This is a genomic window from Blastococcus sp. TF02A-35, from assembly GCF_004571075.1.
Classification (GTDB): domain Bacteria; phylum Actinomycetota; class Actinomycetes; order Mycobacteriales; family Geodermatophilaceae; genus Blastococcus.
This window is the reverse complement of record NZ_SPQP01000014.1, coordinates 1-83,378: the sequence shown is the minus strand read 5'-3', so window position 1 is coordinate 83,378 and position 83,378 is coordinate 1. Positions and strand designations below refer to the sequence as shown.

The following is an 83,378-nucleotide window of genomic DNA, read 5'->3' as shown; positions in this document are numbered from 1 at the left end:
CACCACGGCGAAGTCTCGGAATGCCGGTGTGTCGCGGCCCCCCGGAAAACCGGTGGATGACCACCTGCACCGCTGTCGACATGGCGTCACACCCGCACCGCCGCACCCGGGAACGCCGAGCGCCGGTACTCCTCGCGTCAGTAGCTGAAGCGCCCCACCGTGGTGCGCAGGTCGGCAGCCATCCGGGACAGCTCGTCGACGGCGGTGCGGGTCTGCGTCAGGGCCTGCGTGGTGGAGTCGGCCGCGCTGGACACCCCGGAGATGTTCTCGGCGATCTGGGTCGTGCCGCCGGCGGCCTCCTGGACCGACCGGGACATCTCGTTGGTCGTGGCGGTCTGCTCCTCCACCGCGCTGGCGATGGTCGTCTGGCGGTCGGAGATCTGCGCGACGATCGAGGAGATCTCGCCGATCGCGGCCACGGCGGCCGTGGTGTCGCCCTGGATCGCCTGCACGCGCTTGGCGATGTCCTCGGTCGCCTTCGCCGTCTCCTGCGCCAGCTCCTTCACCTCGTTGGCCACGACCGCGAAGCCCTTGCCCGCCTCACCGGCCCGCGCGGCCTCGATGGTGGCGTTCAGCGCCAGCAGGTTCGTCTGCTCGGCGATCGAGGTGATGACCTTGACGACGTTGCCGATCTCGGCGCTCGACTCACCCAGCTTCGCCACCGTGGCGGTCGTCGTCTCCGCGGCGGTCACCGCGCGGTGGGCGACCTCGCTGGCCTCCGCGGCGTTCGTGGCGATCTCCCGGATGCTGGCACCCATCTGCTCGGCACCCGCGGCGACGGTCTGCACGCTGCGGGACACCTCCTCCGCGGCACCGGACACCACGCCGGACTGCGCCGAGGTCTCCTCCGCCGACGCCGAGATCTGCGCCGACGAGGCCGACAGCTCCTCCGAGCTGGCCGCCACCGCGTCCGCCGAGGCGGCGACCGCGCCCATGACCGCACGCAGGTTGACGACGGCCTCGTCGAGGGATGCGGCCATCCGTCCCATCTCGTCCTTGGAGGTCAGCCCGGCGGTCCTGGTGAGGTCGCCCTCGGCCAGCGCCGCCGTGACCTCCTGGACGCGCCGCGCCCCGCGGGCGATGGCGTTGGCGACCACGAACCCGAGACCCATGGCGAGGAGCACGCCGATGACGATCGTGGCGATCGTGATGGTCCGCTGCGACTCGTAGTTGTCGCGGATCGTCGCGTTGGCCTCCCGCGCGCGGGCCATCTCGCCTTCGCGCAGCTCCTCGATGTTCGCGGTCATCGACTTCACGATCGGGGAGACCTGCGCGTCGTTGGCGGCCACCCAGCCGCGGACGTCGCGGGCGATCGCCAGCGGGCCGAGCACCGTCTCCTGCATCTGGATGTAGGCGTCCATGTCCGCGCGGACCGCGTCGACGAGCTCCTGCTGCTCGGCGTCCAGCCCGCCCACGGAGTACCGGTCCAGCGCGCCCGCGAAGTCCTCCCGGTACCCGTCGACGAGCGCGAACTTCTCCAGGGTGGCGGCCTCGCCGTCGGCCAGGAGCGCCTCGCGGGTCATCACCCGCATGTCGGCGAGGAACCCGTCGACGTCGGCGGTGGCGACGGCGCCCAGCAGGTTCTGGTCGTAGAGGGCGTCGGCCTCGTCGGCCGCGGTGCTCAGGGCGGAGACGCCGAGCACGCCGATCCCGGCGGCGACCGCAGCGGTGACGCCCACGGCGCTGAGCACCTTCGTCTTCACCGAGAGGTCCGAGAACCAGGCGAGGGAGGTGCGGCCGGCCGGGGTCGCGGGCCGAGCGGATGCGGTCATGGCGGTGCTCCAGTGCGAAGGGAAGGGGCGTCCAGGTGTGCGGCTCCGGAATACCTGGCGCCGCGGGAGTGCGTCGTACGGCGAAAAGGATGAACGGGAACCGAATCCCGATCGGACAGATTTCCAGCGTGTTGCCAGACTCCTCACAGATTCCTCGGTGACCTCCTCCCCGTTGTCGACATACAGCCCCATTCGCCACGGGTGACCCATCGGGGAAATGGTCGAGGGCGCACGGAAAGCACTCCGTACGCCCTCGACCGGTCGGCGTCAGTAGGTGAAGCGCCCGACCGTGGTGCGCAGGTCGGCAGCCATCCGGGACAGCTCGTCGACGGCGACCCGGGTCTGGCCCAGCGCCTGGGTCGTGGCGTCAGCGGCGCCGGAGACCCCGGTGATGTTCTCAGCGATCTGCGTGGTGCCGCCGGCGGCCTCCTGCACCGACCGGGACATCTCGCTGGTGGTGGCGGTCTGCTCCTCCACGGCGCTGGCGATGGTGGTCTGGCGGTCGGAGATCTGCGCCACGATCGTGCTGATCTCGTCGATCGCGGCCACCGCGGCCGTCGTGTCGCCCTGGATCGCCAGGACGCGGCGGGCGATGTCCTCGGTCGCCTTCGCCGTCTCCTGCGCCAGCTCCTTGACCTCGTTGGCCACGACCGCGAAGCCCTTGCCCGCCTCACCAGCCCGCGCCGCCTCGATGGTCGCGTTCAGCGCCAGCAGGTTGGTCTGCTCGGCGATGCTCGTGATCACCTTCACCACGTTGCCGATCTCCGCCGAGGACTCCCCCAGCTTCGCGACCGTCGCCGTCGTGGTGGCGGCGGCGTCCACGGCACGGTTGGCGACCTCGCTGGCCTCCGCGGCGTTCTGCGAGATCTCCCGGATCGACAGGCCCATCTCCTCCGCGCCGGCGGCCACGGTCTGCACGCTGCGGGAGACCTCGTCGGCAGCGGAGGACACGACGCCGGACTGGGCCGCGGTCTCCTCCGCCGAGGCGGCGATCTGCGCGGACGAGGCGGACAGCTCCTCCGAGGAGGCCGCGACCGCGGCGGCGGAGGCGGCGACGTCGGCCATCACGACCCGCAGCGCGTCCTGGGCCCGGCCGAGGGAGGTGGCCATGCGGCCGAGCTCGTCCTGGCTGCTCACCACCGGCGCGACGGTCAGGTCGCCCTCGGCGAGCGCCTCGACCGACCTCTGGACCGACCGCACGGTGCGCACCAGCCGGCGGACGATGAGGACCGCGACCGCGCCGGAGGCCAGGATGCCCACGGCCAGCAGCACGAGCACGAACCAGATCGCGGCCTCGGCGTCGTCGCTGTCCTTGACCACGTGGTCCGTGGCGGCCGCGGACTGCGCCTCGCCCTCGGCGACCAGCGCGTCGAGGGCGTCGTCGCCGATCCCGCGGACCTCCGCCTGGTAGATCGCGCCGAAGCCGGCGACGTCACCGGCGTCGGCCAGCGGGAAGAGGGTCGTGGTGGCGGCGCCGACGAAGCCGGCGACGTTCTTCTCCAGGCCGGCGATGGCGGCCTCGTCCTGGGCTGCCGGGGCGTAGTCCTCGAGGACCCCCTGCAGCTTCGCGTACCGCTCGTCGATCTCGCCGCGCAGCTCCGCCCGGGTCGCCACGTCGGCGGCCGCGTACTGGAGCACGCGGGCGCGGACGCCCTGGAAGTGCCGCTGCGCCTCGTTCAGCTGCACCATCGGCGCGATGTTCTCGTCGTACAGGGCCTGCTGCGCGTCGGCCAGCGACTGGATGCGGTCGACGGCCACCCCACCGGCCCCGAGGCCGACGGCGCCGAGGAGGACCATCGCCGTCCCCAGCTTGACGCCGACGGGTCGGTCGGCGAACCAGCTTCCGCGCCGGGTGGGCGCACTGGGAACGGTCATGAATGGCTCCAGGTGACTGCATGGGTGGTGGAAGACGATCGGTGGGCCGGGGGCACGTCATCGGGTCTTCCGGCAGGGAGAAATGTAGGGGTCGCGGCAGCGGTCCGTGCGCGCCACGCGGCCATTCGAATTGCGCGCCACCAAATAGTCCGACCAGCGGATCTGCGGTGTCGACAAGGCGGCACCACGCAATTCCGGACCGGGGCCCTCGGCCCGGAAATGCCGAGAGCGCACGGCCTGGTGGCCGTGCGCTCTGGCTGGGGGAGCACCCCCCGACGAGCCTCGCTCAGTAGGTGAACTGCCCGACGGTGGTGCGCAGGTCCGCTGCCATCCGGGAGAGCTCGTCGACGGCGACCCGGGTCTGGCCCAGCGCCTGCGTCGTGGCCTCCGCGGCACCGGAGACCCCGGTGATGTTGTCGGCGATCTGGGTGGTGCCGCCGGCGGCCTCCTGCACGGAGCGGGACATCTCGCTCGTCGTCGCCGTCTGCTCCTCCACCGCGCTGGCGATCGTCGTCTGGCGGTCGGAGATCTGCGCGACGATCGAGCTGATCTCCTCGATCGCGGCCACCGCCGCCGTCGTGTCGCCCTGGATCGCCAGCACCCGCTTGGCGATGTCCTCGGTCGCCTTCGCCGTCTCCTGGGCCAGCTCCTTCACCTCGTTCGCCACGACCGCGAAGCCCTTGCCGGCCTCGCCGGCCCGTGCGGCCTCGATGGTCGCGTTCAGGGCCAGCAGGTTCGTCTGCTCGGCGATGCTCGTGATCACCTTGACGACGTTGCCGATCTCCGCCGACGAGTCGCCCAGCTTGGCCACCGTGGCTGTCGTGGTGGCGGCTGCGTCGACGGCGCGGGCGGCGACCTGGCTGGCCTCCGCGGCGTTCGTCGCGATCTCCCGGATGCTCGCGCCCATCTCCTCCGCGCCCGCGGCGACCGTCTGCACGCTGCGGGACACCTCCTCCGCAGCGCCGGCCACCACGCCGGACTGCGCCGAGGTCTCCTGCGCCGACGCCGAGATCTGCGCGGACGACGCCGACAGCTCCTCGGACGAGGCGGCCACCGCGTCCGCCGAGGCGACGACGGTGCTCATGACCGTGCGCAGGCTGGCCTGGGCGACGTCCAGCGAGGCCGCCATCTGGCCCACCTCGTCACGGGAGGTCACCCCGGTGGCGACGGTCAGGTCGCCCTTGGCCAGGGCGTCGAGCGCGGCCTTGACCCGCTGGACCGGCCGGGTGATCGAGCGCATGGTCAGCACGCTGAGCGCCACGACCGCCAGCACGGCGACCACGGCCACGGTGATGCTCTGCGTCTCGGCGCTGCTGATGGCCTCGTCGAGCCGCTGCTGCGCGGCGTCGCTCTCGGCGGCCAGGGCGTCCTTGGCCGCGCCCACCGCACCGTCGGTCAGGTCGTTCGCGGCCTGGATCTCCTCGAAGCGGACGCGGGCGGCGGCCTGGTCGGCGACCGCGGCGTTCACGAAGACGGTGATGGCGTCGGTGTACTCGCCGTAGCTGGCGGCCAGCGCGTCGACGGTCTCCGCGGCCTGCCCCTCCAGCTCGATCGTGACCAGCTCCGCGAGCAGTGCCTCGGGGGTGGCGATGTCGTCGGCCAGCTCGGTGAGCTGCTCGGCGGGGTCGGGGCGGGTCAGGGCCTTGAAGCCGTCGACCTTGAGCTCGCTGGCACGGGTGTCGAGCTGCAGCACCAGCTCCTGGGCCGTGTTGAGCTCGGCGAGCTCGGTGTTCGCCTCGCGCACCGACGAGGTGCCGGCGAGGACGGCGCCCACGAGCCCGCCGAAGGCGAGCACGACGACGCCGACGAGGATGCCGAACTTCACCGCCAGGGGGCGGTCGGCGAACCAGCCCGCACGCCGCGTGGCAGCGGGAGAAAGGGTACGGGTGCTCACGGGAAACCGTCCTGACGATGAATGGCCTGCGCCACCCGTTGGTGGCAGCGCTGATTGTGGTGACTCCAGCCAGCGTTAAACAGACAATCGGCGCATCGCAGGAACATTGTGACCCGGCAATGGGGTCGGCTCTTTTTCCCCGCCCATTTGTCGACATCCGGACGGGCCACCCCGGCGCCGTCGCGCCGGCCCGGGAAACGGAGAAGTCGCAGGTCGGTCGCGCATTTCCTGCTCGGCGCGCGCCGGACGGCAGCGTCCGGGCCAGAACCGGAACGAGGCAGGTCCTGTTGGTCGCGTCGGTCACCGCACCGACGCGCCGCGGCTCAGCCCAGCAGCTCCCCGAGCCGCTCGAGCACGGCGAGCGCGCCCTGGGTGTCGTCGACCCGGTGGCGGGCCGCCGTGGCCCCGTCGCCCACCTTCACCGTCACGTCATCCGGCCCGAGGGCGAGGAAGCCGTCCTCGTCGGTGACGTCGTCCCCCAGGTAGACGGCAGCGGCGGCCCCGATCTCGTCGACCAGCCGGCGCAGGGCGGAGCCCTTGTCCGCGTCCGTCATCGCGATCTCGAGGACCTCCTTGCCGGGCTTCATCGTCAGTGACGGATCAGCCGACGCGCGGGAGCGCTCCAGCAGCTCGGCGGCCGCCACGCGGTCGGCGACCTCGCGGACGTGCACGGCGACGCTCGCGGGCTTGACCTCCAGCCGGGCCCCCGGGACCGCGGCCACCTCGGGCCCCAGGAGGGCGGCGAGCTCGTCCCTGCGGCCGGCCAGCTCGTCCGGCAGCCGCCCGTCGTACTCGGCCCCGTGACTGCCCACCCAGCGGTAGGGCCCGGACAGCAGGCTGGTGCGCTGCAGGTCGGCGACGCCGCGGCCGCTCACCAGGGCGACGGTGACGCCGTCGACGCCCGCGAGCCGCGCCAGGGCGTCGGCGACGCCCGGCTCGGGCACAGCGGCCGAGGGGTCGCCGCGCAGGCGAGCGAGCACGCCGTCGTAGTCGCTGGCGACGAGGAGCGGCCGGCGTGCGGCGACCGCGACCAGGGCGGCCTCCAGGGCCGGGTCGAGAGCAGGGGAGGAGCTCACGCCTGCCTGCGCAGCGCGTCGAAGAAGGAGCTGGCCCAGTGGTCGAGGTCGTTCCTGGCGAGGTGCCGGCGCATCGCCCGCATCCGCTTCCTCAGCTCGGCCGGCTCGGCCCGCAGCGCGCGCACCAGCTGGTTCTTCACCCCGGCGATGTCGTGCGGGTTGACCAGGAACGCCTGCTTGAGCTGTGCCGCGGCACCGGCGAACTCCGAGAGCACCAGCGCGCCGCCGAGGTCCCCGCGGGCCGCGACGTACTCCTTGGCCACCAGGTTCATGCCGTCGCGGTAGGGGGTCACGAGCATGACGTCGGCGGCCCGGTACAGCGCCGCCAGCTCCTCGCGGGGCATGGACTGGTTGAAGTAGTGGACCGCCGGCCCGGCGATCGAGCCGAAGACGCCGTTGATGTGCCCGACCTGCTGCTCGATCGTCTCGCGCATGTGCACGTAGTGCTCGACCCGCTCGCGGCTCGGCGTCGCCACCTGGACCAGCACGGTGTCGGGCGCCTCGATGCTGCCGTCCTCCAGCAGCTCCTGGAAGGCGTTGAGCCGGACGCTGATGCCCTTGGTGTAGTCCAGCCGGTCGACCCCGAGGACGATCTTGCTCGGGTTGCCCAGCTCCTCGCGGATCTGCTTGGCCCGGGCGAGGACCTCGGGGGAGGAGGCCAGCTCGTCGAACGCCGCCACGTCGATGGAGATCGGGAAGGCCTTCGCCGTGACCGTCCGGCCGTCGTACTCGACCTGGTCCCGGCGGCAGCTCAGGTCGTGCAGCCGCCGGGCGAGCTGGACGAAGTTCGCCGCCGCCGACGGCAGCTGGAAGCCCACGAGGTCCGCCCCGAGCAGCCCCTCGACGATCGCCGAGCGCCACGGGAGCTGGGTGAACAGCTCGTAGGGCGGGAACGGGATGTGCAGGAAGAAGCCGATGGTCAGGTCCGGGCGCCGCTGGCGGAGCATCGCCGGGACCAGCTGCAACTGGTAGTCGTGCACCCAGACGATCGCGTTCTCCGCGGCCACCGCGGCCGCCCGGTCGGCGAAGCGCTTGTTGACCTGCACGTAGGCGTCCCACCAGGTGCGGTGGTACTCCGGCTTCTCCACGACGTCGTGGTAGAGCGGCCACAGCGAGGCGTTCGACATGCCCTCGTAGTAGCGGTCGACCTCCTCCTCCGAGAGCTCCACCGGGATCAGCTGCATCCCGCCGGACTCGAAGGGCTCCGGGGCCTCGCCCGCAGACCCGGACCAGCCCACCCACGCGCCGCCGCGACCCGCGACGAACGGCTCCAGCGCGGTCACCAGCCCGCCCGGGCTGCGCTGCCAGCGCGTGGACCCGTCGGGATCGGTCACCTGGTCGACGGGAAGTCGATTGGCGACCACGACGACGGGGCTGTCCGCCTTGACCTCAACCTCGTTGTTCTCGGCCATACCGCCCCTAACCCTATCCACAGCGGCCGCCGGACGCCCTGCTGAGCGGGTCAGAGCACGCTGCCGAGCGCGAAGCCACCGGCGGCGGCCCCCAGCCCGAGGGCCAGCGTGGCGGCGACGTAGCCGAGCACCGCACGCCACCGGCGCTGCTCGCCGAGCCGGACCAGGTCGGCACCGAAGGTGGAGAAGGTGGTGAGCGTCCCGCAGAAGCCGGTCCCGAGCAGGGCCACCAGCCAGGCCGGTGCCGCAGCCCAGCCGAGCAGGGCCCCGAGCACCGCGCTGCCGGCGACGTTGACCGCCAGGGTGCCCAGCACGCTGCCGGCACCCCGGCGGGCCACGGCGACCCGCTCGGCGAGCAGCCGCAGCGGCGCGCCCGCCAGCGCGCCGGCCACGACCAGCCACGGCGTCACCGCGGGCCCCCGGCCAGGCGCCGCGCCGTGAGCGTGCCGGCCGCAGCCGCCGCGACGCCACCGAGGACCGACACCGCGACGTAGGCGACCGCCGTGCCGGCCGCTCCGGCCTCGGCCAGCTGCACCGTCTCCACGGCGAACGTCGAGTAGGTCGTGAAGCCGCCGAGCACGCCGACGCCGAGGAACGGGCGGGCCCAGGGGGAGTCCGGCGCGCGGGCGGCCAGGACGGCGGCGAGCAGGCCCAGGAGGAGGCAGCCGGTCAGGTTGACCAGGAGGGTCGCCCAGGGCCAGCCGGGAGGGGAGGTGGGGAGCAGCTCGGCCAGCCCCCACCGGGCCAGCGCGCCGAGCGCGCCACCGAGCGCGGCCAGGAGATAGGCCATGTGACCTGCCTCTCCTCCCGTCCGGACCGTGCGGCAGCATGCCCCTCGGAGGGTCGCACGCCGGTGGCCCGGAGCCGAGGAGGACGCCGTGGGACCGCTGGAAGGCGTGCGGGTCGTCGAGTTCGCGGGGCTGGGGCCGGGGCCCTTCTGCGGCATGCTGCTCGCCGATCTCGGGGCCGACGTCGTGCGCATCGACCGGAAGGGGGCCCGCGGCGGGCTGCTCGGCTCGCTCGGGGCGACGTCGCTGCTGGACCGGGGGAAGCGCTCGATCGCCCTGGACCTCAAGGACGCCGGCGACCTCGAGATCGTGCGCGCCCTCGTGCGCCGTTCCGACGTCCTGCTCGAGGGCTTCCGGCCCGGCGTCATGGAGCGGCTCGGCCTCGGGCCCGAGGAGCTGATGGGGGAGAACCCGGCCCTGGTCTACGGCCGGATGACCGGCTGGGGCCAGACCGGCCCCCTCGCGCACTCCGCGGGTCACGACATCGGCTACATCGCGCTGACCGGGGCGCTCGGCGCTTCCGGGCGGCCCGAGGAGCGGCCGGCGCCACCGTTGAACCTGCTGGGCGACTTCGGCGGCGGCGGAGCGTTCCTGGCCCTCGGCGCCCTCGCCGCGCTGCTCCGCGCCCGGTCGACGGGGGAGGGGCAGGTGGTCGACGCGGCGATCGTCGACGGCACCGCCGTCCTCACCACGATGATCCACGGGATGCTCGACGCCGGTGTCTGGACCGACCGCCGCGGCCGCAACCTGCTCGACACCGGGGCGCCGTTCTACGACGTCTACCGGTGCGCCGACGGCCAGTTCCTCGCCGTCGGGGCGCTGGAGGAGCAGTTCTACGCCGCGCTGCTGGAGGGGCTGGGCGTCGCCGGCGACGAGTCGCTGCCCGACCGGTCCGACCCGCGGCAGTGGCCGGCGCTGCGCGAGCGGTTCACCGAGCTGTTCGCCTCCCGCACCCGGGCGGAGTGGTGGCAGGTGTTCGAGGGGACCGACGCCTGCGTGGCGCCGGTGTGGTCGCTGCTCGAGGCGACGACGGACCGGCACAACGCCGAGCGCGGGGTCTTCGTCGAGGTCGACGGCGTCGTGCAGCCCGACGTCGCGCCCCGCTTCTCCGCGACGCCGGGAAAGGTCGGCTCCGTGCCCCGGGCCGGCCAGCACACCGAGGAGATCCGCGCCGAGCTCGGCCTCTGACGGGCCGAAATGGCCATTTCGGCCCCTACCGGCGCTTGCGGGTCTCCGGGAAGAGCAGGTCGACGAACCGCTCGGCGGTCGGCTGCGGCTCGTGGTTGGCCAGGCCGGGCCGCTCGTTGGCCTCGATGAAGACGTAGTCGGGTCCGGCGACGTCGGGCACCAGGAAGTCGATACCGGTCACCGGGATGTCCAGCGCCTCGGCGGCGCGCACCGCGGCGGCGGCGACGTTCGGGTGGAGCTGCGCGGTGCAGTCCTCGATCGTGCCGCCGGTGTGCAGGTTCGCCGTCCGCCGGACCTGGATGCGCTCGCCGTTGCGGGGGACGTCGTCCATCGCGAACCCGGCCTCGGCGACGACCTCGGCGGTGGCATCGTCCAGGGGGATGCGGGACTCCCCGCCGGTGGCCCGTTCCCGCCGCCGGCTCGTGGAGCGGACCAGCTCGGTGACCGTGCTGCGGCCGTCGCCGACGACCTCCGCCGGCCGCCGGACCGCCGCGGCGACCACCTGGCGGTCGATGACGACCACCCGCAGGTCGTCGCCGGGGACCAGCTCCTCGACCAGGACGTCGGGGCAGAACTGGGCGGCGTAGCGGACGGCCCGCTCGAGGGCGGCGTCGCCCTTGACGCCGACAGTGATGCCCTTGCCCTGCTCGCCGCGGGCGGGCTTGACGACGACCGCCTGCACCTCGCGGAGCAGCGCGGAGGCCTCGGCCAGGTCGCCCTCGCACGCGCGGGCGCCGCGGGGCACCCGGACGCCGGCGCGCTCCATGATCCGGCGGGTGACCCGCTTGTCGTCGCAGCGGCTCATCGCCACCGCGGTGGTGAACTCCGACAGCGACTCCCGGGTGACCACCGTGCGCCCCCCGACCGACAGCCGCATCTCGCCCCACTCGGCGTCGGTGACCTCGACGCGGATGCCGCGGCGCAGCGCCTCCTCGGCGATGATCAGCGCGTAGGGGTTCAGGTTCTCCAGACCCGGCGGCCGGGCGGCGAACAGCGGCGTGTTGATCGGGTTCTTGCGCTTCACGCAGACGGCCGAGACCCGGCTGAAGCCGAGCTTGCGGTAGAGCTTGATCGCGCCGGCGTTGTCGTGCATGACCGAGAGGTCGAGGTAGGCCCGGCCCCGGCCGACGTAGCGCTCGGCGAGCACGCGGACCAGCGCCTCGCCGGTCCCGGGCGGGGCGTCCTGGTTGTGCACCGCGAGGCACCACAGGCTGGTGCCGCCCTCCGGGTCGTCGAAGGCGAGGGTGTGGTCGACGCCGGTCACCGTGCCGACGATCCGGCCGGTCCGGGTGTCCTCGGCGACGAGGTAGGTGAAGCACCGGGTGCGGTGGTTGTCCCACATGACGTCGGGGTCGCCCACGACCATGCCGTTCAGGGCGTAGATGTCGTTGATCGCCTCCATCTCCGCGCGCGAGGTGGCGGTGCGCACGAAGACGCCCCGGATCAGCTCGTGGCGGGCCCGGTAGCGGTGGAGGTCGAGGCGGTAGGTGTAGCTCGGGTCGATGAACAGCTCGTCGGGCGCGAGACCGACCAGCACGTGCGGGTCCCGCGGGTAGATGCAGATGTCCCGCTCGCCGCTCTCCTCGGCGCGCAGGGCGTCGACGATGCCGCGCAGGTCGGAGAACGTCTGACCGAAGACCAGCCGGCCCCAGCCCATGTCCAGGACGACGTCGTGCGCCATCCCCTGGAGCTGGTGCTCGGACGGCTCCCGCCACGACCGGTCGGTCAATGCCGGGGTGCTCGCCACCGGCGTGCGACGCCGGTGACCCGCGAGCCGGGGGGCCATGGACATCTCCTCAGACCGCGTGCGTCTGGAGCCAGAGCTCGAGGAGGCCGAGCTGCCAGAGCTTGTTGCCGCGCAACGGGGTGAGCTCCCCGTTGGGGTCGTCGAGGAGCTCCCGCACGTACTCGGGCCGGAACATGCCCCGGTCGCGCGCGGCGTCGCTGGAGAGCGCGTCCTTGACCAGTCCCAGCACCTTGCCCTCGAGGTGGGTGATGGCCGGCACGGGGAAGTAGCCCTTGGGCCGGTCGATGACCTCCGGCGGGATGATCCGCCGGCCGATGGCCTTGAGCACGCCCTTGCCGCCGTCGGCGAGCTTGAGCTCCGGCGGGCAGAGGGCGGCCAGCTCCACCAGGTCGTGGTCCAGGAACGGCACCCGGGCCTCCAGGCCCCACGCCATGGACATGTTGTCCACGCGCTTGACCGGGTCGTCGACCAGCATGATCTCGCTGTCCAGGCGGAGCGCGGCGTCGACGGCGCTCTCCGCGCCGGCGGCCTCCATGTGGGCGCGGACGAAGGCCAGGCTCGGGTCCTCGGCCAGCGCGTAGCGGTCGGAGACGACCCGGGCCATCTGGGCGTGGTCGCGGTCGAAGAAGGCCTTGGCATAGGTCTGCACGGCCTGCTCGCGGCCGACGCCGGCCAGCGGCGGGTACCAGTGGTAGCCGGCGAAGACCTCGTCGGCGCCCTGGCCGGACTGCACCACCTTGATCGTCTCGCTGACCCGCTCGCTGAGCAGGTCGAAGGCGACGGCGTCGTGGCTGACCATCGGCTCGGCCATGGCACCGACCGCGTGGCCGAGGGCGCCGACCAGCTCGTCGGAGCTCACCCGGATGCGGTGGTGGTTCGTGGCGAACCGCTCGGCGATGACGTCGGAGTAGGCGAACTCGTCGCCCTCGCGGCCGCCGACGGACTCGAAGCCGATGGAGTAGGTGGCCAGACCGGTCTGCCCCTCCTGCGCCAGCAGCCCGACGATGAGGCTGGAGTCCAGGCCGCCGGAGAGCAGCACGCCCACCGGGATGTCGGAGACCAGGCGGCGGCGGACGGCGACCCGCAGCGCCTCCTCGATCGCGTCCTCCCAGTCGCGGGCCGACCAGCTCGCGTGCTCGGCGCGGCGCTCGTAGGTGGCGTTCCAGTAGCGGTGCTCGCGGCTGGTGCCGTCGGCCTCGATCACGCGCACCGTGGCCGGCGGCAGCTTGCGGACGCCGTTGAGGATCGTGCGCGGCGCCGGGACGACGGCGTGCCAGCTCAGGTAGTGGTGCAGGGCGACCGGGTCGATCGAGGTGTCGATCCCGCCGGCCTTGAGCAGCGCCGGGAGGGTCGAGGCGAACCGCAGCTTCTTGCCCGGCGTCTCGGCGAGGTAGAGCGGCTTGATGCCCAGCCGGTCACGGGCCATGACCACGCGGCCGGTGTCCCGCTCGGTGATGACGAACGCGAACATGCCGTGCAGGTGCGAGACGACGTCGGTGCCCCAGTGGTGGTAGCCCTTGAGGATCACCTCGGTGTCGCTGTGCGAGAAGAACCGGTAGCCGTGGCCCTCCAGCTCGGCGCGCAGCTCCTGGTAGTCGTAGATGCAGCCGTTGAAGACCGCGGTCAGGCCCAGGTCGTTGTCCACCATCGGCTGCGAGCCGCAGGTGGAGAGGTCAATGACCGAGAGCCGGCGGTGCCCGAAGGCGATCCTCCCGTTGCTCCACGACCCCTGCCCGTCCGGGCCGCGGGGCACCAGGGCCTGCACCATACGGTCGACCGCCGTGGTGTCGGCCAGACTTCCGTCGAACGTGATCTCGCCGCAGAGGCCGCACATACGACTTGATCTAACCCGCGAGAGGCCGTCCACGCGCGCCGAGACCAAGATCACTCGGGCGCGGGACGGCCTCCCGCGAGGTGTTCCACGTGGAACCGCTGGTCAGCTCCCGGTCAGCCGGGCCACCGCCGCGGGCACGTCGACCAGGCCCGTGCCCTTGTCGAAGGACGTCGGGTAGCCGCCGACTGTCTGGTACGCGGCGCCGTCGGTGTAGCGGTGGGTGGTGCCCTTCAGCGCCGCCTCGACCTCGGCCGGCGTGGCCGTCGGGTCGGCCTGGAAGAGCTGGGCGACGATGCCGGCGACGTGCGGGGCCGCCATCGAGGTGCCGCTGATCGTGTTGAAGGTGCCGACGTCCAGCAGGCCCGGGCCGTTGCGGAAGTCCAGGCCGGTCGAGCAGATCGGCAGGTAGGGCCGGCAGGCGGAGGTGATGTTCTCGCCCGGCGCGGAGAGGTCCGGCCAGGTCGAGGGGTCGGCCGCCGCGCCGCGCGAGGAGTAGTCGCTGACCACGCCGTCACGGGTCCCGGTGTCCTCGTCGTAGTAGGAGGCCACCGACAGGACGCCGCCGGTCGGGTCCTGGCCGGGCGGGTTGGTGAGCGAGGCGGAGCCGTCGCCGCCGTCGTTGCCGGCGGCCCAGACCGTGACGACACCCTCGGCGGCCAGCGCCCGCTGCAGCTTCACCGTCGCGGAGTTCGGGTCGAACTCGCCGCCGCCGCTGGGCCCGTAGCTGTTGTTGGTCACCTTGATCGGCGGGCAGACCGAGGCGGGGACGCCGGCGCCGCAGGGCTGCTCGTGGTTCTCCAGGACCCAGTTCAGCGCCGAGTCCGCGCCCACGATGAGCAGCACAGCGCCGGTCGAGATGGACACCAGGCTGGCGCCGGGGGCCGCGCCCTGGAAGGACCCGCCGTCGGGCAGCGTCGTCGGCCGGCCGCCGACGATGCCGCTGACGTGCGTGCCGTGCCCGCCGACCGACAGCGTGTCGGTGTCGACGACCCCCGGCACGCGGACGACGCAGTCGGGGCTGGTGCTGGTCTCCAGCAGGCACAGGCTCTTGAGGTTGGCGACCACCGCGCTGCTGCCGTCGGGGTTGCGGAAGTACGGGTGGTTGGGGTCGATGCCCGAGTCGATGACGGCCACGGAGACGCCGCTGCCGTCCAGCGCCTCGCCGTTCGCGCCGGTGAGCGTCGCGGCCGCCTCGGCCCCGCGGGTGGCGGTGTTCGAGGTCTCCTGCGCGAACTCGATGGGGGTGTTGCCCTCGAGGTAGGTGACGCCGGGCTGGGTGCGCGCGGCCTCGACCTGGTCGGCGGTACCGGAGGCGACGGCCACCCCGATCCGCTCGTACTCGGTGACCAGCCGCATGCCGGTCGCCGCGACGGCGGCGCGCGCGGCGGCGATGTCGGTGCCGTGCACCATCACCGTGGTCCGGCCGGTCAGGCCCTCCAGCTGCTCGGCCAGGAAGTCCTGCACCGGGGCGGACGGCGCGGCGGGGGCCGCCTGGGCGGGCGCGGCGAAGGCTGCCGCCGCGACGACGGACAGCCCTCCCAGTGCGACGGTGCGACGCAACGACCGGCTCATGAGCTCTCCTCGCGGGACACGGCGGTGTGTGCGCTGTCCCAACGAGCCGGGCGCCGCGAGGTTACCGGCGCGTAGGGATCGGGCCCTCAGCCGTAGTAGAGGGCGACCGGCCGGCCGTCGATCTCCCGGACGTCGACGGTGGTGTCGTAGACGGCCTTCAGCACCTCCGGGCGCATGATCTCCCGCGCCGGGGCGTCGGCCACGACGACGCCGTCGCGCATCGCGACGATGCGGCCGGACCAGGTGGCGGCGAAGTTGATGTCGTGCAGCACGGTGATCACCCGCTTGCCGAGCTCGTCGGCCATCCGGCGGACCAGCCGCATGATCTCGGTCATGTGCCGCAGGTCGAGGTTGTTGAGCGGCTCGTCGAGCAGGACGTACTTCGTGTCCTGGGCCAGCACCATGGCGATGAACGCCCGCTGGCGCTGCCCGCCCGAGAGCTCGTCGAGGAACCGGTCGCGGTGGGCGCCGAGGTCCAGGTAGCTGATCGCCTGCTCGATGTGCTCGCGGTCCTCCACCGTGAGCCGCCCCCGGGAGTGCGGGAAGCGGCCGAACTCCACGAGGTCGTGCACCGTGAGGCGGGCGGCGACGTGGTTGTCCTGGCGGAGCACGGCGAGGGTCTTGGCCAGGTCGCCCGACGGCGTCGTCGCGATGTCCAGGCCGCCGACGGTCACCCGGCCGGCGTCGGGCTTGACCAGCCGGCCGACCAGGCTGAACAGCGTCGTCTTCCCGGCCCCGTTGGGGCCGATGAGCGCGGTCACGCCCTCGCCGCCGAGGGTGAGGGAGACGTCGTCGACCACCGTCTGGCCGCCGTAGCGCTTGGTGACGTTCTCGAGCGCGATCACCGCGCCCCCTTCCGGAGCACGAGGTACAGGAAGAACAGGCCGCCGGCGAAGTCGATGACCGTCGACAGGGTGCCGCCGAACCCGAAGGCCCGTTCGAGGACCAGCTGGCCGCCCAGCAGGCAGACCATCCCCAGGAGGACGGCCGTGGGCAGCGTCCAGGCGTGCCGGAACGAGCCGGCGTAGGAGTACGCGAGGTTGGCCACGATCAGCCCGAAGAACAGGATCGGCCCGACCAGGGCCGTCGACGCGGCGATCATGACCGAGACCGCGGCGAAGAGGGCCATCACGACGCGGCGGTGGTCGACGCCGAGGCCCACGGCCGTCGGCTCGCCCAGCGTCAGGACGTCGAGGGTGCGCCGCAGCGGCACGACCGCTGCGCAGCCGAGGGCCACCAGGACCGCGCTGAGCACGAGCAGCGTCTCGTCCGGGCGGGTCAGGGACGCGAACATGGCGTCGGAGAGCACCCGGAAGTCCAGCGGGTCGAGCATCCGCTGCATCCACTCGGTGAAGCTGCGGAAGAACGTGCCCAGCACGATCCCGACCAGGAGCATCAGGTGGATGGAGCGCCGCTTGCCACCGAACAGCCAGGTGAACAGCAGCACGCTGAAGGCGACCATCACCACGACCTGGACGAACCAGAGCGTGAGCTCGTCGAACGCCAGGAACGCCGCGGACCCGGAGACGAAGACGATGACCGTGGAGATCAGCACGTAGAACGCGTCGAACCCCATGATCGAGGGGGTCAGGATGCGGTTCTGCGTGATGGTGTGGAAGACCACGGTGGAGACCCCGACCGCCGTGGAGACGACGAGCATCGCGGCCACCGTGAGGCTGCGGATCTCGAGCGCGAAGGCCAGCGAGCCGGGGACGCCGGTGAACAGGTAGCCGACGACGAGGGCCAGCACGGCGCCGCCGAGCATTCTACGGCGCCCGTGACGAGGACGAGTCGCTGCGCACCATCCACCGCGCGCTCGACCTCGGGGTGACGTTCCTCGACACGGCCGACATGTACGGCCCGTTCACCAACGAGCGGCTGGTCGGCCGGGCGATCGCAGGCCGCCGCGAGGAGGTCGTCGTCGCCACCAAGTTCGGCAACGAGCGGCGTGAGGACGGCTCCTTCGTCGGCATCAACGGCCGCCCCGACTACGTGCACCGCGCCTGCGACGCCTCGCTGCAGCGCCTCGGCGTCGACGTCATCGACCTCTACTACCAGCACCGGGTGGACACCTCCGTGCCGGTCGAGGACACCTGGGGCGCGATGGCCGAGCTGGTGCAGGCCGGCAAGATCCGGCACGCCGGGATCTCCGAGGCAGCACCGGAGACGATCCGGCGGGCGCACGCCGTCACCCCGCTGACCGCCGTCCAGACCGAGTACTCGCTGTGGACCCGCGACCCGGAGGAGGACGGCGTGCTGGCCACCTGCGCCGAGCTGGGCATCGGGTTCGTCGCCTACTCCCCGCTGGGGCGGGGGTTCCTGTCCGGGCAGATCCGCAGCGTCGACGACCTCGCCGAGGACGACTTCCGGCGGCACAACCCGCGGTTCCAGGGGGAGGCGTTCGAGCAGGAACCTGCGCCTGGTCGAGCGGGTGCGCGAGATCGCCGACGAGAAGGGCGTCACCGCGGGGCAGCTGGCGCTGGCGTGGGTGATGGCGCAGAGCGGCCGGCCGGGGAACCCGGTGGTCGTGCCCATCCCGGGCACCAAGCGGATCTCCTACCTGGAGGAGAACGCCGCGGCCGCCGACGTGGTGCTCTCCGACGACGACCTCCGCCGCCTCGACGAGGCCGCCCCCGCCGGCGCGGCGGTGGGCGACCGGTACCCGGACATGTCCAGCGTCCACCGCTGACGGAGGCCCCTCCCCGCCCCTCGCACGCCCGGGGGGCGAGCCTCTGGAGGGGGCCGGGGACGGGCGCGGGACACTGTGCGGGTGCTGACCCCGCTCGTCGTCGCCGTCACCGTGGTCGCGGGGGCCCTGACGGTGCTGGGTATCGCCTCGACCCTCGCCCGACGGCGCATCGGCCTGGTCCACCTGGCCGGCGCCGGCGTCCTCGAGGCGCTGCTGGTGGTGCAGGCGGTCGTGGCCGCGGTGGCCATGGCCGGTGGTGACACCCCTGCCGACACCGCCAGCTTCCTCGGCTACCTGGTCGGCGCGCTGCTGATCCCGGTCGCGGGCGTGCTGTGGGCGCGGACCGAGCGCAGCCGCTGGGCGGGGACCGTCATCGCGGTGGCCGCCGCGGCCATCGGGGTCATGGTCTGGCGGCTGCTCCAGCTCTGGGAGGCCACCGGTGCGTGACCGTTCGGTGCTCGGCCCGGCCGCGGAGAGCACCGGTGGCTCCTCCGGCGGACCGACCCGCGTGCTCGTGGTGCTCTACGCGGTGTTCGCGCTGGCCGCCGGTGCCCGGGCCGGGGTGCAGCTGGCCACCCGGTTCCACGAGGCCCCCGTGGCCTACCTGCTGTCGGCGCTGGCGGCGGTCGTCTACGTGGTGGCCACCGTCGGCCTCGTGCGGGGCGGCCGCACCGGACGACGGACGGCTCTCGCGGCGATCACCGTGGAGCTGGTCGGCGTCCTCGTCGTCGGGACGCTGTCGCTGGTCGACCCGGCCGCCTTCCCCGACGAGACGGTCTGGTCGGGCTTCGGCCGCGGCTACGGCTACGTCCCGCTGCTGCTGCCGGTCCTCGGCCTGCTGCTGCTGCGGCGCCGGGCCGGCGACCCGGCCGGCCCGGCCTGACCCGCGGGGCGGCTCAGAAGTCCCCGCCGCCGAAGTCCCCGCCCCCGAAGTCCCCGCCGCCGTAGTCCCCGCCGCCGTAGTCCCCGCCCCAGCCGCCATCCGCCCCACCGGCGAAGTCCCCGCCGGGGTCACCGCCGTAGTCGCCCCCGTCGGCGCCAGCGCCGTCCTCGTAGCCGGCCGCGTAGGCCTCCTCGTCGCCACCGCCGAACAGGCCGCCGTAACCCAGGCCGGTGTCGAACAGCGCGTCGGCGACGGCGGTTCCCACCACGAGGCCGCCGATCGTGCCGAGCATGCTGCCGCCGATCATGCCGCCCATCCCCATGCCGCCGAAGCCGCCGCCGTAGCCGCCCCCGTAGGCCGGGCCGTACGCCGGGCCGTACGCCGGGCCGCGGCCGGGGCCGTAGCGACCGGGCCCGGGGCCGAAGGCCCGCTCCAGGATGCCGGGCTGGCGCATCTCGGCCCTGGTCGCCGCCCGCGCCAGGCTGCGCGGGTCGTCGCCCAGCGGGCGCTCGCCGGCCTCGCCGAGCTGGGTGAGCACCTGGCGCCGCTGCTCCGGGGTGAGCTGCGCGAAGGCCTCGGCGTGCGCCTCCTCGATCTGGTCCGGCGGCGCCGTGCGCAGCAGGTAGCGGTAGCGCTCGAGGGCCTGCTCGTCGGCGGAGCGGGGCCGCCGGGGGGCGGGCTGCCCGTACCCCTGGTCGTAGCCGCCGCCGTAGCCCTGCTCGTAGCCGCGGTCCTGGTAGCGGTCCTCGTCTCGCCGCCGGCGGCCGAAGAGCCGGTCGAACAGTCCCATCGCCATGCCTCCCTCGGTCCGGGCACGGCGGGCGTGCCCGCACCCTCGGTGCCCCGGAGCGAGCGGCGGGAACCGTCAGTGCTCGCCGGTGTGCAGCAGCCCGTAGGCGCCGCGGTGGAACAGCAGGGGACGGCGCTCCGCGGAGGCACCCAGGTCCAGCACCCGGGCGACGACGATCGTGTGGTCGCCGCCGTCGTACTCGGCCCACAGCTCGCCGTCGATCCAGGCGATGACGCCGTCCAGGACCGGGGAGCCGTGCGGGCTGGGCGCCCACGGCACCCCGGCGAACTTGTCCACGCCGGACCGGGCGAAGTTCTGCGAGACGTCGTCCTGGCCCTCGGCGAGGACGTTGACGCAGAACCGCCCGATGTCGCGCAGCCGTGGCCAGGTGCGGGAGGTGCGCGCCGGCGCGAAGGCGACCAGCGGCGGGTCCAGGGACAGCGAGCTGAAGGACTGGCAGGTGAACCCGATCGGCCCGTCCGGCGTCTGGGCGGTCAGCACCGTCACCCCGGAGGCGAAGTGGCCGAGCACGTCCCGCATCAGCCGCGGGTCGACGATCCGCGGGGTCTCCTCGGCGGTCACGCGCGGGCCTCCACGACCCGCGGCACCGACCGGCCGCCGGCGCGGTACAGCGAGCTCGGCAGCTCGTGGCCGACCTGCTGCTCGGTCTCCCGGGCGGCGGCCAGCAGCGCGTCGAGGTCGATCCCGGTGCGCACGCCGGACTCCTCCAGCATGTAGACCAGCTCCTCGGTGGCGATGTTGCCGCTCGCGCCGGGGGCGAACGGGCACCCGCCCAGCCCGCCGACGGAGGCGTCGAGCTGGGTGACCCCGGCCTGGATCGCGGCCAGCGCGTTCGCCTGGCCCGTGCCGCGGGTGTCGTGGAAGTGCACGCCCACGGCCACGCCCGGGCACGCGCGGCGGACGGCGTCGACGAGGGTGACCACGCGCAGCGGCGTCGTCGTCCCGATCGTGTCGCCGAGGCACAGCTGGTCGGCACCGGCGGTGACCGCGGCGCGGGCGACGTCGACCGTGCGCCCCACCGGGGTGCGCCCGTCGAAGGGGCAGTCCCAGGCGGTGGCGATGATGACCTCGAGCGACCCGCCGGCCCCGTGAGCCAGGGCGGCCACCTCGCCGACGGCACCGAGCGCCTCGGCGGTGCTGCGCCCCGCGTTGGCGCGGCTGTGCCCGTCGGAGGCGGAGACGACGTACTCGAGGTCGGCGACGCCCGCGTCCACCGCGCGCACCGCGCCGCGGGCGTTGGCGACCAGCGCCGACCAGTGCACCTCCGGCCAGCGGGCGAGCTCGGCGGCGAGCTGGTCGGCGTCGGCGAGGGCGGGGACTGCCTTCGGGGAGACGAACGACGTCGCCTCGATGCGTCGGACACCGGTCGCGACCAGGGCCTCGAGCATCCGGAGCTTCCCGGCGAGCGGGACCGGCTCCTCCAGCTGGAGCCCGTCGCGCATGCCGACCTCGCGGACGTCCACCGTGGTGGGCAGCACCAGGTCGAACTCGGACATCGGCGTCTCCTCCGGGCGTGCAGCGGGTACCCCAGCATCCTGCACCCCTGCCGTTCGTTCCCCCGATCAGGCGTCTCGGAACGGGAGCGGCCGGTCCGGGGAGCAGAGCGTCGGAGGCGTCCCGCAAGATGGGTGCAGCACGGGAGGTGTGGAGTGACCGAGGTGGTGGGCACGCTGCCCCCGGCGGACCGGCGGAGCGCCTTCGCCAACGCGCCGATGGGCATCGCGTTGACGACCCCGGGCGGCCTCCTCGTGGACGTGAACCCCGCGCTGTCGGCGATGGTGGGCCGGTCGGCCGAGGAGCTGCACGGCCGCTCCGTCATGGACCTGGTCGACCCGGAGGCCGTCGGGGCGGCCCGCGAGGCGCACCTGACGCTGAGCGCCGAGCCGGACCGCCCGATGCGGCACGAGACGCGGCTGGTCCGGGAGGACGGCTCCGCGGTCCCGGTGCAGATCACCGCGTCCTGGGTGGCGGAGACCGGCGACGGCCAGGCGGCCCACCTGGTCCTGATCATCGAGGACATCACGGAGCGGAAGGCGCTGGAGGCGCAGCTGGTCCACCGCTCGCTGCACGACCCGCTCACCGGGCTGCCGAACCGCCTGCTGTTCCACGACCGGCTGCGCCACGCCCTCGACCGCGGGCACCGGGAGAACACCCCGACCTGCGTGCTGGTCATCGACCTCGACGGGTTCAAGAAGATCAACGACGAGCTCGGTCACCCCATGGGCGACCTGGTCCTCGTCTCCTTCGCCGACCGGCTCCGCTCGGTCCTCCGGGCCAGCGACACCGCCGCGCGGCTGGGGGGCGACGAGTTCAGCATCGTCTGCGAGAACACCCAGCGGGCCGACGCCGAGGCGCTGGCCGACCGGCTGCGCACCACGGTCACCGAGCCGCTGGACCTCGACGGCACCCAGGTGCCGGTCGGCATCAGCATCGGGATCGGCACCGCCCGCGGCGGCGAGGCGCCGGACGAGGTGTACGAGCGCCTGGTCCGCGAGGCCGACGACGACATGTACGCCGACAAGGCCCGCCGGCGCCCGGACGCCCGCCGCTGACCCGGCGGCCCCGAGGCGGGGGTCAGGCGGAGTCGGCCCAGCCGGTGACGGTCGGGACGCGGCTGAGCACCGCCGTGACGACCGGGAGCACGCAGGCCATCAGCACGAACGCCGCGACGGCGGCGGCCTCGTCGCCGGGCATGTCCGCCACGGCCGTCAGCAGTGCCGCCGCGAGCACCGCGAGCGCGGCGATCGCCGACCAGAAGAGGACCTTGGTCGACCGGCGCTGCAGCAGGCGCGCACCGCCGACGACCAGACCGACCGCGCAGGGCAGGCCGAGGGCCAGCACCAGCGTGGCGCCGTCGGCGTCACCGGCGAGCACCGCCAGGAGCATGACGAGGGAGCCGAAGGCGGTCAGCCCGCCGGTGACGAAGCCGAACACCGTGGCCGTCGTCGCCGCGCCCGGACGGCCCGGGCCGTGCGGCCAGGCGGCGCCGGGCCACCCGCCGGGCCCGGGGTAGGCCGGCTGGCCGTAGGGCTGGTACGGCTGCCCGTAGTACGGGGGCTGGCCGTACGGGGGCTGGCCGTACTGGGGCTGGCCGTAGTACGGGGATTGGCCGTACTGGGGCTGGCCGTAGTACGGGGGCTGGCCGTACGGGCCCTGCTGCGCCCCCGGGTCCACCGGCGGCTGGCCCCACTGCTGACCGTCCGTCATGCGGCCAGTCTGCCCCGCCGCGCGGGCCGGGACCCACGCCGACACGGCCGCCCTCACCCCTGGGGGCGGGTCACCCGCCGAGGGCCTCCGTGACCACCGCGCGCGCCTCCTCCTGCACCCGGGCGAGGTGCTCGGGGCCGGAGAAGGACTCGGCGTAGACCTTGTAGACGTCCTCGGTGCCGGAGGGGCGCGCGGCGAACCAGGCGTTCTCGGTGACGACCTTGAGCCCGCCGATGGAGGCGTCGTTGCCCGGCGCCCTGGTCAGCTTGGCGACGATCGGCTCGCCGGCCAGCTCGGAGGCACGGACGTCCTCGGGGGAGAGCTTGCCCAGGGCGGCCTTCTGCTCGCGCGTGGCCGGGGCGTCGATGCGGGCGTACGCCGACTCGCCGTGCCGCGCGGTGAGCTCGCCGTGCAGCTGCGAGGGGGACCGGCCCGTCACGGCCTGGATCTCGCTGGCCAGGAGCGCGAGCAGGATGCCGTCCTTGTCCGTCGTCCAGACGCTGCCGTCCCGCCGGAGGAACGAGGCCCCGGCGGACTCCTCGCCACCGAACCCGACCGACCCGTCGAGCAGCCCGGGGACGAACCACTTGAAGCCGACCGGCACCTCCACCAGCCGCCGGCCCATGCCGGCCACCACGCGGTCGATCAGCGAGGAGGAGACCAGCGTCTTGCCGACGGCGACGTCCGCACCCCACGCCGGCCGGTTCCGGAACAGGTAGTCGATGGCGACGGCGAGGAAGTGGTTCGGGTTCATCAGGCCGCCGTCGAGTGTGACGATGCCGTGGCGGTCGGAGTCGGCGTCGTTGCCGGTGGCGATCGCGTAGTCCCCCCGCTTGTCGATCAGCGAGGCCATCGCCGCCGGTGACGAGCAGTCCATGCGGATCTTGCCGTCCCAGTCCAGCGTCATGAACCGCCACGTGGGGTCGACCAGCGGGTTGACGACGGTGAGGTCGAGACGGTGCCGCTCGGCGATCGCGGCCCAGTAGTCGACGCTGGCGCCGCCGAGCGGGTCCGCGCCGATGCGGACCCCGGCCTCGCGGACGGCGTCGAGGTCGAGGACGCTCGGCAGGTCGTCGACGTAGTCGCCGAGGAAGTCGTGCGCCTGCGCCAGGCCGCGCGCGCGGGTGAAGGGGATGCGGCGGACGCCGTCGAGCCCGCTGCGCAGCAGCTCGTTGGCGCGGTCGGCGATGACCTTCGTGGCATCGGTGTCGGCCGGGCCGCCCGACGGCGGGTTGTACTTGAAGCCGCCGTCGCGGGGCGGGTTGTGCGACGGGGTGACGACGATGCCGTCGGCGAGGCCGGTCTGCTTGCCCCGGTTCGCCCGCAGGATGGCGTGGCTGATGGCCGGGGTGGGCGTGTACCGGTCCGCGGCGTCGACCAGGACGGTGACGTCGTTGGCGGCGAGGACCTCCAGGGCACTGGCCCACGCCGGCTCGGAGAGTGCGTGGGTGTCGCGACCGAGGAAGAGCGGGCCGTCGTAGCCCTGCGCCGCGCGGTACTCGCAGATGGCCTGGGTCGTGGCCAGGATGTGCGCCTCGTTGAACGCCGAGTCGAAGGCGGACCCGCGGTGGCCGCTCGTGCCGAAGGAGACCTGCTGGCCGGGGTCGGCCGGGTCCGGCTCGCGCGTGTAGTAGGCCGTGACCAGGGAGGCGACGTCGATCAGGTCGCTGGGCTGGGCGGGCTGTCCGGCACGTCCTTCGCTCATGCCGTTGATCTTGGCTGCCGCGCCGCCGTCGCGCGACCGACGGTCAGACCTTCGGGGGGTGCTCCCGCAGCAGCCGGGCGGGCGCCCGCCGGGCCCACGCCTCCTGCAGCAGCTCGCCGACCAGCTCCGGGGTCGCCGCGGAGAGGTCGACCCGGACGCCGGCGAGCTTCTCGCCCCACCGCAGGAGGCTGCACGGACCGCCCTCGACCGCCCGGGCGGTGGGCTCGTCGAGCATCACGTTGAGCTGGTCGTCGGCCCACTGGGTGGCCAGCACCCGGGTGCCGAGCCGGAAGGCGTTCCGGCCGTGGTGGTCGCCCTCGGTCACCTCCGGCAGGGCGAGGGCGAGGGCGCGGACCTCAGCGGGCGTCACGGCCGCGGCGCACCGCGGTAGCTGCCAACGCTCCAGCTGTTGCCCTCCGGGTCGCGGACTGTGAACTCCTGGCCGCCGTACGGCGGGGACTGCAGCGGCCGGAGGACGTCGGCGCCGGCCGCCTGCACGCGTGCCCACACCGTCTCGACGTCGTCGGTGACGACGTAGGCGCCGGCCGTCCGCGCGGGCCAGTCCCCGTCGTCGCGGACCGAGCCAAGCATCACGCCGCCACCGGGCGGCCAGGCGAGCTCGGCGTGCGCCACCAGGTCGCCGTCGCGGACGACGAGGGTCTCGGTGAAGCCAAGGACGTCGACCAGCCAGCGGACGAGGGCGGGCGCGTCGGTCGCGCGGAAGGCGGGCCAGACCGTGGGCGGGGGAGTCGTCATGAGCCGGAGAGTGCCGCGTCGAGGGCCGTCGTGTCTTGGACGTATCCGAGCTCGGCGGCCAGCCACCGGGTGGGCGGCAGACCGGAGAAGGCCCGCCACTCGCGGGTCAGGTGTGCCTGGTCGGAGAACCCGCAGCGGGCGGCCAGGCCGGCGAGGTCGGCGGGCAGGCCCGCGGTGACGCGACCGGCCAGGGCCCGCCGGGCGCGGTCGAAGCGGACGACCCGCGCCGCCTCCTTGGGGCCCAGCCCCGTCTCGGCGCGGAACCGCTGCTCCAGGTGCCGGGTCGACCAGCCCACCCGGGCAGCGACGTCGGACACCCGCAGCCGGCCGTGCGACGCCGTCGTCAGCCGCCAGGCGCGGGCGACCTCGGCCGGGACGTCGTCGGCGGTGCGCAGCCGGCGCACCAGCGCGGCGTCGAGCGTCGCGAACCGGGCTGCCCAGCCGGCGGAAGCCCGGAGCCGGTCCAGCAGCTCGGCCGCCGCGGGACCGAGCAGGTCCTCCAGGTGCGTGTCCACCGAGGCCAGCGCGCCGGCGGGCACGCCCAGCAGCGCCCGGGCGCCGGCCGGGGTGAGGGAGAGCTGGATGCCGGCCTGCCGGCCGGGGTGGACGATCCGCGCCGGCCGCGTGTGCAGGCCGCCGACCAGCGCGTCGAAGCTGCCCGGCGCCTGCGCGGGGTCGGGGTGGGCGGCCATGACCAGCGGTTCGTCGAGGGTGAGGACCAGCGTCAGCCAGGGGGAGGGCAGACCCAGGTGCTCGCCGGGCGGGAAGCCCTCGTGCGCGTAGCCGACGGCCGCGGCGACGTACGGGCGCAGCGCGGGGTGCGGGCGGTGCACCATCGACTCCTGCCGCATGCCCGCAGGATGGCAGCGGGCGGCTCAGGGCTCCAGGGGTGTCGCTGCCGCTCCGGCTTCCTCCAGCGCCAGCGCCACTGCCTCGAACTCGGCGAGCGCGGCCGTGAGGTCGTCGACGATCTCGCGCGCGATCACCTCGGGCGCCGGAAGGTCGTCCAGGTCCTCCAGGGAGGCGTCCTTCAGCCAGGTGATGTCGAGGTTGGCCTTGTCGCGGGCCATGATCTCGTCGTAGGTGAAGGAGCGGAAGCGCTCGCTCTCGACCCGCTCCGTGCGCGGACGCCCGGGCCGGTACGACTCGACGAACTTGTCGAGGTGGCTGCGCCGGAGCGGGTTCTGCTTGAGCGTGAAGTGCTGGTTGGTTCGCAGGTCGTAGACCCACAGCTTCTCGGTCCACGCATGGTCGGCGGCCGGCTTCTTGTCGAAGAACAGCACGTTCGCCTTGACGCCCTGGGCGTAGAAGATGCCGGTCGGCAGCCGGAGCAGCGTGTGGACCTCGTAGTCCCGCAGCAGCTTCTTGCGGATGGTCTCGCCGGCGCCGCCCTCGAAGAGCACGTTGTCGGGCAGGACCACGGCCGCCCGGCCGGACATCTTCATGATCGTGGCGATGTGCTGCAGGAAGTTGAGCTGCTTGTTCGCCGTGGTGACGACGAAGTCCGCCCGCTCGATCTCCCGGTCCTCGCGCGCCTCACGGCCGTCGGCGCCGACCATCGTGATCGAGCTCTTCCGCCCGAACGGCGGGTTGGAGAGGACGACGGAGTACCGCTGACCCGGGTCGGCGAGCAGCGCGTCCTTCACCTCGATGAGGCTCTGCCCGCTGGGCTTGCCGATGCCGTGCAGGATGAGGTTCATGGCGGCCAGCCGGGCGGTGCCGTCGACCAGCTCGACCCCGTGCGCGAAGGCGTCCCGCAGGTGGTCGCGCTCCTCCGGCGTCATGTCCTGGGCGTGCTTCGAGGCATACTCGTGCGCGGCCAGCAGGAAGCCGCCGGTGCCGGCGGCAGGGTCGATGACCGTGTCCGCCGCCGTCGGCTGCAGGCAGTCGACCATCGCCTGGATCAACGGGCGCGGGGTGAAGTACTGGCCGGCGCCCGACTTGATGTCCTCGGCGCCCTTGGCCAGCAGCGACTCGTACGCATCACCCTTGATGTCCGTGCCCGACGCCGACCAGTTCTCCTTGTCGATCAGGTCGACGACGAGGCGCTTGAGCTTGGCCGGGTCCTGGATCCGGTTCTGCGCCTTGCGGAAGACGACGCCCAGGACGCCGGGCTGACGGGCGAGGTCCTGCAGGATGCGCCGATACAGGTCTTCGAGTTCGTCGCCGTCCGCGTCGAGCAGGAGTTGCCAGGAGCAGTGCGCCGGGACGATGCGCTCGGGCTTGAGCGGCCGGGTCTCGCGCTCGTGGGCCATCTTGAGGAAGAGCAGGTAGGTCAGCTGCTCGGTGTACTCGATGGTGGAGACGCCGTCGTCGCGCAGGACGTTGCAGTAGCTCCACAGCTTGTCGACCAGCCGCCGTGCCTCGGTCACTGCTCTCCCCGCGTCGGCGGGCGCGTTCCCCGCATGCCCTCGATGCTCGCACGCCGCGCGAGCGGCCTCCCCTCAGCGGTCGGCCCGGCGTGGCGGGACGCCTGCGGACCGGCTTCCCATTCATCGACGACGTCTTCTCGTATCCCTTCTGAGCTGGACTTTTCTGTCGTACCCCCCGCCTAGTGTCGGGGTGTCGGCGAGGTCGTCCGGGAAGGGAGCGAGCACGTGTCCGAACTCCGTTCCGCCCTCGACCAGCTGGCTGCCGTCGAGCTCGCCGAGCTGTCGGACGACACACTGCTCGACCTCGTCGGCGAGCTGAGCACCACGGCCAATCGCGTCGCCGCGGCGCTCACCTCGGCCGTGCGCGCCGCCGACCGCCGCGAGGCCTACCGCCGCGACGGCGCGGTCTCCATGAAGGCCTGGCTGCGCGGCAGCTGCCGGATGGCGCCGGAGCAGGCGACGGCGACGGTGTCGACGGGGCGGCGGCTCGAGCAGCTGCCGGAGACGGCGGCCGCGTTCGCTGACGGAGCCATCAGCGCAGCGCACGCCCGGGTCATCACGAAGGCGCTGACGCCGGGGCGGATCGCCAAGGCGGCCGAGGCGGGGATCGACCTCGGCGAGACCGACGCCATCCTGGCCGGTCTGGCCCGCGCGACCGCCCCACACGAGACTGCCCGCGGCGTGAAGGCGTGGGTGGCCGGCGTCGATCCGGACGGCAGCCTCGACGACGCCGCCGACGTCCGCCGGCGGTTCACCATGGCGACCGGCATGGACGGGCGCGTGTACCTGCGCGGGGAGCTGGACGCCGCCGGCGGCGAGTGCCTGCACACCGCTCTCGGCGCCCTGATGAACGGCGACCGCCCCGCCGGCGATCTCCGCTCCCACGCCGAGCGGCAGGGCGACGCGCTGGTCGCGCTGGCACGCGGGGCCCTCGACGGCGGCTCGCTCCCCGCTGTCCGCGGCGAGCGGCCGCACGTGCGGGTGACGATCGACTGGTTCGCGCTGTGCGCAGAGCGTGGGGCCCCGGGCGTCTCGGGCGGTTCCCTCGGCTGGGCCGGTCCGATCAACCCGGAGACGGCGCGGCGGCTGGCCTGCGACGCGAGCGTCGTCCGCATCATCACCGGGCCCAACGGTCTGCCGTTGGACGTCGGCCGCGCTCAGCGGACGGCGAGCGCGGCGATCCGCCGAGCTATCGAGCTCCGCGACGGGCACTGCGTCTTCGCCGGCTGTGACGCCCCGCCGGAGTGGTGCGACGTCCACCACGTCGTCCACTGGGCGCACGGCGGTCCGACCAGCTGCGACAACGGCGCTCTTCTTTGCGAGCGCCACCACACGAGCTGCCACGAGGGCGGCTTCACCATCCGCCGAGATCCCGGCACCGGCCGCTGGCACACGTACCGGCCGGATGGGACGGAAGTCCTCAGCCGGGCCGGCCCCTGACCTCGGCCGTCGCCTTTCGGCGCGGGGGACCGCTCAAGCAGGATCAGGCTGCCAGCCGTCGAAGCTCGGCGTGCCACTGATCTCCATCGACCACGTGACTAACGGCCGCCAATGCCTCTCGATGCCACGGCTGGCCCCAGTGCGGCTGGATGACGGAGACCAGTTGCTGCCGGTCGATCTGCGCATCAGCGAATAGCGCCCGCGCATGGTCGTACGACGCGTTCGGGTCACCGGACGCCAGGGCCTGAACGAACAGTGCAGGCTTACGCGGGGGATCGATCCGACAGGTGACTCGGCGCTGCCCTCCGAATCGGTTCGGCAGTGGGGCGCGCGGAGTGGCCGGTAGCTCCGCGGCGTACACGTCTTTGACCACCCGTTCGGCAAAGGTCAGCTGACGGTCGGGCTTACCCAAAATCTGCAAACCGTCCGCTCGCAAGACAGCCTCAGCGAGTGTTGTCAGTGCAGTCCCGAGCTCATCGGTCGTCGCGTCGCCGGACAACTCGTAAGCGTTGGGCGGTGGCACCACGGATGGGCGCAACGCAAGCGAACGCTGCACTGCCTGCCACCGGCCTTGCAGGCTCGGGCTGCCCAAGTCGACGTTGGCCGTGGCGAGCGCATCCGCTGCCAAGCCTCGGTCGCTGAGGCGATACAGACCTTCAGCCACCGGCTCGACCAAGATCGCAACGCACTCGCCGTTGTGCAGAGCCCACGGCAGCGTCAGTAGACGACCGTCTCCGTACGGCACGTCGATGGCGCTTTCCCTCACGGCGCCCGAGAAGACGGCCGCCAAGTCCAAATCGACATCGATGCTCATGGCGCCTCCTCAGGTGGATCGTCCCAGTTCAGGCCGGAGGTTTCGATCTGGAAGAGTCTTGCCGCCGCGACGAACACCTGATGGTAGGCGTCCGGTGAGACCACCGAGCCAAACGGCACGTCGGGGAACCACTCGGGCGGGTCAGGCATCAGCCGATCGGGCTCGTCGGAGCTGTCCCGCCCCTGCACGTGCGTCCATCTCTTCAAGCGAGGGCCGACGCGGTGGGCACCGTTGACGTCAACGCGACGGCACAGGGAGCCGTTGAGATTGAGGACGACAGTGGGTTCACTCGGTCGCGAAGGCCGTATTTGGATCTCGAGCACGACAGCGCATCCAGGCATGTTCGCCACAAGGCACTCGACCCGGCCACGCCAGGCGCCATTGATTGCTGTCCAAACGACTGGCCCGATGACGAGCGCGTTGGCCCGGCCACTCAACAGATGGCGAGCCTGCGCAATCGAGAATTCACCCCAGGCCGGCACGGCGCTCCGCCAGCCCCTCGCCACGCACCGTGTTGGCGCGGGCCCCAGTCAGCCGCCCCGAGAAGGCAGCCGCGAGGAGGGCCCGGCGGAGCGCCGCTTCTCTTGCCGCCGCGGTCCAAGCTGCTGCCTCAAGGCGGACTGCGCCTTCGGTCAAGACGCCCACGGATCGGATGATCGACTGCTGATCGCCGATCGACGGCAAGGGGAGCTGGATTGCAGCGAGCTGCTTCTGGTTGACCTTATAGATCCCCGCGGTCGTTCGTGCTTGAGATTCGATCTGTCGGCGAACGATAGGTGAGTTCCACACAAGAGAGAGGAACTCCGCGGACATGAGCGTCTCATCGATTCTGACTCTCATCATGGTGTCTGGAAACGCAACAGGCTCGGGTACAGCAGGCACCAGCCCGCCGCCTCCAACGAGGCGGATGCTCCCATTTCCGCGAGCCACCATGAAGTCACCCTGGCGCACGAGGAAGGGGGCTGCCTCCTCCGCGGTCCAGGCCCCCGACTTCCTCTGTCCGAGGTCGACTCGACCGGATTTGAGCGCCGTCAGACGGAGCACGGGGAAGCCCTCGTGGTGCGACGGCACTGACCGACCGTTCGCGATTGGCTGAGACAAGACCTCCGCGAGCTGCACCGTTCTCGCCGAGCTCCGACTGAGTGCCGCCGCCAGTGCGGATGCCGCCAGAGCAGCCGTACGTGCACCCACCGCGGCCACGTAGTCCCGTGCGGCGTCGAGGCGGGAGAGGTGGTCCTCCAGCAGTTCGACGATGCGCTGCTGCTCGGGCAACGGCGGCACGGGCAACGTCAACGCCGCGAGCTTCTTCCGCGAGATTCGCTTCCGCGTTGTACCTGACTGCTGTGCAACCACGCGGGCATGGAATCCGGGGGAGTTGATACCCCACATGACATATGCGGGGTCGATGTCCAGACGTGCGATTCGAAGGATCGCAACGTCTACTGCCGTCACCGCCTCATAGGGCATACCGGAAGGGAACAAGCATGCTCGGCCGATCGGGTCTGGCATTCGGGCGATCAGCACATCACCAGGCTTCAGCAGCGTTCCGCGAACGGCTGCGACCTGATCCGGACGCATCCACCGGTCCGAACGATCCCTGAAGCGGGCGGTACCTACGTCCGCGAGCTGCGTCAACCGGACGGTGCCGGCGGCGTCTTGATCTTTCGATTCAACCCAGTCACCGTCGCTGAACACGCCACCCTCGGCGATCTGAGATAGCGAGAGCTCCCGCCAGCCCGCGGGGACCCCGCTCACGCCGTCAGCTCGCGGTTGAGGTCGGCGAGGTACACGGCCGCCTTGTCGCCGAGGTCGCGGATCAGGCCGTCGACTCCGCCGTGCTCGGTGAAGGGCACGTTGTCCAGGTCGTCCTCCGTGATGCCGGCCGACGCGGCGATCACGTCGGCCATCCGGTCCAGCCACCAGCGCTGGCGCTCGGTGAAGGCCGCTCCGGCCTGCTCCTGCTGCGTCAGCCACGCCCGGTACCGCTCGGTCACCTTCGTGGCGAAGGGCTCGAGGCGGTCGTCGGCCCCCAGAGTGAACCTCACGAGCGACACCAGATCCGTCACCGTGTGCCGGTCGGCGTGGGTGACCTTGCCGACCTCGATCGCCTCGTACGCCGCCCAGATCAGGTCCGGCGTCCAGTTGTGCGGCGGTCGCTTGATCCGGTCGGCCAGCTCGCGGAGCTCGGTGAACGTCACGCTCTTGTCCCCGGGCTGCGAGTACAGCAGCTCCAGCGCCGTGATCTCGCTGCGGTGCTCCTCCAGGTACGCCTTCCACGACGTCACGACGGATCGCGCCTTCGCGGTGTCCACGACACCGCCGGCATCGATCAGCACGTCCGGGGTCACGTCGTCGATCAGCTGGTCGTGCTGGCGGCGCAGCTCCTTGATCCGCTCCCGCAGCTCGGGACGTGACGCCAGCGGCTCCAGCGCCGCATCGAGCAGGTCCTGCACCGCCCCCGCCGGGTCGTCGGGTCGAGCAGCGATCGCCGTGGCCTGCTCATCGGGGTCCACGGCGTGCACGAGCCCCTGGACGATCGACCGCATCGACCCACCGGCCACCTCGTCGAGCTCGGCGCGCTCGGCCGGGGTGAGATCGAGTTCCAGCTTCGCGAGCCGGGACGCCAGCGACGCCGTCTCGTCCTCGTCCAGCTCGTACATCCCGGCCTTGTCCAGCAGCCGGCTGAGCGAGACCGACTTCTTCCGCTCCAGCGGCGTCGCGTCCACGTGCGGGTGCTCCGTGACACCCACGGCGTCCACCAGCACGAACCGGGTCTTGGTCTCCGCGTCCGGCGTCACCAGCTGGAAGTCCGTAGGGGCGATGGTCCGGGACCCGCGGCCCTTTCATCTGCTCGAAGTAGGACGCCGAGCGCACGTCCCGCATGAAGAACACGCACTCCAGCGGCCGGACGTCGGTCCCGGTCGCGATCATGTCCACGGTCACCGCCACACGGAGGGTCGGCGAGGTCCGGAACGCCTTGAGCGCGCCCTTCGGGTCCTTGGCGTTGTAGGTGATCTTCGCTGCGAAGTCGTTCCCCTGGCCGAACACCTCGCGGACCGCCGTCACGACCTCTTCGGCGTGGTTGTCGTCCTTGCAGAAGATCAGCGTCTTCGGCACGGTCGACCGGCCCGGGAAGATCTCGGTGAACAACCGGTCCCGGAAAGTCTCGAGCACCAACCGGATCTGGTTCTTCGCCGTCACCGCCCGGTCCAGTTGGGTCGCGGTGTACGTGACGTCGTCGTCCAAGGACTCGTACCGCTGCACACGCGTCCGGCGGTCGACCTTCGGGATGACGGTGCCCGCCTCGATCGTCGCGCCGGCGTCCGAGATCTGCGTCTTGATCCGGTAGACGTCGAAGTCGACGTTCACATTGTCCGCCACGGACTCGGCGTAGGTGTACTCCGAGACCAGGTTCTGCTGGAAGAAGCCGAACGTCTGCTTCACCGGCGTCGCGGTGAGCCCCACGATGTGCGCGTCGAAGTACTCGAGCACGCCCCGCCAGACGCCGTAGATCGACCGGTGCGCCTCGTCGACGATGACCAGGTCGAAGGCCTCCGGCGGCATCTGCGGGTTGTAGGAGACGTCGACCGGCGCGTCCGGGACGTAGTTGTCCACGCCCGGGTCGTCGACGTCCTCGACCGTCCGGCCCTGCAGCGCGGCGTAGACCCGCTGAATCGTCGAGACCACGATCGACGAGGAGTCCAGCATCCCCGCGCTGGTCAGGGCGTTGACGTTGTAGATCTCGGTCAGCCGCCGGCCGTCGTCGGGCGTGGCGTAGTTCTGGAACTCCGCCAGCGTCTGGCTGCCGAGGTTGTTCCGGTCGACCAGGAAGAGGATCCGCCGGAAGCCGCCGTGCTTGAGCAGCCGGTAGCAGGTGGTGACGGCGGTGTAGGTCTTCCCGGCCCCGGTCGCCATCTGGACCAGCGACCGGCTGTACCGCTGCTCGGCCAGCGACCGCTCGATCCCCTCGATGGCCGTGATCTGCGCCGGTCGCAAGCCCTCCGTGAGGAGCGGCGGCATCGACCGGACCCGCGCGCGCCAGGTGGCTGCAGCGGGATCGGCCTCCGCCTCCCGGATCGTGCGGGCCAGCGTCTCGGGCCGCGGGAAGCTGAACACGCGCCGGGCCCGGGGTACCGGGTCGTAACCGTTGGTGAGGTGCACCTCCGAGCCGGACGCCTCGAACACGAACGGCAGCCGGTCGTCCAGCGTGAGCGCCTTGAGACGCACGGCCGGCGGCAGCCCGGTCGCGTACCGCGCGGACTGCCACTCGACGCCGGACAGCGTCGTCCCCTCCGGCTTGGCCTCGATGACACCGACAGCGCGCTTGTCCACGTAGAGCAGGTAGTCCGCCCGGCCGTGGCCCGGCGCCATGACCGCCTCACGAACCGCGACCCCGGGGAACGACAGGTTGGCCTTGTTCCGGTCCTGGACCTCCCAGCCGGCGGCACGCAGCTGGCGGTCGATCAGCACGCGCGCCCGCTGCTCAGCGGCGAGCTGGGTGATGTCCCCCGTGTTCTCCATGGCCCTGGGGACGATAGGACTTGATGCGTCTCGCAACCAGTGCGCCACCCAGATGGAGCGGGATCCTGCAGCTCACGCGCCCCGCGGGGCGTACATGATGACCGCGACGCCGACCAGGCAGACCAGCGCGCCCACGACGTCCCACCGGTCGGGCCGGAAGCCGTCCACGACCATGCCCCAGGCCAGCGAGCCGGCGACGAAGACGCCTCCGTAGGCGGCGAGGATCCGGCCGAAGTTCGCGTCCGGCTGGAGCGTGGCGACGAACCCGTACAGCCCGAGCGCGATCACGCCCGCGCCGATCCACGCCCAGCCGCGGTGCTCGCGCACCCCCTGCCAGACCAGCCAGGCCCCGCCGATCTCGGCCAGCGCCGCGAGCGCGAAGAGCGCCAGCGACCGGGCGACGGTCACTCCTCGACCGCCGCGAGGAACCTGCGCAGCGTCTCCAGGAAGACCTCCGGCTGCTCGGAGTGCACCCAGTGCCCGGCGTTCTTGATCCGCACCAGGCGGGTGGTCGGGAACAGCTCGTCCATGCGGGCGCGGTCCTCGGGCAGCACGTAGTGCGAGTTCGCCCCGGCGACCCACAGCACCGGCCCGTCGTAGGTGGCGCCCGCCGGCGGGTCGGGGAAGCGCCGCAGCTCGCCCAGGTCACGCGCCAGGAGCTCCAGGTTCAGCCGCCAGCGCCAGCGCCCGTCGGCCCCCAGCCCCTCGCGCACCAGGCTCTGCAGCAGGAAGCTGCGCACCATGCGGCTGGGGACGGCGGCCTTCAGCGCGGCGTCGGCGTCCTCGCGGGTCCTCAGCGACTCCAGGTCCACCGCGCGCATGGCGGCGATGAACTCCTCGAACGGCGAGGCCTCCTCGTCGGGGTCCTCGGTCCGCCCGCCCTGCAGGGGGTACTCGACCGGGGCGATGTCGACGACGACCAGCGCGCGCAGCAGCTCCGGCCGGCGCAGAGCCAGCTGCATCGCCACCTTGCCGCCCATCGAGTGGCCGACCAGGGTGACCGGCTCGCCGAAGGACTCGAGCTCGGCGGCGACGAGCCCGGCCATGTCGAGGTAGTCGACCCGCTCGGTCCAGGGGGAGTGGCCGTGGTTGGGCAGGTCGACCAGCGTCACCCGGTGCCCGTCGGAGAGCCCCTTCGCGATCGTGGTCCAGTTCTTGCCCTGGCCGAACAGGCCGTGCACGAAGACGACCCGCGAGCCGGCCTCCCCCAGGGTGCGCGCCGCCAGGCGCTCGTCGGCGGCGGTCTCCTCGGTCACCCGGCGATTCCACCAGACGGGCCGTCGGTGCCGCGGCATACCGTGCCGGGGACGAGGGGGAGCACCGACGCATGCCAGGACGACGGCGGAGCACGAGCACCAGCAGCCGCAGTACCAGGACCACCGCCACGAGCAGCCGCACCCGGAAGGCCGCACCGCGGAAGGCGGCCACGAGGAAGGCCGCACCGGAGCCGCCCACCGCCGGGCCGGGGGAGCGGGTGTGGGTGCTGGCCGTGCCGTTCCGCGCCCCGGCGCCCGGCGCCGTCTGGCATCCCGAGCTGCAGGCCCATGTCTGGGTGGGCCGCGAGCTGCCGCCGGAGCTGGCGCCCTACGACCCGCCCGCGTACAGCCTGGAGCGGTTCCTCGAGGACGAGCTGAACGAGACGCCGCGCCCGCTGCCGGTCACGCCGGCCCTGGTGCCGCGCGAGCCGCAGGAGGCCGGCGCCGCGGTCGTGGCCGCGCACGCCGCAGCGGGCGGCCGGGTCTTCCTGCTGGGCGACGACCCCGGCGTGGGCAAGACCGGGACGGCGATCCTGGCCGTGCACGAGATCGCCGCCCAGCGGCCGGTCCGCACCGTGCTGGTGGTCGCCGACCGGCCGGCCGCGATCACCATCCCGCACTGGGCCCGCTCGATCGCCGGGTTCGGCGACGGCGGGCTGCGCTGGTGCGTCACCACCTGGGACCGGCTGGGCAAGGTCGCCACGCTGCGGTTCGACGTCGTCGTCGCCGACGAGGCGCACATGGTCCGGCACACGACGACGCAGCGCTGGAAGCACTGGAAGGCGGTCTCCGGCGCCGCCCGGGTGAAGGACACCCCGTACGTGCTGGCCGCGACCGCGACACCCGCGCACACCCCGCTGGAGCTGCCCTACCTGGCGCCGGAGCTCGCCGCCCGGCACGGGGAGCCGATCAAGGAGTGGGCGGACCTGCCCAAGGCGCTGGACCGGCACGGGTTCCACGTGGAACGTGGCCGCTACGGCTGGCAGTGGACCGAGGACCCCGACGCCCGGCGGGCCGACCTGGCGCGGCTGCAGTCCTGGCTGGCCGACGCCGACCCGCCCGCCACGCTGCACCGGCCCGCCCCGTGGGGCCCGGTGTCGGTGACCGGCACGCCGGTCCTGCTTACACCGGCCGAGCGCGCCCGCTACGAGGCGGAGTGGTCGGAGTTCCGCGCCGAGATGCAGCTGGCCCGCCGCGGCCGACAGACCGCCCGCGGCCGGGCGGCGCTGCTGCGGTTCCGGCAGAAGGCCGGGCTGATCCGCGTGCAGGCGACCGTCGACTGGGTGAAGGCCCAGGTCGAGGCGGAGCGGCAGGTCGCCGTCTCGGTCGAGTTCGTGGAGACGGCAGCCGACCCCATCCGCGAGGCGCTGCTCGACGCCGGCATCCCGGTGGCGGCGATCTTCGGTCGCGACCGGTTCGACGTCGAGGCCGAGCGGCTCCGGTTCCAGCGGGGCGAGGCGGCGGTCTGCGTGTTCACGGTGACGGCGTCGATCAGCCTGCACGCCGGCGAGCTGCTGCCCGGCGGCTCGCACGCCTCGGAGACGCCCAGGGTGGGGCTCTTTCACCAGCCGCGGTTCTCCGGCATCCAGGCGCGGCAGGTCACCGGGCGCACGCACCGCGACGGGAGGACCTCGCCGTGGCGGGTGGCGTTCGCCGCGGACACCGTCGAGGAGCAGGTGGCGAAGGTGATGGTGGAGCGGCTGGCGGTGAGCGGCTCCACGGCGGGCGCGGACACCGCGTCCCTCCAGGAGATCGCCGAGCTGCTGGACGCCGACTGGCTGCCGGCCGCGGCGCTCACGGAGGGCTGAGCGCGGGGCGGCACCCCGTTGCCGCGGCCCTGGGGTGTGGCTACGGTCACAGGACCAGCCAGGCCCGGATCCCCCCCGCGGAGCCGTCCCGGACGCCGCACCACGACGCGGAGGAGGCACCGGCGTGGAGCCCCTCGGCCTGTGGACCGTCTTCGGCAGCGAGCTCGCCGGCACGTTCGTCCTGATGCTGCTCGGCGTGGGCGTGGTCGCCAACGTGAGCCTGGTGAAGACCTACGGCAACGCCGGCGGCATCCTCACGATCGCGTTCGGCTGGGGGCTGGCCGTCTTCGCCGGCGTGTACGTGGGCGCCAGCTCCGGGGCGCACATCAACCCGGCGATCACCGTCGGCCTCTGGGCCAGCGGCGTCGACGAGTACGCCCCCGGCGTGCCCGTCACCTGGGCGAGCACGGCCGTCTACGTCGTCGCCCAGCTCCTGGGCGCCTTCGCCGGCGCCGTCTGCGCGTGGGCGGCCTACCGCCGGCACTACGACGACCCGGAGAACGAGCCGGGCGCCGCCCTCGGCACCTTCTCGACCGCGCCCGCGATCCGCAGCATCCCGGACAACGTGCTCACCGAGGTGATCGGCACGTTCGTCCTGGTCTACGTCGTGCTCCGCTTCGGTGACACACCCACCGAGGTCGGCCCCCTGGCGGTCGCCCTGCTGGTCGTCGGCATCGGCGTCTCGCTCGGCGGCCCGACCGGCTACGCCATCAACCCCGCGCGTGACCTGGGCCCGCGCGTGGCGCATGCCGTGCTACCCATCAGGGGAAAGGGCAGCAGCAACTGGGGCTACGCCTGGGTGCCCGTCGTCGGCCCGCTCGTGGGCGCGGTCCTCGCCGGCCTGTTCTCGCACGTCTCGATCTGACGCCGTCCGTCCGCTCCGGAGGAGAAGACCCCATGGCAGACCAGTACGTCGCCGCCATCGACCAGGGCACGACCAGCACCCGCTGCATGCTCTTCGACCACGACGGGAACGTCGTCTCCGTCGGCCAGAAGGAGCACCAGCAGATCTTCCCGCGGGCCGGCTGGGTCGAGCACGACGCCATGGAGATCTGGCGCAACACCCGCGAGGTGGTCGGGCAGGCCATCGCCCGCAGCGACGCCGGCGCGCACGACATCGTCGCCATCGGCATCACCAACCAGCGCGAGACCACGGTCGTGTGGGACCGGAGGACCGGAGAACCGGTCTACAACGCGATCGTCTGGCAGGACACCCGCACCGGGAAGATCATCGAGGAGCTCGGCGCCCTCGGCGGCGGCGCGGACCGCTACAAGGACAAGGTCGGCCTGCCGCTGGCCACGTACTTCGCCGGCCCCAAGGTCCGCTGGATCCTCGACCACGTCGACGGGGCCCGGCAGCGCGCCGAGAACGGCGAGCTGCTCATGGGGACCATCGACTCCTGGCTCATGTGGAACATGACCGGCGGTCCCGACGGCGGCCAGCACCTCACCGACGTCTCGAACGCCTCCCGCACGATGCTCATGGACTACCGGACGCTCGCCTGGGACGAGGCCATCGCCGAGGAGATGGGCATCCCCGTCGCGATGCTGCCGGAGATCCGGTCGAACTCCGAGGAGTACGGGCGGGGTCGCAGGTCCGGCTTCCTCGCCGGCGTGCCCATCTCCGGCTCCCTCGGCGACCAGCAGGCGGCCACCTTCGGCCAGGTCTGCTTCGAGCGCGGGATGGCCAAGAACACCTACGGCACCGGCAACTTCATGCTGCTCAACACCGGCGAGGAGGCCGTGCCGTCGCAGAACGGCCTGCTCACCACCCTCTGCTACCAGCTGGGCGACGCCAAGCCCGTCTACGCGCTGGAGGGCTCGATCGCCGTCACCGGCTCGCTGGTCCAGTGGGTGCGGGACAACCTGAAGATGATCTCCAGCGCCCCCGAGATCGAGGACCTGGCCCGCGAGGTGGACGACAACGGCGGCGCCTACTTCGTGCCGGCCTTCTCCGGGCTGTTCGCCCCGCACTGGCGCGCCGACGCCCGCGGCGCCGTCGTCGGGCTCACCCGCTTCGTCAACCGCGGCCACCTCGCCCGCGCGGTGCTCGAGGCGACCGCCTTCCAGACCCGCGAGGTCCTCGACGCGATGAACGCCGACTCCGGGGTCGACCTCACCGAGCTGCGGGTGGACGGCGGGATGGTCGGCAACGAGCTGCTCATGCAGTTCCAGGCCGACCTGCTCGACGTCCCGGTCATCCGGCCGAAGATCGCCGAGACCACGGCGCTGGGCGCCGCCTACGCCGCCGGCCTGGCCGTGGGCTTCTGGAGCGACCTGGACGAGCTGACGGCCAAGTGGTCCGAGGACAAGCGCTGGGAGCCGCAGATGGCGCCCGAGGAGCGGGAGCGGTACTACCGCAACTGGCAGAAGGCGGTCACCAAGAGCCTGGACTGGGTGGACGACGACGTCAGCTGAGCTACTCGCCGACCTCGCCGTCGACCGCCTCGCGGATGAGGTCGGCGTGGCCGTTGTGCCGCGCGTACTCCTCGATCATGTGGACGACGATCCAGCGGAGGCTCGGCACCCGGCCGTCCCGGTCCGGGACGGCGGCGAGGCGGTCCAGGCCGCCCTCGGCGAGGGCCTCGGCGACCAGCTCGCGTGAGCAGGCCACCGCCGCCGCCCACCGCTCCCGCAGGTCCTCGGGCGGGTCCGCCGCGGCGGAGTTCCAGTCGTGGTCGGGGTCGGCGTCCCACGGCCCGCCCTGGCGCGGGCGCTCGCCGCGGCCGTGCAGCCGGTACCGGAACCAGGAGTCCTCGACGACGGCCAGGTGCTTGAGCAGCCCGCCCAGGGTCAGCGTCGAGGCGCCGACCGTGGCCCGCAGCCCCTCGGCGCCCAGCCCGCGGGTCTTCCAGGCCAGCGTCGCGCGGTGGAAGTCGAGGAAGCCCAGCAGGGTGGCCACCTCGTCCCCGGCCTCCGGCGGCTCGGGTCGGCCCTGCTCGTCGGTGCTGGCCATCGCGGCAACCTAGCGCGACCGGTGCCCGGACCGCGAGTGCAGCACCCGCCACGTCCCGGGTAGGTTCGCGGGCGTAAGTGGCACGGGGTGTCCCCGACCGGGGACTGAGAACACACCCGTCGAACCTGCTCCAGTTCGTACTGGCGAAGGGATGTCACGGCGTGGATGCCGACGATCTGCGCGCTGCCCTCGCGGGCCTGCGCGCCTCCGCACCTCTGGTGCACTGCCTCACCAACACCGTCGTCCAGACGGTCACCGCCAACACCCTGCTGGCCGCCGGCGCGGCCCCGGCGATGGTCGACGCACCGCAGGAGGCCGGGGACTTCGCCGCCGTCGCCTCCGCGGTCCTGGTCAACGTGGGCACCGTCCACGCCCGGACGGCGGAGGCCATGCTGCTGGCCGCCCGCTCGGCCGGCGCTGCCGGCACCCCGTGGGTCCTGGACCCGGTCGCGGTCGGCGGGCTGGTCTACCGCACGGAGCTCGCCGGTGAGCTGGCCGATCTGAGGCCGGCGGTCGTCCGCGGCAACGCCTCGGAGGTCCTCGCGCTGGCCGGCGCGGGCGGTGGTGGCCGCGGCGTGGACAGCACGGCGGCGGTGGACGACGCCACCGCCGCCGCAGCCGCGCTGGTGGGCCGCACCGGCGGCGTGGTCGCCGTCAGCGGCCCGGTCGACCTCGTCACCGACGGCACGCGGACCGTGCGGGTCGGCGGCGGCTCGGAGCTGCTGACGCGGACCACCGGCGCCGGCTGCGCCCTGGGGGCGCTGGTCGCCGCCTACGTCGCGGCCACCGGGGACCCGTTGCTGGGAACGGTGGCCGCGCACGCGCACGTCGCCGTCGCCGCCGAGCGCGCCGCCGCCACCGCCGCCGGTCCGGGGACCTTCCTCGTCCACTGGCTCGACGCGCTCGCCGCGGTGGACGGGGATGCCCTGGCGGCCGCCGACGTCCGGGCCGAGGCGTGAGGCCGCCCCTCGACCCCACCCTCTACCTGGTCACCGACACGGTGCTCTGCCGGCCACGTCCCGTGGCCGACGTCGTGCGGGCGGCCGTCGCCGGTGGGGTGACCGCGGTGCAGGTGCGGGACAAGGAGGCTGCGCCGGCCGACCTCCTCGAGCTGACGAGGGCCGTCGGCGCCGCGCTGACCGGGTACGACCACGTGCGGCTGATCGTGAACGACGACGCCGAGGTGGCGCTGCGGTCCGGCGCCGACGGCCTGCACGTGGGGCAGGACGACCTGCCGGCCGCCGAGGCGCGCGCCCTGCTGGGGCCCGACCGGCTGCTGGGCGTCAGCGTCTCCTCCGCGTCGGAGCTCGACGCGCTCCTCACCCTGCCGGCGGGCACGGTCGACCTGGTGGGACTCAGCCCGCTGTGGGCCACGCCGACCAAGCCCGACACCGCCCCCGCGCTCGGCCTCGACCAGGTGGCCACGCTGGCGGCCACGGCCCGGGAGGGCGGGATCCGGTCGGTGGGGATCGGTGGGATCGGTCCGGCACGGGCGGCCGAGGCGGCGGCCACCGGTGTGGACGGCGTCTGCGTCGTCTCCGCCGTCTGCACCGCCGGCGACCCGGGGGCGGCGGCCCGGGAGCTGCGCAGGGAGATCGCCCGCGGCCGCACGGGAGCACGGTCGTGACCGCCGCCGTGGCGCTCGCCGTCGCCGGCAGCGACCCCAGCGGCGGGGCCGGGATCCAGGCCGACCTGAAGACCTTCAGCGCCCTGGGCGTCTACGGCACGGCCGTGCTCACCGCGCTGACTGCGCAGAGCACGCGGGGGGTCACCGGGATCCACCCCGTACCGGCGGAGTTCGTCGCACAGCAGCTGCGCACGCTGCTGGACGACGTCGAGGTGCACGCCACGAAACTCGGCATGCTGGGTTCTGCCGAGGTCGTGGGCGCGGTGGCCGAGGTGCTGGCGGAGCGCCGGCCCGGTCCGGTCGTCTGCGACCCCGTGATGGTGGCGACCAGCGGGGACCGGCTGATCGACGCAGCCGCCGTGGAGGCGGTGCGCACCGTGCTCGTGCCGGTGACCGACCTGATCACGCCCAACGTCCCCGAGGCCGCAGCGCTGCTCGACCGCGCGCCGGCAACCGACGAGGAGGGCATGGTCGAGCAGGCGCTGGCGCTGCTGGCCCTGGGCTGCGGGGCCGTGCTGCTGAAAGGCGGTCACCTGGACGGCGCCGAGAGCATCGACGTCCTCGCCGACCGGAGCGGTGTCCGGGTCACCCGCCGGCCACGGGTCGCCACCACCGCCACCCACGGCACCGGCTGCACGCTGTCGTCGGCGATCGCGGCACTCGCGGCCCGTGACGGCGGGGACGACTGGCTCCCCCGCGTCGACAGCGCCCGCGACTACCTGCACCGGGCGCTCTCCGCCGGCGAGAGCCTCGGGATCGGTTCGGGGCACGGCCCGGTGCACCACTTCGCCGGGATCTGGCCGGCGTGACGTCGTTCAGCGACCGCGCGTGGGCGGCGACGTCGGAGCTGCGGGCGGCCATCGACCAGCTGCCGTTCCTGAGCGAGCTGGGCGCCGGGACGCTGGCCCGCGCCGCCTTCCGGCACTACCTCGAGCAGGACGCGCTCTACCTGGCCGGCTACGCGCGGGCGCTGGCCCTCCTGGCGGCCCGGGCACCGGACGCGGGAGCGGCGGCGTTCTGGGCCACGTCCGCGCACGGGTGCGCCGTCGTGGAGGGGCAGCTGCACACCGACCTGCTCGCCGAGGACCTGCTCGGGACGTCCGCGGGTCCGGCGTCCGCGTCACCCACGTGCCTGGGCTACGTCTCCTACCTGGTGGCGACGGCGGCCACGGCGCCCTACGCGGTCGGCGCGGCGGCGGTGCTGCCCTGCTTCTGGGTGTACGCCGACGTAGGCGCACGGCTGGCCCGGCAGGCCGCGACGGCGCCCGGCCACCCGTACCGGCGCTGGGTCGACGCCTACGCCGAGCCCGGCTTCCAGGAGGCCACGAGGCGGGCCCGGGCCCTCACCGACGCGGCTGCGGCGACCGCCCCCCAGGACGAGCCCGCGATGCAGCAGGCGTTCACCACCGCCGTCCGGTACGAGCACGCGTTCTGGCAGGCCGCCTGGGACCGCGAGCAGTGGGGCGTTCTCCGGCCCCGCCCCGCGGCCCCGTCGACAATGGAGGGGTGAGGCGAGAGGCGAGCATCCTGCACCTCGACCTCGACGCCTTCTTCGCCGCGGTCGAGCAGCGGGACAAGCCCTCGCTGCGCGGACGGCCGGTCGTCGTCGGCGGCGTGGGCGGGCGCGGCGTCGTCGCCACGGCGTCCTACGAGGCCCGGGCCTACGGCGCCCGCTCGGCCATGTCGACGGCGGAGGCCCGGCGCCGCTGCCCGCCGGGCACGGCCTTCCTCGGCGGCCGGTTCGCCGCCTACCGGCGCACCTCCGACGTCGTCATGGGCCTGCTGCGCGAGCTCTCGCCGCTGGTCGAGCCGGTGTCCATTTCTGTCTGAACTAGGCGTGTCGTTGTACCGACCTGTCGCACCCCCCTGCCAGGGTGTCGATCATGGTCGAGTGGCGGCTGGTGTGGGTGTCGCCCCAACGGACCCCTGCGCCTGTTGAGGCGCTGTGGGACGAGGGGCAGTTCGAGCGCGCCCGCGCCCTGGCCCAACTCGACCGTGAGCCCTACGCCGTGTTCGTTCCGCCCAGCGGTGTCCCTGACCAGCGCCTGCTGCGCTACACGACGGACCACTTGGCCAACTACGCGGTCGACACTCAGCGGACCTACGCGACTGAGATCAGGGTGTGGCTGAACTTTCTCGTCGACACCCGAGGGGAGACCGACTGGTGCAGGGCGACGAGCGACGACGTGCGCAACTTCGAGTTCTTCCGGCGGCGTGACCGCCGTCGGTTGGAGACCGAGGACAGTCGCGGCCGCAAGAAGACACTCATCACCGGGTCGTCGTGGGTCAAGGTGCTGGCAGCGGTGTCATCGCTGTACCGGTGGGCAGCCAGCGACAAGTTGATCACCGCGAGCCCTGTAGTGATGAGCAGCGGGGGACCGCGTCGAGGCTCGCGCCACGACAGGCCGTCAACACCTCGGGCGGAGCAAGCACCGTCGAACGCGAGGAAGTCGAACGTCCGGTGGTTAACCCGCCGCGCGGTCGAGCGGTGGCGCCAGATCGGCTTCGAGGACTACGGGGCGAACGGACTGCCTCGTGGCGTCGAGCGTGTACGCACGCAGGCTCGCAACGTCGCCTTCGTCAACCTGCTGTACGGCACTGGGATGCGCCGCAAGGAGGGCGGCGCGCTGTTGACCCTGGAGATTCCGGCCGACGAGGGCACCCGCAGCATGGTCACCGGATGGGTGCCCGAGGCCCTAGGGAAGGGCGGCAAGGGGCGCTGGTTCTACCTCGAACGGCGCTACGTACGGGGACTGCACGCCTACATTCGCTTCCAGCGGCAGCAGGCCGTACAGCGAGCCCAGGCGCAGGGTCGCTATGAGCGCGTTGAGGACCGCCTGCTGCTGGTGGCGGTGCATGGCTCCGGGAAGGGGACCGAGGTCACCACGCTCGACCCTCGGGAGCCAACGGCAGAGCCGGTACGGCAGCGGCTGGACGACCTCTCAGCCGCCGATCGCATGCGCCTCTACCGAGAAGTATCCACGGAGCGCGGCGCGGTGCTGGAGCCCCTGTGGCTGTGGCTGAAGGACGACGGCACACCGCTCCCCTACCGCGAGTGGGACGGCATCTTCCGGGCCGCGAACGAGCGATTGAAGCGGGAAGGCGTTGCCCTCTTCGCGATGCCGCACATGCTGCGCCACTCCTACGCCCTACACATGCTCATCGCCGCTCAGCGCGCGTACCTGATCGACAGCGGCCTCGACGCCGAGGAGCGCCGTCGGTATCAGCGACTGTTCGGCAACGTGTGGGAGTTGGTCCGCGACCTGCTGGGCCACGCCGACGTCACAACGACCAGGAACTGGTACCTGGAGCCAGTACGGGGTCTCCAGATGGAGTGGCTGATGGACATGATCCATCAGCCCGACGGAGAGAACAGCCCGGTTCGTGACGTCAAGGCCCTCGAAACGCTCGTCCGCGAGACAGCCAAGCCGGACGCGGATGCGTCTCCCGCCGACGACATCGATGCCTTCGAAACTCTGGTCAGCCAGCGGTCCCACCGGGTCCTAGACGTGGCCGGGGATGAAGCCTGATGCCTCGGGACACGCGCACCGACCGGGCGCCCATGGGGTACACCCGGCCGCCGGTGCTCTCTCCGGACCTGGTGCTCACCCCTGTGGGAGAGGACGGCGAGCCGCTGGGGTCCTGGGACTTCAACCGTCTGCCCTGCGCACCACCGATCCGCGAGGCTCTGGCGGAGGTGTTCGCCACCCAGGTGGACGTAGGAGGGCCGTGGCGACGGCCTGCCACGGTCCAGTTCTCGTGGGATGCGGTGGGCAACTTCCTCCGCTGGCTGGAGAGTGAAGGCCACCACCTGTCCTCCCTGAGCGAGTTGACCCGCGCCACGTGGGACGAATACGTCATCGGGCGCCCTCCCGGCTGGGCGGCCTCTCTCAGCACGCTGAGACGCATGCTGGTCGCCACCGGCCAGTTGCAGCCCCGAACCGCGCTCGCCGTCAACGCGCGACAGAAGACACGCACACCACAAGTGCAACCAAGCCTCACGACCGATCAGGCCCGGCGGGTGCTGCGGGTTGGGCACGAGGTCCTCGACGCGGCACACGAACGCATCCTGGGCTCGTGGGCGCTCCTTGAGGAGTACCGGGCGGGGCGCCTTGAGCCCGACACGGACAGGGGCCGTTGGGGCGCTCTCCTCGCCCACGTGGAGGAGCACCTCGACGTCCCCCGCATCACCCTGGCCAACGGCACGAGGGACATCGCCCCGGAGGCGGCACGCCTCGTCGGTCGCCGAGGGGTCACGGCCGTCGAACGGCTGTTCCTCACCCCCGTCGAAGCCGGGGCAATCATGTCGCTCATCGGCCTGCACGAGGGCTGGAACCCGGACATGTGGAAGACGTTCACCATCGACGACGTCCGTCGCGCCGACAGCGGCGATGAGGCCCGACTCGTCTACAACATCGGCTTGGACAAGCCCCGGCTCGGCGCTTGGCGACACATCGCGAACACGCTGGTCGAAACCGGGTTGCGCACGGGCGCCAGCGTCCTGCGCCAAGTCTTGGAGATCACCGCCCCAGGGCGCCGAGCGATGGACCGACGTGGCACCCCACTGAATGCCGTCCTCATCTACGCCCGTACCAGCACAAACGGAAGCCGGGGCGCGCTGGACCGGGTGACCTCAGCAGCAACGTCGGGCAAGACGAACCTCTGGAGAGCGGTGGGCCTGTTCTCCGACCACGTCAACCTGCGTGACGAGGCGGGCCAACCCGTCCGGTTCCACCGTCGGATGCTGCGACGGACGAACACCGGCCAGGTTCGGCCGCAAGGTCACAGCGAGGCGACCAACCTCAACGTCTACCAACTCCACGACGCCACGGTGCGAGAAGAGAGCAAGGACGTCACCGAGGACGGGCTCAACGGTGCCCTGGACCACGCCACCCTGACGGTCACGGTGCTGCGGGCCACGGCGGAGGCAAGCCAGCAGGACGCTGACCTCGACCCCCGTACTGCGCATGCCATCGACAGCGGCGTCCTAGACACGCCAGTCGGGGCGTGCAAAGACGTCGATCACAGCCCGCTGAGCAACCACCAGACGTGCCGGGTCTCGTTCCTGCTCTGCTTGATCTGCACTAACGCGGTCGTCGTGCCCCGGCACCTGCCGCGCTTGGTCTACCTGCACCAGCGCCTGGAGGGGCTTCGCGAACACCTCGCGGACAGTCCCGCCTGGGCGCGTTGGGCACCGCACTGGCTGCGGCTCACCGACCTGCTGAACCGGCACTTCACCGCCGCCGAGCGCGAGGACGCGGCCCGCCGCATCACCGACGAGGACCGCGCGTTGATCGACAACACCCTGGCTCGGAGGTATGACACGTGACCGCTCCCGACCGAACCGGCCACCCCGCTGATGGTCGGGGCCACTCAGTCGTCGGCGACACGGAGGCGTGGACCTGGGACCCGGCCATGAGCGCGTTCCCAATCGATCAGGTGCGTGCCGACGCCGCCTCCGCCGCCCCGCGCTACGGGGACGGCGTCTGGGATCTGGCGATGCTCAACCACGGCGACACCATGGATCGGCGGAACATCACCTGGGCTGAGTGGCCCGAGCGGTTCCGCGAGGTCCTGCGTGCCGCCGCCTGGACCATGCTCAACCAGGGCTTGGCTGAGGAGATGGTGGGCCAGCGGACGATCGCGTTGGCCCAGTGGCCGTCGGCCGCCACCGCCTTCAACGCCGTGCACTCGTGGCGTGTCTTCGCCCGCTGGCTGAACACCGAGCGGCCCCTCGTTCGGCGCCTCGGGGACGTCACCACCGAAGACCTGCGCGACTACGCGACCCACATCAGGCAGACCCGCAACACCTACCAGGCGCGGGCGGCTCCGCTGCTCGCTGTCGCCCGCCTGTACGGCTGCCTGTGGACGCTGCCGCCAGCCGATCGTCTGCCCCCACCCCGGTGGCTGACCGAGGGCCTGATCCCGTTCATCGGCACCCCGCAGGGTGGAGAGAACAAGACACCCCCCATCGCCCCTGAGACCATCAGCCCGTTGCTGACCGCTGCCATCGCCTGCATCAGCGACTTCCTGGACGAGTACGGCGACACAGATGACCTGGTCCTGCCGGAGGGCGTGATCTACCGGCTCCAGGGCGCCTGCCTGATCGTGGTCGCCTATCTGACCGGCATGCGCCCCCAGGAAGTTCTCTCCCTAGACCGCGACTGCCTGACGGTCCTCACGAGGCCCAACGGCGCCCTGCGCTACGAGGTTCGCGGCAAGCACTTCAAGGGAGTTCGCGATGCGGACGGTCGCCACATCAGCGCCGGTCAACTGCGCGAGCAGCCGTGGCTGACCATCAAGGCGGGCGCCGACGCCATCCGAGCGGCACACGTGCTCGCACTCGCTACCGACGAGCATGGGCACGTCACGCGAGACGCCGACAGCAACCTGCTGTTACCTCGGGGGCGCCGTAGGCGCGATGGTCGCCCCGGCGCGGGGATGATCGCCAAACAGGCCCACCGGCGGATCGCCGCTTTCATCACCCACGTCAACGACGGCCTCGCCGCCGCGAGGGGCTGGGCGCCCATTCCCGCCGACCCGCAGGGGGCCGTCACCCTGCCTCGCTTCCGGCGCACTCTGGCGTGGCACATCGCCCGTCAGCCGCTAGGCGAGGTGGCACTCGGAGTTCAGTACGGGCACGTCCGGGTCGTGACCGGGCAGGGCTATGCAGGCCGCGCGGAGGCGGGCCTCCAGGGGCTGATCGACGTGGAGGAGATGCAAGCCGTCGTCGAACGCCTCGAAGAAGTGGCCGACGAGCGGCGCAACGGCGGTCGGATCAGCGGACCGGCCCGCGAACGCCTGGAGGCGGCGATCAGCCGATACGACAGCCAGTACGCGGGCAGCAAGATGACCGACAAGGAACTGCGCCGCCTCGCCAAGACGCCCGGCATGCAGGTCTACGACAACCCCCGCGCCCTGTCCCTGTGCGTGTTCCAGCGGCGCACCGCCGCATGCCATGTCGCGCCTGCCGCGTCGTCTGCGGAGCGAGCAACCCCAAGCCTCGACGACTGCCGCTCCAACTGCGCGAACCACGCCCGTACGGATCGGCACATCCAGGGGCTGAAGGCTGAACGCGCCGGGTTGGCGGCGGAGGTCGAGCATGCCGCTCAGCCGATCGCGATCCGCCTGACTGACCGGATGGCCGACATCGACCGCACGATCGCTGACCACGAGGTGGCCTGATGGCGGCGGACCTGCCCGGCTGGTGTGAACACTGTGGCGCCGAGTTGCTGCACGCTGAGCGTCGTCCGGGTCGCGCACGCCGGTTCTGCGGCGACGCCTGCCGCCAGGCGTTCAACCGTCAGGTCCGGCTGCGCCGTGACCTGATGCGGGAGGTGGGCCTGTCGGTAGTGCAGGTGGAGCGGCTGCTCGCACGGTTCCGGGTGAGTGCCCGATTCGCCACGGCGGCCGAAAAGCGTGACCTCACGCCGTCACGATCTGATCGGGTTGCCGCGGGCGCCGCCCCGAGTGAGCGAGGGAGTGGGACCTCCGGATGACCACCTCTGGTTCGGCGAGGACGTCCGACGAGCAGGAGCGGCAAGCCATCTTGTTAGCCATGGACCGACTGCTCAACGGGCAGACCACTCGGAAACTGACGGTCAAGGACCTCGCCGAGGAGGCGGGTGTCAAGCGGCACTGCCTCACGCAGAAGCACACCGACCTCAAGGACTTGTTCTACCGGCGCGTCGCAGAATCCGGGGAGCAGGAGGAGCCCGCCTACGTCCTCCGGCTGCGTGAACGGATCGGCGCCCTGGAGCAGCGGCTGCGCCAACGAACCGAGGACGTCGCCCGCCTGGAGGCGTTGAACGACCAGTACGTGGAGAACCTCGCCGTAGCGGTGGCCGCATTCGACAAGGCAGAACGGAACTGGGCTACGGCGGCGCAGCGGGCCGAGGTGCTGGAGGAACGGCTGGCTGCCGCGCAGGACCGGATCGATGAGTTGGAGTCCGGGCCGCGACGTCTGGCCGGAGTCAGCGCTCCGCTTCGTGTAGCGGGGCGTCCGGTGATCGTGGACTGACTAGCCCGCGCGCCGCATCCGCGAGGCCCATGGCCAGAGCGTGTGCGGGGCCGCGTTCGTCAGAACAGCGTGTCCTGCGAGGCGGCCGACTTGGGCGCCGGTCGGCGTGGGACTAGGCGAGTCGGCTTGGTCGTCGCCCGTCGCGCGATGATCTTGTGCACGTCTCGTTCGCCAGATCGGCCGAGCAGTTTGCGGGAGACGATCCACGTGCCGTCCCCCTGGTTGGCGGCAAGTCCGGCTCGTTCCAGTAGTTCGAGGGCTCGGCGGACCACGGTGATCCCGCCGACGCCGTACTGCTTCTGAAGGAGTGTGGTGGTGGCCTTCTCTTCGACGGTGATGTCCTCCCGCCCGCCGCCGAACTGGGTGGGCCAGGTGCGAGTCCACAGGTGGGTGGCCAGGTAGAGCGGCTTGATCGGATCGTTGATGAAGGCACGGTGCGCCTTGGTGGCGACGAAGTGGCTGGCCTTGATGTTGAGCCCCTCGTCGAGGCGGGCACCGATGTGCGGCTCTCGCTGGCCGCTGTAGAGGACGCCGTTGTCCGGGTCGGGCAGTCGCTGGAGCGTGTACACCGACTCGGTGCGGAAGAACTGGGCGATACAGGGAGGCCGGGGCGGCTTGTAGGGATGCTCGGGGTCGAGGTAGCGCTCCTTGATCACGCGGCGGATCGCGGGGAGACCGACCTGGGCCTCCACGAGCAGCATCACGTCGAGGTGGGACACCGCAGCCAGCCCACCACGTCCATCTGGAACGCGGTCGAGGACGGCGTAGCCGCCGATCTGGGCGCAGACCTTGTCCAGGCTGTTCTCGTGCAGCGCCAACTTGGCAATCTCGCCGATGACGGCACTGCCGTCGCTGAAGAGCACCGTGAAGTCCGGCGTCAGGGGGTCTCGCTTGCCTGCGACCGGAATGCGGGGGAACCGCTCGAAGTGGCTGACCGTGGCGGGCATGCCCTTCACGGCGGGGTCGGTGAACAGCCACTCCAACGCTGAGACCACGTCGACGTGCTGGTCGTACGTCTCGTACTCGGTCAGCAGCGCCTGTTCGGCGGCACCGGGCGGTGAGGACGTAGTCACGTCAGAACGGCGCGACCAGGTCGTCGAGCGACACGGGCTCCGGCGGTGCCGCTTCGGTGATCTCTAGGGCTTCGAAGCGGTCGCCGAGGCTCTGCGCGAGGCGGGTGAGCGCGCCGAGACTGGATCGGAAGCCGGGGTGTACCTCGATGGCGTCCGGGGTGGTCACGAAGACGTCGAAGTTGGAGCCGTCCGAGTAGTCGGTAACTACGACGTGCAGGTAAGGGTTGCGGTGCAGGACCGCGATCGCGATGCCGCGCTGCCGCTCAAGTTCAGCGAGGACCTCTCCCGTGGCCTCCGCGTCGACCAGGATTGGTCCTGGCAGTCGGATGGTGATCGGCTCCGGAGGTGGGGCGTCGATCTGGCGCTGGCGTCCGGCCATGAGGGCGCGACGCCGGTTCGCCGCAGTGGCCAGACGGCCGAGGACGATGCGGTCGAACAGGACGAAGTCGCCGGTATAGAAGGTGGCACCAGCGCGCCGACGCAGGTGCAGGCTGATCCGGTCGGCGATGTGCAGCGTCAGGGTGCGCACCGATGCACCCTCGGCCTCGGCATTGCCGATGGCCTCATGGTGCGACGGGCGCAGGGAGCCCGAGCGGGCAGCCCAGCCACGGTTCAGCGAGGACTGGTCGGAGCGCTTGCGGGCGGTCAGTCGGCTGACCTCTACCTCACCGAACTCCGAGAGGGCTGTGCCGATGTCGGTGAAGTCATCGTGGTCGAGGAAGACCGGGACGACCTCGGGAGCGACGTTGGCGACCCACCGCTCGACCCTCTGCCAGCGAGGATCGGTCGTGGGGACGCTACCCACGAGGTGGAACACGCCTTCGTGCGCGGTCGGCCACGCGCCGAGCACGAACGGACCGCGCTCATCGACGACCCGAAGCAGCGACACCAATCCGACCGTCAGCAGGTCGCCCTCGACAACCTCCGAGATCACTGCGATTGGGTTCTCCTCGCCAGCGATCACCGTCTCGACGGCGATCGCCTCGGTCGGTGAACCGGACGCGCGGCTGACCGAGTCGGTGAGGGAGCCGAGGTCTTGCCCCAGGTCAGCGAACTGCCAGAGCAAGGAGTCGAAGCGGGTCATCTCCGCCTCGCGCTTGCGGTCGACCATCGAGACCCTCCCTCCCGTCCGCTTGACCTGCGAAGTCACATCATGGACGTCGGCACTAGGCGTCCACATCTACAGGCGTAGGGCCACCCGATCGGGTCACCGATGCCTACCTGTTCAGACTGACATCTTGCATCTCCATCCAGCACGGTCGCTATCATCGCCGCGTGTCGATGAAAGCGGATCTAAGCGCTAGCACTGAGACTGCGGTCAACGAGACCACAGCCCTATCCGCTGCGGCATGCATGTTCCGCAGCCTCGGCGACCCGGCGCGGCTCGCGATCCTGCGTCACCTCACCCTGGGCGAGCACAAGGTCGTCGACCTGACCACCCACCTAGGGCTGGCCCAGTCCACCGTCTCGGCGCACCTCGCGTGCCTGCGGGACTGCGGCCTGGTGACCTCCCGCCCGCAGGGCCGTGCGTCGATGTGGTCGCTGAACCACACCGCGACCCTGCTTGACGTGCTGTCTGCGGCCGAACGCCTGCTGGCCGCGACCGGCGATGCCGTCGCGTTGTGCCCGACCTACGGAGAGGAAGCGGCCCGGTGACCGTCACCCACGAGCACCCGACGCTGACCGCCGCCGAGCGCACCCGGCTCGGGCGCCGTGCGCAACTGCTGGCCGGGGCATCGGTCACCTACAACGTCTTCGAGGCGATCATCGCGGTCGCGGCGGGCATCGCCGCCGGATCGGTCGCGCTCATCGGCTTCGGCCTGGACTCGGTCGTCGAGGTCTCCAGCGGGCTGATCATCCTGTGGCAGTTCCGTCACCGGCTGCCCGAGTCCCGCGAGCGGCAGGCGCTGCGGCTGATGGCGTTCTCGTTCTTCGCGCTGGCCGCGTACGTGACCTTCGAGTCGGTTCGTGCGCTGTTCTTCGGCGGCGAGCCCGAAGCGTCGCCGGTCGGCATCGGCCTCGCAATCGCCTCGCTGATCATCATGCCGTTCCTGTCCTGGGCGCAGCGCCGCACCGGCCGCGCGCTCGGCTCGCACGCGGTCGTCGCCGACTCCGCCCAGACGCTGCTGTGCACGTACCTGTCGGCCGTACTGCTCGTCGGGCTGGTGCTCAACGCGACGCTGGGCTGGGGCTGGGCCGACCCGATCGCCGGGCTGATCATCGCCGCCGTCGCCGTGCGCGAGGGCATCGAGGCATGGCAGGGCGAGGGCTGCTGCGCCCCCGGCCGCCCCGGCGCGGACTCCAGCAGCGAGGGCTCCACCGGCGGCTGCGCTTGCGCGGACGGCTGCACCGACGGCTGTTGCACACCCGCCGCCGTCGCCGATCCGCAGAACCTCCTCCAGATCACCACAAGAGAGCGGACCCGATGAGCACCGTCGCACTCGTCCTGTACGTCGTCGCGCTCGTGGTGCTGTTCGGTGTCCGGTCGTGGGTCCAGCACCGCCGCACCGGCAGCACTGGCTTCCGGGGCATCTCCGGCACCCCGGCCGAGGCGGGCTGGTGGGGCGGCGTGCTGTTCATCGCCGCGATCGTGCTCGGCTTGGCCGGTCCGCTGCTGGCCGTGACCGGCACCGTGCCCGCCGACCCGCACCCCGTCGTCGCCGCCGTCGGGCTAGTCCTGGCGCTAGCCGGGTTCGCCGCCACGCTGGCCGGACAGACCGGGATGGGTGCGTCCTGGCGGATCGGCGTCGATGAGGCCGAGCGGACCGACCTGGTCACTACCGGGGTCTTCGGCTACGTCCGCAACCCAATCTTCACCGCGATGGCGCTCGCCCAGTTCGGCATGCTGCTGCTGGTGCCGACCTGGGTCAGCGCTGCCGCGCTCGCCGCGCTGATCGCCGCTGTGGAGTTGCAGGTCCGCGCCGTCGAGGAGCCCTATCTGCACCGGGTGCACGGTGGCGCGTATGTCGCGTATGCCGCGCGGACCGGCCGGTTCGTGCCCGGCGTCGGCCGCGACTCCTCGAACTCGGCCCAGGCCCGCATCGTCTGATCGGATGCCCCCTGCGACGCCACGGATTGACCTCAGGGCAGCCTCGTAGGCTCGGGCGGCGTCACGCCCGACGCACCCCCTGACTTGACGGGAGACCTCCTTGCTCCGCCGGTGCGCCGCTCTCGCCCTTGCAGGCGGACTGACGCTGTCGCTGACCGCCTGTACGACCGAACGTTCGGACACCCCCGCGCCTCGGTCCGCAGTGGACGTCGGGATGGAGCATGTGCACGGGCTCGGCGTAGATCCCGCTGACGGCTTGCTCTATGCGGCCACCCACTTCGGCCTCTTCCGAGTGCCCGAAGACGGCGACGCGGAACGGGTCGCGGACCGCTACCAGGACACCATGGGGTTCACCGTGGCCGGGCCGAACACCTTCGTCGGCTCGGGTCATCCGGACCTCCAGGAGCAGGACCTGCCGACACACCTGGGCCTGATCCGCAGCAGTGACGCCGGAGAGACGTGGGACATCGTCTCCCTCGGCGGTGAGGTCGACTTCCACGCCCTCCGCGTGGCACACGGGCGCATCTACGGCTGGGACGCCACGACCGGCCGCCTGCTCGTCTCCGCCGATGAGGGGCGGACCTGGGACACCCGCAGCACCCTGAACCTGCGCGACCTGGCCGTACACCCCGAGGACCCCGAGGTGCTTCTGGCGACCACCGAGCAGGGCCTGCTGCGCAGCGGCGACGGCGGTCGGACCTGGACGGCCGTCCCGGCTGCTCCCGGCGTCACCGTGCTGGCCTGGCCCGCCACCTCGTCGCTCTACGGAGTCACGCCGGACGGCGCCGTTCACGAGTCGACCGACGGCGGAACGACCTGGGCCGAGCAGGGGTCGGTCCAGGCGGAGCCCGAAGCACTGCTCGTCGACAACCGAGACGGTGTCGAGAGCATCTACGTCGCGGTGTCTCCGGCGACCATCCTCGTGAGCACCGACGGCGGCACCTCGTTCAACACCCGCTACGCGGGCTGACCCCCGCGCTGGCGCATCTCTGGCCCGTCGGCTGCCGGGGCAGCACGGCTTGATCTCTTCGCTCCTCGCTTTGGGCTCTGCGGGACCGCGTCCCGCTGCCGTGCTGAGAGAGCGCCTGCCGCTGGCGTGCCGGTCCGATGATGACCTCGACCGAAGAACTTTCGGCCTGGTGGAATACCCCCTGGGGGTACTAGCCTTGGAGGCGGCACAGCCCACCGACGAGAGGGAGCGGGTCATGCCAACGCAGCATCAGACCACCGTGCTGGAGGTCTCCGGCGTGCACTGGGCCTCGGAGAAGGCCGTGGCGGAGAGCGTGCTGGGCAGGCGCCCCGGCGTGCTGAGCGTCGAGGCGAATCCGGTGTCCCAGACGGCGACGGTCACTTACGACCCGTCGCGCACATCGGTGGCGGAGTTGGCGGGCTGGGTGCGCGACTGCGGTTACCACTGCGCCGGACAGTCGGTTCCGCAGCACGTGTGCGACCCGGCCGCTGAGCCGCGTGACCAGGCGATGGCACACGACAGTCACCGTCCCGCCGTGAGCGCGGTGGCACCGCACGACCACGCGGCCATGACGGCGGCCTCCGCAGAGCCCAAGGGCGAGCACGCCGGGCATGGCGAGCACGCGGGGATGACGCCGCAGGACGCGATGGGGCATGGCGGTCACCACGCCGGGATGTCGATGGACGACATGGCCCGCGACATGCGCAACCGCTTCCTGGTCGCGGCGCTGCTGTCGATCCCGATCCTGCTGTGGTCACCGATCGGCCGAGAGGTCCTCGGCTTCGAGGCGGCGGCCCCATTTGGGCTGCGCGACGACGTCTTCTCGCTGATCCTGTCGCTGCCGGTGATCTTCTACTCGGCCTGGATCTTCTTCGACGGCGCCTACCGCGCGTTGCGCGCCCGCACCCTGGACATGATGGTGCTGGTCGCGGTCGCGGTCGGCGCGGGCTGGCTGTACAGCCTGATCATCACGCTCACCGGGGGCGGTGAGGTCTTCTACGAGGCCGCCACCGTGCTGACCGCCTTCGTGCTGCTCGGCCACTGGTTCGAGATGCGCGCCCGTGGCGGCGCGAACGACGCCATCCGGGCGCTGCTGGAGTTGGCGCCACCTCGGGCGGTCGTTATCCGCGACGGCCAGCCGGTCGAGGTGCCCACCGCCGACGTCGTCACCGGCGACCTGCTGCTCATCCGGCCCGGCTCGAAGATTCCGGTGGACGGCGTCGTGGAGGACGGCGGGTCCGAGGTCGACGAGTCCATGGTCACCGGCGAGAGCCTGCCGGTACACAAGGCCACCGGCTCGGAAGTCATCGGCGCCTCGGTCAACACCACCGGCACCCTGCGGGTGCGCGCCACGAAGGTGGGCGCGGACACCGCACTCGCACAGATCGTCGCCCTGGTCCAGCAGGCGCAGAACTCCAAGGCGCCTGGCCAGCGGCTGGCAGACCGCGCCGCCTTCTGGCTGGTGCTGGTAGCGCTGATCGGCGGCGGCCTGACCCTGGCGGTGTGGCTGCTGGCCGGGGCCTCGTTCGCCATGGCCATGCTGTTCGCGATCACCGTCGTGGTTATCACCTGCCCCGACGCGCTCGGCCTGGCCACCCCGACGGCGATCATGGTCGGCACCGGCCTCGGCGCCCAGCGAGGCGTGCTGTTCAAGAACGCCACCGCGCTGGAGGCCGCCGCCCGGATCGACACCGTGGTGATGGACAAGACCGGCACCCTGACCAAGGGCGAGCCGGAGGTCACCGACGTGGTCGTCGAGGGCATGAACGAGGACGAGTTCCTCGTCCTCGCCGCCGCCGTCGAGCGGGAGTCCGAGCACCCGCTTGCCCAGGCCGTCGTCCGCGAGGCGCAGGCGCGTGGCGTCCCTGTCCTGGCCGCCGAGCGGTTCCGCAACGTGCCCGGCCACGGAGCGAGCGCTGAAGTGAACGGTCGTCGGGTGCTGGTCGGCAACGCGAAGTTGATGGCCGATGAGGGCGTCGACCTCGGGTCCCTGGGCGCCCGGCGGGACGAGTTGGCGGGTAGCGGCCGGACGGCGGTGCTGGTCGCGGTGGATGGCCGCGCCGTCGGGGTGATTGCGCTGGCCGACGCTGCACGGGAGACCTCGGTCGCGGCCGTGGCCGCGCTGCACGAGGCCGGGGTGGAGGTCGTCATGCTCAGCGGCGACAACACCGCCACCGCCCGGCGAATCGCCGACCAGTTGGGCATCGACACCGTCATCGCCGAGGTCCTGCCCGGCGACAAGGCCGCCAAGATCACCGAGTTGCAGCAGTCCGGCAAGCGGGTGGCCATGGTCGGCGACGGCGTCAACGACGCCCCGGCGCTGGCACAGGCCGACCTCGGCATCGCCATCGGCGCGGGAACCGACGTCGCGATCGAGACCGCCGACGTCGTGCTCATGCGGTCCGACCCGCTCGACGTGCCGATCGCCTTGCAGATCGGGCGCGGCACCCTGCGGAAGATGCGGCAGAACCTCGGGTGGGCGATCGGCTACAACGCGATCGCGCTACCCATCGCCGCCGGGGTCTTCGAGCCCGCGTTCGGGCTAATCCTGCGGCCCGAGATTGCTGCGCTGTCGATGTCCGGCTCGTCGTTCCTGGTCGCGGTCAACGCGCTGCTGCTCAAGCGGCTGCGGCTGCCCGAGGCCCCGGAGGCACCCGCTCCCGAACCGGCGGCACCCCGAGCCCCGCAGCCGGTGTCGCGCTGACCCGACCTAACCTGAGATCAACGACGCGAGGACGGGAGGTGAGCAGCATGCGCGGACGACGCGGGTGGGTCCTGCTGCTCCTGGCCGCCGTCTTCGCCATGCACGGTCTCCAGTGCGCCGCTGCCGACTCCGGGACCACCACCGCTGCGCATGGCACCGTCCACACCACCCCGGCCAAGCCCGACCCCGTGCTGCACGGGGCCGGGCTCGGCCCGGTTCTGGAGTCGACCGCCGCCATGACCGCCGCAGCCCCTGCCGCCGTCGTCGCCGGGTCGGCCATCGGCATGTCCCTCGCGGCAGGCCACGACAGCACGCCGCACGCGGCCGGGCACCTGTGGGCGGTGTGCCTGGCAGTCCTTGCCGCCGGGCTCGCCGCGATGCTCCTGGTCCTCACCGGGCGCCTCGCCGAGTTCCGACTGCTAGTCACCCGCCGCACCACCGGCGGCTCTTGGGCCGGGCTGCACCCACCCCGGCCGCCGGACCTGTACTCCCTCTGCCTGATGCGGATCTAGGCCGAACGTCGCGTCTCCTCGCCCCCAGCCCTCGCGGCTGCGGCGACGCCTTCGCACGTTCCCTCAGACCCGTCCTCAGGAGATAGACATGACCCGCAAGACCACTCTGCTCGCCGGTGCCCTCCTCGCGGGCGCGCTCGCGCTCACCGCCTGCTCCGATGACTCCGTCGCCTCGCACATGGACTCGATGGACAGCGGCAGCGCCGAATCGACCAGCACGTCCGCCAGCGAGGACGCTGCGTTCAACGACGCCGACGTCACCTTCGCCCAGGGCATGATCCCGCACCACCAGCAGGCCATCGAGATGGCGCAGATGGCGTCCGAGCGGGCGCAGGACCCGCGCGTGCTCGACCTGGCCAGCCGCATCGAGGCCGCCCAGCAGCCCGAGATCGACACCCTCACCGGCTGGCTGAAGGAGTGGGGCGCCGAAGACGACGGCATGGGCGGCATGGACCACGGCGGCATGGACCACGGCGGCGGAATGATGTCCGAGGAGGACATGAACGCCCTGATGGCCGCCTCAGGCGCGGAGTTCGACCGGCTCTTCCTGGAGCAGATGATCGAGCACCACACCGGCGCCGTCGAGATGGCCACCACCGAGGCCGGAGAGGGCCAGAACACCGAAGCGCTGGAGATGGCGAACGACATCCGCGATACGCAGAACGGCGAGATCGCCGAGATGCGGCAGTTGCTGACCGAACTGGGCGGCTGAGCCACAGCCATCGGCGGCGGACTGTGTTCTCCGCCGCCGATGGCGGTCAGCCGGTCGGGCAGTCCCGTTCGGGCGACACCTGAAACTCGGGGACCGCCCGCGCCTCTGCCTCCTCCGGCGTCGAGGCATCGCCGTTGCGGTTGATGTCGTCAATGAGCCACTCCATCTCCAGGATCTCCCGTCGCTGCGCCTCGCTGATCGAACGGGCCAACTCGCACACGCGGACGTCGGAAATCTGGGCGCGCTCGGACCGGGTGATGGCCAGCGAGTGGTGGGGGATCATCGAACTCATCCAGTTCTCGTCGTTCACGAGGATCTGGCTGCGGTCGAGGAACACGCCTGTGCCGAGCAGGACGAGGCTGGCCGCGACGATGGCGATGTTCGCCTTGGTGTTCTTGTACATGTTCAGCATCCAGCCGAGCATGACCAGCCCCATGGTTCCGCCCATGGTGAGCGCCATGAAGACCCGGCTCTCGCTGAAGCGGACGTGGCTCCACTGCCACGTGCCCGCGAACATGGTCCAGTACATGACGACCATGGCCGTGAGGATCATCGCGCCGAAGCGCAGGTACATCTTCTTTTCCATCTTGGCGCCGTCGTGCTGGTCGTCGCCGTGAGCGTGCTGGTTTGTCTCGTCGCTGCGCTTCGTCGCCATGATAAAGAACCCCGTTCTTTCGTCGGTGTGTGGGGCGTTCCTCGCGACTGCTGCCACTGCTGACTGGCCGCGATTTCCGTGACGGCGTCCGGGCGCCCGGACTGGTGTTCCGGGCGCCCGGAGGTCTGCTGATGGGGGCGCTTGTCAGCCGAGCGAGGTGATGAGGTCGCGGCACGCCTGCTCGCACCGGCGGCACGCCTCGGCGCAGACCCGGCAGTGCTCGTGCATCGACGCATGCTGCTCGCACTCGTCACCGCACGCCTTGCAGGCCGCAGCGCAGGCTTCCAGGACCGCGCGGGTCAGGTTGGCGTCGTAGCCGGTGTGCCGGGACAGCACTCGCCCCGTGCTGTCGCAGACGTCGGCGCAGTCGAGGTTGGTGCGGATGCACTTGGTCAGTTCGGCGACCATGTCCTCGCTCAGACAGGCGTCGGCGCAAGCAGTACACGCCTGGGCGCACTCGAAGCACGCCTCGATGCAGGCCCGCAACTTGTCCTTGTCCACTCCGCCGAGGTCCTTCGGGTAGGTGTCCAGCATCTGCGCGGCGACAGTCATCGGCTTGCCCCTTCCTTCGGCTGGTGGCCGTCGGCCCAGATGCCGTCGGCTCAATGCCCAGCAAGGCTCGCCTACCCGATGACTCACGGCGATACCCGTGCGGTTGCACGGGTATTTTCGTCAGCGGTAGGAGGTGGCCATGGACGAGCCGACCGACGGCGGGCACAGCGCCGCCGGGCATGACCACCCGGTCGACCCGACGCGGGTCGCCCACGCCCGTAGTCGGGGCCTGAGCGCCGAGGATGCTGGCTGGCTGGCGGGCACGCTGAGCCTGCTCGCCGACCCCGTGCGAGCACGCATCCTCTACGCCCTCGACCTCGTCGAAGAACTCTGCGTCGGCGACATCGCCCTGGCCCTGGACGCGACGGTGGACTCAGTCGGCTACGGGCTGCGCCTGCTCCGCACGGCCGGGCTGGTCACCACCCGCAAGCAAGGCCGCGTCGTCTACTACCGCCTCGCCGCAGACTTCCCCGAGCCGCTCCGCGACCACTGCCTGCGCCGCCTGGTCACCATGTCCCGAGCCACCGGCGACGGCGACGGCCACGACTCGAATCTGAGCGAGTAGGACCAGGCCCTCTCGTCGTGGCGGTCCGCGCCAAACGGCTCAGTCGCGCGGTGGGCGGAGTCCGTTCACGGTGACGGCAACCAGCCTCCGGACGCCCTGGGATGAGGGCATGTCGCGGGCTCCGCCGAGTGCGTGCAGGCAGAAGGTGGCCAGTTCCTCGGCCGGAATGTCGTCGCGCAGTTCTCCGGTGGCCACGCCTTCGGCGATCAGGTCGCGCAGGAAGTCGCGCAGCCGGTGGCGGGCCTGGGTGACGTGCTCGCCGTGATGCAGGACCGCTCCGAGGTCGGAGCCGTGCGACTGCGCGGACAGGTGCGCGTACGTCTCCAGCACTGCCGCGAGGCGCTGTCCGACGCTGCCCGGCTGCTTCCCTACCTCCGGCAGGTGCTCCAGATGAGTGGCGATCTGCCGTTCGTGCCAGGCACCCAGGATGGCCTCCACGTCAGGGAAGTGCCGGTACAACCTGGGCCGTCGGCCATCCGGTCCAGAAGTCGAGGCCGTGCTGCTCGATTCGGCGGCCCGCATCCGTGTGGCAGCGGGTTTCTGCGGCACTGCTGATCCGCGATGGCGATGGACCACACCCGGCCAGCCGGTCACTAGGCGCGAGGTAGTTCTCCGGTGTCGACCAGGGTGAAGACGATTCGTGGCTCCGGAGGAGTCATGGAGTCGCATGGCACGCGACGTCTCTTAACGCTTACCTCCACGACTTCGTGCTCTCCAACGATCACCTCGACGTCCAAGCCGCCTTCGGGGATCTGGGAGGGCTGGACCAGTGCTTCCGCAACCATCCACGTCGCTGCGCCACGATGCGTGGTCTCCAGGGGCGGACCGTCTCGATTTCGGCAACCGGTACGTCCATCTCTGACCCGTCGTCCAGATCGATGCACAGACCCGGCGCTGGGGCGTGGCCGTCCTCGGACGTGTACCAGAGCATTCCTGCCGGGCGCCCCTCGACGCGATAGCCATCGACTGCGGTCACTGCGATGCGGTCATGAGCGTTGAGCCAGGCGGCGGGGTGGCTCTTCCCCTCAGGCGTCCTGGCACGCCAGCAGGTGCACTCGTCGTAAGCCGGACGCATTACGCCTCCTAAGCAGCGGCTCTGCGGAGCCCTGGGGCTCGCGCCGGACGTGGCGCCTGCCGCAGCGATGGACCATATATGAGGTGGTGGCTTCGGTTCCAGCCACGAACGGTTGGCAGTCGTGCCGGGAGGGAAAACTGCTCAACACCTCGCGCTCTCTGAAGAGCGCCGCAAGGCCCTCGGGGGCAAGGTGAAGACGGCTCGCGAGAACGCGGGCCTGACACATGAGTCACTGGCCCACGCCTCGGGCGTCTACTTCAAGCACATCCAGCGCATCGAGCGCGGCGACTCGAACCCCACGCTCGCCACCGGCTATGCCTTGGCTGATGCGCTCGGCCTCCGTTTGCAGGACCTTCTCCCGGACTAGGGCGTCGCGTCACCTCTCAGCGGAACTGAGACGTCGGTCAGCGACTACGAGCACCCCAGGGCCGTCCTCACTCCGGCGAGCGCCGCCAATCCGGGGGCTCGGAGGGATGGAGCGCCTCGTCGTCGGCGAAGAAGGTGCGCACTGGGCCGGGTGGCGTACCGGGACCCTCGAATCGAACGGTCACCCGGTTGAGCCCACTGCCCCACACCCATCCCGGCCCGTGCTCGTCGTGGCGGACGTCCTGCCCTGGGTGCCAGATGCGAGGTTGAACAGGTCGCGCCACCTCGCCAGGTGAGGGAGCGGCGTCCTCGTCAAGGGCCTCCGCTTCGTCATCCTCAGGGACCGAGTCCGTGAAGAGGTCCTGTTGCACGAAGTCGGACAGCCCAGAAACACCGACGCCGAGCAAGCGGATGCCGCCGGTCGCTCCCGCCTGCACAAGGAGGCGCCGAGCGATCTGGGTGACCTCCGTCGGATCATCCGTCGGGTGCGGCAGCGTAAGGGACCGAGTCAACGTCGTGAAGTCGTAGCGCCGGACCTTGAGGGTCACCGTCCGACCGGAAGAGTTCGCGGCGCGGAGCCGACGAACTACCCGTTGTGCCAGCAACTCGATCTCGCGAGTCAGGGCTGGCATGTCGGTCAGGTCTCGCTCGAACGTCTCCTCCGCCGAGATCGACTTGGCTTCCCGGTAAGGCACCACAGGACGGTCGTCCTCGGCCCGCGCCAGGTGGTAGAGCCCGCTCCCGTGCGCCTTGCCGAACAGCGTCACCAGGTCATGAAGCGACTTGCTCGCAAGTTCGGCGACGGTGCGGACGCCGACCTGACGAAGCCGTTCCGCAGTGGCCGGGCCGACACCGGCGATCCGGGTCACCGGCAGTGGATGTAGCACGGCCAACTCCTGACCAGGAGCAACCACAGTCAACCCGTTGGGCTTGTTCAAGTCCGAGCCGATCTTGGCCAGCATTCTCGACGACGCGATTCCGATCGACGCCGTCACGCCTCCGGTCGCTTCCGCCACCCGCGCCTTCAAGGCTTCACCCAGCGCGGTCACCCCCGCCACGCTCAGGTCGGCATTCTCCCTGGCAGCAAGGTCAACGACCGCCTCGTCGATCGAGACCTGCTCGACGATCGGCGACAACTCGGACAGGACCGCCATCACGACCTCGGACGTCATCCGGTAAGCCGAGAACCGGCCGCCGAGGAAGGCGGCACCCGAGGGCAGCCGCCGACGGGCTTCAGCGGTGGGCATGGCGGAGTGAACGCCGTAGGCCCGCGCCTCGTACGAGGCGGTCGCCACCACACCCCGTCCTCTGACTCCGCCGACCACAACAGGCTTCCCGACGAGAGACGGCTTGTCGCGCATCTCGACGGCAGAGAACATGGCATCAAGATCGAGATGGAGGATGCTGGCGGTGTCGCGCATCCTGCCTCCCACCCTGTTGCTTCATCCACCCTGCCCGAAGCGGGATGCTCTCTGACATGCACCGCCTCGTGACCGGAGAAGGCCGGTCGCCCTCGCCGAGCAGTGTCGTAGAGGTGCATCGGCAGGTCACTGAGGACTGCCGCATCACCGGCGCCAACGCGCTCAGCGGTGTCCGCAGACCATGATCGGCGCCCTGGCAGGGGGGTTCGACAGGTCAGTACAACGACACGCCTTGAACACCCGACAGTTGTCCATCGACGAGGCCTACGTCGACCTGGCGGCCGCGGACGGGGTGGATCTCTCCGTGGACGGCGTCACCGCGCTGGGGCACCAGCTGAAGGACCGCATCGCCGCGGCGACCGGGGGAGTGACCGGCTCCATCGGCATCGGCAGCTCCAAGCTCATGGCCAAGATCGGCTCCGACCTGCAGAAGCCCGACGGGCTGGTGGTCGTCGCCCCGGGCCGCGAGCTCGAGGTCCTGCACCCGCTGCCCGTGACCCGGCTGGGGGGCGTCGGCCCGGCGACGGCCGAGCGGCTGCACCAGGTGGGGGTGAAGACGGTCGGGGACCTGGCGGGGCGGTCGCTGAGCGACCTGGTCGCGCTGGTCGGCCGGGCGCACGGCGCCGGCCTGCACGCGCTGGCGCGCGCCGACGACGACCGCGCCGTCGTCCCGGACCGCGACGTCAAGTCGGTCTCGCACGAGGAGACCTTCGAGCGGGACCTGACCGACGTCCACGTGCTGGGCCGGGAGATCGACTCGATGGCCGCCCGGGTGGGGGAGCGGCTGCGGAAGGGCGCGATCTCGGGCCGGACGGTCACGCTGAAGCTGCGGCGCTACGACTTCACCACCCTCACCCGCTCCCAGACGCTCCCCCAGCCGACCGACGACCCGCGGCTGATCGCCGCCACCGCCCGCCGGCTGCTCACCGAGGCGGGGACCGCCGGCGGGCTGCGGCTGCTCGGCGTCGGCGTCTCGGGGCTGTCGGTCTACGCGCAGGGCGACCTCTTCGCCGACGGGCTGCTCACCGACGACGGCCCCGACGCGGAGGCGGCGGCAACCGAGCCGGAGGTCGCCCCCGAGGCCGTGGAGCTGCCGGTCGAGAAGCGCTGGTGGCCGGGGCAGGACGTGCGCCACGAGGAGCTGGGCGCCGGCTGGGTGTGGGGCCGCGGCCTGGGCCGGGTGACCGTGCGCTTCGAGGGACCGTTGACGCCGCCCGGCCCGGTGCGCACGCTGTCCGCCGACGACCCGGCGCTGTCGGCCGCCGACCCACCCGACTGGAGGACCCCCGGATGACCAGCACGGCGACCCGGTCCTGGTGGGGCTGGGGCAGCACCGACCAGGCCCTCCCCGACGAGGAGTGCGTGGCGCTGGCGGGGATGGTCCCGGGGCTGCCCGACCGGCCGCGCGCCGTGCCCGACGTCCGGGACCTCGTCCTGCCGCCGTCGCGGGTCGGCCCGCCGCCGTCCCTGCCGGTCACCACCGACCCCGCGGCCCGTGCGGCGCACGCGTACGGCAAGGCGTACCGGGACGTCGTCCGGGCGCTGTCCGGCGACCTGCGGGGCGCACCGGACGCGGTCGCGCACCCGCGCGGCGAGAGCGACGTCGTCGACCTGCTCGACTGGGCGGGCGACGCAGGGGTGGTCGTCGTCCCCTTCGGCGGCGGGAGCTCGGTCGTGGGCGGCGTCGAGTACCGCGGCGAGAGGCCCTGGGTCTCGCTCGACCTGGGCGCCCTGGACCAGGTGCTGGAGATCGACCGGACCAGCCGGGCCGCGCGGATCCAGGCCGGCGCGTTCGGGCCGGCGCTGGAGGCGCAGCTGCGCCCGCACGACCTGACGCTGCGCCACTTCCCGCAGAGCTTCGAGTTCTCCACGCTCGGCGGCTGGCTGGCCACCCGGGCCGGCGGCCACTACGCCACCCTGCACACCCACATCGACGACCTGGTGGAGTCGATGCGCGTGGTGACCCCGGCCGGGACCAGCGAGTCCTGGCGGCTGCCCGGCTCGGGCGCCGGCCCCTCGCCCGACCGGCTCTTCCTCGGCTCGGAGGGCACCCTCGGGGTGATCACCGAGGCCTGGATGCGGCTGCAGGACCGGCCCCGGTCCAAGGCCTCGGCGTCGGCGACCTTCCCCGACATGACGGCTGCGATCGCCGCCGTCCGGGCGATCGCCCAGGCCGCCCTGCACCCGGCCAACTGCCGGCTCCTGGACCCGGGCGAGGCGGCGCTGTCGGGCGCCTCGGGCGGCCAGCCGGTGCTGGTGCTCGGCGTCGAGTCCGCGGCCGTCCCGGTGGAGGGGCGGCTGGCCGAGCTCACCGACCTGGCCCGAGCCCACGGTGGCGTGGTGGCCGTGGCAGACGGCGGCCGGGACTCGGCGGCCGACGCCTGGCGCAGCACCTTCCTGCGGATGCCCTACGTGCGGGACGGCATGGCGCGGATGAGCGCGGTCGTGGAGACCTTCGAGACCGCCTGCACCTGGGACCGGGTGGAGGAGCTGTACGCCGCCGTCCGCTCGGAGGTCGGCGCCGCGGTGCGCGAGGTGACCGGGGCCGAGGGCCTGGTGAACTGCCGCTTCACCCACGTCTACCCCGACGGCGCGGCCCCCTACTTCACGGTGGTCGCCGCCGGGCGCCCCGGCTCCGAGGTCGCGATGTGGGACGACGTGAAGACGGCGGCGTCGGAGGTGCTCGGCCGGCTGGGCGCCACGATCACCCACCACCACGCGGTGGGCCGCGACCACCGGCCCGGCTACGACCGCCAGCGCCCCGAGCCGTTCGCCCTGGCCCTGCGCGGCGCGAAGGCCGCTCTCGACCCGGCCGGCATCCTCAACCCCGGCGTGCTGCTGGACGAGCTGCCGGCCCGCTGAGCCATCGGCGAGGATGGCCGCATGACCGAGCCGAGCGCGTGGACGCGGATGACCCAGGAGGACCCGGACCACTCGCGGGCCTACGTGCAGCGGTTCCGGGACCTCGCCGCCCAGGGCGTGGACCTGGTGGGGGAGGCACGCCTGGTCGACGCGATGCTGCCCCGCGGATCGCGGGTGCTCGACGCCGGCTGCGGCCCGGGCCGGGTGGGCGGCTGGCTGGCCTCCGTCGGGCACCAGGTCGTCGGTGTCGACGTCGACCCCGTGCTGGTCGCCGCCGCCGAGGAGGACCACCCCGGTCCTCGCTGGCTGGTCGGCGACCTGGCCGAGCTCGACCTGGGCGGCGAGCGGTTCGACGCGATCGTGAGCGCCGGCAACGTGATGGCCTTCCTGGCGCCGTCGACCCGGCGCACCGTGCTGGCCCGGCTGCGGGCGCACATCCAGGCGGAGGGGCGGGCCGCGATCGGGTTCGGCGCCGGGCGCGGCTACGACTTCGACGAGTTCCTCGACGACGCGCGGGCCACGGGCTGGGCGCCCGACCTGCTGCTGTCGACCTGGGACCTGCGGCCGTTCACCCCGGGGTCGGACTTCCTCGTCGCGGTCCTGCGGCCGGCCTGAACCACCCTCAGAGCCGGCCGTTGTCCCGGAGGAGGGTGAGCGCTTGGACGGTGCGGTGGCCCCGCCACTCCAGGGCGGCCGCCGGGGAGTAGCTGTCGAAGTCCACGCGCCACCCGCCGTCGTCCTGCTGGCCGGCCGCGAGCCGGTCGAGCTCCGCCTCCACCACCTCCGGCGCGAACAGCGAGCGCGCCGGCCCGCCCGGCAGCGGGGCGAAGTCCAGGGGGCGCATGAGCTCGTCCGGCGCGCCACCGGCCACGTGCAGCAGACCGTCGTCCGGCACGAGCGTCCTGACCCGGTCCACCAGTTCCACTGCCTCGGGGCGCAGCGCGGCCACGGCGTCGAGGAGCTGGACGGCGAAGGCGAGCTCCATCGCGTGCGTGCCGGCGTCGATCCGCTCGACCGCGGCCAGGCAGTGGTCGGTCGCCGAGGTGAGCCACGGGTGCTCCCCGACCGCCGGGACGGCGGCGGCCACCCGGTGCGCGGTCGCGGCGACGACGGCGGTGATCTGCAGGGAGGGCCGGGTGGGGTCGGCCGACGCCCAGAACGGCGCGCAGGCCGCGGGGTCCGGGACCGGGAGGGCGAAGGGCAGGCCGCCCCCGGGCAGGTTCGCCCGGCCCAGCCAGTCGCACACCGCCAGGGCGCGCTCGGCGCCGTCCCGGCCGACCTCGGCCAGCGTCTCCAGCGCGTGCAGTGCTCCCCCCGGCTGGCTGGTGGCCGAGCGCAGGTCCGGCTCCAGCCCCCAGCCGTAGCCGCCGTCGGCGTTGCGGTAGGCGTCGAGCGCGGCCAGCACCGGCCCGGTCCCGCCGCCCTCGAACGACAGCTGGAATCGACGCCGGTCCAGCACGCGGGCGGAGCCGGCCAGGAACCGGCCGGCCGCCGCCAGGTCGACGCTCATGCCGCCGGCCGGTCGGCGACACCGAGGGCGATCGTCAGCTCCAGCACCGTCGCCGGGTCCTCCAGGCGGTCGCCGTACAGCTCACGCAGCTGCGTCATCCGGTAGCGCACGGTCTGGGGGTGGACGAAGAGGTCGGCGGCGACCTGGTCCCGGCGGCCGTGGTGCAGCAGCCACGCGCGCAGCGTCTCGGTGAGCTTCTCGCGCGCCGTGTCGCCCACCCGCTCCAGCGGGGCGAGCACGCGGGCCCGGAGGTCGGCGAGCGCCTCGGCGTCGGCCCGGACCACCAGCTCGGCGAGGCAGGCGTCGGTGTCCAGCGGCGCCCGCTCGCCGGCGGCCAGCCCCAGCCGCATCGCCCGGACGGCCCGCGCGTAGGAGGCGTGTGCCTCCGACCACGGCCGCGCGGGGCCCACCACGGCCTCCCGGCCCTCCAGCGAGCGCAGCAGGGCCGGCCGGGCCGGGCCGTCGGCGTCGGGCACCAGCAGGACGGTGAGGTCCGCGGCGCCCTCCACGTCGGGCAGCTCCTCGGTGGAGCGCAGCGTCCGAGGGTCCAGGGACACCAGCGCGCCCTGGGCCCGCGCCGCCGGGAGGACGACGACGGTGAGCGTGCGGGGGGGCGCCCACTCGGCGCGCTGGGCGGCCTCGAGGAGCTCGGCCTGCGGGATCCCGAGGAGCAGCCCGCCCGCCAGCCGCTCCAGCAGCCGCTCCCGGGCCCGGCCGCTGGAGGCCAGCTCGTCGGCGTGCCCGGCCACACTGGCCGCCGAGAGCCGGTCGATGTAGGCGAAGACCAGCTCGGCGAACCGCGCCGTCGACTCCGGTCCGAGGCCGGCCGCCACCGCGGTCGCGCTCATGTCCCGCCAGGAGACGCGCGCACCCACGCGGTAGGCCGCCAGCAGCGCGTCCATCGAGCGGCCGCTGCGGGCCTCCCCGCGGCCCAGCGCGTACGCCGCCTCGACCACCGGCCCGCCCGGGGTGCCGGCGTCGGCGGTGCCCCCCGCGGCGGCCAGCTGCAGGAACCCGCGCAGGGTCAGCTCGACGGCGTTGGAGATCTTGCGGCCCATCGGCCCCTGGAAGGCGTCCGCGTACCCGGGGACCGCCACGATGATGGCCTCGACGGCCCGCTCGGCGACCTGCGGGAGCTCGGCGCGCATGGCGTCCGCCACCGCCTCCGGGAAGTCGTGCGCCTCCGACACCGCCCCGCCTCCTTTGTCCCCTGCGAACAGAACCTACCCCCCGATTCACGTCGAGGGCACAGGTATTTGGCTGCCGCGCTGGGAAAGCTGAGTACATGACAGCGACGACCCCTCGCCCCGACGCGGCCCGCCGGCCGGCGCGCCCCGCGCTGCGCGACCGGGTGCTGAAGATCGCCGAGCTGGTCACGACCCCGCTGCTGCCGGTCGACTACCTCGACCTGTTCGACCCGCTGCGCTCCGGGGCCGCCCTGCGCGGTCGCATCGAGGCGGTGCACAAGGAGACGCGCGACGCGGCGAGCATCGTCATCCGGCCCGGTCGCGACTGGCTCCCGCACGTCCCGGGCCAGTACGTCCGCATCGGCATCGACATCGACGGCGTCCGCCAGTGGCGGGCCTACTCGATCACGTCGGTGCTCGGCCGCGCGGACGGCTGCTTCACCATCACCGTCAAGGCCATCCCCGACGGCAAGGTGAGCAACCACCTGGTCCACCGGGTGAAGCCGGGCACGATCATCCAGCTCGACCAGGCGACCGGTGAGTTCTGCCTGCCGGAGGAGACGCCCGCCAAGGCGCTGTTCGTCACCGCCGGCTCCGGCATCACCCCGGTCATGGGCATCCTGCGCAACCACGCCCACCAGCTGACCGACACCGTCCTGGTGCACTCCGCCCCCACCGCCGACGACGTCGTCTTCGGCGCCGAGCTCCGCCAGCTGGCCGCCGAGGGCCGGATCACGCTGATCGAGCAGCACACCGACACCGCCGGGCTGCTCGACGCCCGGTCGATCGCCGAGCTGGTCCCCGACCTGCACGAGCGCTCCACCTGGGCCTGCGGCCCGGTCGGCATGCTCGAGGCGCTGGAGGAGCACTGGGAGTCCGTCGGCATCGCCGACCGGCTCTACACCGAGCGGTTCCGCCCGCGCGTGCTCGCCGGCGCGGGCGAGGGCGGCGCGGTCACCTTCACCAAGAACGGCACCACCGTGGACGTCGAGGGCACCACGCCCATCCTCGACGCCGCCGAGGAGGCCGGCGTGCTCATGCCGAGCGGCTGCCGCATGGGCATCTGCTACGGCTGCGTGCTTCCGCTGCGCGAGGGCGCGGTCCGCGACCTCCGCAACGGAGAGATCACCACCGCCGACGACGTCGGGGACGGCGTCCTCGTCCAGACCTGCATCAGCGCCCCCGCCGGCGCGTGCGCCATCGACCACTGATCCCGAGACCGAGGAGCCGCACGATGACCGTCATCCAGAAGAAGCCCGACAACCCGATCGCCCACCTCACCCCCGAGGACATCGAGCTGATCGGCAAGGAGCTCGACACCATCCGCCAGGAGGTGCGCGACAGCCTCGGCGAGAACGACGCCAAGTACATCCGCACGGTCATCGACGTGCAGCGCAAGCTCGAGCTGGGCAGCCGCGCCGTCCTGCTGTTCTCGAAGTTCCCGCCGGCCTTCGTGCTCGGCACCGTCGGCCTCTCGGTCGCCAAGATCCTCGAGAACATGGAGATCGGGCACAACATCCTCCACGGCCAGTGGGACTGGATGCGCGACCCGAAGATCCACTCCACGACGTGGGAGTGGGACATGGCCAGCCCGGCCGAGCAGTGGAAGCACTCGCACAACGAGCTGCACCACACGTACACGAACGTGATCGGCAAGGACAACGACCTCGGCTACGGCATCATGCGCGTCGACGAGGACCAGCGCTGGCACCCGATGTACCTGGCGCAGCCGCTCTGGAACTTCATCAACGCCTGCTTCTTCGAGTACGGGATCGCCGCGTACGACCTCGAGCTCGGCAAGAACCTGGCCACCAAGAAGCGCCGCAACGACCCGAAGTTCCGGGCCGCCGCCAAGCAGGTGCTGAAGAAGATCCGCAACCAGGCCGCCAAGGACTACGTCGTCCACCCGCTGCTGTCGGGCCCGTCGTTCGTCCCCACCCTGGTCGCCAACTTCACCGCCAACGTGGTGCGCAACCTGTGGTCGCACTCGGTCATCATGTGCGGGCACTTCCCCGAGGGCGTCGAGACCTTCGAGAAGACCTCCATCGACGGCGAGACCCGCGGTGAGTGGTACGTCCGGCAGATGCTCGGCTCGGCCAACATCTCCGGCAGCAAGGCCATGCACATCATGACCGGCAACCTGTCGCACCAGGTGGAGCACCACCTGTTCCCCGACATCCCGAGCAACCGGTACGCGGAGATCGCGCCGAAGATCAAGGAGATCTTCGACCGCTACGACCTGACCTACCACTCGGCCCCGCTGTACAAGCAGGTCGCGAGCGCGTGGCACAAGGTCATCCGCCTCTCGCTGCCCAACGGCTGGCTGGCCGAGACGACGCCGAAGAACGCGCCGGCGCAGGTCGTGAAGCTGGTCCGCATGACCACCGGTGGCAAGAAGGTGCGCCGCGAGCTCATGAAGGCCGCCGCCTGACCCAGGCGCGTCGCACCCCTGACGAGCACCGAGGCCCAGGACCGATTCCGGTCCTGGGCCTCGGTGTCTCACCGGCGGGTCAGGGCGCCAGGAACGGCGCCGGGTAGTTCAGGACGCGGATCGTCGCCGGGTCCGCGATCGGGGTCTCCCACACCGCGCCGTCCCCGTCGGGGTCGACGACCTCGCCCCCCTTCAGGAAGGCCGCGACCTGGGCCTGCCCCTGCAGCGCTGCGGGGATGTTCAGCCTGAGCAGGAAGGCGTGCGGGTCGTTCGCGGCGTTCGCCGTCCGGTCGTTGCGGTAGAGGCTGGTCCGCTTCCACAGGTTCCCGGCGTCCACGATCGTGTACGACGTCGGGTTGGGGACCGTCCGGTCACCGAAGGCCACCTGGACCAGCACCCGCTTCGGGTCGATGAGCGGGGCGAACGTCTCCGGGCTGCCCGGGCGGGTCAGCCACGTCGACCTGGCCAGGTAGTCCTGGATGGCCAGGGCCCCCGGAGCCGTCGCGGTCACCGGCCCCTCGCCCCGGAGCGGCATCTGCTCCTGGAAGTAGAAGCGCCCGGGGTCGGTGCTGTTCAGCAGGCCCACCTGGCTGAGCGCCTGCGTGGTCAGGCCGCGGAACGTCGGTGACGTGCGCGCGATCTCGGTGACCGGGCCACCCGGGACGTTGAGCACCGAGCGGGTGACCGCCCGGTCCGCGCCGGTCAGCATGGTGCCGTAGATGCCACCGAAGCTCTGGCCGAAGTAGGTGACGTCCCGGCCGGAGAGGTCGGCCTTCCGGTCACCGTCGACGTCCGTGCCACCGAGGGTCCGGATGAGCGTGGAGATGTCCAGCGAGGTCTGCCGGAGCGCGTCCCGCGAGGACAGGGCCGCGGCGGGGCCGGTGGCCGAGGAGCCCTCGGTGCCACCGATCGTCGTGCCCGGGTCGTCCTGGTCCACGCCCCTGCCGTAGGACGGGATCCTGGTCTCCGTGCCGCCGTTGGTGAGGACCCACGTGCTGTCCGGCCCGGCACCGTGCCCGACGACGTTGGTGCCGATCGTGGCGATGCCGCTGGCGGCGTTGGTCGCGGCGGCCAGGAAGACGCTCTGCGTGGAGCTGCCGAACCCGTGGCCGAAGACCGCGGTCGGCCAGCCGCCGGCCGGGGCCTTCCCGGGAGGCAGGACCGCCACGAACGGCAGCCGGACGGCGCTCACCGGCAGCGGCCCGAGGTCGCGCGTCGGGGTCTGGCGGATCGTGACGTCGGGCCCGAGCCAGTTGGGGGCGAGGTAGGAGCCGAAGACCAGGGTCCCCTTCGCCACCGGCTGTGTGACCGGCGCCGTGGGCCCGGACTGCAGGCCGGGAGCGGCGTCCCCGTCGGCGAGGAAGCCCACGCTCGTGCCCTCGGCGGGGAAGACGCCCTCGACGCGCAGGCCCGGCGTCACGCCGACCGCCTTCAGCGCCTTGCTGCCGAACTGGATCTGCCGGGTGAGGTCCAGCAGCCCGTCGGTGGCGCTCATCGTCGTGAAGGTGTCCTGGAAGGCCTTGGTGGCCGGACCACCCTGGACGCGCAGCGTGTACGTCGTGCCGGGTGCCAGCTGCTTCGCCGGGTGCGCGTAGACGGTGTTGGACGCCGGGTCGTAGACCACCCGGTCCACGCCGGTCCGGAAGCGCCCACGGGTCTCCTCGACCGTGATGCGGGCGGCCGCCGCGGCCGCGTCCACCGGGGCGTCGAAGCGGACGGCGAGACGCGGGTCGAGGTCGAAGCCGTCGAGCTGGTTCAGCCGCTCGACCAGGCCGCAGCTCACCGCGCCGCCGCAGCCCTCGGTCGGGAGCGCGACGCGCAGACCGGTGAGCTGGCCGCGGTCGGGCACGGTGAGGCTGTTGGACGGGAAGACGGACAGCGGGGTGGCCTTGGCCGGGTTCGCCGACGCGGGCGTCGCTGTCGCCGTGACGGCGAGCGTCACGGCGAGGGTGCCGACGACCGACGCGGTCGTCCGGCGCCATGAACGAGAGGACACGGGTTCTCCAATACTGGGGGGACCCTGTTCCTAGCTGAGCGTGACGTGGCGCACAACCGTCCGCTGCATCCGACGATCTTGGTTCGCCGTTTCCCGTGAAACAGCACCGCCCGCCACCCCGGAGGGGCAGCGGGCGGGGGCGGGCCGACCGAGGGGGTCAGTTGGCCATGTCCACGAAGCGGCTGTAGTGGCCCTGGAAGGCGACCGTGACGTTGGCGGTCGGGCCGTTGCGGTGCTTCACCAGCATGATGTCGGCCTCGCCGGCCCGCGGGGACTCCTTCTCGTACATGTCCTCGCGGTGGATCATCATGACCATGTCGGCGTCCTGCTCGATCGAGCCGGACTCACGCAGGTCGGACAGCATCGGCTTCTTGTCCTGGCGCTGCTCGGACCCTCGGTTGAGCTGCGACATCGCGATGACCGGCACCTCGAGCTCCTTGGCCAGCAGCTTCAGCGCACGGGAGAACTCAGAGACCTCCTGCTGACGGCTCTCGACGCGCTTTCCCGACGTCATGAGCTGGAGGTAGTCGATCACCACGAGCTTGAGGTCGTTGCGCTGCTTGAGCCGCCGCGCCTTGGCCCGGATCTCCATCATCGTCATGTTCGGCGAGTCGTCGATGTAGAGCGGGGCGTCGGCCACCTCGCCCATGCGGCGGGCGAGCTTGGCCCAGTCCTCGTCGGACAGCGTGCCGGCCCGCATGTGGTGCAGCGGCACCTTCGCCTCGGCCGACAGCAGACGCATGGTGATCTCGTGCTTGCTCATCTCCAGGGAGAAGATGACCGCCGGCATCTGGTGCTTCACCGTCGCCGACCGGGCGATGTCCAGCCCCAGGGTGCTCTTGCCGACACCCGGACGGGCGGCGATGACGACCATCTGGCCGGCCTGCAGACCGTTGGTCAGCTCGTCGAGGTCGCGGATGCCGGTCGGGACCCCGCGGGCCGTCCCGCCGCGGGAGGCGATGGCGTCCAGCTCGTCCATGGTGGGCTGGAGGACGTCCTCGAGACGCGAGTAGTCCTCGCTCATGCGCTTCTCGGTGACGTCGTAGATCTCCTGCTGCGCACGGTCGACGATGTCGTCGACGTCGCCCTTGCCGCCGGCCGCGCCGTAGCCCAGCTGGACCACGCGGGTGCCCGCCTCCACCAGCCGCCGCAGCACGGCCTGCTCGGCCACGATCGCGGCGTAGTAGCCGGCGTTGGCCGCCGTCGGCGTCGAGGCGATGAGGGTGTGCAGGTAGACCGCGCCGCCCATCTTCGACAGCTGGTCGGTCCGGTTGAGCTCGGCCGCGACGGTGATCGCGTCGGCGGGCTCACCGCGCCCGTACAGGTCCAGGATGCATTCGAAGATCACCTGGTGCGCCGGACGGTAGAAGTCGTTGCCGTGCAAGACCTCGACGACGTCGGCGATCGCGTCCTTGCTCAGCAGCATGCCGCCGAGCACCGACTGCTCCGCCGCGACGTCCTGAGGCGGCTGCCGGTCGTACTCCGGCGCCGTCACGGACGGTCGGCTGAACTCGTCGGCCACCGCCACGGGGGTACCTCCATCTCCTTGCGGGCGCGCCCGCGACACCACTGCGCGCAGGGGAAGTACGCGAGCTCGGCGGACCGCACCGGACCGAACAGTTGTTCGGTCACTGCCTACCGCAGGGGACCGACAGTCCCGGATCCGCGGTGGCCGAGGAGGACGTTATGAAGCCGGGGCGGCGGCGTCCACCACCGGTGTGCACGCCGATCTGCACAACTTGTGGACAAGTCGGTGGACGGACGCATGTCGACATGTGGAGAAGCCGGGGGACAGGCCGTGGGTGAGGTGCCCGACCACCGCCCCGACCTGCACGGACGCCGTCCCACCGCTGTGGACGGGAAATTGTCACCAAGTTTTTTTCGGCCGGCGCACCACGAGTCACACGGGTGCTGGACCCTGCCCCGGCCGCCCTCCGGCGCCCGCGTCGGCGTCGTCACGAGGTGGTCCCAGCCACCTCCTGGCGCACGAACGCCGCGAGGGGCGCCGGACGGATGTCCGACGCCCCTCGCGGGCGGTGCAGAGCCTCTCAGCGGCTCGCCGGCGTCAGCCGGCGACGACCTCGATCGTCAGCTGGGAGGTGACCTCGGGGTGCACCCGCACGGTGACGGTGTGCTGGCCCGTGGTCTTGATGCTGCTGGGCAGCTCGATCCGGCGACGGTCGAGCTCGGGGCCACCGGCAGCGGTGACCGCGGCGGCGACCTCGGCGGTGGTGACGCGGCCGAACAGGCGGCCACCCTCACCGGCGCGGGCCGGGACCCGGACGGTCAGCCCGCTGAGGCGACCGGCCACGGCCTGCGCCTCCTCGAGGGACCGCACGTCGCGGGCGGCACGCGCCCGGCGCAGGGACTCGACCTGCTTCTCGGCACCGCGGGTGGCGACGATGGCCAGCCCACGGGGCAGGAGGAAGTTGCGGCCGTAGCCGCCCTTGACCTCGACGGTGTCGCCGGAGGACCCGAGACCGGTGACCTCCTGCGTGAGGATCAGCTTCATGGTGCTCATGGTCAGCGCGCCGTGGAGGTGTAGGGCAGCAGCGCCATCTCACGGCTGTTCTTCACGGCCGTGGCGACGTCACGCTGGTGCTGGCTGCAGTTGCCGCTGACGCGGCGGGCACGGATCTTGCCGCGGTCGGAGATGAACTTCCGCAGCAGCGTCGTGTCCTTGTAGTCGACGTAGGTCGCCTTGTCCTTGCAGAACTGGCAGACCTTCTTCTTGGGCTTGCGAACAGGAGGCTTGGGCACCTGGTTCTCCAGAGAATGTCAGTGAGAGAGAAGAGGGATCAGAAGGGCGGCTCGTCGGACGGGCCGGCAGGCGTCGACCAGGGGTCGCTCGCACCGCCGCCACCGCCACCACCGAAGCCGCCACCGCCACCGCCGCCGAAGCCGCCTCCACCGCCGCCGCCCTCACCGCGCGAGGCGCGGGTGACCTTGGCGGTGGCGTAGCGCAGCGAGGGGCCGATCTCGTCGACCTCCAGCTCGATGACGGTGCGCTTCTCGCCTTCCTTCGTGTCGAAGGAGCGCTGCTTCAGCCGGCCGCTGACGATGACCCGCGAACCGCGGGTGAGCGACTCGGCCACGTTCTCGGCGGCCTGGCGCCACACGTTGCAGCGGAGGAAGAGGGCTTCGCCGTCCTTCCACTCCTGCGACTGACGGTCGAAGGTCCGGGGGGTCGACGCCACGGTGAAGTTGGCGACGGCGGCACCCGACGGCGTGAAGCGCAGCTCCGGATCGGCGGTGAGGTTGCCGATGACGGTGATGACGGTCTCGCCGGCCATGGTCAGTGGACCTCGGGCCGCATCAGCTTCGTGCGGAGCACCGACTCGTTCAGGTTCAGCTGGCGGTCCAGCTCCTGGACGGCGGCCGGCTCGGCCTGGATGTCGATGACGGCGTAGATGCCCTCGACCTGCTTCTTGATCTCGTAGGCCATCCGGCGGCGGCCCCAGATCTCGGTCTTGACGGTGCCACCGGAGTTGGTGACGACGGTCAGGAACCGGTCGAGCGAGGGAGCGATGGTGCGCTCCTCGAGATCGGGGTCGAGGATGACCATCAGTTCGTAGTTGCGCACGGAGAACCCCACCTCCTCTGGTCTCAGCGGCTGCAGGGGATCTGCAGCAGGAGGGTCGTACATGCGTCGCGCGCCCCGGTGGCCTCGGACGAGAGCCGGAACGCGCGGGTCCAGGCTACCAGCGCGCGCTCCCGCGGCCTCCCCCGCCGTCCACAGGGCCCCTGGGACGACGACGGCCGCCGTCCCGCGGGGGGACGACGGCCGTCGGCCGAGGTGTGCGGTCAGCGCGTCCCGCGGGACGCCTGGTGGGTGCGGACCAGCGCCGCGGTGACGGCGGCGAGGGCGACGACCGCCGCCAGCGCCGCGGCCGGCAGGGTCACGGGCTCGGCGGCCGAGGCGTTCACCGTCTCCGCCGAGTTCTCCTCGTCCAGGGCGGCGCCGTCCAGGCCGGCGAGCTGGCCGAAGACCGGCACCGAGGCGCCGTCGTAGGAGCCCGCCACACCACCGGAGCCGACCCGGTCCGCCGAGCCGAAGCTCGTGCCGGGGATGAAGAACCGGGACGGGTCGAACGCCGCGATCCCCGCACGGGTCCCCGGGGCCAGCCGGGCCGCGCCGGCGTCGCCGAGCGGGTACTGGTACTGCGTGCCCGGGGTGCCCTCGAGCACCGGGCCGCCGGCCGGGGCCGGCGGAGCGGCGGCCGGCGGGGGGACCGGGCCACCGTTCGGGGCCGGCGCCGGGTTCGGGATCACCTGCGGCGTCTCCGGCAGGGCCAGCGGCGGCAGCTGCGGCAGGTTCACGCCCGGGAGGTTGGGCAGCGGCAGCAGCGTGTTGACCACGAGGGGCTGGGGGCGCGGGAGCGGGGGCAGCAGCTTCGCCGTCGCGTCGATCAGCGGCTGCGTGAGGGCGGCGCGGGACTCGTACTTGTAGGTGAAGGTCAGCCAGCAGCCGACGACGCAGCTCCGGTCGAACTTCTCGGTGACGCTGGCCCCCGGGGCGAGGGGCTTCTGGCCGGACGGCAGGGTCAGCGTGACCTCGGTCTTCGCCGTGACGTCGACCAGGGCGGGGAGGAGGTTGCCCCCGACCTTGAGCTGCTTGTCCTGGAGCTCGTTGACGAAGGTGACCGTGCCGCCCTCGTCCACCGAGACGACCAGCTGGGTCAGGTCACGGATCGGCACGGTGGCGGTCGGGGCGGCCTGCGCCGCCGGGGCAGTACCGACGGAGGCGGCCGCGACACCCAGCCAGGTGAGGACCGCCAGGGCGATGCCCCGGCGGGCTGTGCGACGGATGCGACCCGTTGCCATGTTCTGCTACCTCCACGTCGACCACACCACTACCAGCGAGTAACCCCCGTCACGCCTCCAACGATGATGTGACGCGGGCGATACGGGTAAACCTCCAAGTGGTCGCGGATTTGAGGAGCAGGCATGGGTTCGCACCCGATCGGCGTACACGTCGGTCCCGGTCTCACCGACGACGGGGAGCTCGACCGCGGGGGGCCGGTCGCCCGCGCCGCGGAGATGGACGCCGACGGCGTCCAGGTCTTCCTCGCCGACCCACAGGGCTGGAAGGCGCCGAAGCCGCGGCCGGACGCCGAGGACCTGCGGTCCTCCGGGCTCGCCGTCGTGGTGCACGCGCCGTACGTGCTGAACGTGGCCACGACGAACAACCGCATCCGGATCCCCAGCCGCAAGCTGCTCGGGCAGCACGCCGCGGCGGCCGCCGCCGTGGGCGCGCGGGGGCTGGTCGTGCACGGCGGTCACGTGCTGGCGGCCGACGACCCCGCCGCCGGCGTGGACAACTGGCGCAAGACGTTCGCCCGGCAGGCCGACGACGGCGGGTTCCCCGTCCCCGTCCTGATCGAGAACACCGCGGGCGGCGGCAACGCCATGGCGCGCGACCTGGACGCCCTGGCCCGGCTCTGGGAGGCCGTCGGGGAGTTCGGTGCCGGCTTCGTGCTCGACACCTGCCACGCGTGGGCCGCCGGGTGGGACCTCCGCACCGTGGTGGACGACGTCCGGGCGGTCACCGGCCGGGTCGACCTCGTGCACCTGAACAACAGCCGCGACCCCGCCGGCTCCAGCCGCGACCGGCACGCACCGCTCGCCGACGGCGAGATCCCGGTGGAGCTGCTCCTGGACGTCGCCCGCGCCGCCGACTGCCCCGTCGTCCTGGAGACCCCGGGGGACGCCGCCGGCCACGCGGCGGAGATCGCCCTCCTACGGGACGCGCTCGCCTGACCGGCGCGCCAGGAGTCCCCCCGACCGGCGCAGGCGGAGCCGGTCGGGGGAGTGCTCGAGCGGCCCCCCGGCCGGGTCGTCGACGCCGGGCCAGCTGGTGCGGACGACGTCCCGGTCCGGGTCGAGCACGTCGCGCACGACCAGCGCCATGAGCGCCAGGACGGCGAGGTCCCGCACGACGACCGCGAGCAGGAACCACTCCACGTCCACGCCCCGGTTGTCCGGCCCCAGGTACCAGAGCAGCCGGGGGACCCACAGCAGCGCCTCGGTGGCCTGCCACGCCAGCAGCGGCCGCCACCGGGGCAGGGCGAGGACCGCGAGCGGCAGCAGCCACAGCGAGTACTGCGGGCTCCAGACCTTGTTGGTCAGCAGGAAGACGGCGACCAGCAGGAACGCGACCTGGGGGACGCGCGGCCGGACCGGCGCCGAGAGCGTCAGCCAGCCCACCACGGCCACACCGGCGAGCAGCGCGACCGCCACGAGCGCGTTGAGCACCGTGGGGGTCTGCCCCTCGGCGAGCGGCCCGTCGAGGATCCGGCCGTCGGTGAGGTGCAGCGCGAGGTTCCACAGCGAGTCCGGGTCGGCCGGGCGGGTGCTGTTCAGCCGGAAGAAGCGGCCCCAGTTCTCCGGCGCGAGCCAGGCCACCGGGGCGTTGACGGCCACCCAGGCCAGCACCGCGGCGACGGCGGTGCGCAGCCACGTGCGGACCAGCCCCGACCGCAGGCAGAGCAGGAAGAGCGCACCGAGCAGGAAGGCGGGGTAGAGCTTCGCCGCCACCCCCAGGCCCAGCAGCACGCCGGCGAGCACCGGCCGGCTCCTGGCCCAGGCCCACATCCCCAGGGTCGCCAGCGCCACGGCGAACAGGTCCCAGTTGGTGAAGGCGTGCACCACGAGGAGCGGCGACAGCCCGATCATCGCGGCGTCCCAGGGACGGCGGCCGGCCAGGGCCAGCACCGCGCGGACGACGAGGAACGCGCAGGCGGTGAGCAGGAGGCAGGTGACCGCGTAGTAGCTCTGCACGGCGGGCACCGACGGCAGGAGCGCCGTGGCGCCTGCCGCCCGGTCGTAGGCACCCGAGAGGGCGGCGGCGGCGGCCATGAAGCCGCCGGTGAGCACGGGGTACTCGACGCCGCTGTCCAGGTAGGGGAGCGCGCCGTCGTCGAGCCCGTGCAGGCCGAACAGCGGCACCGTGTCGGAGTAGCAGAAGTGCGTGTACTGGACCGAGCCGGTCCAGTCGCCGTCGGAGCAGGGTCCCTGTTTCACCCAGGCCAGCGCCAGCCCCAGCATCGCGAACAGCAGGCAGACCCGCAGCGGGGTCCAGAACAGCGCGCGGCCGATGACGGCGAACCGACCCCACGGGCCGCCCACGACCTCGCTGGCCTGGCGGACCACGGGGTCGGTCCACGTGGGCACGACCCGGTCGGGGGTGACGGGGCGCTCGGGGGCGGCGGCGGGCGTCGTTCCACGTGGAACGACCACGGACCCGTCCGCGGCGGCGGACGGGCCCGTGGGCGTGGTGCTCATGTGGTGCAGTCTGCGGGATGCCCCCCGCGGCTCAGTCCTCGGTGGGCGGGAAGATCGGCTCGGGCGCCGGGCGCCCACCGACCGGCCCGTTGCCACCACCGCCCCCGCCGCCGGGGCCGGTGCCACCGCCGGGCCCGGTGCCGCCGTCGCCGGTCCCGGTGCCGTCCCCGCCACCCTCGCCGGTTCCGCCACCGCCCGGGTTCTGGGGCTGCGTCGGCACGGTCGTGGGCACCGGGGCCTGCGACGGCACCGGGGCCTGCGACGGCACCGGGGCCTGCGAGGGCTCCGGAGCCTGCGCCGAGGTGGTGGGCGCGGGCACGCCCTCGCCGGAGTCACCGTTGATGAGCGCCTTGCTGGGCAGCTTCTCCTTGGGCGTCCCGGAGAGCGCGGCGTTCATGAAGCGCTGCCAGATCGCACCGGGCAGGCCGGACCCGTAGATGATCCGCCCGGAGGCGTCCCGGATCGCGATCCGCTCGTCGGCACCCACCCAGACGGCCGCGGCGAGCGAGGGCGTGTAGCCGACCATCCAGGCGTCGGAGTTGTCGGTCGTGTTCAGGCCCTGGGTACCGGTCTTGCTGGCCACCTCGCGCCCGCCGTCCAGCGCCCGCTTCGAGTAGGCGGCGACCCCCTTGATGGCCACCGTGACGTCGTTGACGACGTCGCTCTGCAGCACCTGCTCGCCGGCCTCGCCCGGGTTCTCGAGCAGGACGGTGCCGTCGCTGTCGGTGACCTTGGTGACGAAGTGCGCCGGGCGGCGGACGCCACCGGCGGCCAGCGTGGCGAAGCCCTGCGCCTGGTCGATCGGGCGCATCTCGTACTCGCCGATGCCGATGGAGGAACCGGTCGTCCCGCCACCACCGGTCAGGACCTTCTTGCCGGTGAAGAAGTCGTTCCCGCCCCAGGTGTCGGGCAGGCCGGTGGCGGCCATGATCGTGTCGCGCACGTTCTCCGGGCCGACCTCGTAGGCCAGGCCGTAGTACGTGGTGTTCAGCGACCGGGTCATCGCCTCGGTCAGCGTGCAGGCCGGGCAGCTGGCACCACCGGAGTTGGTCACCGGCTTCTCGCGGTCCCGGAACTTCTGGTCGTCGCTGCCGTCGCGCCGGGCCTGGATGCCGATGCCCTGGTCCAGCGCGGTGGCCAGGACGTACGGCTTGACCGAGGACCCCGGCTGGCGCTTGACCTGGGCGTAGTCCTGGCCGACCCCGTCCTTGCCGCCGTGGTAGGCCACGACCCCGCCCGTGCGCGGGTCGATGGCGACCAGCGCCTGCCGCAGCTCGGCCGGCTGCTCCGGGGTCATCACGGCGTCGACGGCGGCGGTGGCGGCGTCCTGCGCCGGCTTGCTGATCGTGGTGGTGACCCGCAGGCCACCGGCGTTGATCTGCTGCTCGTCGTAGCCGCGCGCCTCGAGCTCGGCCCGCACCTGCGTGACGATGTGGCCCTCGGGGCCCTCGGGCATGCCCAGCGCGGAGCCGCCCTTGGGCAGCACCGGCGGGTAGACGGAGGCGTCGCGCTCGGCCTGCGTCAGCCAGCCCTCCTCGACCATCGCGTCGAGCACGAGGCCCCAGCGGTCCTGCGCGCCCTCGGGGTTGGTCTCGGGGTCGTAGCTGGAGGGGCTGCGCACCAGGACGGCGAGGACCGCACCCTGCTGCGCGGTGAGCTGCGAGGCGGGGATGCCGAAGTAGGTGTTCGCCGCCGCCTCGATGCCGTAGGCACCGCGGCCGTAGTAGATGGTGTTGAGGTAGTTCTCGAGGATCTGCTCCTTCGAGAAGTTGTTGTCCAGCTTGATGGCCAGGAACAGCTCCTGGAACTTGCGGCTGAACGTCTGCTCCGACGTCAGGAACGCGTTCTTGACGTACTGCTGGGTGATGGTCGAGCCACCCTGGGTCGAGCCACCGGTCACGTTGTTCCAGGCGGCCCGCATGATGCCGGTGAAGGAGATGCCGGGGTCGGAGTAGAAGCTGCGGTTCTCCGCGGCCAGCACGGCCCGCTGCGCCGGCTCGGCGATCTGGTCCAGCGGGACGTTCGTGCGGTTCTCGTCGCCGAGCCGCGCCATCTCGGTGGTGCCGTCGGCGTAGTACATGATCGTCGTCTGCTTCGTGGAGACCGAGTCAGGGCTCGGCACCTCGGTGCTGGCGTAGACGACGCCGACGAAGACGCACAGCAGCGCCAGCATGCCGCCGATGACGCCCGCGGCGATCTTCAGCCGGCGCTTGCGGCGCTGCTTCTTGTTGCGGGGCGACTTGCCCTTCGCGGCCGGGCTGCCCTTGGTGCCCGGGCGGCCCGGCGGACGGCCGGAGCCGGCGCCGCCGGAGCGGGCGGCCGTCGTCCCCCCGCGGGAGGCGCTGGTGCCGCCCCGGGAGGCCGTCGTCCCGCCGCGGGACGCCGACGTGCCCGCACGCGGGGGCACGGGCGGGCGGCCACGGCCAAGATC

At 72.2% G+C, this 83,378-nt stretch carries 80 protein-coding genes, 1 pseudogene and 1 riboswitch; of the genes and pseudogenes, 35 read left to right on the top strand and 46 right to left on the bottom strand.

What is annotated here, in order from left to right:
* Positions 1-137: 137 nt before the first annotated feature.
* The 7 genes from E4P43_RS09200 to crcB all read right to left on the bottom strand — a co-directional run bounded on the left by E4P43_RS09200 (position 138) and on the right by crcB (position 8,819).
* Positions 138-1,772: a methyl-accepting chemotaxis protein gene (locus E4P43_RS09200; protein ID WP_135145147.1), complete on the bottom strand. Its 1,635-nt coding sequence runs from the start codon at positions 1,770-1,772 to the stop codon at positions 138-140.
* 267 nt (positions 1,773-2,039) lie between these two features.
* A complete protein-coding gene (locus E4P43_RS09195; RefSeq protein ID WP_135145146.1) occupies positions 2,040-3,647 on the bottom strand; it encodes a methyl-accepting chemotaxis protein in 1,608 nt (535 codons plus the stop codon).
* A gap of 286 nt (positions 3,648-3,933) precedes the next feature.
* The gene (locus E4P43_RS09190) at positions 3,934-5,541 is read right to left on the bottom strand and encodes a methyl-accepting chemotaxis protein (RefSeq protein WP_135145145.1); all 1,608 of its coding nucleotides are present in this window, start codon (positions 5,539-5,541) and stop codon (positions 3,934-3,936) included.
* Positions 5,542-5,864: 323 nt separating this feature from the next.
* On the bottom strand, positions 5,865-6,617 hold the full coding sequence (otsB, locus tag E4P43_RS09185; RefSeq protein ID WP_135145144.1) for a trehalose-phosphatase: 753 nt from the start codon (positions 6,615-6,617) through the stop codon (positions 5,865-5,867).
* Positions 6,614-8,029 carry a trehalose-6-phosphate synthase gene (locus tag E4P43_RS09180; RefSeq protein WP_135145143.1) on the bottom strand — a complete coding sequence of 472 codons (1,416 nt, stop codon included), beginning with the start codon at positions 8,027-8,029 and terminating at the stop codon, positions 6,614-6,616. The genes otsB and E4P43_RS09180 overlap by 4 nt, the downstream gene beginning before the upstream one ends.
* A gap of 50 nt (positions 8,030-8,079) precedes the next feature.
* Complete coding sequence (locus tag E4P43_RS09175) at positions 8,080-8,439, bottom strand: CrcB family protein (RefSeq protein WP_135145142.1); 360 nt, start codon at positions 8,437-8,439, stop codon at positions 8,080-8,082.
* Positions 8,436-8,819 carry a fluoride efflux transporter CrcB gene (gene crcB, locus E4P43_RS09170; RefSeq protein ID WP_135145141.1) on the bottom strand — a complete coding sequence of 128 codons (384 nt, stop codon included), beginning with the start codon at positions 8,817-8,819 and terminating at the stop codon, positions 8,436-8,438. The genes E4P43_RS09175 and crcB overlap by 4 nt, the downstream gene beginning before the upstream one ends.
* A gap of 88 nt (positions 8,820-8,907) precedes the next feature.
* Between crcB and E4P43_RS09165 the strand changes: the two genes are divergently transcribed.
* The gene (locus E4P43_RS09165) at positions 8,908-10,005 is read left to right on the top strand and encodes a CaiB/BaiF CoA-transferase family protein (protein WP_135145140.1); all 1,098 of its coding nucleotides are present in this window, start codon (positions 8,908-8,910) and stop codon (positions 10,003-10,005) included.
* A gap of 25 nt (positions 10,006-10,030) precedes the next feature.
* On the opposite strand, the gene ngg is transcribed toward E4P43_RS09165, so the two are convergent.
* From ngg to E4P43_RS09140, 5 genes are all read right to left on the bottom strand, one after another.
* Positions 10,031-11,791 (bottom strand): N-acetylglutaminylglutamine synthetase, encoded by a 1,761-nt coding sequence (gene ngg / locus E4P43_RS09160; RefSeq protein ID WP_245159034.1) that lies wholly within the window; start codon positions 11,789-11,791, stop codon positions 10,031-10,033.
* 10 nt (positions 11,792-11,801) lie between these two features.
* Entirely contained in the window at positions 11,802-13,586 is a 1,785-nt protein-coding gene (locus E4P43_RS09155) for an N-acetylglutaminylglutamine amidotransferase (RefSeq protein WP_135145157.1), read from the bottom strand.
* A gap of 102 nt (positions 13,587-13,688) precedes the next feature.
* On the bottom strand, positions 13,689-15,158 hold the full coding sequence (locus E4P43_RS09150; protein ID WP_135145138.1) for a S8 family serine peptidase: 1,470 nt from the start codon (positions 15,156-15,158) through the stop codon (positions 13,689-13,691).
* A gap of 86 nt (positions 15,159-15,244) precedes the next feature.
* Positions 15,245-16,003, bottom strand: a complete 759-nt coding sequence (locus tag E4P43_RS09145; protein ID WP_135145137.1) for an ATP-binding cassette domain-containing protein — start codon at positions 16,001-16,003, stop codon at positions 15,245-15,247.
* Complete coding sequence (locus tag E4P43_RS09140) at positions 16,000-16,908, bottom strand: iron chelate uptake ABC transporter family permease subunit (RefSeq protein ID WP_209313806.1); 909 nt, start codon at positions 16,906-16,908, stop codon at positions 16,000-16,002. Before E4P43_RS09140 ends, E4P43_RS09145 begins: the two co-directional genes overlap by 4 nt.
* A 77-nt stretch (positions 16,909-16,985) precedes the next feature.
* On the opposite strand from E4P43_RS09140, the pseudogene E4P43_RS20485 reads away from it, so the two are divergent.
* The 4 genes and pseudogenes from E4P43_RS20485 to E4P43_RS09125 all read left to right on the top strand — a co-directional run.
* A pseudogene (locus tag E4P43_RS20485) lies at positions 16,986-17,483 on the top strand (aldo/keto reductase); the annotation flags it as partial.
* Between the two features lie 106 nt (positions 17,484-17,589).
* Positions 17,590-17,847 carry an aldo/keto reductase gene (locus E4P43_RS20480; protein ID WP_245159033.1) on the top strand — a complete coding sequence of 86 codons (258 nt, stop codon included), beginning with the start codon at positions 17,590-17,592 and terminating at the stop codon, positions 17,845-17,847.
* 81 nt (positions 17,848-17,928) lie between these two features.
* A complete protein-coding gene (locus tag E4P43_RS09130) occupies positions 17,929-18,294 on the top strand; it encodes a hypothetical protein (RefSeq protein WP_245159032.1) in 366 nt (121 codons plus the stop codon).
* Positions 18,287-18,730 (top strand): hypothetical protein, encoded by a 444-nt coding sequence (locus E4P43_RS09125; protein WP_209313805.1) that lies wholly within the window; start codon positions 18,287-18,289, stop codon positions 18,728-18,730. Before E4P43_RS09130 ends, E4P43_RS09125 begins: the two co-directional genes overlap by 8 nt.
* Before the next feature lie 13 nt (positions 18,731-18,743).
* Here the strand turns inward: E4P43_RS09125 and E4P43_RS09120 are convergent, their stop codons facing one another.
* The 3 genes from E4P43_RS09120 to E4P43_RS09110 all read right to left on the bottom strand — a co-directional run bounded on the left by E4P43_RS09120 (position 18,744) and on the right by E4P43_RS09110 (position 21,037).
* Complete coding sequence (locus E4P43_RS09120) at positions 18,744-19,526, bottom strand: hypothetical protein (protein WP_245159036.1); 783 nt, start codon at positions 19,524-19,526, stop codon at positions 18,744-18,746.
* A gap of 69 nt (positions 19,527-19,595) precedes the next feature.
* Positions 19,596-20,102 carry a flavin reductase family protein gene (locus E4P43_RS09115; RefSeq protein WP_245159031.1) on the bottom strand — a complete coding sequence of 169 codons (507 nt, stop codon included), beginning with the start codon at positions 20,100-20,102 and terminating at the stop codon, positions 19,596-19,598.
* The gene (locus E4P43_RS09110) at positions 20,099-21,037 is read right to left on the bottom strand and encodes a hydroxymethylglutaryl-CoA lyase (RefSeq protein WP_135145135.1); all 939 of its coding nucleotides are present in this window, start codon (positions 21,035-21,037) and stop codon (positions 20,099-20,101) included. The genes E4P43_RS09115 and E4P43_RS09110 overlap by 4 nt, the downstream gene beginning before the upstream one ends.
* A 153-nt stretch (positions 21,038-21,190) precedes the next feature.
* Between E4P43_RS09110 and E4P43_RS09105 the strand changes: the two genes are divergently transcribed.
* Complete coding sequence (locus tag E4P43_RS09105) at positions 21,191-22,093, top strand: diguanylate cyclase (RefSeq protein WP_245159030.1); 903 nt, start codon at positions 21,191-21,193, stop codon at positions 22,091-22,093.
* Positions 22,094-22,115: 22 nt separating this feature from the next.
* Here E4P43_RS09105 and E4P43_RS09100 read toward each other — a convergent pair whose 3' ends face one another.
* The 6 genes from E4P43_RS09100 to E4P43_RS09075 all read right to left on the bottom strand — a co-directional run bounded on the left by E4P43_RS09100 (position 22,116) and on the right by E4P43_RS09075 (position 27,581).
* Entirely contained in the window at positions 22,116-22,748 is a 633-nt protein-coding gene (locus tag E4P43_RS09100) for a hypothetical protein (protein WP_135145134.1), read from the bottom strand.
* A 70-nt stretch (positions 22,749-22,818) separates the two neighbouring features.
* Complete coding sequence (pgm, locus tag E4P43_RS09095) at positions 22,819-24,453, bottom strand: phosphoglucomutase (alpha-D-glucose-1,6-bisphosphate-dependent) (protein ID WP_135145133.1); 1,635 nt, start codon at positions 24,451-24,453, stop codon at positions 22,819-22,821.
* A gap of 43 nt (positions 24,454-24,496) precedes the next feature.
* Positions 24,497-24,823, bottom strand: a complete 327-nt coding sequence (locus tag E4P43_RS09090; RefSeq protein ID WP_135145132.1) for a hypothetical protein — start codon at positions 24,821-24,823, stop codon at positions 24,497-24,499.
* Positions 24,820-25,209 (bottom strand): VOC family protein, encoded by a 390-nt coding sequence (locus tag E4P43_RS09085; protein ID WP_135145131.1) that lies wholly within the window; start codon positions 25,207-25,209, stop codon positions 24,820-24,822. Before E4P43_RS09085 ends, E4P43_RS09090 begins: the two co-directional genes overlap by 4 nt.
* On the bottom strand, positions 25,206-26,060 hold the full coding sequence (locus E4P43_RS09080; RefSeq protein ID WP_135145130.1) for an AraC family transcriptional regulator: 855 nt from the start codon (positions 26,058-26,060) through the stop codon (positions 25,206-25,208). Before E4P43_RS09080 ends, E4P43_RS09085 begins: the two co-directional genes overlap by 4 nt.
* A gap of 24 nt (positions 26,061-26,084) precedes the next feature.
* Complete coding sequence (locus E4P43_RS09075; protein WP_135145129.1) at positions 26,085-27,581, bottom strand: class I SAM-dependent DNA methyltransferase; 1,497 nt, start codon at positions 27,579-27,581, stop codon at positions 26,085-26,087.
* Between the two features lie 225 nt (positions 27,582-27,806).
* Here E4P43_RS09075 and E4P43_RS09070 point away from each other — a divergent pair, with 225 nt between their 5' ends.
* Positions 27,807-29,021: an HNH endonuclease signature motif containing protein gene (locus E4P43_RS09070; RefSeq protein WP_135145128.1), complete on the top strand. Its 1,215-nt coding sequence runs from the start codon at positions 27,807-27,809 to the stop codon at positions 29,019-29,021.
* 43 nt (positions 29,022-29,064) lie between these two features.
* Here E4P43_RS09070 and E4P43_RS09065 read toward each other — a convergent pair whose 3' ends face one another.
* From E4P43_RS09065 to E4P43_RS09040, 7 genes are all read right to left on the bottom strand, one after another.
* The gene (locus E4P43_RS09065) at positions 29,065-29,835 is read right to left on the bottom strand and encodes a hypothetical protein (protein WP_135145127.1); all 771 of its coding nucleotides are present in this window, start codon (positions 29,833-29,835) and stop codon (positions 29,065-29,067) included.
* Positions 29,832-29,984 (bottom strand): hypothetical protein, encoded by a 153-nt coding sequence (locus E4P43_RS19885; RefSeq protein WP_167759132.1) that lies wholly within the window; start codon positions 29,982-29,984, stop codon positions 29,832-29,834. Before E4P43_RS19885 ends, E4P43_RS09065 begins: the two co-directional genes overlap by 4 nt.
* 316 nt (positions 29,985-30,300) lie before the next feature.
* Complete coding sequence (locus E4P43_RS09060; RefSeq protein ID WP_135145126.1) at positions 30,301-31,590, bottom strand: restriction endonuclease subunit S; 1,290 nt, start codon at positions 31,588-31,590, stop codon at positions 30,301-30,303.
* Positions 31,587-32,381, bottom strand: a complete 795-nt coding sequence (locus E4P43_RS09055; protein ID WP_135145125.1) for a type I restriction-modification enzyme R subunit C-terminal domain-containing protein — start codon at positions 32,379-32,381, stop codon at positions 31,587-31,589. Before E4P43_RS09055 ends, E4P43_RS09060 begins: the two co-directional genes overlap by 4 nt.
* Positions 32,335-34,356 carry a DEAD/DEAH box helicase family protein gene (locus E4P43_RS09050; RefSeq protein ID WP_135145124.1) on the bottom strand — a complete coding sequence of 674 codons (2,022 nt, stop codon included), beginning with the start codon at positions 34,354-34,356 and terminating at the stop codon, positions 32,335-32,337. The genes E4P43_RS09055 and E4P43_RS09050 overlap by 47 nt, the downstream gene beginning before the upstream one ends.
* Positions 34,357-34,428: 72 nt before the next feature.
* Complete coding sequence (locus E4P43_RS09045; RefSeq protein WP_135145123.1) at positions 34,429-34,764, bottom strand: YnfA family protein; 336 nt, start codon at positions 34,762-34,764, stop codon at positions 34,429-34,431.
* Entirely contained in the window at positions 34,761-35,612 is an 852-nt protein-coding gene (locus tag E4P43_RS09040; RefSeq protein ID WP_209313804.1) for an alpha/beta fold hydrolase, read from the bottom strand. Before E4P43_RS09040 ends, E4P43_RS09045 begins: the two co-directional genes overlap by 4 nt.
* A 71-nt stretch (positions 35,613-35,683) precedes the next feature.
* On the opposite strand from E4P43_RS09040, the gene E4P43_RS09035 reads away from it, so the two are divergent.
* From E4P43_RS09035 to glpK, 3 genes are all read left to right on the top strand, one after another.
* Entirely contained in the window at positions 35,684-37,420 is a 1,737-nt protein-coding gene (locus tag E4P43_RS09035) for a helicase (protein ID WP_135145121.1), read from the top strand.
* A 124-nt stretch (positions 37,421-37,544) separates the two neighbouring features.
* On the top strand, positions 37,545-38,285 hold the full coding sequence (locus E4P43_RS09030; RefSeq protein WP_245159029.1) for an MIP/aquaporin family protein: 741 nt from the start codon (positions 37,545-37,547) through the stop codon (positions 38,283-38,285).
* A 32-nt stretch (positions 38,286-38,317) separates the two neighbouring features.
* Positions 38,318-39,838, top strand: a complete 1,521-nt coding sequence (gene glpK / locus E4P43_RS09025; protein ID WP_135145120.1) for a glycerol kinase GlpK — start codon at positions 38,318-38,320, stop codon at positions 39,836-39,838.
* 1 nt (position 39,839) lies between these two features.
* On the opposite strand, the gene E4P43_RS09020 is transcribed toward glpK, so the two are convergent.
* Positions 39,840-40,376, bottom strand: a complete 537-nt coding sequence (locus tag E4P43_RS09020) for a DinB family protein (RefSeq protein ID WP_135145119.1) — start codon at positions 40,374-40,376, stop codon at positions 39,840-39,842.
* Between the two features lie 73 nt (positions 40,377-40,449).
* Positions 40,450-40,545: riboswitch (TPP riboswitch) on the top strand.
* Here E4P43_RS09020 and thiM point away from each other — a divergent pair.
* From thiM to E4P43_RS08970, 10 genes are all read left to right on the top strand, one after another.
* Positions 40,538-41,335, top strand: a complete 798-nt coding sequence (thiM, locus tag E4P43_RS09015; protein WP_135145118.1) for a hydroxyethylthiazole kinase — start codon at positions 40,538-40,540, stop codon at positions 41,333-41,335. It overlaps the preceding riboswitch by 8 nt.
* Positions 41,332-42,003, top strand: a complete 672-nt coding sequence (gene thiE / locus E4P43_RS09010) for a thiamine phosphate synthase (RefSeq protein ID WP_135145117.1) — start codon at positions 41,332-41,334, stop codon at positions 42,001-42,003. The genes thiM and thiE overlap by 4 nt, the downstream gene beginning before the upstream one ends.
* Entirely contained in the window at positions 42,000-42,812 is an 813-nt protein-coding gene (gene thiD, locus E4P43_RS09005; RefSeq protein ID WP_135145116.1) for a bifunctional hydroxymethylpyrimidine kinase/phosphomethylpyrimidine kinase, read from the top strand. The genes thiE and thiD overlap by 4 nt, the downstream gene beginning before the upstream one ends.
* Positions 42,809-43,513 (top strand): TenA family protein, encoded by a 705-nt coding sequence (locus E4P43_RS09000; RefSeq protein ID WP_209313803.1) that lies wholly within the window; start codon positions 42,809-42,811, stop codon positions 43,511-43,513. The genes thiD and E4P43_RS09000 overlap by 4 nt, the downstream gene beginning before the upstream one ends.
* A complete protein-coding gene (locus E4P43_RS08995; protein WP_245159028.1) occupies positions 43,510-43,833 on the top strand; it encodes a hypothetical protein in 324 nt (107 codons plus the stop codon). The genes E4P43_RS09000 and E4P43_RS08995 overlap by 4 nt, the downstream gene beginning before the upstream one ends.
* Positions 43,834-43,886: 53 nt before the next feature.
* On the top strand, positions 43,887-45,533 hold the full coding sequence (locus E4P43_RS08990) for a tyrosine-type recombinase/integrase (protein WP_245159035.1): 1,647 nt from the start codon (positions 43,887-43,889) through the stop codon (positions 45,531-45,533).
* Between the two features lie 53 nt (positions 45,534-45,586).
* The gene (locus E4P43_RS08985) at positions 45,587-47,332 is read left to right on the top strand and encodes a hypothetical protein (protein ID WP_135145113.1); all 1,746 of its coding nucleotides are present in this window, start codon (positions 45,587-45,589) and stop codon (positions 47,330-47,332) included.
* A complete protein-coding gene (locus tag E4P43_RS08980; RefSeq protein WP_135145112.1) occupies positions 47,329-49,188 on the top strand; it encodes a hypothetical protein in 1,860 nt (619 codons plus the stop codon). Before E4P43_RS08985 ends, E4P43_RS08980 begins: the two co-directional genes overlap by 4 nt.
* The gene (locus E4P43_RS08975) at positions 49,188-49,502 is read left to right on the top strand and encodes a hypothetical protein (RefSeq protein WP_135145111.1); all 315 of its coding nucleotides are present in this window, start codon (positions 49,188-49,190) and stop codon (positions 49,500-49,502) included. The genes E4P43_RS08980 and E4P43_RS08975 overlap by 1 nt, the downstream gene beginning before the upstream one ends.
* Positions 49,503-49,561: 59 nt before the next feature.
* Positions 49,562-50,023 carry a hypothetical protein gene (locus E4P43_RS08970; protein ID WP_135145110.1) on the top strand — a complete coding sequence of 154 codons (462 nt, stop codon included), beginning with the start codon at positions 49,562-49,564 and terminating at the stop codon, positions 50,021-50,023.
* A 59-nt stretch (positions 50,024-50,082) separates the two neighbouring features.
* Here the strand turns inward: E4P43_RS08970 and E4P43_RS08965 are convergent, their stop codons facing one another.
* Complete coding sequence (locus tag E4P43_RS08965) at positions 50,083-51,096, bottom strand: hypothetical protein (RefSeq protein WP_135145109.1); 1,014 nt, start codon at positions 51,094-51,096, stop codon at positions 50,083-50,085.
* A gap of 1 nt (position 51,097) precedes the next feature.
* Positions 51,098-52,207 carry a hypothetical protein gene (locus E4P43_RS08960; RefSeq protein ID WP_135145108.1) on the bottom strand — a complete coding sequence of 370 codons (1,110 nt, stop codon included), beginning with the start codon at positions 52,205-52,207 and terminating at the stop codon, positions 51,098-51,100.
* A gap of 242 nt (positions 52,208-52,449) precedes the next feature.
* Between E4P43_RS08960 and E4P43_RS08955 the strand changes: the two genes are divergently transcribed.
* The 7 genes from E4P43_RS08955 to E4P43_RS08925 all read left to right on the top strand — a co-directional run bounded on the left by E4P43_RS08955 (position 52,450) and on the right by E4P43_RS08925 (position 59,043).
* Positions 52,450-52,752 carry a metalloregulator ArsR/SmtB family transcription factor gene (locus E4P43_RS08955; RefSeq protein ID WP_245159027.1) on the top strand — a complete coding sequence of 101 codons (303 nt, stop codon included), beginning with the start codon at positions 52,450-52,452 and terminating at the stop codon, positions 52,750-52,752.
* A complete protein-coding gene (locus E4P43_RS08950; RefSeq protein ID WP_113835349.1) occupies positions 52,749-53,525 on the top strand; it encodes a cation transporter in 777 nt (258 codons plus the stop codon). The genes E4P43_RS08955 and E4P43_RS08950 overlap by 4 nt, the downstream gene beginning before the upstream one ends.
* Positions 53,522-54,145: an isoprenylcysteine carboxylmethyltransferase family protein gene (locus E4P43_RS08945; protein WP_113835348.1), complete on the top strand. Its 624-nt coding sequence runs from the start codon at positions 53,522-53,524 to the stop codon at positions 54,143-54,145. The genes E4P43_RS08950 and E4P43_RS08945 overlap by 4 nt, the downstream gene beginning before the upstream one ends.
* Positions 54,146-54,245: 100 nt before the next feature.
* Complete coding sequence (locus E4P43_RS08940; protein ID WP_135145107.1) at positions 54,246-55,115, top strand: F510_1955 family glycosylhydrolase; 870 nt, start codon at positions 54,246-54,248, stop codon at positions 55,113-55,115.
* A 49-nt stretch (positions 55,116-55,164) separates the two neighbouring features.
* Positions 55,165-57,819, top strand: coding sequence for a heavy metal translocating P-type ATPase (locus E4P43_RS08935; protein WP_209313802.1), 2,655 nt, complete (start codon positions 55,165-55,167; stop codon positions 57,817-57,819).
* Between the two features lie 47 nt (positions 57,820-57,866).
* Positions 57,867-58,331 carry a DUF6153 family protein gene (locus tag E4P43_RS08930; protein ID WP_135145106.1) on the top strand — a complete coding sequence of 155 codons (465 nt, stop codon included), beginning with the start codon at positions 57,867-57,869 and terminating at the stop codon, positions 58,329-58,331.
* Between the two features lie 88 nt (positions 58,332-58,419).
* Positions 58,420-59,043, top strand: coding sequence for a DUF305 domain-containing protein (locus tag E4P43_RS08925; protein WP_113835344.1), 624 nt, complete (start codon positions 58,420-58,422; stop codon positions 59,041-59,043).
* Positions 59,044-59,089: 46 nt separating this feature from the next.
* On the opposite strand, the gene E4P43_RS08920 is transcribed toward E4P43_RS08925, so the two are convergent.
* Entirely contained in the window at positions 59,090-59,698 is a 609-nt protein-coding gene (locus E4P43_RS08920) for a DUF305 domain-containing protein (RefSeq protein ID WP_199583056.1), read from the bottom strand.
* Positions 59,699-59,842: 144 nt separating this feature from the next.
* The gene (locus tag E4P43_RS08915) at positions 59,843-60,250 is read right to left on the bottom strand and encodes a four-helix bundle copper-binding protein (RefSeq protein WP_113835343.1); all 408 of its coding nucleotides are present in this window, start codon (positions 60,248-60,250) and stop codon (positions 59,843-59,845) included.
* A gap of 139 nt (positions 60,251-60,389) precedes the next feature.
* On the opposite strand from E4P43_RS08915, the gene E4P43_RS08910 reads away from it, so the two are divergent.
* Entirely contained in the window at positions 60,390-60,815 is a 426-nt protein-coding gene (locus E4P43_RS08910; RefSeq protein ID WP_113835342.1) for a metalloregulator ArsR/SmtB family transcription factor, read from the top strand.
* Between the two features lie 39 nt (positions 60,816-60,854).
* Here E4P43_RS08910 and E4P43_RS08905 read toward each other — a convergent pair whose 3' ends face one another.
* Positions 60,855-61,253 (bottom strand): hypothetical protein, encoded by a 399-nt coding sequence (locus tag E4P43_RS08905; RefSeq protein ID WP_113835341.1) that lies wholly within the window; start codon positions 61,251-61,253, stop codon positions 60,855-60,857.
* 758 nt (positions 61,254-62,011) lie between these two features.
* Between E4P43_RS08905 and E4P43_RS08900 the strand changes: the two genes are divergently transcribed.
* A complete protein-coding gene (locus E4P43_RS08900) occupies positions 62,012-62,257 on the top strand; it encodes a helix-turn-helix transcriptional regulator (RefSeq protein WP_233489344.1) in 246 nt (81 codons plus the stop codon).
* Between the two features lie 67 nt (positions 62,258-62,324).
* On the opposite strand, the gene E4P43_RS08895 is transcribed toward E4P43_RS08900, so the two are convergent.
* Positions 62,325-63,677, bottom strand: a complete 1,353-nt coding sequence (locus E4P43_RS08895; RefSeq protein ID WP_135145105.1) for a DNA polymerase IV — start codon at positions 63,675-63,677, stop codon at positions 62,325-62,327.
* Positions 63,678-63,909: 232 nt separating this feature from the next.
* On the opposite strand from E4P43_RS08895, the gene E4P43_RS08890 reads away from it, so the two are divergent.
* Genes E4P43_RS08890 through E4P43_RS08880 form a run of 3 tightly spaced genes read left to right on the top strand, consistent with a single transcriptional unit; the run spans position 63,910 to position 67,154 of the window.
* Positions 63,910-64,971, top strand: a complete 1,062-nt coding sequence (locus tag E4P43_RS08890) for a DNA polymerase IV (RefSeq protein ID WP_245159026.1) — start codon at positions 63,910-63,912, stop codon at positions 64,969-64,971.
* A complete protein-coding gene (locus E4P43_RS08885; RefSeq protein ID WP_135145104.1) occupies positions 64,968-66,539 on the top strand; it encodes an FAD-binding oxidoreductase in 1,572 nt (523 codons plus the stop codon). Before E4P43_RS08890 ends, E4P43_RS08885 begins: the two co-directional genes overlap by 4 nt.
* A 21-nt stretch (positions 66,540-66,560) precedes the next feature.
* Positions 66,561-67,154 carry a class I SAM-dependent methyltransferase gene (locus tag E4P43_RS08880; protein ID WP_135145103.1) on the top strand — a complete coding sequence of 198 codons (594 nt, stop codon included), beginning with the start codon at positions 66,561-66,563 and terminating at the stop codon, positions 67,152-67,154.
* A gap of 7 nt (positions 67,155-67,161) precedes the next feature.
* Here E4P43_RS08880 and E4P43_RS08875 read toward each other — a convergent pair whose 3' ends face one another.
* Both E4P43_RS08875 and E4P43_RS08870 read right to left on the bottom strand, forming a co-directional pair.
* Positions 67,162-68,049 carry a hypothetical protein gene (locus tag E4P43_RS08875; protein WP_135145102.1) on the bottom strand — a complete coding sequence of 296 codons (888 nt, stop codon included), beginning with the start codon at positions 68,047-68,049 and terminating at the stop codon, positions 67,162-67,164.
* Entirely contained in the window at positions 68,046-69,239 is a 1,194-nt protein-coding gene (locus tag E4P43_RS08870; protein WP_245159025.1) for a PucR family transcriptional regulator, read from the bottom strand. Before E4P43_RS08870 ends, E4P43_RS08875 begins: the two co-directional genes overlap by 4 nt.
* A 95-nt stretch (positions 69,240-69,334) precedes the next feature.
* Here E4P43_RS08870 and E4P43_RS08865 point away from each other — a divergent pair, with 95 nt between their 5' ends.
* The gene (locus E4P43_RS08865; RefSeq protein WP_135145101.1) at positions 69,335-70,447 is read left to right on the top strand and encodes a ferredoxin reductase; all 1,113 of its coding nucleotides are present in this window, start codon (positions 69,335-69,337) and stop codon (positions 70,445-70,447) included.
* 23 nt (positions 70,448-70,470) lie between these two features.
* The gene (locus E4P43_RS08860; protein ID WP_135145100.1) at positions 70,471-71,667 is read left to right on the top strand and encodes an acyl-CoA desaturase; all 1,197 of its coding nucleotides are present in this window, start codon (positions 70,471-70,473) and stop codon (positions 71,665-71,667) included.
* A 79-nt stretch (positions 71,668-71,746) separates the two neighbouring features.
* On the opposite strand, the gene E4P43_RS08855 is transcribed toward E4P43_RS08860, so the two are convergent.
* From E4P43_RS08855 to E4P43_RS08825, 7 genes are all read right to left on the bottom strand, one after another.
* Positions 71,747-73,663, bottom strand: coding sequence for an Ig-like domain-containing protein (locus tag E4P43_RS08855; RefSeq protein ID WP_135145099.1), 1,917 nt, complete (start codon positions 73,661-73,663; stop codon positions 71,747-71,749).
* Positions 73,664-73,820: 157 nt separating this feature from the next.
* Positions 73,821-75,191, bottom strand: a complete 1,371-nt coding sequence (gene dnaB / locus E4P43_RS08850) for a replicative DNA helicase (RefSeq protein ID WP_135145098.1) — start codon at positions 75,189-75,191, stop codon at positions 73,821-73,823.
* Between the two features lie 537 nt (positions 75,192-75,728).
* A complete protein-coding gene (rplI, locus tag E4P43_RS08845; protein ID WP_135145097.1) occupies positions 75,729-76,175 on the bottom strand; it encodes a 50S ribosomal protein L9 in 447 nt (148 codons plus the stop codon).
* 11 nt (positions 76,176-76,186) lie between these two features.
* Entirely contained in the window at positions 76,187-76,423 is a 237-nt protein-coding gene (rpsR, locus tag E4P43_RS08840; protein ID WP_014378671.1) for a 30S ribosomal protein S18, read from the bottom strand.
* 38 nt (positions 76,424-76,461) lie between these two features.
* Positions 76,462-76,956, bottom strand: a complete 495-nt coding sequence (locus E4P43_RS08835) for a single-stranded DNA-binding protein (protein WP_135145096.1) — start codon at positions 76,954-76,956, stop codon at positions 76,462-76,464.
* A gap of 2 nt (positions 76,957-76,958) precedes the next feature.
* A complete protein-coding gene (gene rpsF / locus E4P43_RS08830; protein ID WP_135145095.1) occupies positions 76,959-77,246 on the bottom strand; it encodes a 30S ribosomal protein S6 in 288 nt (95 codons plus the stop codon).
* Positions 77,247-77,467: 221 nt separating this feature from the next.
* Positions 77,468-78,487: a hypothetical protein gene (locus tag E4P43_RS08825; RefSeq protein ID WP_135145094.1), complete on the bottom strand. Its 1,020-nt coding sequence runs from the start codon at positions 78,485-78,487 to the stop codon at positions 77,468-77,470.
* Positions 78,488-78,610: 123 nt separating this feature from the next.
* Between E4P43_RS08825 and E4P43_RS08820 the strand changes: the two genes are divergently transcribed.
* Complete coding sequence (locus tag E4P43_RS08820) at positions 78,611-79,423, top strand: deoxyribonuclease IV (RefSeq protein WP_135145093.1); 813 nt, start codon at positions 78,611-78,613, stop codon at positions 79,421-79,423.
* Here the strand turns inward: E4P43_RS08820 and E4P43_RS08815 are convergent.
* Together E4P43_RS08815 and E4P43_RS08810 are read right to left on the bottom strand one after the other, a co-directional pair.
* Positions 79,403-80,947, bottom strand: coding sequence for a glycosyltransferase 87 family protein (locus E4P43_RS08815; protein ID WP_135145092.1), 1,545 nt, complete (start codon positions 80,945-80,947; stop codon positions 79,403-79,405). The two genes, E4P43_RS08820 and E4P43_RS08815, sit on opposite strands and share 21 nt — an antisense overlap.
* A 31-nt stretch (positions 80,948-80,978) precedes the next feature.
* Positions 80,979-83,378, bottom strand: a 2,400-nt coding sequence (locus tag E4P43_RS08810; RefSeq protein ID WP_348522213.1) for a transglycosylase domain-containing protein, incomplete at its 5' end; no start/stop codon positions are given.

What these genes read in the sequence shown, in the direction of transcription:
- E4P43_RS09080 (WP_135145130.1), bottom strand. Translation starts at nt 26,060, where the DNA reads ATGCGGCAGGAGTCGATGGTGCACCGCCCGCACCCCGCGCTGCGCCCG.
- E4P43_RS08975 (WP_135145111.1), top strand. Translation starts at nt 49,188, where the DNA reads ATGGCGGCGGACCTGCCCGGCTGGTGTGAACACTGTGGCGCCGAGTTG.
- E4P43_RS09050 (WP_135145124.1), bottom strand. Translation starts at nt 34,356, where the DNA reads ATGGAGAACACGGGGGACATCACCCAGCTCGCCGCTGAGCAGCGGGCG.
- E4P43_RS09200 (WP_135145147.1), bottom strand. Translation starts at nt 1,772, where the DNA reads ATGACCGCATCCGCTCGGCCCGCGACCCCGGCCGGCCGCACCTCCCTC.
- E4P43_RS08920 (WP_199583056.1), bottom strand. Translation starts at nt 59,698, where the DNA reads ATGGCGACGAAGCGCAGCGACGAGACAAACCAGCACGCTCACGGCGAC.
- crcB (WP_135145141.1), bottom strand. Translation starts at nt 8,819, where the DNA reads ATGGCCTATCTCCTGGCCGCGCTCGGTGGCGCGCTCGGCGCGCTGGCC.
- E4P43_RS08875 (WP_135145102.1), bottom strand. Translation starts at nt 68,049, where the DNA reads ATGAGCGTCGACCTGGCGGCGGCCGGCCGGTTCCTGGCCGGCTCCGCC.
- E4P43_RS08880 (WP_135145103.1), top strand. Translation starts at nt 66,561, where the DNA reads ATGACCGAGCCGAGCGCGTGGACGCGGATGACCCAGGAGGACCCGGAC.
- E4P43_RS08820 (WP_135145093.1), top strand. Translation starts at nt 78,611, where the DNA reads ATGGGTTCGCACCCGATCGGCGTACACGTCGGTCCCGGTCTCACCGAC.
- E4P43_RS08825 (WP_135145094.1), bottom strand. Translation starts at nt 78,487, where the DNA reads ATGGCAACGGGTCGCATCCGTCGCACAGCCCGCCGGGGCATCGCCCTG.
- E4P43_RS08860 (WP_135145100.1), top strand. Translation starts at nt 70,471, where the DNA reads ATGACCGTCATCCAGAAGAAGCCCGACAACCCGATCGCCCACCTCACC.
- E4P43_RS19885 (WP_167759132.1), bottom strand. Translation starts at nt 29,984, where the DNA reads ATGCCTGACCCGCCCGAGTGGTTCCCCGACGTGCCGTTTGGCTCGGTG.
- E4P43_RS09100 (WP_135145134.1), bottom strand. Translation starts at nt 22,748, where the DNA reads ATGACGGACGGTCAGCAGTGGGGCCAGCCGCCGGTGGACCCGGGGGCG.
- E4P43_RS09195 (WP_135145146.1), bottom strand. Translation starts at nt 3,647, where the DNA reads ATGACCGTTCCCAGTGCGCCCACCCGGCGCGGAAGCTGGTTCGCCGAC.
- E4P43_RS08945 (WP_113835348.1), top strand. Translation starts at nt 53,522, where the DNA reads ATGAGCACCGTCGCACTCGTCCTGTACGTCGTCGCGCTCGTGGTGCTG.
- glpK (WP_135145120.1), top strand. Translation starts at nt 38,318, where the DNA reads ATGGCAGACCAGTACGTCGCCGCCATCGACCAGGGCACGACCAGCACC.
- E4P43_RS08865 (WP_135145101.1), top strand. Translation starts at nt 69,335, where the DNA reads ATGACAGCGACGACCCCTCGCCCCGACGCGGCCCGCCGGCCGGCGCGC.
- E4P43_RS09155 (WP_135145157.1), bottom strand. Translation starts at nt 13,586, where the DNA reads ATGTGCGGCCTCTGCGGCGAGATCACGTTCGACGGAAGTCTGGCCGAC.
- E4P43_RS08955 (WP_245159027.1), top strand. Translation starts at nt 52,450, where the DNA reads ATGTTCCGCAGCCTCGGCGACCCGGCGCGGCTCGCGATCCTGCGTCAC.
- E4P43_RS09150 (WP_135145138.1), bottom strand. Translation starts at nt 15,158, where the DNA reads ATGAGCCGGTCGTTGCGTCGCACCGTCGCACTGGGAGGGCTGTCCGTC.
- E4P43_RS08990 (WP_245159035.1), top strand. Translation starts at nt 43,887, where the DNA reads ATGGTCGAGTGGCGGCTGGTGTGGGTGTCGCCCCAACGGACCCCTGCG.
- E4P43_RS09085 (WP_135145131.1), bottom strand. Translation starts at nt 25,209, where the DNA reads ATGACGACTCCCCCGCCCACGGTCTGGCCCGCCTTCCGCGCGACCGAC.
- E4P43_RS09110 (WP_135145135.1), bottom strand. Translation starts at nt 21,037, where the DNA reads ATGTCCGAGTTCGACCTGGTGCTGCCCACCACGGTGGACGTCCGCGAG.
- E4P43_RS09035 (WP_135145121.1), top strand. Translation starts at nt 35,684, where the DNA reads ATGCCAGGACGACGGCGGAGCACGAGCACCAGCAGCCGCAGTACCAGG.
- E4P43_RS08925 (WP_113835344.1), top strand. Translation starts at nt 58,420, where the DNA reads ATGACCCGCAAGACCACTCTGCTCGCCGGTGCCCTCCTCGCGGGCGCG.
- E4P43_RS08915 (WP_113835343.1), bottom strand. Translation starts at nt 60,250, where the DNA reads ATGACTGTCGCCGCGCAGATGCTGGACACCTACCCGAAGGACCTCGGC.
- E4P43_RS08910 (WP_113835342.1), top strand. Translation starts at nt 60,390, where the DNA reads ATGGACGAGCCGACCGACGGCGGGCACAGCGCCGCCGGGCATGACCAC.
- E4P43_RS08895 (WP_135145105.1), bottom strand. Translation starts at nt 63,677, where the DNA reads ATGCGCGACACCGCCAGCATCCTCCATCTCGATCTTGATGCCATGTTC.
- E4P43_RS08885 (WP_135145104.1), top strand. Translation starts at nt 64,968, where the DNA reads ATGACCAGCACGGCGACCCGGTCCTGGTGGGGCTGGGGCAGCACCGAC.
- E4P43_RS09020 (WP_135145119.1), bottom strand. Translation starts at nt 40,376, where the DNA reads ATGGCCAGCACCGACGAGCAGGGCCGACCCGAGCCGCCGGAGGCCGGG.
- rplI (WP_135145097.1), bottom strand. Translation starts at nt 76,175, where the DNA reads ATGAAGCTGATCCTCACGCAGGAGGTCACCGGTCTCGGGTCCTCCGGC.
- ngg (WP_245159034.1), bottom strand. Translation starts at nt 11,791, where the DNA reads ATGGCCCCCCGGCTCGCGGGTCACCGGCGTCGCACGCCGGTGGCGAGC.
- pgm (WP_135145133.1), bottom strand. Translation starts at nt 24,453, where the DNA reads ATGAGCGAAGGACGTGCCGGACAGCCCGCCCAGCCCAGCGACCTGATC.
- E4P43_RS08835 (WP_135145096.1), bottom strand. Translation starts at nt 76,956, where the DNA reads ATGGCCGGCGAGACCGTCATCACCGTCATCGGCAACCTCACCGCCGAT.
- E4P43_RS09065 (WP_135145127.1), bottom strand. Translation starts at nt 29,835, where the DNA reads ATGAGCATCGATGTCGATTTGGACTTGGCGGCCGTCTTCTCGGGCGCC.
- E4P43_RS09055 (WP_135145125.1), bottom strand. Translation starts at nt 32,381, where the DNA reads ATGCGGTCGATCGTCCAGGGGCTCGTGCACGCCGTGGACCCCGATGAG.
- E4P43_RS08960 (WP_135145108.1), bottom strand. Translation starts at nt 52,207, where the DNA reads ATGGTCGACCGCAAGCGCGAGGCGGAGATGACCCGCTTCGACTCCTTG.
- E4P43_RS08815 (WP_135145092.1), bottom strand. Translation starts at nt 80,947, where the DNA reads ATGAGCACCACGCCCACGGGCCCGTCCGCCGCCGCGGACGGGTCCGTG.
- E4P43_RS09180 (WP_135145143.1), bottom strand. Translation starts at nt 8,029, where the DNA reads ATGGCCGAGAACAACGAGGTTGAGGTCAAGGCGGACAGCCCCGTCGTC.
- E4P43_RS08970 (WP_135145110.1), top strand. Translation starts at nt 49,562, where the DNA reads ATGGACCGACTGCTCAACGGGCAGACCACTCGGAAACTGACGGTCAAG.
- E4P43_RS09120 (WP_245159036.1), bottom strand. Translation starts at nt 19,526, where the DNA reads ATGGCGATGGGACTGTTCGACCGGCTCTTCGGCCGCCGGCGGCGAGAC.
- E4P43_RS08930 (WP_135145106.1), top strand. Translation starts at nt 57,867, where the DNA reads ATGCGCGGACGACGCGGGTGGGTCCTGCTGCTCCTGGCCGCCGTCTTC.